Genomic DNA, 110959 nt, shown 5'->3' on the forward strand with positions numbered 1-110959 from the left:
CGCACCATCGAAACCACCTGGCGCGGCATCGGTCAGCTCATCGACGTCTTCACACCACAGGAATGCGCTAACTACTTCAGAAACTCAGGATACGCTTCAGAATGAAGGAATCACGCTCCTAACGACACCACACACCGAGCTGTCACCCCCGGACTCGGTCCGGAGTCCATGGATGAACTGCTCGTGCGCGGGATGGATCCCGGATCACGCCGCTGCGCGGCTGTCCGGGATGAAAGACGGGGCAAAGTCAGCTGGTGGAATGTTGTCGCTTGATAGCAAACGAAGGCGCGAGCACTTCGAGTATGCCGCCGAACATGCGAACTCGAAACAGAACGAGGCGTTTCGCCGCAGCCAGCTTGGCTGGAAAAGGATCAATGCCTGATTCGCAGCGCACGTGCCAGGACTGCTTGTGCCTGCGCATGAGCGCTTCGATTTTTGCCCGGTCGGCCGTTGCATCGAGTGAATGCGTATTGGGGGCCAATTGTCGGCTACGACGTCCGCGTCCAGCGACGCGGTGACGTTGGTATATTTGGCAAAACGGACGACACGCCGCTTGTTCTCCCAGCGACGAAAAAGGGTTACTTCGACCGTTGCCTGCTTGCGGCGGCCATCCGGAGGAAGAATGACGAATCTTTCGATGGTATCGTCATGGGCATCAAATCGCCGCAAACTTTGTGGCGATCTGGCTGGGAGTTGGCGTGGCCATTACCCCTTCGTGATCAGCGTGCCGACGCCTTGTGGGGTGAAGATTTCCAGCAGCATGGAGTGCGGGACGCGGCCGTCGAGGATGACGGCGGCTTCGACGCCGCGCTCGACGGCCATCAGGCAGGTTTCCAATTTCGGGATCATGCCGCCGGAGATCGTGCCATCGGCGGCGAGCGCGCGGACCTGGCTGGCTGTCAAATCGGGGATGAGCTGACCGTTCTTGTCGAGCACGCCCGGTACGTCCGTGAGCGCAAGCAGGCGCGCCGCACCGACCGCGCCGGCAATGGCGCCGGCCGCCGTGTCGGCGTTGATATTGTAGGTCTTGCCGTCGGGGCCGAAGCCGACCGGCGCGATCACCGGGACGATGCCGGCCTGCTCCAGATTGGTGATGATGCGCGGGTTGACCTTGTCCGGCTCGCCGACGAAGCCGAGGTCGACCTGCTTGCCGTCCTTCACCAACTGCGCGGGCTTCGCCAGCAGCAAATTGTCGTCCTTGCCGGAGAGGCCGACCGCGTGGCCGCCCTCGGCATTGATCGCGGCCACGATCTGCTTGTTGATCGAGCCGGTCAGGATCATCTCCACCACTTCCACCGTGGCGGCGTCGGTGACGCGCAAGCCATCGACGAACGTGCTCTCGATGTTGAGCCGCTTCAACATCTGGTTGATCTGCGGTCCGCCGCCATGGACCACGATCGGCAGGATGCCGACCTGGCGCAGCAGCGTGATGTCCTCCGCGAATACGCGCGACAGCTCCGCATCCACCATCGCGTGGCCGCCGAACTTGATGACGAACCGGCGACCGGCATATTTCTGCATGTACGGCAGCGCGTCGGTCAGAGTCCGCGCGGTGCGCAGCCAGTGCTTGGTGTCGGTGTAATTGATCTGAGACATCGCGGTCCCGAACCCCCTCGGAGGAAAAGCGCGGAGACCATGGGGATTCCGCGCCCGGAAATCAAGCGGCCAACTGGACTAGGCCGCGAAAGCCGCGAGCGCCTGGCGCAATTCCGCCACGCCCATTCCGTCCTCCGCGCTGGTGACCGGAATGTCCGGATGGCACGCCGGACGCTTGCCGAGCTTGGCCGCCAGGCGGCTGTGCATCTTCTCGAGCTCCGCCGGCTTCAGCCGGTCGGCCTTGGTCATGACGATCTGGTAGGAGAGGCCCGACTCGTCCATGAGGTCCATCAACGTGTCATCGGCCTCCTTGGTGCCGACTTTCGAATCGACCAGCAGCAGCACGCGCATCAGGTTCGGCCGGCCGCGGATATAGGCGTCGACCAGGCGTGTCCAGCCCTTCACCTTGGATCTGGACACCTGCGCATAGCCATGGCCCGGCAGATCGACCAGCATCAAGTGCCCGCCGAGATCGAAGAAGTTGATCTGCTGCGTGCGACCCGGCGTATTGGAGACGCGTGCCAGATGCTTGCGCCCGGTGAGCGCGTTGAGCAGGCTCGACTTGCCGACGTTGGAGCGGCCGGCGAAGGCGACCTCCGGCAGGCCGGGGGCCGGCAGGATCTCAAGCTTGTCCGCCCCGGCGACGAAGCCGCATTCCTGCGCGAACAGCCAAGCGCCGTCATTCGCCTTCTCGGCCGGCGTCACGATCAGACCTTCATCATCAGGGCTTCACGCCCATGCGCCACATGATGAGGCGCTGCTGCGCGATCGAGAGCGTGTTGTTCCAGGCCCAGTAGATCACCAGTCCCGCCGCAAAAGGCGCCAGCATGAAGGTGAAGACGATGGGCATGAGGCCGAAGATCCTGGCCTGCACCGGGTCCGGCGGCGTCGGGTTGAGGCGCATCTGCAGCCACATGGTGAAGCCCATGATCAACGGCCACACGCCGATCGACAGGATGTGGAACAGCGCGCCCACCAGCGGGATCGCGAACAGCACGTGATAGTCCCAGGGGATCAAGCCGAACAGGTTGAGGATGCTGGTCGGATCGGGCGCCGACAAATCCTTGACCCAGCCGAAGAACGGCGCATGCCGCATCTCGATCGTGACGAGGAGCACCTTGTAGAGCGCGTAGAAGACGGGAATCTGCACCAGGATGGGCAGGCAGCCGGCAGCCGGATTCACCTTCTCGCGCTTGTAGAGCTCCATCATCTCCTGATTGAGCTTGGTGCGGTCGTTGCCGTACTTCTCGCGCAGCTCGGTCATCTTCGGCGCCAGCACCTTCATCTTGCTCATGGAGCGATAGGACTTGTTGGCGAGCGGGTACATCGCCGCCTTTACCAGCACGGTGAGACACAGGATCGCTAGGCCGAAATTGCCGACGAAGCGAAAGATCCGATCCAAGATCAGGAACAGCGGCTTGGTGAGGAACCAGAAGTAACCGAAGTCCACGGCGAAATCGAATTTGGTCAGGTTCAATTGCTCGCCATATGCTTCGAGCATGTTGACGAGCTTTGCACCGGCAAACAGATGCTGGGTGCGCGTCGCGCTGCCGCCCGCAGGGACCTGTTGCTGGGCGGAGGCGAAATCGACCTGATAGAAGTCGCCTTTGGGATCGTAGAAGAGACTGCTGGTCAGGCTCTCATCCTGCGGTGGAATCTGGGTCACCAGCCAGTATTTGTCGCTGATTCCCATCCAGCCACCGGTGGAAGTATAGGTGAACTTTCCCCCGTCCTCGGCCTCGTCCCGTGTATCCCCGTAGCTCTGCTCCCGCAACGTTTCATCGAACACACCGATCGGACCCTCGTGCACCACCCACATTTGAGTGGCATCCTGCGGCGTGCCGTAGCGCACCACGCGTCCATACGGAGCGATTTCGACCGGCGAGCCGGAGGCGTTGGTCACCGCGTCGGTGATGGTGAACATGTAGTCGGCATCGACTTCGAACTTGCGGGTGAAAGTCAGGCCTTGGCCATTATCCCAGGTGAGGGTGATCGGCTTGCCGGGTGCAAGCGCGGTGCCGTCGGCCCGCCACTCCGTGTCCTTGTCCGGTGTGACGATGTCCTTGGACTGACTGAACCAGCCGAAGTCTGCGTAATAGGCGAACTCGGTATCGCGCGGCGACAGCAGGACGATGTTGGGGCTGGTCGGTGCGATCGTCACGCGATAATCCTTCAGCACTAGATCATCGAGCCGAGCGCCCTTGAGATTGATCGAGCCCTTGAGGCGCGGCGTGTCGATCGCGACGCGCGGGCCCTCCTTCAGTGCCTCCTCGCGGCTCACCACCTTTCGCCCTGCGTCCTGCGGCGCAGCCTGCCCCGGCTGCTGCGCGGGTTCCTGTGCTTGTTGCGCTTGCCGGGCCGCCTGCTGCGCTTCGAGCTGCGCCTGCTGCTTCGCCATCTGCGGACCTTGGACGAAGATCGTCCACAGGATGATGATCGCGGCGGACAGGACGATGGCGAGGAGGACGTTCTTGCTGTTTTCCATAGCGCTTCGGAATCTTCGTGTTGGGGGCGCGGCTCCGCGCCGGTCTTAATGGGAATGATGGGCAGCGTGATGACAGTCGCGGGGAGCGGGAACCGGGTCGTAGCCGGAGCCGCCCCAGGGATGACACCGCAGGATCCGTCGCAGCCCGAGCCATGAACCGCGCAGCGCGCCATGCGTCTCAATTGCCTCGATAGCATAAGCGGAGCAACTCGGCGCGTAGCGGCAATTGACTCCGAGCAGCGGCGCAATCGTCCACTGATAAAGCCGGATCGGCACGATCAGCGCGGCGCGGATAAGCCTCATCGCGGCGCCTCCCGATAGAGCTTCAGCCGCTTAAGGCCCGCGACCAGATCGCCGACGAGCGCCTGGTAGTTGCGATCCACCGTCGCCGGCCGCGCGATCAGCACGAAATCGGTACCCGGCTCGGCATGCACGTCCAGCACTTCGTTCGCCACCGCGCGCAGGCGCCGGCGGGCGCGGTTGCGCTGCACTGCGTTGCCGACCTTGCGGCTGGCGGTGAAGCCGACGCGCACGGGTGCGCGCACAACCTTCGGCCGCACGGCACGCGGTGCGTCATCGCTCTCGGTTTCTGGAGAAGGCTGGCGACGGACCTGAAGGATCAATCCGGGGGCGACCCATTTGCGATTTGCCGCCGCCACCTGCAGGAATTCGGCCCGCCGCTTGAGGCGGCCGATCATTGGATCAATGCTCAGGCGCTGAGACGCTTGCGGCCCTGGCGGCGCCGATTGGCGATCACCTTGCGCCCGCCGACCGTCGCCATGCGCGAACGGAAGCCGTGGCGGCGCTTGCGGACGAGCACGCTCGGCTGATAAGTGCGCTTCACGACAAAACTCCCTTGATTTCCAAGTGCTTCGAAAATTGCCGCGGGTGTATAGACATTGTGGTCGCCCAAGTCAATGCGGCTGACTCGCGTCGGGCTCACCGTACGGGCTTGGCTTGCAGCGGGTAAGCCCCTGTTTCCTTTATGCTTTCCAGGACAACGGAGGACCGAATGTTGGCCACTTCCGGCGCCTTCATCAGATGCTCCGACATGAAATCGGAAAAGCGCTTGAGATCGGCCACCACGATCTTGAGCACGTAGTCCGCTTCCCCCGTCAGGGACTGGCATTCGACCACCTCCGGTAGGGCCCGCACCCGCTCGTGGAAGGCCTGCATGGAATCGCCGGCGTGAATTTTGAGGGTCACTAGGCAATAGACGGTGAGGCCGAAACCCAGCTTCTGCCGGCTCAAGACCGCTTGAAAGCGCTTGATATAGCCCTCCTCGATCAGCCGTTGGACCCGGCGAGAGACCTGGGAGGCGGACAGATGCACACGTTCTCCCAGGTCGGAATTTGTGAGGCGCCCATCTTGTTGAAGCTCCGCCAGGAGCTTGAGATCGAAGCCGTCCAGGCCTAATGCATCAACCATGCGTCAACCCCACGAGTTGCGCGCGTTTTGTGTGAATCACGCCGCAAGATCACAGGAGAATACACAAAAACCGCATTGCAAATGCACTAGAATATTCCCAATTGAATCAATGCCATTCAGGAGCTTTCGCAATGGCGGATCATGACTTCAACCCGATGGGCACCCGCGGCTTCGAATTCGTGGAGTTCACGGGACCCGACGTCTCGGCCCTGACGCGGGTGTTCCAGTCCCTGGGCTTCGTGCCCATCGCCATGCACCGGTCCAAGAACGTGACCCTGTTCCGCCAGGGCGGGATCAATTTCATCCTGAACGGCGAGGGCAAGGGCTTCCCCAAGGAATTCCGCGACCAGCACGGCCCGAGCGTCTGCGCCATGGCGATCCGGGTCGACGATGCCGCGAAGGCGATGCGGCGCGCGCAGGAGCTGGGCGCCAAGGCGCTGGTCAACGAGCCGGGGCCAATGGAACTCGTGCTGCCCGGCATCGAGGCGATCGGCGGCAGCCGGATCTTCTTCGTGGACCGGTTCGACCAGCCGGCCTCGATCTACGACATCGACTTCAAGACCATCCCTGGTGCCAACCAGCATCCGGACGGTGTCGGCCTCACAGAAGTCGATCATCTCACCAACAACGTCTATCGCGGCCGGATGGATTACTGGGCGCAGTTCTATGAGCGGCTCTTCAATTTCCGCGAAATCCGCTACTTCGACATCGAAGGCAAGCTGACGGGGCTCAAGTCCCGCGCCATGACCTCGCCCGACGGCAAGATCCGCATCCCGATCAACGAGTCCGCCGACGACAAGTCGCAGATCGAGGAATATCTCCGCGAATACAAGGGCGAGGGTATCCAGCACATCGCGATGTCCACCAACAACATCTATGAGACCGTGCGCCGCCTGCGCGCCAACACCGTGGACCTGATGGCACCGCCGCCCGATACCTACTACGAGATGCTGGCGGAGCGCCTGCCGGGCCATGGTGAGGATGTGGCAATGTTGAAGGAACTCGGCATCCTGCTTGACGGTTCGCCCAGCGGCGGCCTGCTGCTGCAGATCTTCACGCAGACCATGGTAGGCCCGATCTTTTTCGAGATCATCCAGCGCAAGGGTGACGAAGGCTTCGGGGAAGGGAACTTCCGCGCTCTGTTCGAATCGATCGAGCGCGATCAGGTGAAGCGGGGGGTGCTGAAGGATACCGCAGCATGAGCCGCATCGCGAAGAAAAGCAGCGAGCCTTCCTTTACCGTCGCCACCACCAGCCACGAGCTGCGCGGCGATTATTCGAAGGCCGCCGCCGATTTCACCATCCAGCAAGACTGGAGCAAGTACACCGAGGCCGAGCATGCGCTATGGCGCAAGCTCTACCAGCGCCAGGCGGCCCTGATGCCGAGATACGCGGCCGAGCGGGTGCAGCAATCGCTGGATCATCTGGATTTCAGCGGCGCGATCCCGAATCTCGAGGCCGTATCGCGGAAGCTGCAGGCCGCTACCAGCTGGCGGCTGGTCGCCGTGCCGGGCTTCATCCCCGACGCGGCTTTCTTCGCGCATCTGGCGCAGCGGCAGTTCCCGGTCACCATCTGGCTGCGCACGCCGGAGGAGATCGACTATCTGGTCGAGCCCGACATCTTCCATGATTTCTTCGGCCACGTGCCGCTGCTGTTCGATCCGACCTTCGCCGATTTCCTGCAGCTCTATGGCGTGAAGGGCCAGGAGGCCGAGCGCCTCGGCATGACGCAGTATCTCGCGCGGATGTATTGGTACACGGTGGAGTTCGGCCTGATCCGCGAAGGCGGCAAGATCAAGGCTTATGGCGCCGGCATTCTGTCGTCCTTCGCCGAGACGTCGTTCTGCGTCGATGATCCGAGCCCGAACCGCATCGCCTTCGAACTCGAGCGCGTGATGAACACGCTCTACCGGATCGACGATTTCCAGGAGACGTATTTCGTGCTGGAGAGCTACAGCGAGCTCTTCGCCGCCCTCCAGCGCGACCTGCGTCCGATCTACGACCGCGTCAAGGCGCTGCCCGACCACGCGCCCGACGCCGTGCTGTGCGATGACTGTGTCTACTGGCGCGGCACCGGCGCGTGGAAGAAGCGCAAGCGGGCCGGCTGATCCCAACTCTCCGCCGGTCGGCGGCCGCTACGGCTTCGTCGTGGTGATGATCACCGCCGGCATGTCGAACGTGATCGCGCCGTCCGCGCCGACGAACGGCTTTAGCGCCTGCTCGGATTCCCGGAGCAACGTTGCGAACTGATCGTCGTTGAGCACGCCGCCGAGGGTCCACACGCAGGCGCGCTCGGTCGAGACCATGGCATTGATGGACGAAAACCGGACAAGCTCGTTGCGCTGCAGGATCTCGGCATGCCCCAGGCCGGCTTCGTCGCAGATCGCGCGCAGCTTCTTGGGATCGCCCAGCGTGAAGGGCGCGCGGAAAGCATCGGCGATCTCCTTGCCGAACAACTGCTGCAGCAGATCAGCAAAAGCAGCGTAGCCCGGCGAGTTCTCCACCGCATCGCAGACGGCCACTGCCAGCCGCCGGCCCGGACGCAAGACCCGCATCATCTCGCGCAGAGCGCCCGCGCGATCCACGAAGAACATGAGGCCGAACTGGCTGACCGCCGCGTCAAAGCTCGCATCGGGGTAAGGGATCGCTTCGGCCTTGCCCTCGCGCCATTCGATGTCGCTGCTTCTGCGGCGTGCCACCGACAGCATGTCCTGGTTGGGGTCGAGGCCGACGACCCTGCCTTTCGGCCCGGTCCGTTCCTGCGCGGCCCGGGTGAGTGCGCCGGTGCCGCAGGCAACGTCTAGCACGAGATCGCCTGGACCTATCTGCGCAATCTCACAGATGACCGGTCCCCAATGTGCGAACAAAGCGGGGACGAACATCTCATCATAGATTTCCGCGGGCGTGCGAGACTTGTGGGCGATATTCATGGCGGCCCTCCCGGCATCGGTGGATGTATTGCGCCTCGTATTGTAGGCTGGGCCATGGCTCGGACCCATGACCAGGCGTCCGGATCGCTTGCCGGTTCGTCCGCCGCGATGCGACGCTTATCGTCAGAGCGCCCGCCCGGCGTTTCCGCGCCGCTCGGCGCGATCGAGGCGGCGGAGAAGGATCCGCTGTCGGAAGTCCTTCGCACCGTTAAGCTCACCGGAGCCCTGTTCTTCCTGGTCGATGCGACCTCGCCGTGGGGCGTCGAAGTTCCCCATGCGCGCGCCTTCGCTCCCATCATTCTTCCCGGTGCACAGCACGTGGTCTCGTATCACATCGTCCTGCAGGGCTCCGGCTATGCCAGCTTGCCTGGCATGACGCCGGTTCAGTTCGCCGCCGGCGACATCGTCGTAGTCCCCCACGCAGATCCCTACGCGATGCTGAGCACACCGGGTCAGGCGCCGGAAATGACGCCGGAGACCTCGCTCGGGTTCTTTCGCGACATGGCGGCGGGCAAGCTGCCCTTCGTGATCCAGGAAGGCGGCGGCGGGCCGGAGCGGGCGCGCTTCGTGTGCGGCTTTCTGGGGTGCGATGTGCGGCCGTTCAATCCGTTGCTCGGGATGCTCCCGCGACTGCTGCACATGAAACGTCCCTCCGGCACCCCTGACGATCTGCTGGACGGTTTGATCGATCTGACGCTGACGGAGGCACGGGCCCGCAATCCCGGCAGCGAGAGCATCCGCCTGGGGTTGAGCGAGCTCATCTTCATCGAGGTCATTCGCCGTTACGTGGCGACCCGCGGCGCGGACGAGACGGGATGGCTTGCCGGTTTGCGCGATCCGGCGGTCGGCCGCGCGCTGACCCTGCTGCACGAGCATCCGGCCGATGACTGGACGCTGGATGAGCTTGTGAAGCGCGCCGGCGTGTCGCGATCGGTGCTGGCCGATCGGTTCACCCATCTGGTGGGCTACCCGCCCATGCAGTATCTCATGCGTTGGCGCGTGCAGCTCGCCGCGCGGCAGCTTGCTGACGGCACGAAGAAGATCGCTGCCATCGGTCGCGACGTGGGATACCAGTCGGAAGCCGCTTTCAGCCGGACCTTCAAGCGGATCGCGGGCGTTTCACCGGCCGCGTGGCGCAGCCGTCGTTCCGGCTCCTAACGTTTGCTCGACCCTAGTGCGAGATCATGTAGCCAGCGCCCCGGACCGTCCGGATCAGCGGCGTTTCGCCGTCATGATCGACCTTGCGCCGAAGGTAACGGACATAGACGTCGACGACGTTGGTGTAGGTTTCACTGTTGTGCTCCCAGACATTGCTCAGGATGCGACTGCGGCTGAGCACGCGTCCGGCGTTTTCCATCATGAACTGCAGCACGGCGAATTCCTTGGCCGTCAACTCGATCTGACGCGTTCCTCTTCGGGCAGACCGCGTCGCCGCGTCGAGCACCAGATCGCCGACCGACATGACACCGCCGGGATCGCTGTACGGCCGCCGCCTCAGCAGCGCGGCAATGCGCGCCAGGAGCTCGTCGAACGCGAACGGCTTGGTCAAGTAGTCATCCGCCCCGCCGTGCAGCCCTTCGATCTTGTCCTGGACGCTGTCCTTGGCCGTCAGCATGAGGACGAGGCTCTGTTTGTTCTCCCGTCTTAATGTCTTGCAGACCTCGATGCCGCTCACGGTCGGAAGCATCACGTCGAGAATGACGAGCGGGTAGTCGTGGTCATGACAGAGCTGCAGCGCGTCCTCGCCGTTCACGGCCACGTCCACGATGAAGCCTTCGGCCTTCAGGCCGCGCCTCAGGAAGTCGACAATCCGCTCATCATCTTCGACAAGGAGGATCTTGGTCATGAGTCGCTCCGGTGCAGCAGCGGGAGTTCGATCGTCAGTTCGGTGCGTTCGCCGGGGATGCTAGACATCGTGATCGAGCCGCCGTGCTTTTCCGCGATCCACTTGGCGATCGACAGGCCGAGACCGCTGCCGGCCGTCTGGCGATTTTGGCCGCTGCGGACGCGATAGAAACGCTCGAATACATAGGGCAGTTCGTCCGCGGACACGCCGATCCCATGGTCGAGCACGCCGATCACGGCGCGGCCGTTGGCGGCGTCAAGGGATACCTCGACAGCGAGGCTAGCGGGCGAATAGTTGATTGCATTGTCGATGCCGATCAGAGCCGCCTGGCGCAGCCGCTGCGCGTCCGCCTCGACCCAAACCGGATCATCCGGTAGCTTCTCGATGATCGAAATCCTCTTGCCCCTCGCCAGGGCGCTGCCGTCACGGACGGCATCTGCAACGATCCCGCGGAGATCGACGCGCTGCCGGTCGAACGCGACCGTGTCCGATTCCGATCGTACCAGGAACAGCAGGTCATCAATGAGCCGGCCCATCTGTCTTGCCTGCTCCGCGATCCGTGTCAGCGTCTCCCGGTACGCCTGTGGCGAATCGGGCTGCGTGCGCAAGGTGACCTCCGCCTCGCCGCGCAGGATCGTAACCGGCGTCCGCAGTTCGTGGCTCACATCAGCCAGGAACTGCAGCCGCTGGCGATCGAGATAGTTGAGCCGTCGATTGGCAGTCTCGAGCGCCAAGGTGCGTTCGCGCACCTGCTGCTCCAGCTGCGAATGGATGCCGAGCAGCCGCCGTTCCCGGTCCTCGAGGGCCTCGGCCATTTCGTTGAACTGGCGCGCCAGCTGTGCGAACTCGTCGCCATCTCCGCTCGGCACCCGGTATTTCAGGTCACCGCCCCTCAGCGCGCTGACGCCGAAAAGGAGCTGCTTCATCGGACGGGATATGCTGCGGTAGAGCGCAAATCCGGTGACCAGGCTCAAGGCCAGGGCGCAAGCACCGGTGCCGTACAGGAAGGCGACGCGGCCGGCGGCGATATCGGCGATCTCGGAATCGACCGCCTGCACCTCGCTGTCCTCGTCCGCCATCGCCTTGGCCAGGATTTCGGAGAGCTCGTCGACAAACCAGTGCTCCACCTGCTCGTGGAGTTGCTGCGCATCCTGCAGCCTTCCGTCGGCACGCAGCTGCACGATTCGCTGGATCATGTGGTCGATCTCCGCCAGTCCAGCCCGCAGCTCCCCGACCCGCTCGATCTCGTCTGCCTCCTCCGCGCGGTCTCCCAGGCTGACGAACGACAGCTCCTGTTCGGTCTGCCGGTGCAGCTGCGCCAGAGTCGCCTCGACGTCGCTGCGTGACTGCTCGATCTCGCGCATATTGCGCCCGTCCGCAGCCATGAACTTGTCGATCGTGGTCTTGTAGCGGAAGGTCTGGACAGCCAGCATCGTCATCGTCTGGCGCTGGTCGTATGCCAGTTCTGCACGGCCAAGCTGATAGTTGAACCTCTGCGCGACCACCACGGCAATGGCGGCGACGCCGATCACCAGGATCGCATTCAGGGTCTGCGAGACCAGCAGCTTCGTCCTGACGTTCATGGCGCGCTCCACCAGGCGGCGAACTCATTCAAGAACAATACCCCTCTCATGCGAGTTTAATGAATATCCGGCCGTGGCCTCATCTGGCGCGAGTACATCTTGCACGTCCGATGGGGCGCCTCGTCATCATACGTTTGCGTCGGGTCGAGGCGCGCCGTTCGACAGTCGCGAAGACACTTACAAGGAGAGTTCTCCCATGAGTAAGATGACATGGCTTACCACGGCCGCTGTTGGACTGCTTCTCGGCACGGCTGGTGCAGCCCAGGCGCGCCAGAGCGAGCCAGTCGATGGCACGAGCTCGTACCTGACAGGATCCATGCCGGGCGGCACGGCGACGAACCAGCAGGATGGATTCGTCCGCGTTGCGGACGACGATCGCTGGTGGAAGGGCGGAGGCAAGAAGGGTTCGTCCAATTCGAACTCCAACAGCTCATCGAATTCGAATTCCAACAGTTCATCGAATTCCAGCTCGAACAGTTCATCGAACTCGAACTCGAACAGTTCATCGAACTCGAACTCGAACAGTTCATCGAATTCCAACTCGAACAGTTCATCGAATTCCAACTCGAACAGTTCATCGAACTCCAGCTCGAACAGCTCGTCCAATTCCAGCTCGAACAGGAGCGATAAGGACGACTGATCGGACCGCTCGCACGAAGGCGCGGGGACGGCCACGGCCGCTCCCCGCGCTTCGTCTCAGCCGGAGGGGGCTTCCATGATGTTTGCGCGCAAGAGACCGACCATCGAGTTCCTTTGCCGTCCCGAGGACCACGGCGTGCTGCCCCCGCCGGTGCCGGCCAAGGAGGTGATGCCCGAGTGGTTCAAGCGGCTGCCCGCCATCGACAAGGCTCACCTGACGCCGACCAGCAGCGGCCTCACCGTCAAGCGCTGCATGCCCTTCATCGATGCCCTCACGACGGGATGGATATTGCCCCTGGCTGGGGCGGTCCGCCTGGAGATCGTCGATAACGGTGGAACCGTGAATTCCGGCTGGGATTTCGATCGCGTCATGGTCAGCAATCACGCGAGCCACCAAGTGTCGGGCCACCCAATGCAGCCTCGGCCACCCTGCAAGTTTCACAATTATTGGACAATCCGCACCCCGCCGGGCTGGAGCTGCCTGTTCGTGCCGCCGCTCAACCGGCCCAACCCGGTCTTCGAGGTCGTCGCCGGTATCGTCGATACCGATACCTACATGTCGCTCATTCACTTTCCGTTCTTTGCAACCGGCGCAGACGGCATCCACGCGCTGGAGAAGGGGACGCCGCTCGTGCAGGTCATCCCCTTCAAGCGCGCCGATACGCATCTGCCGGGCGAGATCAAGGCCGAGACCAAGGCCGAGGCAGCGATCCGGCAACGGATCTTCCGCAATACCCTGGCCGGGGACGGGTGGTATCGGAAGTTCGCTCGCGCGCCGCGGTGACGGTCCCGCGATGCAGAAGGGCCCGGCGAGCCTAGTCATCGTCGCCGCCTTCACCGCCTTCACCCCCGTCGTCACCGCCGCCCCTGTCACCCCTGTCATCATCTCCCCCGCCATCGTCGCCGCCATCGTCTCCCCCGCCGTCGTCGTCTCCGCCAGTGCCTCTGCCGCCCTGGCTTCCACCGCCAGCAGCTTTGCCGCCAGTGCCTTGACCGCCTGCGCCTTGACCGCCTGTGCCGGATTTGTTGTCGCCATCACGGCCCTTGGGTATGTGGTCATCCTCGATGCTGTCCGAGCCGCGGAACAGCCGCAGGATCCAATCCGCCACATCGCCGTCATCTTCCATCTCGTCATCGGCCTGCTTGTCTTCTTGGGCGAGGGCTTCGCCACTCACGATGAGCAGGCTTGGCGAGGCAGCAAGAAGCGCGCTTGCGACGACAGCTGCAATTCCCTGCAAGCGAACTTTGCCCGAATCCATCGCGGCTCCGACCGCAAACCCATCGCCGCGCGCGGCGCGGCCAAAACGCGATCATAGGAGGCGGATCATGAGCCTACGCAGGGCGCAAGATTAGAGTTTGATGAGAAACGGCAGCTGGCGGGCCCAAGATACGCAGGCAGAGCTGCCCGCCGCGCGGCACTTTCCTAGACCGCCTTCGCAAAGTGCACCAGGAAGCCGCCACCCTTGATCGGCTCCTCGCGTTCGAGCGCGTAGCCGAGCTTCTGATAGAAATCGAGATTGCTGGTGAAGGCCTTGTTGGTATAGAGCCGAACCAGCTTCTTGCCTTGCGCGCGGGCCAGCGCTTCGACGCGCGCGATCAATCGCCGTCCCAGTCCCCTGCGCTGATGGGCAGGCACCACCGCCAGGTTTTCCAGCAGCAGATGATCGGCAGCGGGAATGATCTCAATCAGGCCGACGAGTTCGCCATCCACATAAGCCAGATCGATGACATGCGCCCGCACCGTATGTTCGTAATCGGCGTTCATCGGCTTCGGCCGCCGGCCGATCACCGGCACCCATTTCGCATAGGCGGCGTGGGTCAGCGCGCGGATCGTCTCCGCGTCGCTCTCGTCGGCGCGGCGGAAGACGAGCTCGCTCACAAGATCTCCAGCACCGGCTTGCCCAGCACGTCGAAGCGCGGGGTGATGCCGAGACCGGGCTGATTGGACGCCTTGGCGCGGCCCTTCTCACGCTGCGGCGCGCCTTCCGCGATGGAGCGCGTGACATAGGAGTTGAAATCGGTGGCGGAGAACAGGAACTCCGGCGGCGTCGAGTGGGCCAGGTGCGCGACCGCCGCCGTCACGATGTCGCCGCCCCAGGTATCCTCGATGGTCATCGCGATGCCAAGCGCGACGCACAGGTCGCGGATCTGCCGCGCCCTGGTGAGGCCGCCGACCTTGGAGATCTTGAGGTTGATGACATCCATCGCGCGGTCCTCATACCCGCGCAGCACGGCGGACAAGGAATCGATCACCTCGTCGAGGATGAAGGGCCGCTGCGTGCGCTCGCGGATGGCGCGGCACTCTTCGTACGTCATGCAGGGCTGCTCGATATAGACGTCGATGTCCCTGACCGCGTCGACCACGCGCGTCGCCTGGTGCATCAGCCAGCCGGTATTGGCATCGGCGATCAGCACGTCGCCCGGCTTCAGCTCGCGTGACGTGGCGCGGACGCGCTCGATATCCACGGCCGGATCGCCGCCGACCTTGAGCTGGAACTTGGTGTAGCCCTCGGCGCGGTACTGGTGCACGCGCTTGGCCATGTCCGCCGGACTCTCTTGCGAGATCGCGCGATAGAGCAGGAAATCGTCGCCACAACGCCCGCCGAGCAGGGTCACCACCGGCTGGCCGGTCGCCTTGCCCAGGATGTCCCAGCAGGCGACGTCGACGCCCGATTTGACGTATGGGTGGCCGCGCAGGGCCTGGTCCATGCGCCGGTTGACGACGCCAAGGTCGCGCGGGTCGAGGCCCAGCAGCTTCGGCCCGATCTCCTTGAGGCCGGCGCGCACGCCGGCGGCATAGGCCGGCAGGTAGGCAGGGCCGAGGGGGCAGACCTCGCCATAGCCAGTGATGCCTTGATCGGTCTCGACCGCCACCACGGTCGAATCGAATACCGTGACGACATTGCCGCCGGACCACTTGTAGCTGCCCTCATGTAGCGGCAGGTCGACCTGATAGGCGCGGATGGCGGTGATTTTCATTTGTGCACAGCACCCGGTTCGGGAAGGATGGGCCGGAGAGTGCTGCCGTCGGCGGACCGCTGTCAATCGGCGCGGCCTACCCTTTGAGGATGACGAGATGCGTTGGTATTTGGTTCTGCCTCTGGTCGCGATGGCTGCGGCGCCGATGGCTCGCGCTGCCGTCGCTGCAGACGAGCGGGTGGAGAAACTGTTCTTCGACACGTGTCTGGTGAACGAGGCGAGTTGGATCGGCAAGGACCAGAAGTCGGTCGCCGCCAACTGCGCCTGCAAGGCAAAGACGGAAGTCCGGCTCGCCGACCCCGCCTTCAAGCAGGCCATCGCCAAAAAGCAGCCGTACGACAAGTTTCCCTTCGGCGACCCCACCAATTATCAGAGACAGGTACTGACCGACTGCCCCGCCTTGCGCCCGCTGATGATCGAGGCGATGTGCAACGATCCCGCGGCGCCGCCCGACGCCTGCACCGCGGTGAAGGACATGGTGGATAAGCTGAAGTAAGCAGGGAAGTCTGGGATAGCGCCGCCCCGTAAGGAGATTCCCTCAGAATTTATTCCGATAGACCGTGCTACAATCGATCCGGTTTTGCGAAACCGTGTGCAACGGCGACCAGGGCCGCTTGCGAATTCGTGCCGGTTTTCTGATACGCCTGCTTCAGGTGGAAGCGGACGGTGCCAAGGCCGACATCGAGAGCTGCGGCAATCGCATTCAACTGCACGCCGCTGGCCAGGAGGCATGCGACATCCGCCTCGCGCTGGGTCAGGTGAAAGATGTCGGCCAATGCTTCCTTATCGATCGGAGACGGCGCATCAGGCTCCGTTATCAGCATCGCGACGCCTGTGCTGGACGCGCTCGGACCATCCGGATCGACACGCGACAGCGGCGTGAGCGTGACGCAGAGGGAGGGCCGCTGAAGCTTGAGGCGGATGGCGGCGGGCCTGCTGGTTTTGGTGTTGGCGACGCGCGCAATCGCGGCGCGCCGGCAACGATGTCCTCACCGGCGGGGTCGGCAACGATGTTCTCGTAGGCGGCCAGGGCAACGACATGATGACCGGCGGCGCCGGAAGCGATGTCTTCCGCTACACCAGCGTGCTCGATGGCCACGACCTCATCATTGGGTTCGACGGCAATCCGGTCGGCGGGCAGGACGTGCTCGACCTTGATAAGCTGTTCGACAGCCTGGGCGTTGCCGCGGCAGACCGCGCGGCCCGCGTTTCGATCCTGGACAAGGGCTCTTTGGTCGACGTCTTCGTGGACACCGACGGCAACCTCTTCAACGGCTTCGAGCACACCGTCGCCACGCTCAAGACCTCGGACGTGATCACGGTCGGCCAGGATATCCTGGTCGGGACCTAAGTCGATGCAAATTTTGTTGTCAGATCAATGGGATCGATCCTTTTGGAGAGTCCCAACACTTCGTTAAGCTTTGGCCGCTAGACTGCCGGCCAAATTGATCAGGGACTGGGCATCATGGAAGTCGCCTCGCTCGGAAGCGCCGCACAATCGGCTCTGGAAGGCCTCAAGAGAGCAGAAGAAAAGACCCTGCAGGCGGCGCAGAACATCGCCGAGGGCTCGCTGAACCCGGAGGATGTCGTCTCCCTGTCGCTCGCGGCCCTTGATTTCAAGGCCAACGCCGCGGTCCTCAAGAGCACCAACGAGCAGACCAAGTCGCTGCTCGACATCGTCGCCTAGGCAGGCGGAACCCCGATCATGGACGTCGCAGCGCTCGGTGCAGCCGCAACCCAGGTTTCCACCGCTCAACGCCAGCAGCAGGCCGCGCTCAGCGGAGTGAAGTCGGCGCAGGTGCAAGCCCAGTCGCTGCTCTCCATCCTGACCGCCGCGACCAGCCAGGCGACGCAGACCCAGACGGCCGCGCAGCCGGTCAATTCCTCCGCCGCCACGACCGACGGTACCTCCGCCGACCGCCGCCTGCCGCGCGGCTCGATCGTCAATATTCTCGCCTGATCCCGCTCTCGCTTCGTTTTCCAGGTGTCATCGACGCGATCCCTCCACTAGGATCGCGCCCAGAAGCGCATTGACAATACGGCGCGCGGTACGGATCTGGGGAATTCGTGACGACCGAGGACATGTTGCAGGGGGCGCTGGCCGCCCTTTCCGAAGGCCATTTGGACGAAGCCCGCCAGGGGTTCGAGCGCGTCTTGGCGGGCGAGCCGGATCATGCTGTCGCCCTGCACTGGGTGGCCGTCATCGCCTATCAGCAGGGCGCGGCGCCCGATGCCGTCCTGGGCCAGATCGATCGCGCCATCGTCCTCGATGGCGAGCAGGCCCTGTTCCACAATTCCCGCGGCGCGCTGCTTTATGCCCTGGGCCGCGACCTCGAGGCGGCGGAAAGCTTCCATCGCTCGGTCCAGCTCAGCGACCAGGACGGCGCGGTGTGGAACAATCTCGGCAACGCACTGCTGCGCCTCAACAGGATCGACGAGGCGGAGAATTGCTATCGCCAGGCGCTGGCGGTGACGCCGGGCCTCATCAGCGCCATCAACAATCTGGGCGTCGCGCTGAAGCGTCGGGGAAGGCTGGACAAGGCGCTGATCTGCTTCCGCGAAGCCATCCTGCACATGCCGGACTTCCAGGACGCGCACTTCAATCTTGGCGAGCTCTATTACCACCTCGACATGATCCAGGAGGCGGAAGTGGAGTTCCGCCGTTGTATCGAGCTCAATCCCGATTTCCACCAGGCGCATGCCTCGCTGGCGCAATGCCTGCACGACCAGGGCAAGCGCGAGGAGGCGCTGGAGTTGTTGCGCACAGCCCATGCGCGCTTCCCGGACGATGAAGATATCGACTTCATGCTGCGCCTGCAGTTCTCGTCGATCGCGCCAGCCTGGCACATTCCGATGGTCAATGACGAGGAGCGCAACCAGGCCTATGACCTAGCGCTGCGCCGCGCGGTCAAGTCCGGCGACCTGGTGCTGGAGATCGGCACCGGCTCGGGCCTGGTCGCCATGATGGCGGCGCGCGCCGGGGCGGGACGCGTCGTTACCTGCGAAGTGCTGCCGCTGATGGCCGATATCGCGCGCGAGGTGATCGACAAGAACGGCCTTTCCGAGCGCATCACGGTCGTGACGAAGAAATCGACCCAACTCCAGGTGGGCACCGATCTGCCGGAGCGCGCCGATGTGTTCGTGTCGGAGCTGATCAATATCGGCATGCTCTCGCCCAACATGATCCCCGTGCTGCAGCATGCGCGCGAAACGCTGCTGAAACCCGACGCCAAGATCATTCCGGCGGCCGCTATCGTCTATGGCGCCCTGATCGAGGCGCCTCAGCTCGCCCGCATCAATCCGGTGCGGCATGTTTCCGGCTTCGATTTGAGCCCGCTCGACAAGCTGCGCTCCCCCGGTTATGCGCAGATCGACATGGCCGCCGATCTGGTGCGGCAGATCTCGCAACCATTCAAGGCGCTGGAGTTCGATTTCCGCACCAACATGCCGGAACATGATGCGCGCATGTTGCAGGTCACCGCCACCACCTCCGGCGTTGCCCACGGCATCGCCTTCTGGTTCGATCTCATCATGGATGAGGAAACCGTCTATTCTTCCGCCAGCACCACCCGCACCAACCACTGGAAGCAGGCAGCGGAATTCTTCCCGCAGCCGATCGCGGTTCAGCCGGGTGACCGCTTCATGGTGATCACGGGCTACGACAAGACGCGGATCTTCTTCAAGGGTGTCACGCTGTGACCGGGCGCGTTCTGGGGTTGCTGCATACGGCGGAAGCGCATCGCGCGCGGTTCGACCGGCTGCTGACGGAATTGGCGCCGCCCGATGTCGGCTGGGTGCATTGCGTGCGCGAGGTGCTGCTGCGCCAGGCATTGGACACCTTCCCCGTCAACACCATCGCGGCCGGCATCGAAAACGCGATGGCAACGCTTCAAGGCCAGGGCGCGAGCCAGGTGCTGTGCACCTGCTCCAGCGTGGGCGGCATGGCAGAGCATGTGGGGCGCCAGATGGGCGTGCCGACGCTCCGGCTCGATCGACCGATGGCGGAAGCCGCCGTTGCCGCCGGGCGCCACATCCTGGTGGCGGCGTGCCTGCCCTCCACGCTTGGCCCGACGACCCAGCTGCTGAACGAAGTGGCCCATGCGCAGAACCGGCAGGTCGAGATCGAGACGCTGCTGATGGAAAACGCCTGGCTCTTGTTCCAGGCCGGCGACGAAGCCGCCTTTTCGCGGCACATCGCCGGCATCATCCTGGCGACACGGCCGCGCCCCGATGCGATCGTGCTGGCACAGGCTTCCATGGCCGCCGCCGCGGACCTGCTGACGCAATCTCCGGTGCCGATCTTCGCTTCGCCGCGTCTTGGCGTCGCAGCGGCGCTCGGCCGATTGACCGCGTGGGGCGGCAGTAGCGACATGGTGCGCACCGAGCGGATGGAACGGGGACGGATCGGATGAAAGGCAAAGTGGGCTGGATCGAAGGCGGAAAGTTCCTGGCCGAAAGCGGCACGGGCCACGCCCTGCCGATGCAGGCCAAGATCCTGGGTGACGAGGTCAGCACCGCACCGTCGCCGATGGAATATGTGCTGCTGGGAACGGGCGGCTGCAGCTGCGTCGATGTCGTGCACATCCTGAAGAAGGGCCGGCACGATGTGCGGGATTGCCATGTCCTGCTGAATGCGGATCGCGCGGCCGAGGACCCGAAGGTCTTCACCCGCATCCACATGCATTTCGTCGTGACGGGCAAAGGCCTTAAGCAAGAAGCGGTCGGGCGTGCCGTCGAGCTGTCCGCGGAAAAATACTGTTCCGCCTCCATCATGCTCGCCAAGACGGCGACGATCACGCACGATTTCGAAGTGAAGGAAGCGGAGTAGGGACTCACCCGCTCCCTTAGCGTCATTGCCGGGCAGTTGCGAAGCGACAGGCCCGGCAATCCAAATTCGTTGCAGGGCCAAAACTTGGATCACCGTTTCGCTGCTGTGCAGCGCTCCGGTGATGACGTTTTGGGGCAATGATGGAGAGGTCGCCCTACTCCTGCATCCACTCCACGTCTTCTGGATCGGGCGGGACGACCTGCTTGGCCTTGAAGTTGTTGGCGCGTTTTTGCGCGGCTTCGATCTGCGCCGGTGTCATCTGCGCGGCGACGCCTTCACGCCGGTCCATCATGTCCGTGCGCTCCGCGCTGTCCGGTAACTGGGCGGCGGCGATGTTGTACCAGTAATAGGCCTTGCTCGGATCGGCCGGCACCCCCAGCCCCTGCACGTACATCTGCGCGGTCGGCGCGAAGGCGGCGAAATAGCCTTGGCTCGCCGCGGCCTCGAACATGGCCTGCGCCTTGGCATAGTCCTTGGGAATGCCCTGGCCGAAGAAGTAGATATTGCCCATCAGCCACTGCGCCACCGGGTGGCCGATCTCGGCCAGGCGTGCGAACACCGGCACGGCCTTCGGGAAATTGCCGTTGCGGTAGGCCTCCCATGCCACGTCGGTGTCCTTTTCCAAGGGCGCCCAGGAGCGCGCCTCCCCATCCACCACGACCACGAGCGATTGCATCGGCTGGGGCGCTTGCCGGGCCATGGCCGGGTTGGGAATCTCGATGGTCGTGTTGGAGGATTGCTCGACCGATGCCGTCTCCTCCGCCGCGGCAGGCAGGCCGAGGGCGCAGCAGATCACGGCGGCGAAGAGGGGGCGCAACATGGGGCAGAGGCTAGGAGAAGTTGGTTAATGAAACCTTCACCTTGGCGGCGGCGGGGTCTTGCATCGCAGGTCCGGCAGTCCATATGGAATCGCCATGGCCCAGGAACTGACGCCCGCCGAAGCGGACAAGCTGAAGAGGGATCGGACTCGCGTGGAACGCGATTTCTGGCAAAAGCTGAAGGTCGTCTGCCGCAAGATCCCGTTCATCGACGATCTGGTTTCGGTCTATTACTGCGCGATCGACCCCGCGACGCCGCTGCAGGTCAAGGCGATCCTGTTCGGCGCGCTCGCCTACTTCATCGTGCCGTTCGATATCCTGCCGGATATCATGCCGCTGCTCGGCTTCGGCGACGATGCGGCCGTGCTCTACGCCGCAATCCGCACCATCTCGCCGCATATCAAGCCGGAACACCGCGTGCGCGCCAAGGAAGCGCTGGACAAGCTGCTGCAGAGCTCCGTCAGCTAGTCGGCCGTGAAGCAATAGAAGAAGCCGGCGCCACCGGATTTCGGCAAGTCTTCCTGTCCACAGCCGCGCGACGGGTGCGATGCGTTCCAGGATTTGGACGGCGCGTCGTCGCGCAGCCCGATCCGGTCGTGATGACCGACGAACGCCTGGCTCGTGCTGGCATCGCTGGTCCAGTCCTCGCAGGTCATGCCCGCTGCCACCGTGCCGTCGGCGTTCGACCCGGTCAGGATGTCGTGCTGGTTCGGCGTTTCGCCGCGGCCCTTGACCATATCGCCGGTCTCGGTGAGGGCGGTCTCCTTGTTGATCCGGTTGGCGTCGCCGTGCAGCTCTTCCAGATTGCTGGCGATCAGTTCGCCCTTGGCGTTGTGCCAAGGCCCATCCCCGATGCGGTCGCGGGCATTCACGCTGCTGGTGCTGAGATAGGCGCGCCAGGTCTTGTCGCCCGCACCCGCCGCCTCCGCGATCGTCTGGCAATGCGCATCGGCGCCTTCGAGGCCTCCCAGATTGCCGCCGTCTCCCGGATTCGTGCTGGTGATGAAGAAGGTCATCTCGTTGTCCTGGGCCTGGCCCATGCTCGCGCCCAGGATGATGGCCAGACATGCAATGCTGCCGAACAGAGCTTTCATGGTCTCCTTCCGACAGAAGTGCGGAACGGAAATGATAGGCCCAGTGTGCCGCTCGATCGGGATCACAAGGCGGTGAGAGGCCGCTTGGAGCCGTCTGCCTTCGCCGCCATCAGCGGGCAGCCGATCGGCCCGAGGACTGCTCGAGGATCCAGCGCTTGAACTTGGCCGACTTGGACGGCAGTTCGCTGTCACTCGGATAATTGAGGTAGTAGTTCGCGCCCGTGTTCACCTGCACGGGGAACGGCTGGATCAGCCGGCCAGCGGCGAGATCCTCGTCCAGCATGTCGGCGAACAGCAGGGCGACGCCATGCCCATCGAGTGCCATGCGGCGCAGGGCATGCGTGTCGCTGAGCCGCAAACTGTCGACCTCCGGCATCGCGACATTGGAAGCTTCGAACCAGGCCTTCCAGTCGCCCAGGTCGAATTCGTACAGTAGCTGCAGGCGCAGCAGGTCTCGCGGATGCGCGAGCCGACCGGCGCGGGGCGCCAAGGCCGGGCTCATGACCGGTGTCAGATCGCCGGCGAGGACGAGGTCGATCTTGGCATTCGGCCAGAGGCCGCTGCCCCAGTTGACGCCGATATCAATGCCTTCCCGGCGGAAATCTGCCGGATGATAGGAGTGATGCAGGCGCAGATCGATCTCAGGATGCCGGCGGAGGAACGACGCCAGCCGCGGCGTCAGCCAGTACGCAGAGAAGAAAGGTGCAACGCTGACGTTCAGGATTTCGCGACCCCCGCTTCCGCTGATCCGCGCCACGGCCTGCTCGACGCAATCAAAGGCGCGATTGACACCGCTGTAGAGCGCCTCGCCCGCATCCGTCAGCGCATTCCGTGCCCGGCCGCGCACGACCAGCTTGACCGCGAGGGCTGCCTCGAGCGCGCTGACCTGCCGGCTGATGGCCGCCTGGGTGACGCCAAGCTCTGCTGCGGCCCTGGTGAAGCTGAGGGTGCGCGCAACCGCCTCGAAGCTGCGTAGCGCGGTCAGTGACGGCAGGCGTCTGGCTGGTCTAGTCATTACCTCAAGTTATGTTCGTGCTGTGGAAGGCATTGGCGTGCACTGATCTGGCTCTCTATCGTTTGAGCGGAAGTAATCTTACAGGCCGGAGCCTGCATGACAAGGTTGAACACGCAAGCCACCGCACGCGCCGCGGCGGAGATCCACAAGGGCGAGATCGGCGTGCTTTGCCTGAGCGAGGCTGAGGTCATGGCGCTGCTCGATCCCTCCGCGCTCCTCAATGCGCTCGCCGAGGGGTTCCGTCGCCTTGCCGCAGGCCGGGTGCAGGCTCCCGCCCGTCCCGAGATTCGCGTGCCGGGCGCAGGCTTCTCGCTTGCCATGCCAGCGTGGAGCGAGGGGATGAGCATTGCCGTGAAGGTCGTGAACGTCTTCGATGGCAATCTGGCGCTCGATCTGCCCAGCCACCTCGCGACGATCACGCTCTTCGATCCGCGGACCGGTTCGCCACGCTGCATGATGGACGGCACCTACATCACCGCCATTCGCACCGCCGCATCCGCGATCCTGTCGGTGAGGGAGCTGGCGCGCCGCGACTCGCGCACGGCGACTGTGATCGGCGCGGGGGTGCAGGCGCGAGAACACCTGCGGTTGCTGCCGCTTGTCGCGCAGTTCGAGTATGTCCGATTGGCTTCACTTCGTTTCGCGGATGCGCAGCGCCTGGCTGCGCATTTTGCCGGGGTTACAGCCATCCAGGACGTTGAATCGGCCGTGCGCACGTCGGACGTGGTGTGCCTCGCGACGCACGCGCCTGAGTCCGTCATCCGGACGGACTGGCTCCGGCCGGGAACGCATGTCACGTCCGTGGGCTATTACCCGCCACGCGGCGAGTTGCCGTTCGACCTGCCGCGCCGCCACCGGTTGTTCGTGGAGAGCAGCGAATCCTTCGAGCCGCCACCGGTCGGGTGCGCCGAGCTGCAGGGGGTGAGTGCGGATCATGGAACGCCTTTGGGCGATGTGCTCCTCGGCCGTCGGCCGGGCCGTGAATCCGCTGCCGAGATCACCGTCTACAAGGCGATGGGCGTCGCCATGGAGGATTTGGTGGCGGCCGAGCTTGTCTATGCCGAAGCAAGGCGGAAGGGCGTGGGGCGTGAGGTGCCGTTCTGACCGCCCGTGGCGCCCGTAAGGACTGTGACCCAGGAGATCAGAGGAGGCGGCCCATGATCAGGCTCACGCGCGTATCGGCTATTGCGTCCATCGTGCTGCTCTCGGCTTTGTCGGCGAACGCGGATATCGTCATCGCGGTCGCGGGACCGATGACCGGCGATCTGGCCAGCTATGGCGAGCAGATGCAGATCGGTGCGGAAACCGCGGCCAGGATCATCAACGCTGCCGGGGGCGTGCTCGGGCAGCCGATCGCGATTCAAGCCGAAGACGACGCCTGCGATCCAAAGCAGGCGGTCCAGGTGGCCAATCGCATTGTCTCGCGCGGCATCGATCTGGTCCACGGCCATTTCTGCTCGGGCTCGACACTGCCGGCCTCCGACGTCTACGACGAATCTGGTTCAGCGATCGTGACGCTCTCCACAAATCCGGCGATCACGGATCGCGGGATGGAGCGCGTCTTTCGGATCACCGGTCGCGACGACGCGCAGGGAGGGGTCGCGGCGAGCGACATGATCCGTCGCTTCGGCGGCAAGCGTTTCGCGGTCATGGACGACAAGAGCATCTATGGTCAGGGCATCGCCGAGGAGGTCGTGCGGGCGCTGCAGGCGGCTAACCAAACCATCGTCTTTCGAGGCACGATCAACGCCAGCGAGAGCGACTACTCGGCGATTGTATCGCGGTTGAAGGCGGCGGGCGCAGAGATCGTCTACTTCGGCGGCTATCATGCGGAAGCGGGCATGATCCTCCGGCAAGCCGCCCAGCAAGGTCTCCCGATCACGCTCTATGGCGGCGACGGCATCGCCTCGTCGGAGCTGGCCCAGATTGCAGGATCCGCGGCTGACGGGACATACTTCACCTTTTCGCCCGACGTCCGCGCCAATCCCGGTGCCGCGGCGGCGGTCACCGCGATCCGGGCTGCCGGTTTTGAGCCGGAGGGCTTCACGCTCTATTCCTATGCATCGATCGAGGTCCTTGCAGAGGGCGTCCGGCGTGCCGGTACCACGGAAGGCGAGGCGGTCGCCAAGGCACTCCGCTCAAAGCCGATCGCAACCGTGATTGGCCTGGTGTCGTTCGATGACAAGGGCGACAACGAGCAACCGGGCTTCGTGCTCTATCAGTGGCGCGACAACGAGTATGCCCTCGCGTCACAGCCCTAGGTGACGCGCTGGGGCGGTGCTGAAACCTTCGCCTCGCGCCGCGCGATGTAGATGGTGCTGGCGACGATGAGGGCGGCGCCGGCCCAGGTCCAGCCATCCGGCAGCTCGGCGAAAAAGAGGAAGCCGAAGAGGGCGGAGAACAGCAGCCGCGAATAATCGAACGGCGCGACCGCCGAGGCCTCGCCGGCGCGGAAGGCCAGGATCCACCAATATTGCGACAAGGCGCCGATGGCGCCGATCGCTGCCAGCATCGCCCAGCCTTCCGGCGTCGGCCAGGTCCAGTGCGGCACTGCAAGCGCCAGGGCGATCGGCGAGGACACCAGCCCGAAATAGAACAGCATGGCGAGCGGCCGCTCATAGGCTGGCAGCTTCTTCAAGACCGTGATCAGGATCGCGATGGAGAGCGCATCGCCCAGCGCGAACAGGGCGTTGGGATCGAACGCAGCGGTGCCCGGGCGCATCATCACCAGCACACCGATGAAGCCGACGAAGGTCGCCGCCCAGCGCCGCCAGCGCACCGTCTCGTGCAGCACGATGACCGCCAGCAGGACAGCGAACAGCGGCTTGGAGAAGCTGAGCGCGTTGTAGGCGGCGAGCTCCATGCGGCTGAGGCCGAAATAGGCGCAGCCCATGGCCGTCGCGCCCAATACCCCACGCCAGGCATGCATGCCGAGATGCCTGGTGCGGAGGGCGCCGATTCCCTGCCAGGCGATCGCCGGCGCCAGCACCAGCAACCCGAAGAAGCAGCGGAAGAAGGTGATCTCGAACGGGCTCACCTCCCGCGAGGCGAACTTCACGAACGTCGCCATCACCGAAAAGCCGAGGCAGGACAGCAGCAGCCACAAAGCGCCCTGCAGGTTGGGGCCGAGGCGGGAGAAGCGCTCGCGCGGAAGGGCGAGCGTCATCTGGCGTCGCGCTCCGCCGTGCGCGCCGGATCGCCGGAGGCGGCCACCGCCTCGCGTGCGGCGCGCTGATTCAGCATCGCCTCGCGCCGCGCGATATAGATGCCGGCCAGCACGATGATGGCGGAGCCGAGTAGAGTGTAGGCGTCCGGCCGCTCGGCGAAGACCAAGATCCCGATCACGATGGTGAAGATTAGCCGCACATAATCGAACGGTACCACCACCGAAGCATCGGCCATCGAGATGGCGCGGGTCCAGCACACGTGGCCGACCGTCCCGGCGAGGCCCATGCCGATCACGAACACCCAATCCTCCATGGCCGGCCAGCTCCAGAACGGCAGTGCTGTCACCAGCGACATGGGCGTCAGCAGTAGCACCATATAGGCGACGATGGCGTTGCTGGGCTCGGTGCGCGACATCTGCTTGACCACGATGATGACGAGCGCGGTCAGGAACGCACCGGCCAGGGCCAGGATCTCGCCGATGCCGAGGCCGCTGACGCCCGGCCGGAGCACGATGAGCACGCCGACGAAGCCGACGAGGGTGGCAGACCAGCGCCGCTGCCGCACCGTCTCCCCCAGCACGAGGGCCGCCATGATGGTCGCGAACAGGGGCGCGGTGAAGCTGAGCGCCGTGGCGTTGGCGAGGGTGAGATAGCTGAGCGAGGTGAAACCGCACAGCATGGAGGCGAGGCTCAAGGCCGAGCGCAGGGTGAACATGCGGATGCGCGGCCAGCTGAGCTCGCCCAGGCCCTGGCTGATGAGCCAGGGCAGCATGAAGAACAGGCCCCAGAAATTGCGCCAGAAGGTGATGACGAAGCCGTGCAGATCGCTTGACAGGAATTTGACCTGGGCGCTGAGCCCCGCGAAGCACAGAGCGGCGAGAACGGTCAACCCCGCGGCGATCAACACATGATTGGGCTGTCCCCGCTCTTTAATCTTGTCAAAGAACATGATGGGTCGGCACATTAGAGAGAAAGGTGTGCCGCCGCCATTGCCGAGCCGGAATTGGCCCCATGCGGCAGGCGCAATGGGTCGGCGCAAAGGGAGGTTAAGTCACGTTCATGAATGAACCGCTGTGGCGGCCTTCGCCTGCTGCGATCGCCGAGTCCAACATGACCCGCTTCCGCGCCCACGTGGCGCGCGACTGGTCGACGGAGTTGCCGGACACCGACGCGCTCTGGCGGTGGTCGGTGGAGGAGATCGAGCGCTTCTGGCTGTCGCTCTGGCGCTTCTGCGATGTGGTGGGCGAGCCGGGCAACGTGATCATGAGGGATCGCGACAGGATGCCGGGCGCCCAGTTCTTCCCCGAAGCCAGGCTCAATTTCGCCGAGAACATGCTGCGCTTCTCGAAAGACGGCGGCGAGGGCGATGCCATCGTGTTCTGGGGCGAGGACAAGGTGAAGCGCCGCGTCTCCCATGCCGAGCTGCATGACTGCGTCAGCCGCCTGGCGCAACATCTGCGCGCCCTCGGGCTGAAGCCGGGAGACCGGGTCGCCGGCTTCGTCCCGAACGCGCCGGAGGCGGTGATCGGCACGCTCGCCGCGGCTGCCATCGGTTGCATCTGGTCGTCCTGCTCGCCCGATTTCGGCGTGCAGGGCGTGCTCGACCGCTTCGGTCAGATCGAGCCCAAAGTGCTGATCACGGCCGACGGCTATTGGTACGGCGGCAAGCAGTTCGACTCGCTGGCGCGGGTCGCGGAATTCTCGGCCAAGCTACCCAGCCTGCGGGAAATCCTGGTCTTCCCTTATCTGAGCGACAAGCCGGATCTCTCCAATCTGCCGAAGGGCAAGCTGTTGCCGGACGTGCTGGCAGGCTATCCCGGCGGCGCGATCCAGTATGAGCGCGTGCCCTTCAATCACCCGCTCTACATCATGTATTCCAGCGGCACGACGGGCGTGCCGAAATGCATCGTGCACGGTCAAGGCGGCACGCTGCTGCAGCATCTGAAGGAGCATCGCCTGCATGGCGACGTGCGGCCGCACGATCGCGTCTTTTATTTCACCACCTGCGGCTGGATGATGTGGAACTGGCTAGTCTCCGGCCTCGCCTCGGACGCAACGCTTCTGCTCTATGACGGCTCGCCCTTCGCGGCGCGCGGCAACATCCTCTACGATTATGCGGAGGCGGAGCGCTGCACGCTGTTTGGCACCTCGGCCAAATACATCGACGCTTGCGCCAAGCAGGGGCTGGACCCGATCCGCACCAACGATCTCTCCACCGTGCGCATGATCACGTCGACCGGATCGCCGCTCGCGCCCGAGGGGTTCGATTGGGTCTATGAGCACGTGAAAAAGGACGTGTGCCTGTCGTCGATCTCCGGCGGCACGGATATCATTTCCTGCTTCATGCTTGGCAACCCGACCGGCCCGGTGTGGCGCGGCGAGATCCAGATGCGCGGCCTTGGCATGAAGGTTGAGGTGTGGAACGACGAGGGCAAGCCGGTCACCGGCGAGAAGGGCGAGCTGGTTTGTGCTGCGCCGTTCCCCTCCATGCCGGTCGGCTTCTGGAACGATCCCGACGGGCGAAAGTATCGTGCGGCCTATTTCGAGATCTATCCCAACATCTGGCGCCACGGCGATTACGTCGAGCTGACGGAGCACGGCGGCATCATTGTTTATGGACGCTCTGATGCCGTGCTCAATCCCGGCGGCGTGCGCATCGGCACGGCGGAGATCTATCGCCAGGTGGAGCAATTGCCGGAGGTGGTGGAAAGCATCGTCATCGGCCAGGACTGGGAGAACGACGTGCGCGTGGTCCTGTTCGTGCGCCTGCGTGAAGGTATCGCACTCGACGATGCGCTGAAGGACAAGATCAAGAAGCAGATCCGCCAGAACACCACCCCGCGCCACGTGCCGGCCAAGGTCATCCAGGTTGCCGACATCCCCCGCACCAAGTCCGGCAAGATCGTGGAACTCGCCGTGCGTGACGTGGTGCACGGCCGGCCGGTGAAGAACAAGGAAGCGTTGGCAAACCCCGAAGCGCTCGCGCTGTATGAGGGCATCGTGGAGCTGCAGTCGTGAGTTTGTCGCTCTCGCCGGCGAGTCACCACGCTTGCCACCGACTCTTATGTCATCCCGGCCTTGAGCCGGGATCCATTCATCCGCCGTACGTGCGACTGCGGAATGGACCCCGGCTCAGGGCCGGGATGACTGTCTGAGAAGACGGCGAGGACAAAACATTCATGACCGCTACTCCAAGCTACCGCGTCAACGCGCTCCTCGCCGGTGTCGCCGAGCCCGCCATCGCCGAAGCGCAGGCCTGGATCGCCGGGCGCACCTTTCCAAAGGACAAGCCGCTAATCGATGTATGCCAGGCGGTCCCGGGCTATCCGCCGCCGGCGGCGCTCACGGAGCATCTGGCGCGCATCGTCTCGGAGCCGGCGACCTCGCGCTACACCGACATCTGCGGCTTGCCGAAGCTGCGCGCGGCGCTCACCGAAGACATGACGCGCTTCTACGGCAGCCGTATTGAGCCGAACCAGGTGATGATCACCGCCGGCTGCAACCAGGCCTTCTGCCTCGCGATGATGAGCCTTGCCCAGGCGGGCGAGGAGATCATCATGCCGGCGCCCTTCTACTTCAATTACGAGATGTGGCTGCAGATGCTAGGCATCCGTCTGGTGCCGCTCTCGTTCCGGCCGCAGGCCGGTGGCGAGCCGGATCTCGACGAAGCCGCGCGCGCCATCGGACCCAAGACCAAGGCCATTGTTCTGGTCTCGCCTAACAATCCGACCGGCGCGGTCTACAAGCCCGCGACCATCCGCGCATTCCAGGACCTGGCGCGCGAGCGCGGAATCGCGCTGGTGCTTGATGAGACCTATCGCGATTTCCTGCCGGCTGATGGCGCGCCGCACGATCTCTTCGGCGATGCGGACTGGCCTCGTACGCTGATCCACCTCTACAGCTTCTCCAAAGTGTTTGCGCTGACCGGCTATCGCGTCGGTGCGATCGTGGCGGGCAGCGCCTTCATCGATCACGCCGCCAAGGCGATGGATTGCGTTTCGATCTGCGCCCCCCGCATCGGCCAGGAGGCGGCGCATTTCGGTCTGGGTCATTTGGCGGACTGGCGCCAATCCAACACCCGCATGATGCGCGACCGCCGCGCGGCGCTCCTGAACGCGTTCGCGCGCAATGATCTCGGCTACGAGCTCATCTCCGCCGGCGCCTATTTCGCGTATCTGAAGCACCCGCACCGCGGCCGCAAGGCGACGGACGTCGCGCGCCGCCTGGTCGATCGGCAGAACCTGCTGGCGCTGCCCGGCAGCGTGTTCGGCCCCAACCAGGACGACTATCTGCGCGTTGCGTTCGCCAACGTCGATGCGGCGCTGATGCCGGAGATCGCGGCACGCCTGGCTGCCGACGCGGTGGACAAAGGATTGTAGCGAGACATTCTCCCCGCAAACCACCAAAGCACGACCGTGACGAAAGGGGGGTGCATCGGAGCCCATGCATGCCCGCCATGCGCTTGATTCGGATTGTGCAGCCGCCATCCGCCCGATAGCTTCGCGCGCATGCCGACCTGGTCGCTTTACACCACCACCGTGATCGTCTGGGGCCTGTCCTGGCACGCGCTGATCTATCAAGTCGGCGTGGCGCCGGCGCTGTCGATCGCCTATCGCTTCATGCTTGCGGCGGCGATCATGATCGTGTTCTGCCTCGTCACCCGCCGGCGCCTGGCGTTCCAGGCGCGCGACTATGGCCTGATGACGGTGCTCGGCCTCTTCCTGTTCTGCACCAACTACATCCTGTTCTATTACGCGACCGCCTACCTCGCCACCGGGCTGCTCGCCGTCGTGTTCTCGATGATCACGGTCATGAACATGGCGAATGCCGCGATCTTCTTCGGCCAGAAGATCGAAGGCAGGGTCGCGATCGCCGCCGCCTTCGGTCTCGTCGGCCTGGCACTGACCTTCTGGTCGGATATCGCCGGACATGAACTCAATCGCGAGGTCGTCCTCGGCCTGCTCCTTTCGCTGCTCGGCACGCTCTGCGCTTCGCTCGGCAACATGGCGTCGATCGGTCTGGGCAAGCGCGGCGTGGGCGTGGTCGAATCAAACACCATCGGCATGAGCATCGGCGCGGTGGCGTCCTTCGCGTTCGCGATGCTGCACGGCGCACCACTCGTCTACAACATGGCGCCCAGCTACACCATCTCGCTCCTGTTCCTCTCCCTGTTCGCAACGGTCATCGGCTTCGGCTCGTTCCTGACCTTGGCACGCCGCATCGGCGCGGCGCGGGCCGCCTATGCCTCCGTCCTGTTCCCGATCCTGGCGCTGGCCTTGAGCGCCTGGTTCGAGGATTATCGGCCACAACCCGAGGCGATTCTCGGCGTCGGCCTGATCCTGATCGGCAATGTATTCGCGCTGCGTCGCGCGCCACGGTCCGCGCCGGTGACGGCAGAATGAGGTGAGAATGAACCTGAACATCAGGCCCGATATCGCGAGCCTGGAGGAATCGCAGATCGTCGAAGTCTGGCGCATGGGTTTCGACATTCCGGACGTCATCGGCATGTGGGTGGGGCAGGGCGACCTGCCGACCCCGCGCTTCATCTGCGATGCCGCATCCCGCGCGCTCGCGGCCGGCGACACCTTCTATACCCACAAGCGCGGCATCCCGGCGCTCCGCCAGGCCCTCATCGACTATCACCGCGACCTCTATGGCGTGGAGATCGCCGATTCGCGCATCGCGATCACCAGCAGCGGCATGAACGCGATGGTGCTGATCGTGCAGACGCTGGTCTCTGCGGGCGACAATGTCGTGTGCGTGACGCCGGTCTGGCCGAACATCTTCGCCGCGATTCAGATCCAAGGCGGCATCGCGCGTCACGTGCCGATGGCCGGCACCGACCACGGCTGGGAGCTGGACCTCGATCGCGTGTTCGCGGCCTGCGACGACCGCACGCGCGCGATCTATCTCGCTTCGCCCGGCAACCCGACGGGCTGGGTGATGCCGGAAGAGCAGCGCCGCGCCGTGCTCGATTTTGCGCGCCAGCGCGGCATCGCCCTCATTGCCGACGAAGTCTACAACCGCCTGATCTATGACCGCCGCGTGGCACCCTCGTTCCTGGAGATCGCGCAGCCGGACGATCCTCTCTTCGTCGTCAACAGCTTCTCCAAGACCTGGGCGATGACGGGCTGGAGAATCGGCTGGATGATCATGCCACAAGGCCTGACCGATCAGGTGGACCGCCTCATCGAGTTCAATACCTCCGGTGGGCAAAGCTTCCTGCAGGCGGGCTGTATCGCCGCCATTCGCGAGGGCGAGCCCTGGGTCGAATGGATGGTGGAACGCTGCAAGCGGGGCCGCGATCTGGTGGTGGCGCGCCTCAACGCCATGAACCGGGTGTCGGTCATTCCTGCCAACGCGTCCTACTACCTGATGCTGCGGGTCGAGGAGATGGGCGACCCCGTGGCGTTCTGCAAACGCCTGGTGCGCGAAGCGCGAATCGGCCTGGCGCCCGGGACGGCGTTCGGCGCCGGCGGCGAGCACTATCTCAGGCTGTGCTACGCGCAAGGCGAAGAGCGCCTGGGCGAGGCGATGGACCGGCTGCAGGCATTCCTGGGCAAGGCCTGATCGGTGACCGGCCGGACAATTGGGGAACATCACAGGAATTTGCGGCGCACAGGTCGTGAATCCCGCTACCCAGCGTCATTTTTCTTATGCTAGGGTTTCGGCCGAGCCGATCGGGCCGGGCCTTTCCGATCGGCCAACTAAGAACAGCGGCCCGGGAGGCAGCGGCCAGATCGGCCATTCACATCAAGGGACTTAGGACATGAAGAAGCTCATCGGTGGTCTCGTCGCCGGCGCGGTGCTCGCGTTCTCGGCGGTGACGGCCCAGGCGGAGACGGTGAAGGTCGGCGTCGCGGCGGAGCCTTATCCGCCGTACTCGTCCAAGGACGCGAGCGGCACATGGGTCGGTTGGGAGATCGACCTCTACCAGGCAGTCTGCAAGGTTGAGGGGCTGGACTGCAAGCTGGTCGAAGTGGCCTGGGACGGCATCATTCCCGCTCTGCAGGAAAAGAAGATCGACGTGATCTGGTCCTCGATGACCATCACCGACAAGCGCAAGGAAGTCATCGACTTCACGCAATTCTACTATGACTCGCCGACCATCATCATCGGCGCCAAGTCGGATGATGCCAACATCGACTTCAATAATGCCGACAGCGTGAAGGGCAAGATCTTCGGCGTGCAGACGGCGACCATCCATGCCGATTATGTGCAGAAGTATTTCGGCAACGCGGCCGAAGTGAAGCTCTATGACACGCTCGACAATGCACTGGCCGATCTGAAGGCCGGCCGTATCGATTACGTGCAGGAGGGCCGCACCTCGCTCACGCCGTTCCTGCAGGCCAATGCGGACTTCGCGGAAAAGGCTCTCTGCCCGCAGGATCCGCTGCTCGGCTATGGCGTCGGCGGCGGCGTGCGCCAGGGAGACACGGCCCTGCGCGACAAGCTGAGCGCCGGCATCAAGAAGGTCGTCGAGAGCGGTGAGTATGACAAGATCACCGCCAAGTACTCGGAGCTGGAAGGCCAGCTGGTGAAGCCCAGCTTCTAAGCCGGAACTCCGAACGACAAGACAGCGCCGCCCGGGTGAAAATCCGGGCGGCGCCTTGCGTTTGGTATGCTAGTGTTGACGAAAGCAAAAGGGCGGCAGGAGACTAAGGACCGCCCGGCTCGAGAACAGGGTAGCGTGGGGAAAGCATGAATCCGCAGCCATCTCTCTGGTCGCTGATGGCCTATGGCGCCGAGGGTTTCGGCGATGAGTTCCTGACGGGTTTGCTCTTCACGCTCCAGATCTCGGTCTGCGGTTATATCCTGGCCTTCGTGCTCGGCTTGCTGGGGGCCGGCGCCAAGTTGCATGGCAACAAGGCGCTGTACCGCGTTGGCGATCTCTACACTACGTTCATCCGCGCCATCCCCGAATTGCTGCTGATCCTCATGGTCTTTTACATGGGCGGCCGGGCGTTGACCCAGCTGTTCGTCGGCATCGGACTGGCCGATCGGGACTTTCAGGTGACTCCATTCGCGGCGGCGGTGGCCGCGCTCGGATTGATCTATGGGGCGTATCTGACGGATATTTTTCGCGGTGCGATCCAGGCAATTCCCAAAGGGCAGATCGAAGCGGCTCGTGCATATGGGATGCATGCCCCCATGCGGTTCCGCAGAATCATCTTTCCGCAGATGATACGCTACGCAGTGCCTGGCATGGGCAATCAGTGGCTGAACATCACGAAGGATAGCGCGCTGGTGAGCGTGATTGGCGCGTTCGAACTCCTGTTCGCCGCCAAGAGCGCGGCCTCGCAGACGAAGCATTACGTATTCTTCTATTCGGTCGGCGGCCTCTGCTTCCTTGGCATCACCATCGTGTCGATGATCGCGCTCCAGCATATCGAGCGACGCACCAGCCGCGGCGTGCGGCGGGCTTGAGGTAGGGCGGCAATGACCATCGAGCAATGCTACGCCTTCCTGAACACCGAGCCCGGCCCCGGCTTCAACCTGTGCTACACGCTGGTGACGGTGTTTCCCGCGCTGATCAAAGCGATTCCGATCTCGCTTCTGCTGCTGGTCACCTCGGGCATCATCGGCAACCTGCTCGCCGTCCCCGTGGCCCTGGCGCGGGTCTCCCGCAACCCACTGCTTTGGATGCCGTCCTACAGCTTCATCCTGCTGATGCGCGGGACGCCGCTGCTGGTCCAGATCTATCTGATCTATTATGGCCTGGGCGAGGTGTTCGGCCAGATGACCCTGTTCGGCCAGCCCCTTATGAAGGCTCTGCCGTTCCTGCGCGATGGCATCTACTACGCTATCTTCGCGCTCAGTCTGAACACGGCGGGCTACACCGGAGAGATCCTGCGCGGCGCCATCCTGGCCGTCCCGCACGGCGAGATCGAGGCCGGCCGCGCCTTCGGCATGTCGCGCTGGATGATCTTCCGCCGCATCACGCTGCCGCGCGCGATCCGGATCTGCCTGCCCGCCATGAGCACGGAAACCATCCTGCTGCTCAAGGCGACGGCGCTCGCCTCCACCATCACGGTCTACGAGGTGCTGGGCACGGCCCAGTTCCTGCGCTCCCAGAGCTATCGAATCTATGAGACGCTGCTCAGCGCTGGCATCGTCTACATCGTGCTTGTGTTCATCCTGACGCGCATCCTCAACTGGCTGGAGCGCTATCTCAACAAGGACCGCGAGCGGCCGCTGGCCATTCCGATGGCACAGACGGTGAAGCCGTAGCGGCGCCTAACGGACGTAACTTGCGCCGTTGATATCGAAGGTGGCGCCGGTCAGATGCCGGACTTGGTCCGAGCACAAGAACGCTGCCAGCGCTCCACATTCCTCGGCGCTGACCATGCTTCCGAGGGGAATTTCCGCAAGAATGCGCTCGATCCCTGCATCGTCAAGGCTGGTATATGCCATGTCCGTGTCGGTAAAACCCGGCGCGATGGTAAATGCCAAGATATTATCCTTCGCATAGCCGCGCGCGATCGTCTTGGTCATGGCCACGAGCGCGCCTTTCGAGGCCGCATAGGGCCACTGATCGGATGCGTCGCCGCGATGCGCGGCACGACTCGCGAGATTGATGATCTTCCCGCCGCCATGGGCGCGGAAGTGAGCGATGGCCAGCTTGCAGAGGTCCGCAGGCGCATGGAGGTTCACTTGCAGCACGCGTCCCCAGGTCCGATGCCATTCGTCCAGCGGCGCATCGACTGAGATCGGCTCGAATATGCCGGCGTTGTTGACGACCACATCGATCCGTGGCGCCGCAGCGGTCGCTGCGCGCCACAGCTCGCCAGCCGCCGCGGCCTCGGCGAGATCCGCCTCAATGAGGTGGCAGACTTCGGAGCCGAGTGATTTCTGGATCGCCTCGGCGGCGCCGCGGCTCTTGCCGAAATGCAGCAGAACCTGGGCGCCGGCCCCAGCCACGGCTCGGACGATCGCCTCGCCGATACCGCGCGAACCACCTGTCACAAGGATCGTCTTGCCCGTGAGATCGATCATGGTGAGGGTCCTCCCGTTAGGGGCGGCATGCCTGCCATGCTCACAACAAGCCGCGCGGGCGATCTATTCCGGCTTCTCGTCCTTGGAGCGGTTGGGCGCGGCCTGGTTTGCCTGGGCGAGGGTTTCGAGCTGCTTCTGAAGCGCCTGCATCTGCGCCTTCAGGTCGTCGAGATCGGCGGGCTTGGCCTCCGGCTTCGGCGTCGGGGCTGCCGTCTCGCTCTGCTGGTTGCCGCGGAACGGCGACCACATGCGCATGGCCTGTTCGAAGAATGCGATGTTCTGCTTCGACATCTCCTGGAAGCGGTCGAACGGGAAGATGCCGCCGAAGCTCTCGCGCATATATTGGCGCATCTGCTCCTGGTTCTTGGTGAAGGCTTCCATGCTCTGTTCCAGGTAGCGCGGGACCAGGAACTGCAGATTGTCGCCATAGAGGCTGATGAGCTGGCGCAGGAAGTTGATGGGCAGCATGTTCTGCCCCTTGGCTTCCTCTTCGACGATGATCTGGGTCAGGACCGATCGGGTGATGTCTTCGCCGGTCTTGGCGTCCTCGACGGTGAAATCCTGCCCTTCGCGGACCATCTGAGCGAGGTAGTCGAGGGTCACGTAGGAAGAGGTGGCGGTGTTGTAGAGCCGCCGGTTGGCGTATTTCTTAATACGCACCGTCGGCTTGCCATCCTTATCCTGCCCGTTGGTCATGCGTGGGTGCCTCTTAACACTGGATGCGTTGCAGCATAGCAGGGGTGACCCCCTGTTTGGCAATGCAATAGCTGCATTGCGAAAGGCCGGATCGGCCCTCTAATATCTGCGCAAAAGCCGAGGGAACAGGCCGGAGTCATGGCTGCCGACCCGCAACAATCCGCCCACGCGGCACGCACGGCCGCAATGCAGGACGAGATCCAAGAACAGCTGCAGGCGCTGGCGCGTAAGCTGCTGGACCTCTGGCAGGATCACTTGTCGGCGCTGGCCCAGGATCCGGCGCTGATGGCCCAGGCGTTGAAGCTGATGAGTGCTTATTCGCCGTTCCCCTGGCCACCGCCGGGGATGGCGCCAACCGGAGGGACCGGCTTTGCCCCATTCCCCAACCAATTCCCAGGGAGCCCCGCGGGGTTCCCATTCGGGGGCTTCCCCGCCGCCCCATTCTCGGCCGGCCAGGCGGCTGGGCCCGCGCCCGCTGCCGCAGCACCTGATGCTGGCAATGGCGCTGTGGGGGAACTCCGCCGCCGCCTGGCCGAGCTTGAAAGCCGCCTGGCAGAACTCGAACGAGCCGGGGCCGCCAAGCCCGCTCGCAAGCGCGCTCCGGGCGCTCGCACCCGAACTCCAAAAGGCGGATGAAACCATCCTCCTCAATGCGCTGACCCTCGAGGGGCAACGCAGGCTCGGGCGCTTCCTCGACGGCGTGCTGGCGTATCGGCGCTATCCCGGCGCACGCCGGTCATCGGACCGGCCTGTGCTGTGGCGCGAGGGGACGACCCTGCTGCGCGACTACCGGCGCAACAATGACGCCGTGGCGCCGCGCCTGCTGGTCGTGCCGTCCTTGATCAACCGCTATTACATCCTGGACCTGGAGCCGGAGAGCAGCTTCCTGGCCGATCTCGCGGCCCGCGGTTACGCGCCCTTCGTGGTCGATTGGGATGCGCCGGGGCCGGAGGAACAAACATTCGATTTGACCCGCTACATCGCGGGGCGGCTCGAAGGGGCGCTGGATGCGGTGAAGCGCCAGCCGGGCGGGCCCATCATCATCATCGGCTATTGCATGGGCGGGAATCTGGCGCTGGCCCTGGCGCTGCGCCGGCAGAGTGATATCGCCGCGCTGGCGTGCCTGGCGACGCCGTGGGATTTCCATGCCGACAGTCAGGCCCAGGCGCAACTCATCGGCGCGGTCGGCCGCAGCATGGATCCTCTGTTCCAGGTGCTGGGCGAGATGCCAGTCGACGTCCTGCAAAGCTTCTTCGCCGCCCTCGATCCCCTGTCCATCCTTGCCAAGTTCCGCCGCTTCGCCGAGATGGAGGGCGAGCAGGCGCGCAGGTTCGTCGCGCTCGAGGATTGGCTGAACGATGGTGTGGGCCTGGCGGCGCCGGTCGCGCGCGAATGCCTGACGCAATGGTATGGCGAGAATACGACCGCCAACGGCAAGTGGCTGATCGCGGGCGAGCCTGTGCGACCGGAGAGGCTGAACATACCCGCGCTGGCGATGGTGCCCAGTGCCGATCGGATCGTTCCACCGAAGAGCGCCATGACCCTCGCACAGCGGCTGCCGAAATGTGACACCCTAACTCCTGCGGCGGGTCACATCGGCATGATGGTTGGCAGCTCCGCACGAGCCAAGGTGTGGGACCCGCTCGATGCCTGGCTTCGGCGAATCGCCGCAAGTTAGCCGGTGTGCTTGCGCCTGACACGCAAGGGCCCTAACGTCGCTACAAGAGCATGATCAAGGCCACTGGCAGGCGGTCGTCCTGCCGGACTTCAATGGAGTTTTCACATGACCGATGTCGTCATCGTTTCCGCTGCCCGCACGCCGATCGGCGCCTTCAGCGGCGCCCTCTCGTCTCTTCCGGCGCACGAGCTTGGCAAGATCGCCATTATCGAGGCGCTGAAGCGCGCCAAGGTCGAGGCGGGTGAGGTGAGCGAGGTGGTCCTGGGCCACGTGCTGACGGCTGGCACCGGCCAGAACCCCGCGCGGCAGGCGGCGATCGCGGCCGGCATCCCGACCGAGAAGACGGCGTATGTCATCAACCAGGTCTGCGGCTCGGGCCTGCGCACGGTGGCGCTCGGCTACCAGGCGATCCGCAACGGCGATTCCGATATCGTCGTGGCGGGCGGGCAGGAGAGCATGAGTCTGGCACCGCACTGCATGCATCTGCGCAACGGCACCAAGATGGGCGACACGCAGATGATCGACACGATGATCAAGGACGGGCTGTGGGACGCCTTCAACGGCTATCACATGGGCATCACCGCGGAGAACGTGGCGGAGAAGTGGCAGATCACCCGAGAGGTCCAGGACAAGTTCGCCGCTGCCTCCCAGAACAAGGCCGAGGCCGCGCAGAAGGCCGGCCGGTTCAAGGACGAGATCGTGTCCGTCACCATCTCGACCCGCAAGGGCGACGTCACGGTCGCGGACGACGAATACATCAAGCCCGGCACCAACATTGAGACCCTGGCCAAGCTGCGCCCGGCCTTCAGGAAGGACGGGACCGTGACGGCCGGCAACGCCTCCGGCATCAACGACGGGGCGGCAGCGCTGATCCTCATGAGCGCGGCCAACGCCGCCAAGCGCGGATTGAAGCCGCTGGCGCGCATCGCCTCCTGGGCGACCGCCGGCGTCGATCCGGCGGTGATGGGCTCGGGTCCCATCCCGGCCAGCCGCAAGGCCCTGGAGAAGGCCGGCTGGAGGGCGGAAGATCTCGACTTGATCGAGGCCAACGAGGCGTTCGCGGCCCAGGCCTGCGCGGTCAACAAGGATCTCGGCTTCGATACGTCGAAGGTGAACGTGAATGGCGGCGCCATTGCGCTCGGCCATCCGATCGGCGCGTCGGGAGCGCGCATCCTGGTGACGCTGTTGCACGAGATGCAGAAGCGCGATGCGAAGAAAGGTTTGGCGACCTTGTGCATCGGCGGCGGCATGGGCATCGCGCTCACCGTCGAACGCTAGTTTCGGTCAACGAGAAAAAACAGGGAGGAAGAGATGGCGCGCGTTGCAGTGGTGACAGGCGGAACCCGCGGCATCGGGGAAGCGATCTCCGTCGCCTTGAAGAAGGCCGGTTACAAGGTGGCCGCCAACTATGCCGGCAATGATGCGGCTGCCCAGGCTTTCGCGCAGAAATACGGGATCCCCGTCTACAAGTTCGACGTCAGCGACTTCAAGCAGTGCCAGGACGCGATCCAGAAGATCGCGCAAGAGCTGGGCCCGGTCGACATCGTCGTCAACAATGCCGGCATCACGCGCGATGGCACCTTGCACAAGATGACGCCGGAGATGTGGGGCCAGGTGGTCGCCACCAACCTCGGCTCCTGCTTCAACATGTGCCGCTGCGTGATCGACGGCATGCGCGAGCGCAGTTTCGGCCGCATCGTCAACATCGGCTCGATCAACGGCCAGGCCGGGCAATACGGCCAGGTGAACTACGCCGCGGCGAAGTCCGGCATCCACGGCTTCACCAAGGCCCTGGCGCAGGAAGGCGCCGCCAAGAACGTCACCGTCAATGCCATCGCGCCGGGCTACATCGATACCGACATGGTGCGCGCGGTCCCGCCGCAGGTGCTGGAAAAGATCGTCGCCAAGATCCCGGTCGGCCGCCTCGGCCGGGCGGAGGAGATCGCGCGCGGCGTCCTCTTCCTGGTGGCGGACGATGCCGGCTTCATCACCGGCTCGACCCTTTCCATCAACGGCGGCCAACACATGTATTAGGGAGGCGCAATGGCGACCTATCCCTTCACCGAGGAAGCGGCCGCCAGCCCCGACGTGCGCGCGGTCTACGAGGACATTAAGCAGACCCGCAACGTCGACTGGATCAACAACTTCTGGAAAGTGCTCGCCAACGATCCGGCGATGCTCAAACGCACCTGGGAGAGCCTGAAGCAGGTGATGGCACCCGGCGCCCTCGATCAGCGCACCAAGGAGATGCTCTATCTCGCCGTCTCCATCACCAACGGCTGCGATTATTGCACCGTCTCGCACACGGCCGCGGCGCGCAAGGCCGGCGTGACCGACGCCATGCTGCACGAACTGATCGCCGTCGTCGGCATGGCCAACCAGACCAACCGCCTCGCCAATGCCTACCGCGTGGAACCCGACGAGAAGCTGGTCGAAGCGGCCAAGGGGCCGAAGGCGTAGCACCTTGCACCTTGGCGCTTGACTGCCGAGCTTAAGCCTTTCTACGCTGGAAGCGGCCGGACACAGCCAGCCGCTCGCGCCCTTCGGGCATGGTGAATGTGTTCCATCTCCTCCCTGATCCTTTCCGGTTCGGCGGATGAGTCAGCAATGCGGGCACTGACCTTCTCATTCGCCGAATGAAAGGACCGCTCATGCGCACGTTTCGTGATGCAAAAGCGATGGCTAGGTGCCTACGCGCGGAAATGGTCCGCAGGCAGATGGCTCTCTCTCATGCGGAATGTCTCGAGATCGTCGCCGCCCAGTTTGGCGCGGCGGATTGGAACGTCCTGGCTGCAAAAATCGGCGCCGAGACCTCGGACAAGCCCGATGTTGGACGGGCCGTAACGTTCGATCCCGCGATACCCATCCTGCGGATCTTTGACGTCAAGAAGGCGAAGGAATTCTACCTTGATTTCCTGGGTTTTGCGCTCGCGTGGGAGCATCGTTTCGAGGAGGACCTGCCGCTCTATGCTGAAGTCTCGCGCTCCGGCTTGACGCTCCATTTGAGCGAACACCATGGCGATGCCAGCCCGGGTGCCACGATATTCGTCCCCATGGGCGGCATCGACGCTTTTCGGCAGGAGTTGCTCGCCAAGAATTACAGCTATGCTCGGCCAGGCATCGAGAACGTGCCATGGGGCCGCGTGATGCAGATTGCGGACCCCTTCGGCAACCGGCTGAGATTCTGCGAAAGGAAGCCCTGAGGGTCTCTCGAAGCCGCCCAGCGACCGAAAAATCGCAGCGCTGTGTCGGCGCCGGGCATACTCGTTCGTCCTTTGATCGATGAGGGATGTTCCCATGCTCTACGCGGTTCTTTGTTACAATTCCGAGGAGACGGTCTTTTCCTGGTCCAAGGACGAGGAAGAGGCCGTCATGAGCAAGCTGATTGCCGCCCAGGAGAAGATGGCCAAGGCCGGCAGGCTGGGCCCGGTCGCCCGCCTGATGCCGACCACAACCGCGACCACCCTGCGCAAGGACCGCGAGCCCCCTTTGGTGATCGACGGGCCGTTCGCCGAAACCAAGGAGCAGTTGCTCGGCTTCTACGTGGTCGATTGCGAGTCCCTGGAAGAGGCGCTGGATTTCGCCAAGGAGCTCGGTAAGGCCAATCCCGGCGGGTCCTATGAGATCCGGCCGATGGCCCTGCTGCTGCCGGGAACGCTCAAGCAATGAACGATATCGCCTGGATCGACGCGGCGCTCACCTCCGCGCGTCCCCGGGCGGTCAGCGCCTTGCTGCGCTATTTCCGCGACCTCGACAGCGCCGAGGAAGCCTTCCAGAACGCCTGCCTGAAGGCGCTCGATACCTGGCCGCGCAACGGGCCGCCGCGCGATCCGGCCGCCTGGCTCATCATGGTCGGGCGCAACGTCGGCATCGATGCTGCGCGGCGCCAGGCCAAGAGCCACCCTCTGCCTGACGATGACAGTCTCTCCGATCTCAGCGACGCCGAAAGCGCGATCGCCGACCGGCTGGATGAATCGCACTACCGCGATGACATCCTCCGCCTGCTCTTCATCTGCTGCCATCCCGAGCTGCCGGAGACACAGCAGATCGCGCTCGCCTTGCGCATCGTCTCCGGCCTGACGGTGCCGCAGATCGCGCGCGCCTTCCTGGTCGGCGACAGCGCCATGGAACAGCGCATCACCCGGGCCAAGGCCCGCATCGCCAAGGCCGACGTGCCGTTCGAGACACCCGGCGCGCCGGATCGCGCGGAGCGGCTCGGCGTTGTCGCGCGCATGATCTACCTGGTCTTCAACGAAGGCTATTCGGCGACCGGCGGCGAGCTCCCCTTACGCGCGCCCTTGTGCGACGAAGCGATCCGCCTTGCGCGCCTGCTGCTGCGGCTGTTCCAGACCGAGCCGGAGATCATGGGGCTGCTCGCTCTGATGCTGTTGCAGCATGCGCGCTCTGCCGCCCGGTTCGATCAAAACGGCAGCATCATCCTGCTGGAGGACCAGGATCGCACCCTGTGGAACCAGCCGATGATCGCGGAAGGACTGGCGCTGATCGACAAGGCGATGCGCCACCGCCGTCCCGGGCCCTACCAGGTGCAGGCCGCCATCGCCGCGCTCCATGCCCGCGCAAAACGGCCGGAAGACACCGATTGGGCAGAGATCGACCTGCTCTACGCCACGCTCGAGCGCCTGATGCCATCGCCGGTGGTCACGCTCAATCGCGCAGTCGCCATCTCGAAGCTGAAAGGACCGCAAGCGGCCCTCACCATGATCGAGCCGTTGGCCAAGGACCTGTCGGGTTATTTCTATTTCTTCGGCGTCAAGGGCGCGATGCTGCAGCAGTTGGGCCGCAATGAGGAGGCGCGGGTCGCCTTCGACCGCGCCATCGCGCTCGCCAACAATGCGGCGGAAGCGGCCCATATCCGCGCCCACCTGGACCGGCTGCAGAAAGACAGCGCGTCGGCCGCCAAAAAAGTTTGAGGGGCTTGTCGGACAGCGCCCGGCTGGTTCGTCCTAGGGATGAGAGCCAGACAAGAGGAGTTGAAAATGTGTGGAGCCCCCCAGAGCCCTGACGCCGACCGCGAGCTGGTCCTGACCCGCCTGATCGACGCGCCACGGGAAAAGCTGTTCCGCTGCTGGACGGACCCGGAGCTGATGAAGCAGTGGTTCGCGCCGCTGCCTTGGACCGTCACCCATGCCGAGATGGACCTGCGGCCGGGCGGCGCCAGCCTGATCGTCATGAAGAGCCCCGAGGGCCAGGAATTCCCGAATCCGGGCATCATCCTGGAGGTGGTGAAGAACGAGAAGATCGTCTTCACAGACGCCTACACCAAGGCCTGGGAGCCGTCGGCCAAGCCGTTCATGACCGCGATCGTCACGTTCGAGGACGAAGGCGGGAAGACCCGCTACACCGCCCGCGCGCTGCATTGGAATGCGGCGGACCGCAAGACACACGAGGAGATGGGCTTCCACGAGGGCTGGGGCCAGTGTGCCGACCAGCTCGCGGCCCTCGCCGCCAAGATCTAGCTAGGCCCCTAAGCCTGCGAATGCCACGGCGGCCCGCCCCACCTCCGGGCCGGGCTGCCGATGGCCCCCACTCGCTTCGCGGAAGGAAAGAATCATGACCCGCACATCATCGCTCGAAGCCGAGATCAGCAAGGTGATCGAACGCCAGGCCCAGGGGATTCATGACAAGGACGCCAAGGCCGCCGTGTCTCATTACGCGGCGAATGCCGTGATCTTCGATCTGGCGCCGCCGCTCCGGAATGCCAGCACCGGCCCGGCACTCGAACAATCGCTCAATGACTGGTTCGCGACCTGGCAAGGGCCGATCGGCTACGAGACGCGAGACTTCAGCATCACAGCCAATGACGACGTGGCGTTCGGTCACGGCTTTGTCCGCATCACAGGCACCAAGGTCGATGGCGAGCACAATGATCTGTGGGTGCGCCAGAGCCTCGGCTTCAGGAAGATCAACGGCGCCTGGAAGATCGCGCACGACCACACGTCGGTCCCGTTCTACATGGATGGCAGCTACAAGGCCGCCGTCGATCTCAAGCCGTAGGCAGACATCAGGAGGGCCCAACCATGAATGCGATTGTTCAATCTGCCTCTGATGCAAAGGCCGCGCGCTGGACCGGATCCATCATGAGCGGTGTCGTTGTCCTGTTCCTGCTGTTCGATGCCGGCATCAAGTTGGTGCCGTTGGAGATCGTCACGGAAACCTCGGCTCAGCTTGGACTGCCTGCCACTGTCGAATTCGCGCGCCTGTTGGGGATCCTGACGCTCATCGGCGTCGTGCTCTATGTGGCGCCGCAGACCGCTGTCCTGGGTGCGATCCTGCTGACCGGCTACATGGGTGGTGCGATCGCGACTCACGTGCGCGTCGGCAGCCCGCTTTTCAGCCACGTGCTGTTCGGGTTCTACCTGGGCGTCCTGATCTGGGGCGGGCTCTATCTGCGCGATCCGCGCCTGCGCCAGCTCATCCCGTTCCGACGGTAGAAGGGGCGTGCCGCGCATTGGCCCCCACCCGCATGTGATTTCGGAGGCCTCGCCTTAAGTCAAATTTAACTCAATCCGTCAACCATGGCCGGCGGAGGAGATCAGGATGGCCAAGGCCCCGGAAGCCATGGAGAATGCGGGCGAAGCGCTGGCCGTTGTGCCCAGCGACCTCGACGACAAGACTCATGCGGAAATGCTGATGCTGTACACGGAGTGCGCGAATTCCGTGCGCTTCGCGAAGTCGCAGCAATGGACCACCACGGGCGGCGCGCTGGCGATCTTCGTCATCCTGGGGGTGCTCGGCGAGTTCGGCCCGCATTACGGCTTCCTGACCCAGACCATCATCGTGGTCAGCATGATCGTCAGCGGGGCCAGCATCTATTCGCTCGCGATCTATCAGTTCTGGCAGCAGGCGGAACGCGGCAAGCTCACCATGATCAGCGAGCGTTTCTCCAACGTGCTGCGCGATGTGCGCGCCTATCTGCCGCCGCGCGAAGCCAACGTGCATCGCTACATCCTGCTGGTCTTCATGCTGGCGCTCATCCTGATCGCCAACTGGCTCCTGATCCTCTATCTGAAGCCCTATATCCGCTTCAATCCGTAGCGGCGCCGCCTTGACAAAATGCCGGGCGGCGTGCGACCCACGCCCGCCCATGTCTGCTCTGCCCCACCCCGAACGATTGCGCGCGACCCTAATCGGCTTCATCGCCGTTCTGCTGTGGGCGACGCTCGCCTTGTTCACCACGGCGACCGGGCAGGTGCCGCCCTTTCAATTGCTCAGCCTGACCTTCGGCATCGCGTTCGCGGTGTGCCTTGTGCGCTGGCTGTGGCTGGCGCGGCGCGATCCGGCCCGCTTCCGCCGGATCTTCCGGCAGCCCTGGCCGGTCTGGCTGCTCGGTATCGTCGGGCTGTTCGGTTATCACGCGCTCTATTTCACCGCGCTGGACCACGCCCCGCCGGTGGAGGCCAGCCTCATCGCTTATCTCTGGCCGCTGCTGATCGTGCTGCTGTCGGCGCTGCTGCCAGGCGAGCGGCTGCATTGGACGCATCTGCTGGGCGGCGGGATCGGCCTCCTTGGCGCCATCCTGCTGGTGCTGCAGAAGGCCGATGGTGCTGTCGCGTTCGACGCGCAATACGTCATCGGCTATCTGGCGGCCCTGGGCTGCGCCTTCACCTGGTCGATCTATTCGGTCATGAGCCGCCGCTTCGGCCGGGCGCCCACGGATCTGGTTGGCGCCTTCTGCGGCGCGACCGCGCTGCTCGGCGTCATCGCCCATGGCGTGTTGGGAGAGCCGACGATCTGGCCCGCCGATGCCTGGGAATGGGCCGCCATCGTGGCGCTGGGATTGGGGCCAGTCGGTCTCGCCTTCTTCGTGTGGGACTACGGCGTGAAGCGCGGCGACATCAAGGCGCTCGGCGCCTGCTCCTACGCTTCACCGCTGCTCTCCACCATCCTGCTGATCCTCGCCGGCAAGGCGGAGGCGACGATGACCGTCATCCTCGCCTGCCTGCTGATCATCGGCGGCGCGGTCATCGCCTCGCGCGATCTGTGGATGCGCCGCGCGACACCTAGTCGTGGGGCAGCGTCTTTTTGAGTGAGGCGCGCTCTGAGAACGTCTTGTGCCAGGCCGCGAGCTTCGGGTGATCCTTGCGCCAATCCTCGTTCTTGAAGCGGAAATCGAGATAGTCGAGCGCGATCGCGACGGTCATCGTGCCGATGTCGAGCTGCGGCCCAAGATGGTCCGCTTCCAGAGCGGCCAAGCCCTGCGTCACTTTGAGTTTCTGCCGATTGTCCCAATCGGGGAAGCGGAAGTTCTCCGGCCGCTTGCTCTCCATCAGGCGTAGCACGGCTGCATCGCACATGCCATCGGCGAGGGCCTGCCGCCTGAGCGCGGTCCAGCGCGCCGGCCCTGACGGCGGAAAGAACGTTGCGCCCGCCTGTGTGTCGAGATACTCGCAGATGACGCGCGAATCATAGAGCGACGTTCCGTCATCGAGCTCGAGCGCCGGCACTTTCTGAAGCGGATTGTTGCGGCCCAGATCGGGATCCGCGGTGACGGTCTTCACCAGCTCGATCTTGTCGATCTGGTGGGTCTCGATCGCAACGACATGCACCTTGCGCACGAACGGCGAAGTGGTGGAATAGCGGAGTTTCATCATATGGCTCCTGGTCGCGAGGGGTGCAGCTAAAACCGATCCTTGGCGCCGCGGATGGCGCCGAAGGCGGTGGCGGGGTCGCGCGCCAGCCCGCCGAACTTCTCGAGCAGGCGCGGCTGATCGGCGCGCAGAAATGGATTGCAGAACTTCTCGATGCCAAGGTTGGAGGGGATGGTCTTCTCCCCTTGCCCGCGCGCATGCTTCACCGCTTCCGCGAACTCGACGAGATCGCGATTCTCCGGCTCTACCGTCAGCGCGAAACGGCAATTGCTCTCGGTATATTCGTGGCCGCAATAGATCCAGGTGTCGTCGGGCAGGTCGCGCAATTTGCAGAGTGAATTCCACATCTGTTGCGAGGTTCCTTCGAAGGTCCGACCGCAGCCGATCGAGAACAAGGTGTCGCCGCAGAACACCGCCTTGCTGTCCGCGAAATAGAAGGCGATGTGACCGCGCGTATGGCCGGGGATGAACAGGATATCCGCGTGGTGTCCGGCGAAGTCGAAGCCGCTCTCCTCGTCCACCGCCTGGTCGATGCCCGGAATGCGGTCGCGATCATACGCCGGGCCGACGACCCTGGCGCCGGTCGCCTGCTTGATGCCAAGATTGCCGTCGGTATGATCCCAATGATGGTGCGTGTTGATGATATGGCTGATGCGCCAGCCGCGCTCTTCAGCCGCGCGCAGCATGGGCTCAGCCACGGAGGGATCGACTGCCGCTGTCTGGCCGGTCGCGGCGTCGCGGACCAGATAGCCGTAATTGTCCCTCAGCAGCGGAATGACGGCGATGTCGAGCTCGGCCATGATTTCTCCCAGAAACTCAGGCGAAATTCCGGCATCCACGATAGCAGGCGATATGCCATAATCAACGCGCCTCGCGTTAGGGACATTGGCACCGAATGTGGCAGGACGTCGGCGACCTGAAGCACTTCTATGACCGTGAGATCGGCCATACGGCCCGCCACCTGCTGCGCCTCCGGATCCGCGCCCTGTGGCCGGATCTGACGAGCCAGCGCCTGCTCGGCATCGGTTATGCAACGCCGTATCTGCGCCAGTTCTTGGGGGAAGCGGAGCGCATTGGCGCCGTCATGCCGGCGGCCCAGGGGGTCATGCCGTGGCCGCGCGACGGCGCAGGCATGACGATCCTCGCGGACGAGACCGAGCTGCCGTTCCCGGACAACTCCATCGACCGCGTGCTGCTGGTTCATGCGCTGGAATCGAGCGAGCATCCCGGCGACATGCTGCAGGAGTGCTGGCGCGTGCTGGCCGGCGGCGGCCGGCTGATGGTGGCGGTGCCGAACCGGCGCAGCCCCTGGTCGCACCTGGAGCGCACGCCCTTCGGCCACGGCCAGCCCTTCACCCAGACGCAAGTGACGCGCCTGCTGCGCAGCAACGGTTTCACGCCCCTGCAGAGCGGGCGCGCCCTGCTGTTCATGCCCTTCTCCTGGCGCACCTGGCTCAAGGCCGCGCCGGGGTGGGAGCGCATCGGCCGCCGCTGGTTCAACACCTTCGCCGGCGTGATCGTCATCGAAGCGATGAAGCAGCTATACGGCTCCACGCCGATCAAGGCGGTGAAGCGGCGCGTGCGATTCAGCACCCCCCTCGGCATCCCCGCGCCGGCGACGCGCAATGTTCCCGATTCCGAGGTGCCAATCTGAGCGTGAGCGATCAGGTCCAGACCTTCCTCGAGTGCGTCGTTGGTCGCAATCTTATCGCGGTAGGCCGAGAAGGGTCTGATTGGGCATTCAAGTTCGAGGATGTGGCGAGCCTGATGACGGAGTGCCCGTGGCGCATTCTCGTTAAAGGTGGCATCAAGGTCTCGAACCTGGATGATGGGCTCAAGTTTGGGTGGCCTGATGCCATCGATGCCCACGAGGCAGTCGTGCATCTGGTCCACGAGAGAGCGTGCATCGCGTTTCCGTCCGCGAAGACACCGGCGATCTGACGCTTAGCTTCGGAGACGATCTTCTGCTGGAAGCGCTGAATATGTCATCCGGCTACGAAGCATGGCAACTCATTCGGGCCGAGGGCGGCACCTCGATCTGTATGGTCGGGGGCGGGCTGGCGATCTTCTGATCTGCCGCCGCAGCGGGATTCGTCGCGGACCTTTGTACTATCAGTATTTTCCTCGATTTCCACCCGCCTGCGCCGAAATCGCCCCTTTGCTTTCCCGCCCTGCCGGACTATCACTGGGCGCCCTTTCCCGGGGCTTCCCGGGTGGCTTTGCAACCAGGATACCCCGGACCTTGAACGATGACCGGCCCTGACCAGCAGCTTGCGGCCCTGCGCGCCGAGATCGACGCGATCGACAGCCAGCTGCACGATCTCTTGATGCGGCGCACCGACCTGGCGGTCCAGGTGGGTGAGGTGAAGGCGCGCGTGCAGCCCTTGGGCGGCACGCCGGCCGACGGGTCCAAGTTCATCCGCCCCGCGCGCGAGGCACTGATCCTGCGCGGGCTGGTGGCACGCCATCGCGGCAAGCTGCCCAAGGCGGTGATCGTGCGCATGTGGCGGGAGATGATCTCCGCCCTGCTGCAGGTCGAAGGGCCTTTTGTCGTGGCGGTCCAGGCGCCGAAGGGCGACACCGCCTTGTGGGACCTGGCGCGCGACCATTATGGCAGCCGGGTCAAGATCACACCGGTGCCCGCCAACACCGACGTGCTCAACGCAGTGGCGCGCGGCAAGGCGACGGTCGGTATCCTGCCCATGCCGCGCCTGGGCGAGCGCAGCCCGTGGTGGCCGCATCTGCTGGCCAGGGGCGAGGCCGTGCCGCACGTGATGGGGCGCCTGCCGTTCGGCGATATCGGCAATGTGCGCGATCCGAAGGCGCAGGCAATGGTCATCGGCCGCGCGCCCAACGAACCGACCGGCGATGACCGCAGCTGGATCGCGCTCAGCCTGAAGGCGTCGCGCTCGCGCCGTGCCGTGCTCGCCGCCGCCAAGGCGCTGCAGCCCGACGCGCACATCTGTCTCGACCACGCGGGCAAGGGGCAGGACTGGCTGCTGGATGTGGCTGGCTTCGCAAAGGAGATCGAAGCGGACATTGCCGCTGCAGCAGCAGCGCTCGGCGCGGAGGCGCGAGTGCTCGGCAGCTACGCGACGCCGCTCCAGGCGGCGGACCTGGCCGATGCCACGGATCACTGAGGAGTTTCGAGGTTGAATGACATGTCGCTGATCGTGCGTCCCGGCATTCTGGACATCGCGGCCTATGTGCCGGGCGATCATTCGCTGCCGGGCGAGGGGCCGATCCATCGCATGGCCTCGAACGAGGGCGCATTGGGCGCCAGCCCCGACGCGGTCGAGGCCTATCGCACACTGGCGGCGGAGCTGCATCGCTATCCCGACGGCGCTACGAAATCGCTGCGCGTCGCGCTCGGCCGCGAACACAATATCGATCCCGAACAGATCGTGTGCGGCGCCGGCTCCGACGATGTGCTGCAGTTGCTGGTGCGCGCGTATGCAGGCCCTGGCGATGACGTGCTCTATTCGCAGCACGGTTTCCTGGTCTACCCAATCGCGGCCAAGGCGGTGGGCGCGACACCGGTCGCCGCGCCGGAGACGGATCTGCGCACGGACGTCGATGCGCTGCTGAAGGCAGTCACGCCCCGCACCCGCATCTGCTTCGTCGCGAACCCGAACAACCCGACCGGCAGCTACGTGACGCACGACGAGCTGAAACGGCTGCGTGCCGGATTGCCCGAGAACGTGCTGCTGGTCATCGACGCGGCCTATGCCGAATATGTCGATGTTCCCGATTACGAGACCGGGCTCGACATGGTGCGGGGCGCCGACAATGTCGTGATGACGCGCACCTTCTCCAAGATCTTCGGCCTGGCAGCACTGCGCCTCGGCTGGGCCTATTGCCCACCAGCGATCGCCGATGTGCTGAACCGGATCCGCGGTCCGTTCAACGTGCCGGCACCGGCGCAGGCCGCCGGCGTGGCGGCGCTGGCCGATCGCGGACACTTGGCGAAGGCGAAGGCGCACAATGATTACTGGCTGCCCTGGTTCACGCAGCGTATGCGTGCGCTCGGCTTGCATCCTTATCCCAGCGTGGCCAATTTCGTGCTGGTGAAATTCCCCGCCGATCCGAAGCTGAATGCCGAGGCGGCGCTGAAATTCCTGAACGCGCAGCGCATCCTGCCGCGGCGCGTCGCGGCCTATGGCCTGCCGGATTGCCTGCGCATCACCATCGCGGAGGAAAGCGCGGTCAAGGCCTGCGCCGACGCGCTCGAGGCCTTCGTGAAAGGGGCGGCGACGCAATGAGTGACGTATTGTTCAATAGGCTCGCGATCATTGGCATCGGCCTTATCGGCTCCTCGATCGCGCAGGCTGCGCGCAAGCACAAGCTTGTGAAGCACATCGCCATCGCCGATTCATCCGAAGAGGCGCGCAAAGTCGCTGCCGAGCTGAAGCTCGGCCAGTCCTACCACGCCGAGCCCGGCGAGGCGGTGAAGGATGCCGACGTCACTCTGGTCTGCGTGCCGATCGGCGCCTATGCGGATGTCGGCCAGGCGATCGCGCCGCATCTCAAGCCCGGCAGCATCGTGAGCGACGTCGGCTCGGTGAAACAGGCGGTCCTGCGCGACCTCGGCCCCCTGGTGCCGGACCATGTGCATTTCATACCCGGCCATCCGATCGCCGGCACGGAGCATTCGGGGCCGGCCGCCGGGTTCGCCGAATTGTTCGAGGGCCGCTGGACCATCCTGACGCCGCTGCCCGGCTGGGACGAAGAAGCCGCCGACAAGCTCGGACACTTTTGGACCCGCATGGGCGCGATGGTCGAGACCATGGAGCCGATTCACCACGACCAGGTGCTCGCCATCACCTCCCACCTGCCGCATCTCATCGCCTATACCATCGTCGGCACCGCGACCGGTCTCGAGGAACATACCCAGCGCGAGGTGATCAAGTTCTCCGCCTCGGGCTTCCGCGACTTCACGCGCATCGCCGCTTCGAACCCGATCATGTGGCGCGACATCTTCCTCAACAACCGCGAGGCGGTGCTCGAAATGCTGGGCCGCTTCAATGAGGACCTGACCGCCCTGCAGCGCGCCATCCGCTGGGGCGAGGGCGAGAAGCTCGAAGACTGGTTCACCCGCACCCGCACCATCCGCCGCTCCATCATCGATGCAAAACAGGCATAACTTTGGGCAAGCGTAAGACCTGCGCCAGCATGGATGAGGTGCGCGCCGAGATCGACGCGCTCGACCGCAAGCTCGTCGCGCTGCTCGCCGACCGCCTGCACTACATCGACGAAGCCGCGCGCCTGAAGCAGAGCCGCGACCAGGTGCGCGACGAGGCGCGGATCGCAGATGTGCTGCAGAAGGTGAGGGCGGAGGCCGATCGCCTCGGGGCAGACTCGGAGGTTATCGCTAAAGCGTACGCCTCTCTGATCGAGGCCTCGATCGATCACGAATTCGTCGCGTTCGATCGGTTGCGAAGCCGTAGCTAGTCCGTCCGGTTCGCCGCGTTCGGGGTGCGCGGCAGCTCTTCCGATGTCTTCAGGCTGGCGCGGTATTCCGGCGGCGTCTCGAACTCCGCCGCGCCGCGCATCTCCTCGGCCGGGCGCATGAAGCCGGAGCGGTCGCTGTAGTCCGGATACCAGCGTTCCTCGTGCTGCGAATCCTGGCTGAGCGCCCGCGCGCAGGCAATGTCCAGCGCCGTCACCATCGCCACCGAGCCGATCGCCAGGGCGACGGCTTCCCGCCGCCGGCTGCTCCCCATCGCCGCGCCAAGCGTCGCGAGGTCCAGCACGTCGCCGGCGACCCGCGCCCACATCCAGGGCGCGCGCCGGTCGTTCATCAGGAGGCCGATGCCGGTCCCGATCTCGCGCAGGCCATAGGCCTGCAGCAACCGCTCCTGTCCTTCGATATCAAGGGCGCGGGCCAGCTTGCGCGGTGCCAACAGCTCCGCGGCGCCGAGGGCAATGCTGAACAGGCCCAGCCCCTGCGCCATGATCTCCGCCGTGCCGCGCGAACCGGCGTGGCGGACCGGTTCGATGGCCTTAGTCATCATGGCCGCACCTTCGCGTGCCCGTTGCCGGTGTGATGCGCATGTCCGTCGGGCTTCATCACGACCTTGATGCAGCCGTCCCTCTTGTGGCGGAAGGTCTCGTACATTTCCGGTCCGTCCGCCAGTGCGACCGTGTGAGTGATGACAAAGCTGGGGTCGATCTGCCCCTCCTCGATGCGGCGCAGGAGATCGTCCGCCCAGCGATTCACGTGGGTCTGGCCAGTGCGGATGGTGAGGCCCTTGTTCATCACCGCGCCGAAGGGGATCTTGTCGAGCAGCCCGCCATAGACGCCGGGAACCGAGACGACGCCCGCCGGCCGGCAAGCCATGAACATCTCGCGCAGCACATGCGGCCGGTCGGTCTCCAGCATTACCGCCTGCTTGGCGCGGTCCATCATGCTGTCGATGCTGCCTGTTACGTGCGCTTCCAGCCCGACCGCATCGATGCACTTGTCGGGCCCCTTGCCGTTGGTGAGGTCGTTCAGCCGCGCCAGCACCTTCTCGTCCTCGAAATTGATCGCGACATCGGCGCCGCCGGCCAGCGCCATCGTCAGGCGCTCCGGCAGCCGGTCGATGACGATGACCTTCCTGGCGCCCAGCAGCACGGCGCTGCGCACGCAAAACTGCCCGACCGGCCCCGCACCCCAGATCGCCACGACGTCGGTCGGCTGGATGTCGCATTGCACCACCGCCTGCCAGCCGGTCGGGAAGATGTCGCCCAGAAACAGTACCTGCTCGTCCGTCAGCGTGCCGGGCACCTGGACCGGCGCCACATCGGCATAGGGCACGCGCACATATTCCGCCTGGCCACCGGCATAGCCGCCGGTCAGGTGCGTATAGCCGAACAAGCCGGCAGTGCCGTGGCCGAACATCTTGTCCGCAAGCTCCTTGTTGCGGTTGGTCGTTTCGCAGACCGAGAAATAGCCACGGCGGCATTGCTCGCACTCGCCGCAGCAGATCGTGAAGGGCACCACGACCCGGTCGCCGACCTTGAGTTTCTTGTTGCCGCGCCCAACCTCGACCACCTCGCCCATGAATTCATGGCCGATCACGTCGCCCTTTTTCATGCCCGGCACGAACCCGTCATAGAGGTGAAGGTCGGAGCCGCAGATGGCGCAGGACGTCACCTTCACGATCGCGTCGCGCTCATGCTCGATCCTGGGGTCGGGCACTTCCTCATACTGAATGTCGCCCTTCCCCTCCCAGCACAGCGCTTTCATGTCCTGCTCCGTCAATGTAGATGGTCCTTCCAGTAAAGAGCGACCGGCCCTTCGCGTTCCGCGCAACGCACGCGCACCTCTCTTGTTCTCAGGCAACAGTTGAGGAGGTCGGCAACGCAAACCGGCAAGCGCGGCAGCGACAACGCGAAGTCGTCCAATCACGACGGCGGCGATGCCATCCGCAAGGCTCAAAGATGGAGCGGCGGTTCGAAGGGCTCGAAGGGCGGCGTCACCAAACGGGACAAGCGCAACCCGAATTCCAGCAGCAAGACCTGATCAGCAGCGAAGTCACGTGCCGAACATGTGCACTCCCAGCACCAGCCGGCGCCCCTTGGTGACCGGCAATACCTCGTGCAGCAAGCTTGCGGACCACACGATGGCGGTGCCGCGCTCGACCGCATAGAGTTGCTCGCCATATTCGCGAAAGCGCAGTTCGCCGCCTTCGTACTCCCCGGCATTGAGGTTGATGGTCATGGTGAAGCGGCGGTGGGCATTGGCCGGCGTTGAATTGTCGCGGTGCGGGTGGAGGAAGGCGCCGTCGCGCGCCTGGTAGCCGGCGATGCGGTAGCCTTCGCGTTTCAGGCCCTTGGCCTGGAATGCCTTGTTGATCTCGGGCAGCAGGCGCCGGCGCAAGCGTGCGTCGATGAAGCGCTGCAGATTTTGGTCCTGCACGATGTATTCGACCGCCCTGCCGTAGATGCCGTCGTGCACGACCTTGTAGTCGCCGCCCTCGACGCCCGTGCCGGCATTGGCGAAACCGTCGGTCGAGTACTCCGGCACGTCCCGGCTCCAGATCCGGGCCAGGAAGCTGCAGTCGATGGGACTCAGCATGCGCGGCAAGACCAGGACCGGTGGGTGCGATTGCAGGCGCGTGGCAGGGCGCTTCGCCGCAAGCCCGTCGAGGGTCGCGATGGCCTCGGGCACCAGCGCTCCGGGTTCCATTCGATCGAGCATGGACGCGACGCGATGGCCGGCATCGAGGATGAACAGGGTCGCGGCGGGGGCCGCCGGATAAGGATCGACGCCGTAGCCCTTGAAGATGCCGGCCCTCGTGTCGGCAAGGATCGCGAAGGGCAGCGATAGCTGGCGACAGGCTTCTGCGTTCGCTTCGGTCCCGTCCCGGCTGATGACAAACACCGTGGCCTGCAGCGCCGTCAGGCGATCGAAAGCGGCACGAAAGCCCTGCAACGATGCGGCCGCTTGCTCCAGTGACGGACAGAACAGCAGCAGGATCGGCTTGCCGGCGACCAGATCGGCATTGGTCGAGACCGGCTTGCCATCCTGATCGGGCGCGTGCACGAAGGGCGCTGCATCGCCCACGTCGAGCAGGCGCACAGCCGGCGGCACTGGCGGCACATCGGCCGCCGACTCAGGTGCAACAACGGTCACGAAAACTCCCCAATTCCGACCCCTCAATCGGAATTCCAGCTTTGACGATAGTCCGCCCCGTTGCGCTTTCCAAGCGTTCATTCGGCCGGGGCCAAACTGTTGCTGGCACCATCTGGCGCGCCGGCGTGTCATCCTGGCGATCGACCGAGCGGGGAGAAGCAGGTTGACCAACATTACCGAGCAGAAACCACGCCTTGCGATGGAGCTTGTGCTCCTGGCCGTGCTCGCCACGCTGTGGGGTGCCTCCTACACCTTTATCAAGGTCGGCGTGGAGGCGATCCCGCCTGTCACCTTCATCGCGGCGCGCACCGTCATCGCCGGTTCGCTGCTCTTCATCGTCATGCGCGGTCGCGGTATCAGGATGCCGACGGATCGCGCCCTATGGCTGCGCTTCCTGGTGCAGGCCTGCCTCAACAGCGTGATACCGTTCACCCTTATCGCCTGGGCGGAGCAGGTTGTCGATGCCGGCCTGGCGACCATTCTCAATTCGACCTCACCGATTTTCACATTCCTGCTGGCCGTGGTGATCGTCCGGCACGAGGCTGTGACGGCGCGCAAATTGTTCGGCGTGGTTGCCGGCCTGGCGGGGATCTGTCTCATCATCGGGATCGAAGCGCTGAGCGGGCTTGGCCAAGCGCTGCTTGCGCAGCTCGCAATCGTCGTGGCAACGATCTGCTATGCGGGTGCGGCAATATTCGGGCGCGGCTTCAAGGGACACGATCCGATGGTACCCGCGACCGGCTCGATGCTTTGCGGTGCGGCGATTCTCGTTCCGGCCAGCCTCGCGATCGATCAGCCGTGGGATGTGACGCCCTCTGTCGATTCGATCCTGGCACTCATCGGCCTGTCGGTGTTCTCCACGGCCTTGGCTTTCACCATTTATTTCCGCCTGCTGCACACGCTGGGTTCGGTTGGCACCACGTCGCAAGCCTATCTGCGCGTGCCGATCGGTGTCGCGATCGGCGTGATCTTCCTGGGCGAGACGCTGAACTCGACCGCCTGGATCGGTCTCTTGTGTGTGATCGCCGGCGTGGCTGCCATGGCCATTCCGAAGCGCCAGCAGGCCGCCCCGGCCTGAGCCTGTCACACAGAGGAAATCCCGCTGCGACACCTGACCCAATCTCCAGAGAACACGCTGATCCTGATCAATCCCGCTGGCTTGTACGATCCGTCACCCAATGGCTATTCGCACGTCGCCAGGGTCGCGAGGGGCACGAGGCTGGTGTTCATCGCCGGCCAAGGAGGAGAGACCGAGGCCGGAGAACTGGCGTCGGATTTCCGCCTCCAGGTGCGCCAGACCATGCGCAACCTGCGCACCGCGCTCGCTGCCGCCGGCGCCGGGCCGGCGACATCGCCAAGCTCACTGTGCTGATCGTCGACCATAGCGAAGAAAGGCTGCACATCTTTGGCGAAGAGCTGACGCTGGCCCTGGGCGAGGGACCGAAGCCGGCCTGCACGTTGATCCCGGTGCCGCGCCTGGCGCTCGATGGCATGCTGGTCGAGATCGACGCGGTGGCCGTTCTGCCAGCCTGACGCGAGCAACATGGCGCGCTTCCATCTGTTGATGGCACAGATGGAGGCGCGCCATGCTGCCAATTCTGCAGGTCATTACATTGGTGCGATCGTGGCCACCATGGTCCTGCTGGCCGCGATCCCGCCGGAAACGCCCGCCTATCTGCTGACTCTGGCTGCGCTGATTGCGCTGATCGTCATGCACGTGCTCTATTGGGTGCTGACCCATCCGGTCAACAAGTTCTGGCTTGGCGATCAGAAGCTGGGCAGCGCCGGCGCCGCCTTCTTCAACACACCCGGGGCGGCGACTGTGGGCGAGGACTGGGCGCGCCTGCGCGACCGCTGGGAATATTCCCACGTGGCGCGCGCCGGGTGCGCATTCATCGCGTTCGTGACTTTGGCCGCGGCAACGGCCTTCTAGGATCGCCACCCGCATTTCTTCAGTGCCGCGCGCATATGCTCCGGCGGCTCGGCGGTCACCACGATTGGCGGCTTGTTCTTGGAAAGCGGCAGCACAATGCCCCGTGCATGGAGATGCAGCGGCCGCTGGCGCTGCTCCGGTGAGAGCGTGCCATACATCGGCTCGCCCAGGATCGGGCAGCCCAACTCGGCGCAATGGACCCGCACTTGGTGCGTGCGGCCGGTCTCCGTTTCCAACTCCAGCCAGGCGAGGCCGCTTCCGCTGCCCAGCACCTTATAGTTGGTGGCGGCCGGCTGGCCCTCGGGATCGACGACCATGCGCCAGCCGCCGTCCTTGCGCGTGGTCTTGAGCAGCGGCGCCTCGATCCGCCCCTCACTCTGCTGCGGGCTTCCCGCCACCACGGCCCAATAGGCCTTCTCGACCTTCCCGTCCTGGAACAGCCGGCCCAGCTTGGCGAGCGCCTTGCGGTGCCGCCCCAGCACCAGGCACCCCGACGTGTCGCGGTCCAGCCGGTGCGCGAGCGCCGGCGGCGCCGGCAGGCCGAAGCGCAAGGCGTCGAAGCACTGCTCGAGGTTGGGTCCGCCGCCCGGCCCGGCATGGACCGGCAGACCGGCCGGCTTGTCCAGCACCAGGATCAAGCCATCGCGATAGAGCAGGCGCGCCTGGATCTCTTCAGGGGAAAGGGGTGGTCTGGGCATGGCGCGCCTTCATAGCCCGCCTTTGAGGCACTTTCAAAGAAATGGGAAAAGCCAGTACCTAGGCTGACAGGGGGATGGGGTTTTATGGTCAAATAGGGGTGCGATGCTGAGCTATCCGCGTGATCTGTCTGGATACGGACCGAACCCGCCACAGGCCGACTGGCCGGGTGGCGCGCGAGTCGCTGTGCAATTCGTCCTCAACTACGAGGAGGGCGGGGAGAGCTGCATCCTACACGGCGATCCCGCCTCCGAGACTTTCCTGTCAGAAATCATCGGCGCCCAGCCGTTCCTGAGCGCGCGGCATATGTCGATGGAATCGATCTACGAATACGGCTCGCGCGCCGGCGTGTGGCGGCTGCTCGACCTGTTCAAGTCGCGGGGCGTGCCGCTAACAGTGTTCGCCGTCGCCATGGCGGCGGAGCGCAACCCGGCGGTGATCGAGCGCGCGCTCGCCGATGGGCACGAGATCGCCAGCCACGGCTATCGCTGGATCAATTACCACGGCGTGCCCGAACCAATCGAACGCGAGCACATGGCCAAAGCCATGGAGATCCTGACCCACGTCTGCGGCGCGCGCCCGCTCGGCTGGTATACCGGCCGCACCTCCGAGAACACGCGCAAGCTGGTCGCCGAGTACGGCGGCTTCCTCTACGACGCCGACGACTATTCCGACGATCTGCCGTTCTGGTCCAGGCTGGTCGATGGCCCGCACCTGATCGTGCCCTATACGCTCGATGCCAACGACATGCGCTTCGCCGCGGCTCAGGGCTTCAATTCCGGCGACCAGTTCTTTGCCTATCTCAAGGACGCGTTCGACACGCTGTATGAGGAGGGCGCGCAGGCGCCAAAGATGATGTCCATCGGCCTGCATTGCCGGCTGGTCGGGCGGCCCGGTCGCTTCGCCAGCCTCAAGCGCTTCCTCGACTACGTCCTCAAGCATGACAAGGCGTGGGTGTGCCGGCGCATCGATATCGCGCGCCATTGGCACACGCGCTATCCGTATCAACCCACACGGTGACAGCATGATGGAACAGCCGCAGCATCCGTTCGGCAGCAATCTGGTGAATCTCGCCGATGCGCGGCTGGGCGCGGAGGCGATCTTCGCCACGGATGATTTCTTCGCGCCCAAGGAACGGATGCTCAATCCCGAGCCCGCCGTCTTCATCCCGGGCAAGTACGACGAGCACGGCAAGTGGATGGACGGCTGGGAGTCGCGCCGCAAGCGCACCGAGGGGCACGATTACTGCGTGGTGAAACTGGGCCTGCCGGGCTCCATCGCCGGGTTCGACATCGACACCAGCCACTTCACCGGCAACTTCCCGCCGGCGGCCTCCATCGAAGCCTGCTGGACCGACGGTGTGCCTGGCCGCGACACGGAATGGAGCGAGATCGCCCCGGCCACCAGCCTCAAAGGCAACGCGCATCACTTCGTGCCGGTGACGGATGAGCGCGCCTGGACTCATCTGCGCCTCAACATCTATCCCGATGGCGGCATTGCGCGGCTGCGCGCCTATGGTCGCGTCGTCGTCGACTGGGCGCAGTTCGACCGCAAGCAACTGGTCGATCTCGCCGCGATCGAGTATGGCGGGCGCGCCATCGCCTGCAGCGACCAGCATTACGGCTCGCCGATGAAGATCCTTTATCCCGGCCGCGGTGCCGACATGGGCGACGGCTGGGAGACGCGGCGGCGCAGGGAGCCGGGTAACGACTGGGCGATCTTCGCCTTGGGTCATCGCGGCCACATCCGCCGAATCGAGATCGACACCGCGCATTTCAAAGGGAACTATCCCGACCGCTGCTCCATTCAAGCAGCAGACGTGACCGGCGGCACCGACGAGTCGCTCATCACGCAATCCATGTTCTGGCGGACTTTGTTGCCGGAGCAGAAGCTGGAGATGGACCGCCCGCACGTCTTCCACAAGGAGGTGGTGGATCTCGGCATCATCACTCATATCAGGCTCAACATCATTCCCGACGGCGGGGTGAGTCGCATGCGCCTGTTGGGCGAGCTCGTCTAGGAGAAGCGGGATGGCGCGCATCCAGGTTCCGATCCATCCGCTGACGCGTGAGGCCTTCCGCCCTTATGGCGAGGTGGTCCAGGTGGCGGAGAGCCCCCACTACACCATCAACCAGGGCTGGGCCGAGCGCTACGCCGACATGGCGGAACTCGATCTGCTGGAAGCGGGTGGCAAGCCCAACGTCGGGATCGTGCGCGCCGAGCCGCGGCCCATGCCGCTGAAAGTCACGCTGATGGAGCGGCACCCGAAAAGCTCCCAGTTGTTCATTCCGCTGACGCCGCGGCCATTCCTGGTATTGGTCGCACCGCCCGGCGATCCGCTGCGGCCGGAAAACATCATCGGTTTCAAGACCATGGCGGGGCAGGGCGTCAACTACCGCCGCGGCGTCTGGCATCATCCGCTGATCGCCCTCGACCAAAGTACGGATTTCCTGGTCGTGGACCGGCATGCCAAGGATGAGAATTGCGACGAAGTAATCCTCGAACAGGCCGAAATATGGGTTGGAGAAATTTGACGTGACTTTGCCAGGCGTTACCGTTGCCCCGCTGCCCGATCGCGCGTTTCAACAGATCCTGACCCCCGAGGCGTTGTCTTTCATCGTAGAGCTCGAGCGCAAGTTCACGCCTGAGCGGTTGCGCCTGCTGGAGCTGCGCAAGGAGCGCCAGAAGCAGCTCGACAAGGGCGCCAAGCCCGACTTCCTGAAACAGACCGCGCATATCCGCGCCGGCGACTGGAAAGTGGCGCCGCTACCCAAGGACTTGGCTGATCGCCGCATCGAGATCACCGGCCCGATCGACCGCAAGATGGTGATCAACGCGCTCAATTCCGGCGCCTCGTGCTATATGGCGGATTTCGAGGATGCGACCACGCCGACCTGGGCTAATCAGCTCGACGGCCAGCGCAACCTGATCGACGCCGTGCGCCGACAGGTCACGTTCGATGATCGCGGCAGCGGCAAGTCCTATCGCCTCAACGAGAAGACCGCCGTGCTGCTGGTGCGCCCGCGCGGCTGGCATTTGCCGGAGAAGCACGTCGTGGTCGATGGGCGCCCAATGTCGGGCAGCCTGTTCGATTTCGGCCTCTTCTTCTTCCACAATGCGAAGGAGTTGATGGCGCGGGGCACCGGCCCTTATTTCTATCTGCCGAAGGTGGAATCGCATCTCGAGGCGCGGCTGTGGAACGATGTGTTCGTATTCGCGCAGGACAAGGTCGGCATCCCGAAGGGCACCATCAAGGCGACGGTGCTGATCGAAACGCTGCCCGCCGCCTTCGAGATGGACGAGATCCTGTACGAGCTGCGCGATCACTCCTCCGGACTCAATTGCGGGCGCTGGGACTACATCTTCAGCTTCATCAAGAAATTCGCTCATGACCCCAAGGCGGTGCTGCCGGACCGCGCCAGCGTCACCATGACCACGCATTTCCTGCGCTCCTACAGCCTGCTGCTCATCAAGACCTGCCATCAGCGCGGCGTGCATGCAATGGGCGGCATGGCCGCGCAGATCCCGATCAAGAGCGATCCCGCGGCCAACGAAGCGGCGATGGCCAAGGTGCGTGCCGACAAGGAGCGTGAGGCGACCGACGGCCACGACGGGACCTGGGTTGCGCATCCGGCTCTGGTGCCGCTTGCGAAGGAGATCTTCGATCGCCTGATGAAGGAGCCGAACCAGATCGCGCGCCAGCGCCAGGACGTGCATGTCAGCGCCGCCGACCTGCTGGCCGTGCCGACCGGCGACATTACTGCAGACGGTCTCGCCGTCAACATCTCCGTCGGCATCGCCTATCTCGAGGCATGGCTACGCGGCACCGGCTGCGTGCCGCTACACAACCTGATGGAGGACGCCGCGACCGCCGAAATCTCCCGCGCGCAGGTGTGGCAGTGGCTGCGGCACGGCGCGACCCTGACGGACGGCCGCGTTGTGGACCGCGCCTTGTGCGAAAAGCTGATCGCAGACGATCTCGCTGCGAACCGGCAGGCGCTCGGCGAAGCCTTCACCCGCAGCAAGTTCGAGGAGGCCGCCAAGCTGTTCGCGGAGCTCATCTTCGCCGAGGAGTTCCCGGAGTTCCTGACCCTGCCGGCCTACGAGCGCGTGACCGCATAACGCCTCCACGTTTCGCGGTGGCGTTGTCGAGGCGACGCCTTCATACTCCCTCCGTCACCCCCGGGCTTGACCCGGGGGTCCAAATTGGATTGCCGGGTCAAGCCTGGCAATGACGGTTGAAGAATGGGCGAGCGCTAGATGTCACTCACGACCGGATTCTTGAACGGCTCTATCGGTCCTGGCTTCGATGCCGATGCGATGCGTGCCGCGCTCGAGGAACTCGACCGGCAGGCGATCGACCCACTGACCAAGGGCTTCCCGCCGGCCCATGCGGCGCTGGCGCCCGGCGACATTGGCGAGCAAAGCTGGAACCTGCTGGCGGGCGATCTGCCGGCGCCGGTCGCCGTGCTGCGCAAGTCGGCGCTCGAGCACAATGCGCGCTGGATGCGGCATCTGTTGGACAAATTCGGCCTGCAGCTCGCGCCGCACGCTAAGACCACCATGACCCCGCACCTGTGGGCGCAGCAGGCGGCCAATGGCTGCTGGGGCCTCACCGTTGCGACGGTGCAGCAAGCCGAGGTCGCGGTGGCGTATGGCTGCCGCAATTTGCTGATCGCCAACCAGGTGACCGGCCGCGCGCAGGTGCGCGGCATCGTCGCGCTCAACCACGCGCACGAGGATCTTGCCATCCATGTGCTGGTGGATTCGCTGGCCGGGCTGAAGGCGCTTTCGGCGGACGTCGCGCATGCCAACACCGAGCAGCCGATCAATGTGCTGATCGAGATCGGATTCGAGGGCGGACGCACCGGCTGCCGCACCCTGGAGCAGGTGAGCCAATTGCTGGACGAATTGCCGACACACCAAGGGCGGGTGCGCCTCGCCGGGATCGCCGGCTATGAAGGCATGATCGCAACCGCGACCGGCGCAGAAGATGGGCCACGCGCCGAAGCCTACTTCGACCGTTTCGCCGAGGCCGCACAGCTGGCCGACCGGCGCAACGCATTCATCACCGACGAGGTAATCCTGACCGCGGGCGGCAGCGCTTATTACGACATCGTGGGGCGACGGCTAAGCCGGATCACGTTGGATAAGCCGACGGTCAAGATCCTGCGCAGCGGCTGCTATGTCACCCACGATTGCGGCACCTATGTCGAGCATCTGGAAGAAATGCAGCGCCGCGACCCGGCGGTCGCCAAGGACCTCGGGCTGCTGGAGCCGGCTTTGTTCGTCTGCTGCCTGGTGCAATCGGTGCCGGAGCCGGGCTTGGCGCTTTTGACCATGGGCAAGCGCGACGTCGGGTTCGACCTGCATCTGCCGCAGCCGGTCTGGCGCTACCGTACGCACGCCACACCGCAGCCGGAGCCGACACCCAAGGAATGGCGGATCACCAAGCTCAACGACCAGCACGCATACCTCTCGGTCCCGGCGAATGCAGATATCGCGGTCGGCGACCTCATCTGCTGCGGGATCTCGCATCCCTGCACGACATTCGATCGCTGGCGCGTGATTCACGTGGTGGATGACGGCTGGACATCCTTGGGCGCCGTGCCGACCTTCTTCTGATCGACGTTACGCTCCGCCCACCAATCCTGCAACTGCAGCTTCCAATAGGTAAGCTGCGCCGCCACCGGCCCCAGCGGCCCGCCGTTCCACGTGAGGCCGAACGGTGCGAACAGGCGGTAGCGATCATCGCCCTCCGCGATCGCAGCGGCGATCAGGCATCCGGTCGCCGCAGTGGTGTTGAGCCCGTGTCCGCCGAATGCTGTGCAGTACCACACGCCCTCGCCCAGCCGTCCGACCTGCGGCATGTAATGCCGCGCATAGGCCATGAGCCCCGACCATGCGCATTCGATCGTGAGCCCCACGAGCTGCGGATAGACCTCGATCATGTCCCGCCGCAGCAGCTCGGCGAGATCAGCCGGGTCGCGCGTGCGGGCGGTGATCCTTCCGCCCCAGATCACTCGCCCATCGCTGGTGCGTCGATAATAATCGCCGGCGCGCCGGTCATCGCTGATGCAGAGCGATGTCGCGATCGCCGCGTCCAGCAGCGCGGGATTGCACTCGCTTGCCATGGCGTAGGTCGCGATCGGCAGCATGGCGCGCCGCAAGGCGGGCATGAAGCGGCCGGTATAGCCGCCGGTGCAGATCACCAGGTGATGCGCACTGACCCGGCCGCGCGGCGTTGCGACCAGATGCGAGGTGCCGAAGCGCCCGGTCGACAAGGCCGGCGAATTCTCGAACACTTTGCCGCCCCGTCGCTCGATCTCGCGCGCCATTGCCAGCGCATAATCCAGCGGCTGCATGGCGAAGGTGGTAGGCTCGACGATGGACTCGAAGTAAAGCGGGCTCTTGAGCTGCGCGCGCGTCTCCTCGACGCTCTGCACCCGCATGTTGAAGCTCAGTGTCGCCATTTTGTCGCGATAGCGCTCCAGCGCACCGCGCGCCGGAATCCGCCGCGCGGATATATGACCGCGGCGCTTGGGATCCACCTTCATCCCGAACGCCGCCAGATTGTTCGCGACGTATTCGACGCCGTCCTGCGACAGGCCCATCAGCTCGCGCGCGGTCTCCTCGCCCGCCATCTGTGCGATCCGGTCATAGCCGACCGCGTAGCCCGGTGCGCAGAACCCGCCGTTGCGGCCCGACGCGCCCCAGCCGATGCGCCGCCCTTCCAGCAGCACGACCGAATGGCCGGCGCGCGCCAGCTCCAACGCGATGGTGAGGCCGGCCAGTCCGCCGCCGATCACGGCGGTGCCGGTCGCGATCGTACCGTCGAGAAACGGGCGCTGAGTCTGATCGGCGCGCGTGCGCGCGTAATGGCAATCGATATAGTCGCTCATTGCTGCGACTTCGCAGCCTTGAGGCGCAGCGCCATGGCGGCCTTCGAGCCCGGCGGGCGATCCAGCGCCTGCGAGATGAAGGCGCCGGTTTCCACCAGCTGATTGAGATCGATGCCGGTCTCGATGCCGAGCCCGTGCAGCATATAGACCACGTCTTCGGTCGCGACGTTGCCCGAGGCCCCCGGCGCATAGGGGCAGCCGCCGAGGCCGGACACCGATGCATCCATCACCGCTACGCCCATCTGCAGGACCGCGAGCAGGTTGGCGAGCGCCTGTCCGTAGGTATCATGGAAATGCGCGGCGAGGTGACTGATGTCCACGTCCTGCGCCACCACCTCGATCATGCGCTGCGCCTTGATCGGCGTGCCGATTCCGATTGTGTCGCCCAGGCTCACCTCGTAGCAGCCCATGCCGATCAGCGCCTTGGCGACGCGCGCGACCGCGTCCGGCGCGATCTCGCCTTCGTATGGGCAGCCGAGGACGCAGGAGACATAGCCGCGCACCTTCAATCCCGCCGATTGCGCGGCATCGCACACAGGACCGAACCGCTCCAGGCTCTCCTCGATCGAGCAGTTGATGTTGCGCTGCGAGAAGCTTTCCGAGGCCGCGCCGAACACCGCGATCTCCTGGACGCCGGCGGCAAGCGCCAGCTCCAGCCCCTTCACGTTGGGCACCAGCACCGGATAGGAGACCTGCGGCTTCTGCTTGATGCGCCGGAACACTTCCGCTGAATCTGCCATCTGCGGCACCCATTTGGGCGAGACGAACGCGCCGGCTTCGATGGCGGTGAGGCCGGTCTCCGACAAACGATCGATCAACGCGACCTTGGTCTCGAGCGGGACCGGCTTCGCCTCATTCTGCAGACCGTCGCGCGGCCCGACTTCCACTACTTTCACGCGGGATGGCAGGCTCATGATTCCGCCTCGAACGCGATCAGCTCGACGCCCTCGGCGACGGGATCGCCGGCGCGGAACTTCACTTGGCGAACGATGCCGTCGGCATGGGCCGCGATCGTATGTTCCATCTTCATGGCTTCGACCACCATCAGCGGCTGGCCGCGCGTCACGCTCGCGCCGTCCTCGACCATCACCCGCACCACGGTTCCCGGCATGGGCGAGGCCAGCTGGTCGTGGCTGAGCGTGGCGGCTTCCGCCTCCGCCAGCACGTCGACACGCGTCACGCGCGTGGCGCGGCCCCGCTCGATCACCGTCACCTGGCTGCCGTCCTGGACGATGGTGACGCGCAATCGCCCGTGATCGGTACCGGCAACCAAGGCGCCATTGTCGATCCTGGGGGCGGTCAGGCGCAAGGGCGCGCCCGCATCGATCGCGATGCTCCAAAGCGCGCCTGAGAAGGTGAGGTGCGCATCGCGCTGCTGCCCTGCATTGTCCCGCAACAGGATCGAAGACCCGCCCTCGCCATTGAGCCGCCAGCCGTTGGTCAGGCCCCAGGGGGAATGCGGATCGCCGCTGTGCCGCGCCGCTTCCGCTGCGCGTTGCCCATCGGCAAGGACCAGGAACGCCGCCGCCAATGCCAGCGCGCGGTCCGGCATAGCGCCCACCTCGGGCAGCAGCTCGGCGCGGTGCCGCTCGATGAAGCCGGTATCGATCTCTTCTTTCAGGAAGTTCGGGTGCCCGAGCACGTCGATCAGGAACCCGGCATTGGTGGCAAGGCCGGCAATCTCCGTCTCCGTCAGCGCACGGCGCAGCCGCTGGACCGCGCTGGTGCGATCCTCGCCCCAGGCGATCACCTTGGCGATCATCGGATCGTAATGGGTGGAGATGACGTCGCCCGCGCGCACGCCGGAATCGATGCGCAGGTTGTTGGCGGCGGTCGGCCAGACGAGATGCGCGAGGCGCCCGGTCGCCGGCAGGAAGCCCCTGGTAGGATCCTCCGCATAGAGCCGCACTTCCATCGCGTGGCCATAGCGCTGCAGCTCGCCTTGCGTCTCGGGCAGCTTCTCGCCACTCGCCACGCGCAGCTGCCATTCCACCAGATCGAGGCCGGCGATCATCTCCGTGACCGGATGCTCGACCTGCAGGCGCGTGTTCATCTCGATGAAGTAGAACTGGCCGTCGGCATAGAGGAACTCGACCGTCCCCGCGCCGACATAGCCCACCGCTTTCGCCGCCGCGACCGCCGCTTCGCCCATGCGCTTGCGCGTTTCCTCGCTCAGGCCGGGTGCCGGCGCTTCCTCAATCACCTTCTGGTGCCGGCGCTGGATCGAGCAATCGCGATCGTGGATATAGACCGCGTTGCCATAGCTATCAGCGAACACCTGCACCTCGACGTGGCGCGGCCGCTCCATATACTTCTCGATCAGCAGCCGCTCGTCGCCGAACGCGGCCTTGGCCTCGCGCCGCGCCCCGTCGATCGCCGGCTGCAGCTCGTGCTCCGCGCGCACAATGCGCATGCCCTTGCCACCGCCGCCGGCGGAGGCCTTGATCAGCACCGGAAAGCCGATGCGCATGGCTTCGTGGATCAGGTGCGAATCCGCCTGTTCCGCGCCATGATAGCCCGGCACCAGAGGCACCCGCGCGCGTTCCATCAACAGTTTCGATTCCGACTTGGAGCCCATGGCGTGGATCGCCGCCGCCGGCGGGCCAATGAAGGTGACGCCGACCTTGCCGCAGGCTTCGGCGAAACGCGCATTCTCCGACAGGAACCCATAGCCGGGATGGATCGCCTCCGCGCCGGTCGCGACCGCCGCCGCGATCACCTTGTCCATGGCGAGATAGCTCTGCGCGGCGGGAGCGGAGCCCAGCAGCACCGCCTCGTCCGCCATCTCGACATGCAGCGCATGGGCATCCGCCTCGGAATAGACCGCGACGGTCGAGACGCCGAGCCGCTTGGTCGTGCGCATGATGCGGCAGGCGATCTCGCCGCGATTGGCGATCAGGATCTTGCGGAACATCCCCTTAGACTTTCCCCCTCAGACTTGATTCCCCCTCCGCCAACTGGGGGAGGGGATTAGCGCGCATGCGTCGAACCATATGCAAATCGCCTTACCCTCAGCTCCAATTCGGTTTCCGCTTCTCGAGAAAAGCGACAATGCCTTCCTTGCCCTCGGCGGACGCGCGTGCATCCGCAATGCGCGATGCGGTGTCGCGGCGCAGGTCGTCATTCATTGGCGCGAAGGCGACGCGCTGGATCAGATCCTTGGCTGCGGCCAATGCATTCGGCCCGCTCTTCAGCAGATGCGCGACGATTTCATCATACGCGGTTCCGAGCGCCTCCGGCTCCATCACACGATGCACCAAGCCCAGCCGCTCTGCCGTCTCGGCATCGAATCGCTCCGCGGTCAGGAAGTACCGCCGGCAAGCGCGCGGCCCGATCGCGGCGGCGACATAGGGCGATATAACCGCGGGAATGAGCCCGAGCCGCACTTCCGAGAGGGAGAAGCTGGCCCTGGTGCTCGCGATCGCAATATCGCAGCAGGCGACAAGGCCGACACCGCCGCCGAACGCGGCTCCTTGCACGATGGCGACGACCGGCTTGGGGCAACGATCGATCGCCTCCATCAGGTCCGCCAGCGCCAACGCGTCGCGCTCATTCTCCGCGCGACCCATCGCCGACATGCGCTTCATCCAATCGAGATCGGCGCCGGCGGAAAAGCTCGGGCCATTGGCGGCGAGCACGACGACGCGCACCGAAGCATCGCTCGCAACGTCGCGGAACGCCTGCGTGAGTTCGGCGATCAGGTGTTCATCGAACGCATTGTGCTTGTCCGGCCGGTTGAGCCGCACCGTTGCAACCTTGTCCGCCTTCTCGATCTGAAGATACGACATGGCGTTACATCCGGAAAATGCCGAACTGGGTGCGCTCGATCGGCGCGTTGAGCGCGGCGGAAAGTCCCAGCGCCAAGGTCATGCGCGCATCGGCGGGATCGACCAGGCCATCATCCCACAATCGCGCGCCGGCGAAATAGGGGTGGCCCTGCGCATCGTATTGCGCACGGATCGGCGCCTTGAACTCGTCCTCCTCGTGATCGGGCCAGTCCTGGCCGCGCGCCGTCATGGCATCGCGCTTGACTTGCGCCAGCACGTTCGCCGCCTGCTCGCCGCCCATCACGGAGATGCGCGCGTTCGGCCACATCCACAGGAACCGGGGCGAGAAGGCGCGGCCGCACATGCCATAATTGCCCGCGCCGAACGACCCGCCGATCAGCATGGTGAGCTTCGGCACCTGCGCACACGAGACCGCCGTCACCATCTTGGCGCCGTCCTTGGCGATGCCACCGGCCTCGTATTTCCTGCCCACCATGAAGCCGGTGATGTTCTGCAGGAACAGCAGGGGGATACCGCGCTGCGCGCACAGCTCCAAGAAGTGCGCGCCCTTCAGCGCGGATTCGGAGAACAGAATGCCGTTGTTGCCGACGATCCCAACCGGATAGCCCCAGATGCGGGCGAAGCCGCAGACAAGCGTCGTGCCATAGAGCTTCTTGAACTCGTCGAACCGGCTGCCGTCCACCAGCCGCGCGATCACCTCGCGCACGTCATAGGGCTGGCGCGGATCGGCGGGGATGATGCCGTAGATCTCTTGTGGATCGTAGAGCGGCTCTTCGGGTGCCGCCACGTCCACCGACACGGACTTGGTGCGATTGAGATGTGCGACGACCGAGCGCGCGATCTCCAGCGCGTGCCGGTCGTTCTCGGCATAGTGATCGGTGACTCCCGATTGGCGTGAATGCACATCGGCGCCGCCCAGCTCCTCCGCGCTCACCACCTCGCCGGTCGCGGCCTTCACCAGAGGCGGACCGCCGAGAAAGATCGTGCCCTGGTTCTTGACGATGATGCTCTCGTCCGACATCGCCGGCACATAGGCACCGCCGGCGGTGCACGATCCCATCACCACCGCGATCTGCGGAATGCCCGCGGCCGACATGGTGGCCTGGTTGTAGAAGATGCGCCCGAAATGATCGCGGTCGGGAAACACCTCATCCTGGTTCGGCAGGTTGGCGCCGCCGCTATCGACCAGATAAATGCAGGGCAGGTTGTTCGCCTTGGCGATCTCCTGCGCCCGCAGGTGCTTCTTGACCGTGATCGGATAGTAGGTGCCGCCTTTCACCGTCGCATCGTTCGCAACGATGACGCATTCGCGCCCCGACACGCGCCCGATCCCGGTGATGATGCCCGCCGCCGGCACGTCGTCCTCATACACGTCATAAGCCGCGAGCTGCGACAGCTCGAGGAAGGGCGCGCCCGCATCGATCAGGCAGCGGATGCGGTCGCGCGGCAGCAGCTTGCCGCGGCTCAAATGCTTGGTGCGCGCCGCTTCGCCGCCGCCCAGCTTGATGCGCTCGACGAGGCGCTTCAGGTCGTCGACCTGGGCCTGCATGGCGGCGTGGTTGCGTTGGAAGTTGTCGGAGCGGGTGTCGATCTCGCTTTTGAGGATGGACATCAGGCCGTCTCTTCGAAGATTTCGCGGCCGATCAGCATGCGCCTGATCTCGCTGGTGCCGGCGCCGATCTCGTAGAGCTTGGCGTCGCGCAGCAGGCGTCCCGTCGGATAATCGTTGATATAGCCGTTGGCGCCCAGGCACTGGATCGCCTCCAGCGTCATCCAGGTCGCCTTCTCCGCGCAATAGAGGATAACGCCCGCGGCATCCTTGCGCGTGATCTGCCCCTTGTCGCATGCCTTCGCCACGGCGTAGCAATATGCGCGGCAGGCCGAGAGCGTGGAATACATGTCCGCGATCTTGCCCTGCATCAGCTGGAAAGTGCCGATCGGCTGGCCGAACTGCTTGCGGTCGTGGATGTAAGGCACGACCGCATCCATCGCCGCCTGCATGATGCCAAGCGGCCCGGCGGCCAAAATGGCGCGCTCGTAGTCGAGGCCGCTCATCAGCACATTGACGCCCTTGCCTTCGGCCTGCAGCACGTTCTCCGCCGGCACCTCGCATTCGTCGAAGACCAGCTCGCCGGTGTTGGAGCCGCGCATGCCGAGCTTGTCCAGCTTCTGCGCGACCTGAAATCCCTTGGTCTTGGTTTCGACGATGAAGGTGGTGATGCCCTTCGGCCCCGCGTCGGCATCGGTCTTGGCATAGAGCACGATGATGTCGGCGTTGGGCCCGTTTGTGATCCACATCTTGGTGCCGTTGAGCACGTAACGGTTGCCGCGCCGCTCGGCCTTGAGCCGCATGGAGACGACGTCCGAGCCGGCGCCCGGCTCGCTCATGGCAAGGGCCCCCACATGCTCGCCGGAGATCAGCTTGGGCAGATACTTGCGCTTCTGCGCATCGGTGCCGTTGCGGCGGATCTGGTTCACGCACAGGTTGGAATGCGCTCCATAGGAGAGGCCCACCGAGGCGGAGGCGCGGGAGATCTCCTCCAGCGCGATGACATGCTCCAGATAGCCCATCCCGGCGCCGCCATACTCCTCCTCGACCGTGATGCCGAGCAGGCCGAGATTGCCGAACTTGCGCCACAAATCGGCGGGGAAGTCGTCCTGGCGGTCGATTTCGGCGGCGCGCGGGGCGATCTCGGCCTCTGCGAAGGACCGGACACTCTCGCGCAACGCCTCGGCCGTCTCGCCCAGGTCGAAGTCGAGGGATCGCAATTCCATGAATACTCCTCCCGGCGGGTGCTTGGATGGCGTGCCCCTTAGCCGGCATTCTAGACGGGCAGGGGCCGGCGGCAAGGGCGGTGGATACCGCGCAAGCTTTGGCCTTTAGCCCGACCATGTGGCGCAACGAGGTTGCGTGGGAAGCGTGGTCAAGCGACGTTTTGCTTTTTCGCGCGACTTGGTGGTCGAATCCGGTTTGTAGGACCGGCGGGCCTTCGCCTAGAGTCGCCGCCTCATTCTGGGAGAATTGCGTCGCATGGCCGATCCGTTGTTGCAGCCGTTCCAGCTCAAGCACTTGACGCTCCGCAACCGCGTCATCAGCACCTCGCACGAGCCGGCTTATTCCGAGGAGGCGCTGCCCAAGACCCGCTACCGGCTCTATCACGAGGAGAAGGCCCAGGGCGGCATCGCCATGACCATGATCGGTGGCTCCTCCATCGTGGCACCCGATTCGCCCCAAGCCTTCGGCAATCTCTATGTTGGCAGCGACGCCATTATCCCCTGGTTCAAGGAGCTGACATCCGGCGTGCACAAATACGGTGCGGCAGCGATGGTCCAGATCACGCATCTTGGCCGCCGCACCTCCTGGGCCAAGGAAAATTGGCTGCCGGTCATCGCGCCGTCGCCGGTGCGCGAGCCGGCGCATCGGTCCTTCCCCAAGGAGATGGAGGACTGGGATTTCGAGCGGGTGGTTTCAGCTTACGGCGCCGCGGCGCGCCGCTGCCGCGAAGGCGGCATGGACGGGATCGAGATCGAATCCTACGGCCACCTGTTCGATGCCTTCTGGTCCCCGAACACCAACCAGCGCACGGACGAGTACGGCACCCAGACGCTGGAGAATCGCCTGCGCTTCTCCTTCAACGTGTTGCGCGAGATTCGGCGCCAAGTCGGCGACGACTACATCGTCGGCCTGCGCATGGTGGCGGACGAGACCATCGAGAACGGCCTCACCAGGAAGGATGGCCTCGAAATTGCGCAGCGCATGGCGGAAAGCGGCCTGATCGACTTCATCAACGTGATCCAGGGCTACATCGGCAGTGACGAATCGATCTCCCACGTCATCCCCGGTATGGGCACGCCCGCCGGCCCGCATCTCGACCTCGCGCGCGAAGTGCGGCAGCTGGTGAAGCTGCCGGTGATGCAGGCCGCGCGCGTCAACGATGTCGCGACCGCGCGGCACGCGATCAGTTCCGGCGCGGTCGACCTCATCGGCATGACGCGCGCGCACATGGCTGACCCCCACATCGTCGCCAAGATCCTGCGCGGCGAGGAGCAACGCATCCGGCCCTGCGTCGGCGCCGGCTACTGCATCGACCGCCTCTACCAGGGGATGGAGGCCCTGTGCCTGCACAACCCGGCCACCAGCCGCGAACAGACCGTGCCCCACGTCATCTCGCCTACCACGGGTGCCAAGAAGAAGGTGGTGGTGGTCGGCGCCGGTCCCGCAGGCCTGGAAGCGGCGCGCGTCAGCGCCGCGCGCGGGCACAAGGTCGTGTTGTTCGAGGCCGCCGACAAGCCGGGCGGTCAAATCCTCCTCGCTGCGAAATTGCAGCGCCGGCGCGAGATCATCGGCATCGTCGACTGGCTGGCGGCGGAGATAGAGCAACTCGGCGTCGATTGCCGTTACAACGCCTATGCCGAGGCGCCGGAGGTGCTGGCGGAGGCTCCGGACATCGTGGTGATCGCGACCGGCGGCCTACCCTTCGCCGGCCGCCTCAAGTTCGGCGCGGAGCTCGCAACCAGTCCATGGGATGTGCTGGCCGGCCAGGTGCCGGTCGCGCCGGAGGTCCTCGTGTTCGACGACCACGGCGCGCATGAAGGCCTGACCCTGGCAGAGTTCGTCGTCGATCACGGCGGCAAGCTGGAGTACGTCTCTCCGGAACGCGCCGCCGGTGTCGATGTCGGCGGGATCAACTACCCCGCCTATTTCAAGAAGCTCTACGCCGCCAAGACGGCCTTCACCCTTAACCACCGCCTCAAAGGCATAAGGCGCGACGGCAACAAGCTGGTGGCGGTCCTCACCAACGACTACGACAAGTCGGAGACCGAGCGTCGCACCGACCAGGTGATTGCCGAGCACGGCACCTTGCCTGCGGCCGAGATCTATTTCGCCCTCAAGGAGCAATCCTCCAACCGCGGCGAGATCGACATCGACGTCCTGATCGCCAACCGGCCGCAGACTCTAGTCCGGAACCGGGACGGTCGCTTCCAGCTCTTCCGGGTCGGCGACGCGGTCAGCAGCCGCAACATCCACGCCGCGATCTACGACTCGCTCCGGCTCTGCCTCCAGTTTTGACCCTTCTGGGCACGCGGTCTTTGAGGGCGGCTTGACGGCGCCTCCCGCGGCACCGCAGTGTCGGGCCCATGAACAAGCCATTCCCCGGAACCCCGATCACGGCCGACGATCAGACGCTGATCGGCACCGCCAAGACCCTCATCGAGCAGCGCTACCTCGAGAACCGCCACCACATCGCCAGCGCGGTCCGGGGCGCGTCCGGCCGGGTCTACACCGGCCTGCACCTCGACACCTATGTCGGCCGCGCCTCGGTCTGCGCCGAGGCGGTCGCACTTGGCGCGGCCATGGCCGGCGGGGAAAAGGGCATCGCGGCCATCGTCTCCGTCCGCCACCCCCGCCCGCGGGAGCAGCACCAGGACTGCAAGGTAGTCTCCCCCTGCGGGATCTGCCGGGAGATGCTGACGGACTTCGCGCCTGGGGCGGCCGTCATCCTGATGCGCGACGATGTCCACGTCCGAGTCCCGGTTGAGGAGTTGCTGCCCGCCAAGTATCGGCGGCATCCCTAGGCCACCTGCGACAATCCCCGCCATTTTTCGGCTGCCAATCGGGGCCGCCAAGAGCTATGGTCCGCGCCGGAATTTGAGAGGCGAGAGGCCCGCAACCCCCGTGTCCTACGTCCAGACCGCACCCATCGGCGCAACCGCCGCGCGGCCGGCCACGGCCGACCGCGCCGTTGGCCTCTGGCTGCTGGCCTTGGCCGGCATGGTGCTGGTGCAGGTGATGCTGGGCGCCATCACGCGCCTGACCGATTCCGGCCTCTCCATCATGGAATGGCAGCCGATCATGGGTGCGATTCCGCCCTTGAATGACGCCGAGTGGCACCGGGTCTTCGCCCTCTACCAGCAGATAGCCGAGTACCAGCAGGTCAATGCCAGCATGACCCTGGAGGGGTTCAAGTCCATTTTCTGGTGGGAATATGTCCACCGGCTGTGGGGGCGGCTGATCGGTGTCGCCTTCCTGCTGCCGTTCCTGTGGTTCTGGGTCCGGGGTCAGATGCGTGGTCGGACGAAGCGCCTGCTGGCGATCTTCGTCCTGGGCGGCCTGCAGGGCCTGGTGGGCTGGATCATGGTGGCGAGCGGCTTTGCCGACCGCACCGACGTCAGCCAGTATCGTCTGGTCGCGCATCTGCTGCTCGCCTTGGTGATCTATGCCGCGCTGCTGTGGAGCGCCCTCGACCTGCTCTCTCCAGCCCGCGTGTCCATGGATCATCGGCTCCTGCGCCGGCACGGCCGGATCATGATGGCGGTCATCACGCTGGAGATCGCGATCGGCGGCTTCGTCGCCGGCCTCGATGGCGGGTTCGTCTACAATAACTTCCCGATGATGGGTGATCACTGGATCGCGCCGGACCTGTTCTTCCAGTCCCCCTGGTGGGTGAACTTCTTCGAGAATCCGGTGACGGCGCAATTCCTGCATCGTCTCGTCGCCGGCTTTGTCGCCATCGCGCTGATCTCGCTGGTGGTGCGCGCGCGTCGCGCCGAGCTTGATGAAGGCCTGAAGCGGCGCTTCTACTATCTGCCCTTCGGCCTGCTGGGCCAGGCGGCACTCGGCATCGCTACCTTGATGCTGGTGGTGCCGCTGCCGCTGGCGGTGGCGCATCAGGCCGGCGGGTTCATCCTGTTCTCGCTTGGCCTCTACGCGCTGCATGGCCTGCGCCGCGCGAAGGCGTAGTCGCCCATGAGCGAAGCCGAGGCACCAGAGCTCGAACGGCTGCCGGTGTCGGTGATCACCGGCTTCCTGGGCTCGGGCAAGACGACGCTCCTCAAGAACCTGCTGCTGCAGCCGGACATGGCGGACACCGCCGTGGTGATCAACGAGTTCGGCGAGATCGGGCTCGACCACTTGCTGGTCGAGGAGGCGAAGGAAGACACCATCCTGATGTCGTCGGGCTGCCTGTGCTGCTCGATCCGCGGCGACCTGATCGATACGCTGCGCCGGCTCTACAAGCGGCGCGAGCGGGGCGAGGTGCCGCGCTTCAAGCGCTTGGTGATCGAGACGACCGGCCTCGCCGATCCCGCGCCGATCCTGCAGACCCTGATCGGCGATCCCTTGCTCAGCGCCTTCTATCGGCTGGACGGGGTCGTTACCACGGTCGATGCCGTCAACGGCATGAGCCAACTCGACCGCCAGTTCGAATCGGTGAAGCAGGCGGCGGTGGCAGACCGACTTGTCTTGACCAAGATCGATCTGGCCGATGCCGATCATCGCAAGGCGCTGGAGGCACGCCTGCGGGGCTTGAATCCCGCGGCGTCTTTGTTGCCAGTCGCACACGGGGCTGTAGCGGCGGAACAATTGTTCAATGCGGGCCTCTACAATCCCGCCGAAAAAAGCCCCGATGTGTCGCGCTGGCTGAAGGAAGAGGCCTACGCCGAGGCACAGGCTGATCATCACAACGGCCATGATCACCACGACCATGGTCATGCCAACGACGTGAACCGCCATGACGATCATATCCGCGCCTTCTGCCTGACCTATGATCGCCCGATCGACTGGGACAAGTTCGTCAACTGGATCGAGATGCTGATCACGATGCGCGGTGCGGATCTGCTGCGGATCAAAGGCATTCTCGACGTCGCCGGATCGGATGTGCCGGTTGCGATCCACGGCATTCAACATCTGTTCCATCCGCCCGCCGTGCTGCCGGGCTGGACCGGAGAGGATCGGCGCTCGCGCATCGTCTTCATCACGCGCGATCTGGAGCGTACGTGGCTCGAGCAATCCATGGCGGAGTTCCTGGCCTAAGGCTCGAACTGCGTTTCCAGAACACAATCCGTTTCAGGATTTTACATTTAACTTGCGGCAGGCTACCGTTCGGCGCTTGGTCAGGGTTCGGCGCGGCTCCATGCATCCATCGTTCATGTGCCTCGCTGCCGCCTTGTCCGGCCAAGGATCCCGTCCCACCACTGCGGATCCGTCGTCGAGTTTCCAACGGGGAAAAAACTCTAGGAGGCAACGCAACATGTCTCAACGTAGCAAGCTGACGGCAACCGTCACGGCCGTGGCCTTCGTCCTGGCTGGCCAGGCGGCCAGCGCCGACATGGTGACGAGCATCGGTCAGGGCGAGGGCGAAGTCTCGATCGTGGCCTGGCCGGGTTACATCGAGCGCGGCGAATCCGATCCCGCTTACGACTGGGTAACCGGCTTCGAGAAAGAGACCGGCTGCAAGGTGACAGTGAAGACCGCCGGCAGCTCCGACGAGATGGTCTCGCTGATGAATGCCGGCGGCTTTGATCTGGTGACCGCTTCGGGCGATGCCAGCCTGCGGTTAATTGCCGGCAAGACCGTGCAGGAGATCAACATCTCGCTCATCAAGGATTGGAGCAAGATCGACCCCAATCTGCAGAGCGCGGTCTGGCACACGGTCGGCGGCAAGCATTACGGCGTGCCGTGGCAGTGGGGCGCCAACGTCCTCATGTACAATGCCGACGTGTTCGAGAACGCGCCGCAAAGCTGGTCGGTGGTGTTCGAGGAGCAGATGCTGCCCGACGGAAAGTCCAACAAGGGCCGCGTGCAGGCCTATTACGGGCCGATCTATGTGGCCGACGCTGCGCTGTATCTCAAGACCAACAATCCGTCGCTCGGCATCACCGATCCTTACGCACTCACGAAGCCGCAGTTCGATGCCGCCATCGACCTGCTGCGCCAGCAGCGCAAGATCGTGAACAAATACTGGGGCGACGCGGCGGCGCAGGTTGACGATTTCACCTCCGAAGGCGTCGTCGCCTCGACCTCTTGGCCATACCAGGTCAACACCCTGCGTGACGCCGGCAAGATCAAAATCGGCTCCACGATTCCGAAAGAAGGCGCCACCGGCTGGGCCGATACCACGATGATGCACGCTCAGGCGCCGCACCCGAACTGCGCCTACATGTGGCTCAACCACTCGCTGTCGAACAATGCCCAGGCCGGCACCGCCGCCTGGTTCGGCAGCGTCCCCGCCGTGCCCGCGGCCTGCCAGGACCCCATCCTGACGGAGCAGGGCTGCAAGACCAACGGCATCCAGAATTTCAAGCGCATCTATTTCTGGAAGACACCGGTGCGCGACTGCGGAGGCGGCCGGGAGTGCGTGTCCTATCGCGACTGGGTGGCTGCCTATCAGGCGGTGCAAAGCGGAAGCTGATCGCTTTGCTCCAGCCGGACTTGATCTAACCGGGGCGGATCGGCGACGATCCGCCCCGACTCTATCCACCTGGTCCCAACTCACATCGAAGCGATGCCCCAGACCTCGATCGCCGTGTCCTTCCGCGCCGTGTCGCGCCACTACGGCGCGGTCAAGGCGGTCGATGACGTCAGCTTCGATATCCTCGACGGCGAGTTCTTCGCCATGCTGGGGCCATCCGGCTCGGGCAAGACCACCTGCCTGCGCCTGATTGCCGGCTTCGAGCAGCCGACCAGCGGCGTGGTGACGATCCATGGGCAGGACATGGCCGGCGTCCCGCCCTATGACCGCGACGTCAACACCGTATTCCAGGACTATGCGCTCTTCCCCCACATGAACGTGGCGGAGAATGTCGCCTACGGTCTCATGATCAAGAAAGTATCAGCGGCGGAGCGCGCCAAGCGCGCGGAGGAGATGCTGGCGATGGTGAAGCTCGCCGGCTTCGGCGTGCGCAAACCCTCGCAATTGTCCGGCGGCCAGCGGCAGCGCGTGGCACTGGCGCGCGCGCTCGTGAACCGGCCGAGCGTGCTGCTGCTGGACGAGCCGCTGGGCGCGCTCGATCTTAAGCTGCGCGAGCAGATGCAAGTGGAGCTGAAGGCGATCCAGCGCCAGGTCGGCATCACCTTTATCTACGTGACCCACGACCAGGGCGAGGCGCTGTCCATGAGCGATCGCGTTGCCGTGTTCAATCAGGGCAAGGTCGAGCAGATCGCCTCGCCCGCCGAGCTCTACGAAAATCCCAAGACCGAGTTCGTCGCCGGCTTTGTCGGCGTCAGCAATCTGCTGCAGGGCGAAGCAGCCGCCGCCGTGACCGGCGCTGCGCGCGCCTGCTCGATCCGCCCGGAGAAGATCCATCTGGCGCCCGCCGGCAGCGCCACGCCTGATAACGCCATGACGATCGAGGGCGAGGTGGAAAGCCTGCTCTATCTCGGCGCCAACACCCGCTTCGACATCCGCCTCCCCGGCGGCGGCCACCTCGCCGTCATGCAGCAGAACCGCGGCACCCACTACGCCCCCGAGTTGGGCACGAAGGTCACGCTCTGGTGGGACCGCCGGCATTTGATGACGTTCGCAGGGTGAGAGCGGCGATGTACGAAGCGCTTACCCCCCTCTTTCACCCCGGACAGTCGACGCGCGCGCCAGCGCGCGGCGATCTGATCCGGGGCCTATGCGATTTAGCCGGAACACTGATGGGCCACATGGGCCCCGGCTCCGCGCCCCTGCGGGGCTCGGCCGGGATGACAGAGTGGAGTGTGGCGCCATGACTGCTGCCACCCTCGCCCCCAGCTTCACCAGCCGCCTCTCCACCTACTTCTACCTGCGGCCCAATCTGTTGCTGGCTGTGTTCCTGCTGCCGCCATTGCTGTGGCTGGGCGTCGTCTATCTCGGCTCGTTGTTCGCGCTCCTGGCGCAGAGCTTTTTCCAGCTCGACGATTTCACCGGGCAGGTCGTGTACGAGCCGACGCTCGACAATTACGGGCGCCTGTTGAGTGCGGTCAATCTCTCGATCATCGGCCGCACGCTCGGCATGGCAACCGTCGTCACCATCATCAGCGGCATCATCGCCTTTCCGATCGCCTACTACATGGCGCGCTACGCGACAGGCAAGACCAAGGCGCTGTTCTATGTCGCGGTCATGCTGCCGCTCTGGTCGAACTACCTGGTGCGCGTCTATTCCTGGCGGCTGATCCTGGCCAAGGAGGGCGTGATCCATTGGGCCTTCAATGAGCTCGGGTTGGGCTGGCTGCTGGACTGGATCCTGTCGCAGGAGTACCTGCCGGCGTTGCAAGGCTCCTCGCTCTCGACCTCCTACATCGGCACCTGCATTACCTTCGTCTACATCTGGCTGCCCTACATGATCCTGCCGCTGCAGGCGGCGCTGGAGCGCGTGCCGCGCTCCTTCATCGAGGCGTCCAGCGATCTCGGCGCCAAGCCCAGCCAGACCTTCCGCAAGGTGATTTTCCCGCTCGCCATTCCCGGCGTTGCGGCGGGCTCGATCTTCACCTTCTCGCTCACCCTCGGCGACTACATCATCCCGCAGCTGATCGGCTCCTCTCGGCCCTTCATCGGCCAGGCGGTCTATCAGTTCCAGGGGACGGCCGGCGACATCCCGATGGCTGCCGCCTTCGCGATGGCGCCGATCATCATCATGGCGGTCTATCTCTCCATCGCCAAACGGTTCGGAGCCTTCGATGCGCTCTAAGGCTCTCGCAGCGGATCGCGCAACGCCGCGCGCCAATGCCGGCCTACGCGCCGCCGCCTGGTTCGCGGTGCTGTTCCTGAATCTGCCGATCCTCTTCATCGTGCTCTACGGCTTCACCACTGACGATCAGAGCTATTCCTTCCCGCCGCCCGGCCTCACCACGCGCTGGTTCGGCGTCGCCTTTGGGCGGGCGGATCTGTGGAGCGCCTTGTGGCTGTCGGTCTCGGTCGCCTTCATTGCCATGATCGCGGCCTTGATCCTTGGCACGCTTGCGGCGGCGGCAATGTACCGCTTCAGCTTCTTCGGCAAGGAATCGATCACCCTGCTGATCCTGCTGCCGATCGCGCTGCCAGGCATCGTGACCGGCATCTCGCTGCGCGCGGCCTTCGATCTGGCGGACATTCCCTTCAGCTATTGGACCATCGTGGCCGGCCACGCGACCTTCTGCATCGTGGTGGTCTACAACAACGCGATCGCGCGCCTGCGCCGCTCATCGCCGGCGCTGATCGAGGCCTCGATGGATCTCGGCGCCAATTCGCTGCAGACCTTTCGCCATGTGATCCTGCCGAACCTGGCGACGGCCTTGCTCGCCGGCGGCATGCTGGCCTTTGCTCTGTCGTTCGACGAGATCATCGTGACTACCTTCACCGCGGGCCAGCAGACGACCCTGCCGATCTGGATGTTCCGGGAACTGGTCCGCCCGCACCAGCGCCCGGTCACCAACGTCGCCGCCATCATCGTGATGGTGATCACCTTCGGGCCGATCCTCGTGGCCTACTATCTGACCCGGGACACGCAGGACGTGGCTGGCAGCGGGAAGTAGCGCTCAGCGAACGGCCACGCGCACCGTGTGAACCGCGTTGCGCGCGCCGTCGAGCGGCTGGCCGGTTCCGCCGGCTTCGGAGGCACGCGCGCTCAATACAGTTTCACCTGGCTCGTTCGGAGTCCACGCCAGCGAGAAGCGCTGCCATGCCCAGCCGCGGCGTGATTCGAGTGTCGCGGACGCAAAGCTCTCGCCGCCATCAACGCTCACCTCGACCCGCGTGATTCCGCGGAACGACCAGGCCCAACCCCAGATCTCGACAGGCGCATCGCGCGTGACCGCCGCATCAGCCGCCGGCGCCACGATGATCGACTCGGTGCCACCGCCCACACCGGCCGCCGCTCCGGCTGGCCGGCGGCAATTTCCCTTGCGTCGAGCGGGTCGTTGTAGAGTACCGAAGCGAACTGCCCCTCGGCGCGCCGGTCGGCGAGGTGCAGCCGCCACAGCCATTTGACGCTGTTGGTCCCGTAATAGCCGGGCACCACCAGCCGCACCGGAAAGCCGTGCTCGGCCGGCAGCGGCGCGCCGTTCAGTTCGTAGGCGATGAGGACATCGCCCGCTTTCAGGCGCGCGAGGGGCAGGTCCTTGAGATACCAGTCGCATGGCGTCCCGGCGAAGTCGCCGCCATCGAGGCCGTACGACCAGAGATACCGCGCCTGCGCATCGACGCCGAACTCATCCAGCAGCGCCGCGAGATCGGCGCCGCCCCAGCGCACATTGGAGACGCGCCGCGTCGGCACCGTCGGCTCCATCGGGCTGCCGCAGCATTGATGCACCCCCTCTACGATCGCCTTGGGACGCGCTTTGAGCTGATCCAGGCTGAGCGTCATCGGGCGGCCCAGCAGGCCGTCGATGAGCAGGGACCATTGCGCAGGATCGACCCGCGGAATGCCGAGATGCGCCAGGACGAACAGGTCCTCGGTCGGCGTCACGGGATCGCCGGTTTCGTGCGGCTGCAGCTTGATGCGCCGGACGCCGCTGGGTGGATCCATCGGCGGGCGTGGTGGGACAGAGTGACCGGCCGGTAGGGGAGGCTGGGACGTTGCCATCGCAATCCTCGCACAATGAATTGGTCATGGAACTCGCACTGATCCGCTCAGCTGCCGGCCTTCCTGCGCTCCGCCTCATAGGTCTGCAGGTGCACATTGGCGATGCGGAGCAGGGGTGTTGAAAGCCCGAAGCGCCGCGCCCGGCGCAGCATGTCGCCGAGGATGTGATCGCCCTCCGTCGCGCCGCCCTTCTGGATGTCGCGCAGCATGGAAGCGCTGGCGTTGGAGCCGGCCGCGGTCAGCATCCCGCGCGCCGCATTCAGATGCTGGTCGCTGGGCGGATAACCGGCGGCACGCGCGACCGACGTGGTCTCCGCCAGCAACTCTTCCATGACCGCCTTGCCCTCTTCGGTCGCGACGATCGAGCCGACGCTGCCGCGCATTAGGCAGGTGCCGGCCGCCATCACCGTCAGCAGCACCCATTTCTCCCACAATCCCTGCTCGATCGGCTCGATGCGCTTGCTGGTGAAATTGGCCTTTTCCATCATCTGCTCGATCGCGCTCGCCGGCGCGTCCAGCATCTTGCGGTCGATCTGGTCCTTGAACCGGCCGAAGGAGAGGCGCGGCGGCAAACCTTCCATCTGCACCACCGCGCCCTCGGGCGAGAGGGTCGCGAAGATACCGCATAGTCCGCCCAGCACGCGATCCTGCCCGAAGCGCTCGCGCAGCACGTCGATATGCGCCATGCCATTCAGCAGCGGCATTGCGAGTCCGGCGCCGGCTTTCATATGCGGTGCAGCGGCCCCGATCGAGGACGCGAGGTCGTACGACTTGCAGGTGACGAGGATGAGGTCGAACGGCTGGCCCGGGCCCGCGCTCGTGATCGTGCGGACAGGAAGCACCGCATCGCCCAGCGGGCTCTTGATAACAAGTCCGTGCTCGGCCAGCTGCCGGGCGCGCCGCTCGCGCACCAGGAAGGTCACATCCGCGCCTGACTGGATCAGCCGCCCGCCGAAATATCCGCCGACTCCGCCGGCGCCGATGACCAGGACTTTCACGCTTGTCTCCGCTCGAATATGTTGTCGGCCATGACCGACGATCTGCAGCGCCTGAAGAATATCGGCCCCGCCAGCATCCGCCAATTGCGCGAAGTGGGCATCGAGGATGCGGCCACCCTGCGCAAGCTGGGCGCGCTCGCCGTCTATCGCCGGCTGAAGCACGCGTTCCCCCGCGAAGTCTCCCTGGTCATGCTCTACGCGCTCGAAGGCGCGTTGCGCGATTGCCACTGGAATCGCCTGCCAGCGGGCGTGAAGGAGAGGCTCCAGGCAGCGGCAAAGACCGAACTACGCGCAATGCGATAGCCCGCTTCCAAGAATTGCAAGCTTTGCTTTATAAGATTCCAGGCGGTGGTTGGGAGGGAGCCTATGCATCGCGTTGCCGGACTATGTCTTGCCTTGGTCATCATGCTGGCGCCGGCCTTGTCGGTGGGCGATCAAGGTCCCTAGAGAAGGCCGCCTTCGACGCTCTGCAGTGGCGGGGAGAGGGCGCCTACAGTCTGACCAATTCGCGCGCGGTCATCCAACTCTCCGCCGGCCAGTTGGTATTGCTGGGCGCGGACGCCCAGCGCTACAGCTGACTGGTGAGCGGCACCGAGTTTCCCGCGACCGAGGCGGTGCTGAGCACCGAATTCAGTGACAGCGACGTCTATTACGAGTGGCGCGATGAAGGCTATGTCAGCGATTCCGACTGGTCGGATGTCGATGTCGACGCGTTGCTAGAGCAATACCGAGACGCTACGAAGGCCTCCAACGAGGAACGCAGTGCCAATGGCTTCAAGCCGATGCACGTGACCGGCTAGCTCGAGCCGCCCCATTACGACACGGCTACCAGGACCGTCACCTACGCGCTGGAACTGCATGATGAGGACGGCAGCTGGGCCAATGCCGTGGCGCTGCGCCTCAGGCGTGCCGGATATACCGAGTTCACCTGGGTTGGCCCGATCCAGCAGTTCAAGAACGCGAGCGGGCGGCCCGTGCTGCTCAACCAGGCGCTGGCCAGCCACGCCTTCGAGGAAGGTCATCGCTACGCCGACTTCAAGGAAGGCGACAAGGTCGCGGCCTATGGCGTTGCCGGCCTGCTCGCGACGGCCCTCGGCGTCAAGTTCGGCAAGGGCCTGATCGCGGGGCTGATCGCCTTCCTGATCGCGAGCAAGAAGATCATCATTCCCGTCGTGCTGGTCGCCGGCGCCGTGGTCCTCAAATTCGGCAAGCGCCTGTTCGGCCGCGGCCAGGCTTGAGCCTCATAGCCGGTCGCGCATCGCATACCACAGCATTGCCAGCGTCATCAGCGGATGGCGCAGCGCCGTGCCGCCGGGGAAGGGGCGGTGGGGCAGGTTGGCGAACACGTCGAACCGTTCGGCCGTCCCGCTCAGGGCCTCCGCGATCAGCTTGCCGGCAATGCCAGTGATGGCGACGCCCTGACCGGAATAGCCCTGGGCATAGAAGATGTTCCCGATGCGCCCGAGGTTGGGCAGGCGGCTCATGGTAATGCCGACCATGCCCGACCAGGCGTACTCGATCTTCTTGTCGGCGAGCTGCGGGAACACCCGCGCCATGTGCGGCCGCACGAACGCGGCGATGTCGGGCGGCGGGGTCGGCGTGTATTTTTCACCGCCACCCCAGATCATGCGCCGGTCACCGGAAAGCCGGAAGTAATTGACAACGAAGCGGCTGTCGCACACACAGGAATCGCCGGGGATGAGCGCGCGCGCCTCCTCTTCGCTTAGCGGCTCGGTCGCGATCAGAAAGTTCGCGATCGGCATGATCCGCGTGGCGATGCGCGGCTCCAGATCGCCGAGATAGGCATCGCACGCGATGACGGCATAGGCCGCCTTGATCTGCCCGTTGCCGGTGGAGACGACGACGCCGCCCTGTGCCTCGTTGAGCGCGACGGCGCGCGTGCGCTCGTAGAGCTGCGCGCCCGCATCGATCGCGGCCTGCGCCAGCCCGAGTGCGTAGTTCAGAGGATGCAGGTGCCCGCCGCCCCAATCCGCGATGCCGGCATGGAAGGCGTCACTACCGATATACTCATCCAGCTCCTCGCGCGGGACGAAGCGCGCCTTGGTGTAGCCGAACTCGCGCCGCAAGGTCTCGACCTCGGCGCGCATCCAACCTTCTTCCTTCGGTCGGTGGGCGACCAGCAAGGTGTTGGCCTTGAGATCGCAGCGGATGCGATGCCGCGCCACCCGCTCGCGGATGATGCTGCGACCCTCCTCGGCCAGGCTGAACATGGCCTTGGCGCGGTCGCGGCCGTAGCGCGCCATCAGCTCGATCGGCCCCTTGCGCAAGCCGGTGTTGATCTGCCCGCCATTGCGTCCCGATGCACCCCAGCCGATGCGTGCCTGCTCGATCAGCACGACGTTGTAGCCGCGTTCCGCCAGATTGAGCGCGGCGGAGAGGCCGGTATAGCCACCGCCGATCACGGCGACGTCTGCCATCGCCTCGCCCCGCAATTCGGGCAGATGCGGAAACGGCCGCGCCGTCGCGACATAGTACGATTGAGGATGCTCGAGCGTATCCATGATGCAGGGCAGGATAGGCGACCGGCGCGAACCTTGCCAAGCCTCTGCACGCCATGCAGTCTGCACTCGCCTTTCGTCATGGTCGTGCTTGGCACGTCCTTCCACGACTTTGCCTGCTACCGCGCGCTCTTGGATGACGAAACTCGTGGATGGTCGGACCAAGTCCGACCATGACGGCGGAGGATAGGCCGTGCCTTTACTCCCCTCGTTCCACCAGCTTCAGGATGCGGTGCAGGCTGGTGTCGCCGATGCCCATCTCTTCGAGATGCTGCACCGTGCTGAGCAGGTAGTCGCGGTTGCTGCCCATCACGCCGGTCGCGTGGCGGACGATCTCGGCGATCCTCCGCTCATCGAGCTTGCCGGCATATTGGTAGTGCGTGCGGTCGGCGACATAGGTGAGGCCCTCGACATGTTTGCCGCGCGCAAGGCGCAGCGCGACACGCTTCGGCACATAGCAACCGGTGATCAGTTCGCGCTGGTGCAGATATTCCGCGACATCCGCCGCGTCGGTCGGCCCAATGCGATAAAGCCGACCGATGCACATGCCGCCGCGATCGAGGCCGAGCACCAACCCGGGCTTTTCCGTGGTTCCGCGGTAGTGCGTGGAGGTGATGCAGAATGCGCGATGATAGCCGTAGAGCGTCGCCGGCATGATCTCCACGAACGGGAAATCCGGCCGCCACATCAGCGAGCCATAGGCGAAGACATAGAAATCCTTGCCCGGCTCCGGCGTGTGGCGCCGGCTTTCGATCAGGAGCTTCTCTGCATCGGTCACGCTCATACGGGCCTGGTCCGGTTGAGCAGATAGAGGCCGAACACGATCACCGCCATGCCCGCGAGCGCCAGCGCCGACAAGGTCTCGCCGAACCAGAAATAGCTGCCGATGGCCGCGATCGGCGGGGTCAGATAGAACAGGCTGGCGACCTTGGAGGCGGCCCCGCGCGAGATCATCCAGGTGAGCAGTGCGATCGAGACGCCGCTCAGCACGATCACCAGCCAGGCGAGGGCGAAGATGAAAGTCGGCGCCCAGTCGATGTCGCCGATGCCGAACAGTAGACTGACTGGCACGGTTACCAAGGATGCAGCGATGTATTGGATGGCACTGCCGCTGCGCAGGTCGAAGCTGGGGCAGAACCGCTTCTGATAGATCGTGGCCGACGTGATGCCGAGCAGCGACAGGACCGCGAACAGCAAGGCTGCCGGATGGCTCAGGTCGATCACCATCCGCTCCCACAGCACCATCATCAGCCCGACGAAGCCGACGACGATTCCGATCCATTGCAGGGACCTCGTGCGTTCGCCCAGCACCGGCCCGGCCAAAGTCGCGGTCAGGATCGGTTGGAAGCCGACGATCAGTGCCGCCATGCCGGCCGGCATGCCGCCATAAATCGCGAGATAGCAGCCGCCCAGATAGACCGCGTGCAGCAGGATCCCGATCACCGCGATGTGGCTGATCCGCTTCCAGGAGCGCGGCCACGGTGCGCGCATCAACATCGCCACGCTCGCCATCATGATCGCCGCCAGCACGAAGCGCATGGCGAGGATGGTCATCGGCTGGGCATACGGCACGCCCAACTTGGCGATCAGGAATCCGGTCGCCCAGAGCAGCACGAAGATGCCCGGCGCCACCCGTGCCAGCGCGCTGGTGAACGGCGTCTCCGGCGCTGTCGTGGCGGCCCCCGTCGTCTCGCTGGGCTGGCGTGCGGAATCGGCGCTCATGGCTTGGTTCGCGAGGGAAATTCTGCTGGACTTGGGCAGGCGTATGGCCGATGCAAAGCGCCGCACCATAACAACGGCAGCCCGCATGCACAATCACCAGGCCAGCGATCAGCTGGGGCCGCGGCCCCGATCCAAACGCGGGCTAGCGTTCCTGCTGATCGGCACGCTGGTTCTGCTCGTGGTCCTGGGCGGCGGCTACTATGCCTACTGGCGCATTGTCGCCCAACAATTGGAAGCGGGTGTGGAGGCCTGGGCGGAGCAGCAGCGCGCGCTCGGCAATGAGGTCACGTTCGAATGGGACGGCATCGGCGGCTTTCCCTTCCGCTTCGCGGCCACCTTCCGTCAGCCGGCGCTCCGCTGGCACTGGCCGCGCGGTGATGGCGCCTGGAAGGGCGCCAACCTCGACGCCTCGATGGCGCCCTGGAACCTGCGCCGGATCGACGTGAAGTCGGGCGGACAGCATGACGCGGCCCTCCACCTGGCCGATGATGCCGCGGACTGGCGCATCGCAAGCACCGCCCTGGCCGGCACCATCACACTGCATGGCAGCGGCGCGTTGCGCGGCTTCACCCTAGCGCTGCAGCAGCCCGACCTCACACGGCCAGATGGCGTGGTGCTGTCAAGCGCGGCTGCGACCATCATGCTGGATCAGCCGGAGACGCCGCCGACGGACTACAGGATGCCGCTGGGGCGTGTCACGCTGGACGCGCGCGGCATCGCATTGCCGCCCGGCACGCGCCTGCTGACGCAGGACGCAATCGAGACTCTGTCTCTGGACGCGACGGTCAAAGGCCCGATGCCCTTGGCACCGCTGAAGGAGGCGCTGGCCGCCTGGCGCGATGCCGGCGGCGTGATGGAGCTGAGCAGCTTCGCCTTCGAGCAAGGGCCGCTCGGCTTGAGCGGCAATGCGACGCTGGCGCTCGATCAGGACCTGCAGCCGCAGGGCGCCGGCACCGTCACCACCACAGGCCTCAGCGAAGCAGTCGAGATACTGATCCGCGACGGCATCATCCCCGCCGACCGTGCGCTCGTTGCGCGCACCACGGTGAAGGCACTCGAGAAGCCCGGGCAGGATGGCAAGCTGCACGCGACCATCGGACTATCACTGCAGAACCGCGTCATCAGCTTCGGCCCCGTCCCGCTGTTCGCCCTCGAACGCATCGAGTTGCCGTAGCCCTAAATAACTGCCATCCCGGGCAGCCGCGAAGCGGCGTGACCTGGGACCCATGCCGCGATTCAGCGACGCGGAACGATCGAAGGGGTCCCGGCTCTCACTTCGTTCGGCCGGGATGACAGTTTGAGAAGCGGTGTGGTCGTGCGCCTTACCTGCGCACCCGGAAGTTCTCGAACTGCCAGGGGTCGCTGGTGTCGATGTTCGGTTCCGGGAACAGCACGTTGCGGTCCTTGAGCGGTGTCCAGTCGGAGCGCACGCCGACCACCGGGCCCAGGTATGGCCGGCACACATCGAGCACGAAATCGTGGTCGAGGTCTTCCGGCTCCACCAGGCCGCGATCGGGATGCTCGATCAGCCAGATCGCGCCTGCCAGCACCGGCGCCGCGATCTGGATCGAGGTCGCGTTGTAGTCAGGCCCGAGCAGCTGCCGCGCTTCGTTGATGGAGAGCTGCGAGCCGTACCAGTAGGCGCCGAAATCGCCCATCAGCAGCGCGCCTAGTTCGTCGATGCCCTCGACGATCTCCTCGTTCAGCAGCCGCGCCTTGGCCTGCATCTCGAAGTTCTTCATCTGGTATTCGCGCACCGACAGCACCGCATCGTCGCACGGGTGGTAGGCGTAGTGCACGGTGGGGCGGAACACTGCCTTGCCGCTGCCGTCGAACACCGTGAAGTAATCCGCGGTCGTGACGGATTCGCCATGGGTGATGAGGAAGCCGATCATCGGCCCGCCGATCGGCGTCCAGGAGCGCACTTCGGTGACGCAGCCCGGCTGGCGCAGATAGATCGCCGCCTTGCAGCCGACCTTGTGCTGCGCGGCGTTCTCAGGCAGACGCTTTTCATGCGTGCCCCAGCCGAGCTCCGCCGGCTGCGAGCCTTCGCCGACAAAGCCGGGGATCGACCAGGTGTTGCAGAACTCGCCCGGCCGCTTCGGCACGTTCGTCACCTGCAGGTCATGCTCGGCGACATGGATGACCTTGGTGCCGGTCTTCTGCATCAGCTTCGCCCACCCGTCGCGGCTGGTGGGCTTGGTCGCGTCAAGGCCGCTTAACTTCGCGACGTCGAGCACCGCCTGCTTGATGAAGTGCGTGATGAGGCCCGGATTTGCGCCGTGCGTCAGCAGGGCGGACGGCCCGCCCTTTGCGAAACTCTTGGCGGCTTCCAGCGCGCGATGCCGCAGGTAGTAGTTGGTGCGCTCTTCTTCCGGGATCTCGGAGTTGTCGTAGTAGTTGGCCCACGGCTCCACGCAGGTGTCGAGATAGAGCACGCCATGCCGCTGGCACCACTTGATGACCTCAAGCGAATCCACCTCGACCGACAGGTTGAGGATGAGGTCGCCCTTCTTGCAGTATTTGCCGAGCGTCGAATCCATGTTCGACGGCACGATCGGCTGGACCAGGTAGTTCATCCCCTTGTCGATAAAGCGGCGGGCGTCGATGTGGTGGTCGTGGCCGTCGATCACGGTCACGCGCGACAGCGGCATGTCGAAATGCTTCTCGATCAGCGGCATCGTGCAGCGGCCGACGGAGCCGTAGCCGATCATCAGGATGTTGCCGCTATAGGGGAACTTGTCGATCATGCGTCACCTCCGGACCTGCACCTTGCTGCGATAATGGCGAGGGTCAAACCCGGCCGGCGATCGCACTGGGGGGCGACTAATGCGGCCAGCGCGGTCTGGCGGGTTGTCGCTCAAGAAAACTGGCGCGCCGTCAGGAACGTTCCGCGGGTCGTTATGCCGGCGCGCCAGCCGCCGCAGTTACGGGAATCGGACCCCTCAATCAAGCGAAATTTTGAGGACGCGGACCGACGCCACGCTCTATGTTGGCGCGGGGACATGGGTATGGCTCAGCACCTTCATCTCACCGCGCCGAAATTCGCCGCCTGGAACAAGGGCTGCATGCGCGTCATCCAGGCCACGGAACCGGCGGCGATCGCCGATGCCCTGACAGACGCGCTGAAAATCGTCCTGGATTTCGACGGCCTCTTCCTGGCCGCGCTCCATCGCGACGCGCCGCCTTCCGTGCCCTACTACAACGACCCGCGCGAGCCGGAGCTGAAGTACCATGACGGGCCCTATCTACTCGACCCGTTCTACAACAGCTTTCTCGCCGGCAAGGCCGATGGCTGCTATCGCCTGGCGGAGCTGGCGCCCGAGGGCTTCCTGCGCAGCGAATACTTCGCCAGCTATTATCATCTGCTGGACTTCAGCGATGAACTCGGCCTGCTGGCGAGCCTCGATACCGATGCCTCAGCGCACCTTTCCGTCATACGGCGGCGCGGCCGGCCGCGCTTCAACCGGCGCGACCACGACTGGCTGGAAGCGGCGGCACCCCTGGTGCGCGAGGCCGTGCGGCGCATGCATGAAACGCAGCACCCCGCACCCAACGATCGGTCCGGTCTGCATGAAAGCTTACGCCAGGCCTATCGGCATTTCGGCGCATCGACTTTGACGGATCGCGAACGCGAAGTCGTGCAGCTTCTGCTGCGCGGCAATTCGGCCAAGGCGATCGCGCGGGTGCTCACCATCTCGCCGGAGACTGCGCGTAACCATCTGAAGCGCATCTATCCAAAGCTCGGGGTCGCCTCCCAGGCGGAATTGTTCGCCCTGTTCTTCAAGGCTCTGGAGCAGGTCGAACCAGGCTTCGAAGGCGACCCGCTGACGCGGCTGCGCTGACCCATCTAGGCTATTTCGCTGAACGGCGCCGCCCGGCACACTCCATCTGACGTGATGGAATGGAGCATCGTTATGCGCGAAGAACCCTTATTCGGCGCAGGCGTGGCGCCTGCATCCAACTACGACACGGACCGCATCTGGCGCGATGACCAGCGCCATTTCGTCCATCCCTTCACGCATTTCGACAGCTTCAAGAAAGACGGCTCGCTGGTGATCACCGGCGCCAAGGGCGCCACCATCACCGACTCGCGCGGCAAGTGCTATCTCGACGGCATCGGCGGGCTGTGGTGCATGTCCATCGGCTTCGGCGAGGAAGAGATGGCTGAGGCGGTTGCCGATCAGATCCGGCGTCTCTGCTTCTATTCTGCCTTTGTCGACACCACAAACCCGCCTGCGGTGGAGCTGGCGACGAAGCTGGCTCAGCTGGCGCCCGGCGATCTCAACCGCGTGTTCTACACCTGCTCCGGCTCGGCGGCGAACGACACGGCGGTGCGCCTCATCCACTATTACAACGCGCGGCGCGGCAAGCCGGAGAAGCGGCACCTCATCTCGCGCATCGGCTCGTATCACGGCAGCACCTATCTCGCCATGTCGCTGACGGGGCGCGAGAGCGACCGCTCCCCGCACTTCCAGTACGCGACGGATTTCATCCATCACGTCTCCTGCCCCTATGTCTATCGCCGGCCGGAGGGGATGAGCGTCGCGGAATTCTGCGATCATCTGGTGGACGAACTGGAGCAGAAGATCCTTGAGCTCGGCCCCGACAAGGTCGCGGCCTTCTTCGCTGAGCCGATCCTGGGTGCGGGCGGGGTGATCGTGCCGCCGCCCGGCTATCACCAGCGCACCTGGGAGATCTGCCGGAAATACGACGTGCTCTACGTGTCGGACGAAGTGGTCACGGCGTTCGGCCGATTGGGTCATTGGTTCGCGTCGAAGGACGTGTTCGGCATCGAGCCCGACATCATCGTCTCGGCCAAGGGCATCTCATCCGGCTACGTGCCGCTGGGCGCGGTCATTTTCAGCGATCGCATCTATGACGTGATCTCATCGCCCGATCCCGATGCCTGGTTCACCCACGGCTTCACCTATTCGGGCCATCCGGTCGCCTGCGCCGCGGGCCTGAAGACCATCGAGATCATGGAGAAGCGCGATATCTGCGGTCATGTGCGCAAGGTCGGGCCCTACCTCGAGCAGCGCCTCAACGGCTTGCGCGACTTGCCGCTGGTCGGCGACGTGCGCGGGAGCCATTTCATGATGTGCACGGAATACGTCGCCAACAAGCAGACGCGCGCGCTTCTGCCCGACGGCGCCAACGTCGGCAAGCGCATCTCCAACCATTGCGAGGCGCGCGGTTTGATCATCCGGCCGCTCGCGCACCTCAACATCATGTCGCCGCCCTTGGTGCTGACCGAGGCCGAAGTCGACGAGCTGATCGCCGGCCTCTCTGCTGGCATCAAGGCCGCTGCCGATGACCTGGTGCGCGAAGGCGTAAAGATCGATTAGCCCGGAGCTTTTTCCGCCGGACTGGAAGCCGGTTCGGCGCAGAAAATGCGACGATTCTAGCGTGTTCCTGTGCGCAGGAAGCTGGCCCAGGCGGCGTTCACCGCATCCGGCGTCGCGGCGCGGTGGTCCCCGCAGTCCAGCCTGAGGTCGGCCTCGCCGAGCGGCGCATCGACGAACCTGCAATGGTGCCGCCCGGCCGGGTTGTGCGGATGCGCATCGGGCTGGAAGTGCACGCAGGTCACGCACAGGCGCTGCGGCACGATTTGGCCGTCGATCTGCAGCCGGCGGATCACTTTGATCAGGATGCGCAGGAACAGCGCGCGCTCGGCTTCGTCGAGCTCCTGCATGGCCGCGATCAGAAAGTCGGGCCATTGCGCCGCGACGCGCGCCGCGACCTCGCCCTGACGCGTCAGTTTCAGCGATGAGGCACGTCGGTCGCTGGAGTCGGGCACTTTGGCGACCAGACCCTTGGCGACCAGGGCCGCGATTGCTACGCTCGCGGTCTGCGGAGTGATGCCCAACGCGTCGGCCGCGTCGCCTGATCGGGGGTTCTGCGCCGACCGCGCCGCAATGAAGGCCAGGATCTGGCTTTGCGTGGGCGTCAGGCCGGATTCAGTGGCATCTCCCCATGCGGCGCTGCGCATCGCCAGGCCGATGCGGTTGAGCCCGCTCAGCAGTTTGTTCGAAACCTCGTCCGCCATCTGTGACTCGTCCCGTCCCCAAGCTCGGTGGTTCGTTCTACTGACAAAGTTCACCGCGACATGAATAAGCGTTCATGTTTGTATCCGAACCTTTAGTTTGCAAAAAGGGTGAACCATACGCGTTTGCACACCGGAAGGGGCATCTTAGGCAAGAAAAGCAATGAAAACTTCTAAAAGCCGCATGAAATGGCATGAGACTGACTGGTCTGCACTGCGCCAGGCGATCCTGGCCCACAAGGCGCGGGTCGGGGTCATAGGCCTGGGTTACGTCGGCCTGCCCCTGGGGTGCCTGTTGGCGGAGAAGGGCTTTCCGACCACCGGCTTCGACATCGACACGCCCAAGGTGACCGCGCTCAATTCCGGCCGCTCCTACATCAAGCACATTCCGAACAAGCGCATCGCCGCGATCCGCAAGGCCGGCACGTTCGAGGCCACGGATGACTTCAATGGGCTGAGGCAGATGGACGTTATCATCATCTGCGTGCCGACGCCGCTCACCAAGTATCGCGAGCCTGACCTTCAATTCATCGTCAAGACCGGGCAGGAGATCGCGCCCAAGCTGCGCAAGGGCCAGCTGGTGGTGCTGGAGTCGAGCAGCTATCCCGGCACGACGCGCGAAGAGCTGAAGCCCATCCTGGAAGCGACCGGCCTCAAATCCGGCACTGATTTCTGGCTCGCCTATTCGCCGGAGCGCGAGGATCCCGGCAACGCCAATTTCGGCACCAACGACATTCCGAAAGTGGTGGGCGGCGACGGCAAGGTGGCGCTCGATCTCGCCATCGCGCTCTATGACCAGGTGGTGGTGAAGACCGTGCCGGTGAGCTCGCCGGAAACGGCAGAGACGGTGAAGCTGACCGAGAACATCTTCCGTGCCGTCAATATTGCGCTGGTGAACGAGCTCAAGGTGATCTGCGCCGCGATGGGCGTCGACGTGTGGGAAGTGATCGACGCAGCCAAGACCAAGCCCTTCGGCTTCATGCCGTTCTATCCCGGCCCGGGTCTTGGTGGTCACTGCATCCCGATCGACCCCTTCTATCTTACCTGGAAAGCGCGCGAGTTCGGCATCAACACCCGCTTCATCGAGCTGGCGGGCGAGATCAACACCGCGATGCCGCGCTACGTCGTCGCGCGCCTTGCGGAGGAGCTGAGCCAGCAGCGCTCCAAGGCGCTGAAGGGTGCCAACATCCTGATGCTCGGCCTCGCCTACAAGAAGAACGTCGACGACATGCGCGAAAGCCCGGCCTTGATCCTGATCGAGCTGCTGGAAAAGGCCGGCGCCAAGGTCTCCTACCACGATCCCTTCATCCCGGCGGTGAAGCCGAGCCGCGAGCATGGGGCTCTGACGGGGCGCAAGTCGGTTCCGCTCACAGCAAAGTCACTGTCGACCGTCGATGCGGTGCTCATCGTCACCGATCACGACGATGTCGACTATTCGATGGTTGCGAAGCATGGACGGCTCGTGCTGGATACGCGGAATGCCATGAATCGCGCCGGCCTCGCCGGCACCCATATTCGCAAGGCCTGACCTTAGGGATGCCAGAGATCATCGTCACCGGCGCCGCCGGGTTCATCGGATCCTTCGTTGCGACTGCTCTGCTTGATCGCGGCCAACAGGTGCTGGGCATTGACAGCCTCAATGCCTATTACGATCCGGCACTAAAGAAGGCGCGGCTGCAGCGGCTGGAGGGCCGCAACGGCTTCCGCTTCCGCCAGGTCGACATCGCCGATGAGGCGGCGTTGAAATCGGGACTGGAGGATGTGCTGCCCGAAGCGCATCACATCATTCATCTCGCCGCGCAGGCCGGCGTGCGGTACTCCATCCAGCAGCCGGAAGATTATGTGCGCGCCAATCTCAACGGCCATTTCAACATGCTGCAGATGGCGCGCCAGGCGCCGAAGCTCGAGCACCTGGTCTATGCCAGCTCCAGCTCTGTCTATGGTGCCTCGAAGAAGGTGCCGTTCGCGCTGGACGACGCCGCCGATCATCCGGTCTCTCTCTATGCCGCGACCAAGCGCGCGGACGAACTGCTCAGTATTTCCTACTCGCGCATCTTTTGGCTACCCCAGACCGGATTGCGCTTCTTTACTGTTTATGGGCCGTGGGGCCGGCCCGATATGGCTTATTACAAATTCACCAAAGCCATTCTCGAGGGGCAACCGATCGAGACCTACGCCGGCGGCGCCCTGCAGCGTGACTTCACCTACATCGACGACATTGTGGCCGGTGTCCTCGCAGCACTCGATAGACCTCCACCCGTCGGTGGAGAAGAGCCGCATCGCCTGTTCAATCTCGGCAACGACAGCCCTGAATCCGTGAACGCGCTGGTGACTGCGATCGAAGCAGCCTGCGGCCGTAAGGCCCAGCGCATCGACCAGCCCATGCCCTTGGGCGACGTGCCCAAGACCTGGGCCGACATCTCGGCGTCGCGCCAGGAACTCGGCTATTCACCGACGGTCAAGCTCGAAGAAGGCATCCGCCACTTCGTGGCGTGGTACCGCGAGTACGCGAAGGTCTGAGCCAGCAGCGCTCAGGATCAGCGCTTTGCGATGATGTAGACCGCGTGGACGATCCCGGGGATGTATCCCAGGAGAGTCAACAGGATGTTCAGCCAGAACTGTCCCCCAAAGCCGACCTGCAGGAAAACGCCGAGCGGCGGAAGAAGAATTGCGATGATGATTCGAACGATGTCCACTGGGGCCTTCGATTTTCTCTGTTTGACCCCTGATCTAACCGGCCACACGTTCGAGAGTTCCACGGCCGTGGCGATCACGGCGATATGTTCCGCTGCTTCTGCAGCTCGGCCTGTTCGATCTCCAAGTCCCGTTCGTCAAGGCTTTGTATGGAAGAGTCTCACTTCTTATGCACCCCCGGCACCCAGCAATAGCCCTCGGGATCCAATATGTAGGCCTCGCGCAATCCGTGCGGCTTGTCGGCCGCTTCCGCCAGCACGTGGTGTCCGAGCTTCTGCGCGCGCGCGACCGCCACATCCGGGTCGCAGTGATAGAGCCTGAGCTCCGCGCCCACGCCGCGCACCTGCGCATCACCGATCAGGCCCAGGAGCGGATTGCTGTGATAGGTACCGTCGCTGTGCACCATCCATTCCGCGCGACTCGGGCCGCACGCGTACCGCAAGACCGCAAAGTCCTTGTCGGCATAGGCGACACTCGCCCCCAGTACGTCGCGTGCGAACGCGACCGCGCGGCCCACATCACGCACCAGCAGGTTGATGCCAAGCCCTTGCAGGGACCGGCCATATTCCTCGGCCGGCATGAACTCCTTGTCAGCAGCGCCCATCTCTTCCCCCAGCACTGATTTCCGCCATACTAGCGACTCGGATGTTAGCCGAAAAAGCTGCTAGACTTGTCACCATGACAATCCGCCTTCTGCCGCCCAATCTCGTGAACCAGATCGCCGCCGGCGAGGTGGTGGAGCGGCCCGCCTCCGTGGTGAAGGAACTTGTAGAGAATGCGCTGGATGCCGGCGCGCGCCGAATCGACATCCATCTGCGCGATGGCGGCCGCTCCCTCGTCGTGGTGGAGGATGATGGCGATGGCATGACGCGCGCGGAACTGGCGCTGAGCGTGGAGCGCCACGCCACCTCCAAGCTGCCGGACGACGACCTCGTCCACATCCATTCCTTCGGCTTCCGCGGCGAGGCCTTGCCCTCGATCGGCGCGGTCGGCCGCCTCTCGATCGCCAGCCGCGCCCGGGCCGCCGATACGGCGTGGTCGATCGCGGTCGATGGCGGAATACGATCGGAACCGCACCCGGCCGCGCGCGGCGAGGGCACGCGGGTGGAATTGCGCGACCTGTTCTATGCCGTGCCGGCGCGCCTCAAGTTCCTGAAGACGCCACGTTCGGAATTGAACGCCGCGCAGGAGATCGTGGAGCGCCTTGCCATGGCGCATCCCGATGTCAGCTTCACCTTGCGCGATGAGGAACGGCTGGCCTTGCGCCTGCCTGCGATCGGCGCCGATCTGCTGCAGGATCCGGCGGCGGCAACCCTGGAGCGGCTCGGCGCCATCATGGGGCGCGACTTCGCCGACAATGCCGCGCGCCTTGATGCGATGCGCGAGACCGTGCGGCTCACCGGTTTCGCCGGCTTGCCGACGCTGAACCGCGCGACCTCGACCCAGCAGTTCCTGTTCGTGAACGGCCGGCCGGTGAAGGACCGGCTCATCATCGGCGCGATCCGCGGCGCCTATCAGGATTTCCTGGCGCGCGACCGGCACCCGATGGTGGCTCTGTTTCTCGACCTGCCGTCGGAAGAAGTCGACGTGAATGTGCATCCTGCCAAGGCCGAAGTGCGCTTCCGCGACGCCGCCCTGGTGCGTGGCCTGATCGTGAGCGCCATCCGCGCCGCTCTGGCGCAGGCCGGGCACCGCGCCTCCACCACCGTCGCCACCAGCACGCTCGGTTCCTTCACCGCGCCGACGCAATTTCCGACCCAACTCTCAAGTCCGGCGCCGTGGCGCGGCTATACACCAGGGCCCGCGCGCTCCAGCACTGCGCTGGCGGCGCAGGCCATGGCCGCCTTCGCACCGCTATCGGCGGAAATCGACCGCCCCAGCGCACGTGTCGAGGAGGCGCCCACGGCGGAGAGCGCGCCAACTTCGCATCCGCTCGGTGTCGCCCGCGCGCAGCTGCACGAGACTTACATCGTTGCGCAGACGGCAGACGGCATCGTGATCATCGATCAGCATGCCGCCCATGAGCGCCTGGTCTATGAACGCATGAAGGCGGCGCTCGATGCGGGCACCGTGGCACGTCAGGCGCTGCTGATTCCCGAGGTGGTGGAGCTCGATGGCCCGAGCGCCGAGCGCTTGAGCGCGCGCGCCGGCGAGCTGGCCGAGCTCGGCCTCGTCATCGAAGGTTTCGGCAGCGGCGCCATCGTGGTGCGCGAAGTGCCGGCCCTGCTCGGCCAGTCCGATGTGCGCGGCCTGATCCAGGATCTCGCCGACGAATTGGCGGAGTTCGGCGACGCGCTCTCCTTGAAGGAGCGCCTGCAGGAGGTGTGCTCCACGATGGCGTGCCATGGCTCGGTGCGCGCGGGCCGCCGCCTGACCCAGCCGGAAATGGACGCGCTGCTGCGCCAGATGGAAGCAACGCCCCATTCCGGCCAGTGCAACCACGGCCGCCCGACCTACGTCGAACTGAAGCTCGCCGACATCGAGCGCCTGTTCGGACGAAGGTAGTCTTCCATGCCGGCAACGGAAATCCCGGACCGCGTCGTCTGGGCAGTGGAGACATTGGCTCTCGATCCGTCAGATCAGGTGCTGGAGATCGGCTGCGGCCACGGCCTCGCTGTCTCCCTGGTTTGCGACAAGCTGTCACGCGGTAGACTCACGGCGATCGATCGCTCACCGAAGATGATCACAGCAGCGCAGCAGCGGAACGCGGCATATGTCGCTGCCAACAAGGTCCGGTTTGAGACTGTGGCGCTGGCAGACGGCGATTTCGGACAACGACGCTTCTCGAAAATCTTCGCCATCAATGTCAATCTATTCTGGATCGATCCATCCAAGGAACTGCCAGTGGTCAGAATGCTGCTGCGGCTGGATGGTACGCTCTATCTCTTCTATCAACCGCCGAGCTCTGCACAGCTCAAGCCATTAGCGGCCAAGCTCGCGCGCAATCTGGAAGCCGGAGGCTTCAGGGTGGACCAGGTCATCTCTGGCCGCGGCTCTGTAGGTTCGCTGTGTATCATTGCCCGGCCTGCAAAGGAGGCAGCATGACTCAGCATCTCGCCGCCGTTGCCCTCGTCGTTCCCGACTACGACGAAGCGATCGCCTTCTATGTCGGCAAGCTCGGCTTCGAGCTGATCGAAGACACCAGGCTCAGCGAGACCAAGCGCTGGGTGCTGGTCGCGCCGCCAGGCTCCCACGAAACGCGCCTGCTGCTGGCCAAGGCCGACAGCCCCGAGCAGAAGACCCGCATCGGCAACCAGACCGGTGGCCGTGTTTTCCTCTTCCTCCACACCGACGATTTCCAGCGCGACTACGCAACGATGCGTGACCGCGGCATCCGCTTCCTCGAGGCGCCGCGCCACGAGCCCTATGGCACGGTCGCGGTATTCGTCGATCCCTACGGCAACAAATGGGACCTGATCCAGCCGGCGTGATCGAGCCCGTCTTCAGAACCCGATCTTCACTGTGCGCAGGTTCTTTGCCGCCACTTCCTGCTCCAACAGGCGCACGATGTCGGGCGCCTCGTCGCCGGGCTGGCCGAGCAGGCGCAGCTTCTTCGCGACCACCGCGAAGTCACCGGGCGTAAGATGCTCGATGGAGCGCAGCGCCGCCGGCGGCTCGCATCCGAAGAACTGGCGATAGGCCGCAGCGCTCTGTACCGGGGTCATGAAATCGAACTTCACCTTTAAGGTGAAGCGCCGCAACGCCGCTGGATCGATGCAGTCGAGATGGTTTGTGGTGCAGGCGAAAGGCAGAGGATGGGTCTCCATCTGCACCAGCAGCTCGTTCACAATCGACACTTCCCACGATCGGCTTGCGCCCGAGCGGCTCCACAGGAAGGTCTCCACTTCGTCAATGATGAGAAAGGCGTCGTCCTGCCGCGCCTCTTCGAAGGCCTCGGCCAGGCGCTGCTCGGTTTCGCCCACCCACATGGAGAGCAGGTCGGACCCGCGCGTCAGTAGCGGCTCGAGCCCCATGGCGGCAGCGAGCGCGCGTGCAAAGGCGCTCTTGCCGGTGCCGGGCGGGCCCGAGAGGCAGAGCGAGAAATCGCGCGCGCCGCCGGGTGCGGCCAGCGCCCGCTGCAAATGCCGGAGATCAGGATCGGTGTTGGCGAGGTCGGCCTGGAAGCGGCCGTGTGTCGCGATGCGGTTCGACCGCCGCCCGCTCAGAGGGTGCGCCAGCGACTTGACGACGAAGTCGAGCTCGTCGCTGCCGCCGCCGGCCATCGCTACGGCGTGGACAGCCCCGGTCATGAGGCCCGGCGAGACCTTGTGCAGGCGCGCCAGGACATCGGCGTCTTCTGCCTGCATGCGAAGGCCCTGGCGCCGTGCCGCCGCTTCCCACAGGCGCGCACGGCCCGCGGCGGGCAGAGCCTTCATCTCGAATGCGAAGGTCATGCGCCGCAGGAAGGCGGGATCGAACTCGTCGATCGCATTGGCGGTCCATAGGACCGGCACCTGGTTCTGCTCCAGCAGCCGGTTGAAGAACACTTTCGATCCGGCGCGCCGCACCGGCCCGCGCCCGGAGCTGGCGCGCTCGCCGCGTTGCAGAATGTCCTCCATCTCGTCGAACAGCAGCAGCGCCTTGCCGCGGCGCGCCGCCAGCTTGTCCGCAAGTCGCAGTGCGTCCAGGCGATCGCTGCGCGAGGGCTCTTCGCCGCTTTCATCGGTCTCGCCGACCGCAAACAGGTCGCGCCCGACTGCGCGCGCCACCATCTTGCAGAACTCCGACTTGCCGGTGCCCGGCCCGCCATAGAGCAGGATGTTGATTCCCATCCGCCCCTCGGCGCCGCGCAGCAGGCGCAGCACGAAGTCGCGCTCTTGCGCCACGTGGTCATAGGCTGCCAGATCCAGCTGCGGCGGCAGTGGTTCACCGATCAGCGCACGCTCCATGTCGGCGACCGACTCGTTGGGCGGCATCAGCGCCGCGACGATGCGGTAGGGCACATAGTAAGTGAAGCGGTCGGTGCCGCTGCTGGCGATATCCACCAGATGCAGGCCCTTGAGCGGCCCACGCAGCAGCTTGTCCCAGATCTCCGTCGGCTTGCGCCCGAGGCAGAGCGCGGTGAGGCTAAGCGTATCGATTGCGCGGGTCTCCACGATGCCGTTACACAGCCGCTCGAAAGTCGCGTCGCGATCGGTGTGGAACACGAACCGGAAGATCTCCGCTTCCAGCGGATCGAGACCCACCGCCCGCACGAACGCGTCCAGATTCGCCGAGACCGCATCCGCGGCGGTTGCGCCGGCCGATGCGCTCCTGGCGATCGCGGCCCGGAGGCGCGCCCAAAGGCGCTGCGGCAAGGGCTTGTCCCATGCCGGCGACTTGCGCTTGCGCCCCTTCGGCGTGCGCGCGGTCGTAGCGGCCTCGAAATCGAGGCCCACCATGCACTGGTTGCTGCGCAGCCAAAAGGTGAGTCGCCGGCCCGGCGGCGAAGCCGGGTCGAAGGCTTGCATCATGGCGTGCACATAGGCGGCGACTGCCGCCTGCGATGCGGTGATCATGATTGTCGCTTTCCAAATCCAGAACGCACGGAACTCTCGGCGGCAGCGCGAAAGCGCGCCGTCTCAGGCTCAACTCTGCTCGTGTCTAACGCCGGCCTGGTCCCAGATGCCGGCCAGCGCCGCTATCGCGGCTGGAAAGCAATCCAGGACAAAGCTGGCTGCATGTGAGAACGCATGGGTTTCTCCGTTGCCAACTTTGTTCGCCGCCTAGCTGCTGGCGAAGGGCGGTGTAGCTACCAGAAGTGCAACCGGAAATCAATCCCCCGAGTCGCGCCCGCCGCTTGCCTCTGCAGGTACCCCGTGACACCATCCCGCCGGTGGTTCCAACCCGATTCGGAGCGCCATGGCGTCGCGGTTTCCCTGGGCCTCGTTGCCGGACGAGGAACTCCTCGAATTGCGCCTCAAGGACCTCAAGGTCACCGTCGAAGGGACGTGGCTGGAGCTGTGCCTGCGCGCGCTCCACGGCGAGCTGGAGGCGAAAGGTCTGCGCATCCGCCCACACGCCTGGATCTCCAACGAGTGGTTCAGCCCGGATACCACCCCCGGCATCGCGATCCCGTTCTATCTCGCCCATCCGCGCCTGATGCGGCTGGAGCGCAAGATGATCATCGACGTCGAGGGTGGCACGGTGCCGGACTGCATGCGCATCCTGCGCCACGAGGCCGGCCACGTGATCCAGCATTCCTATCAGCTCAACCGCCGCCGCCGCTGGCAGCAATTGTTCGGCCGTTCCTCCACACGCTATCCCGATTTCTACCGGCCCAACCCCGCCAGCAAGAACTACGTCCAGCATCTGCGCCTGTGGTACGCGCAGAGCCATCCGGACGAGGATTTCGCCGAAACCTTCGCCGTCTGGCTGCGGCCGCGCTCCGACTGGCGCAAGCGCTATGAGGGCTGGCCGGCCTTCAAGAAGCTCGAATATGTCGACGAGCTGATGCAGGAGATCGCGACAGAGCGGCCGGTGCTCACCCATCGCCATCGCATCGATCCCTTGAGCAAGCTGACGCAGACGTTGGCCGAGCACTACGCGCAGAAGCAGGCGCTCTACGCGATGCCCACCACCACGATCTATGACCGCGATCTGCGCCGCATCTTTTCCGACGAGCCGCGCCATCGCCACTGGCCGGCGGCCTCCACCTTCATCAGGCATCATCGCGCGCGCATCCGGCGCATGGTCGCGAAATGGACCGGCGAATATCAGCTCACCCTGGATTCGGTGCTGGACGAGATGATCGCGCGCTGCCGCGAGCTCAAGCTGCGGGCCGTCGGCAATCAGCGGGAACTCATCATCAACTTCACCGTGCTATTGACGGCAAAGACGGTGCATTCGCTCTACAGTCCGTCGCGGCGGGAATGGTTCGCGCTATGAAGAAACTGCGCATCCTGGTTCTGCTCCACCCCGATCTGATGCCGCCCGATTCCTTGAAGGGCCACAGCGAGAAAGACATCAATGTCTGGAAGACCGAGTACGACGTGGTGAGCACGCTCCGCTCGGCCGGACATGAAGTCATGCCGCTCGGCGTCCAGTACGAGCTGAAGCCGATCCGCGATGCGATCGAGGAGTTCAAGGCCGACGTCGCCTTCAACCTGCTGGAGCAGTTCCATGGCGAGACGGCCTACGACACGAACGTTGCCTCCTATCTGGAGCTGCTGAAGATTCCCTACACTGGCTGCAATCCCCGCGGCCTCATGCTGGCGCGCGGCAAGGCGCTTTCGAAGAAGCTCGTCGCCTATCACCGCATCCCGGTGCCGGCCTTCGCGGTCTTTCCCAAGCGGCGCAAGGTGAAGCGGCCCGCCCGCCTCGGCTTCCCGCTGATCGTCAAGAGCGTGAGCGAGGACGCCTCGGTCGGCATCGCCCAGGCGTCGGTGGTGGAGAACGACGAGAAGCTGGAGGAGCGTGTCCACTTCATCCACGAGAAGGTCGGCACAGACGCGCTGGTCGAGCAATATATCGAGGGACGCGAGCTCTACGTCGGCGTGCTCGGCAACGAGCGCCTGCGCGTGTTCCCGGTGTGGGAGCTGGAATTCGGCGACATGGCCGAAGGCGGCCACTCCATCGCCACCGCCAAGGTGAAGCACGATCTCGAATATCAGGAGAAGCTCGGCATCAAGAGCGGCCCGGCCAAAGACCTGTCGCCGGAACTGCGCACCCGCATCAGCAACGTCGCCAAGCGCATCTGCCGCACGCTCGAGCTCGACGGCTACTCCCGCGTCGATTTCCGACTCTCGGCCGATGGCATCCCGTATTTCCTGGAAGCCAACCCCAATCCCGAGATCGCCAAGGTCGAGGATTTCGCCGAAGCCGCCGCCAAGGACGGCATCAAGTACCGCGACCTCCTGAACCGCATCGTTACCCTCGCCATCCAACGCGCCACCGTGGCGGGTAGTTGACGCGCGTTTTCGCCGCTTCTCACATGTCGTCCCGGGCGCGCGTGCTGCTTCTCGCGTGTCATCCCGGGCGCGCGCAGCGCGACCCGGGACCCATGCGTCCTATGAGCGCCGCGGCGAGACCGCATAGGCCCGGCTCGCACTGCGCTCGGCCGGGGTGACAGTAAGTGTTGCTGGCTATGTGTGCGGCAATTCCGCGGGCAGCGTCACTTCCAGTATCTCTGATCCCGCGCCAGCGCTCAGCGCATAGACGGCGCCTGCCGGAATGACGCAGCTGTCGTTGCCCCTCAGAGAATGATCGCCGTGCCGCTCAACGTGGAGACCGACTTCGCCCGTCAGCACGAACAAGAACAGGAACTCGCCCCCATGCGCACCGAACTTCGCGATAGCGGCGCCACCGCGTGGGCGAACGACGCGCGCGCCTGCCAATCCATCGGTTGCCGCCGCGATACCGGTATCGCGCATCTCGAATCCATCCGCGCGCCAGGGCAGCCACTTTGCGTCCGCCGCGATATGACGCACGAAGCGCTGGCCACCGAAATGGCGCTCCGGCAGCACATGCGGCGTCGGCAAGGTCATGGCGTGGTCGGCGAAGGTCTCGTGCACCGCGGGGCAGCCGAGCTCAATCACCTCCAGTCCGGCCGAGGCTTCCAGCACCCGGTGGCGGATCTCCGGCGGCTGCAGCACGCAATCGCCGGCCTTGAACAGGAACGGCGCGCCCTGGTCCTCGTAGACCAGCCGCGCCCAGCCCGCCTTGCAATAGATCATCTGGAAGCGGATGTGATGGAAGTGCACGTAGTCCGGCACCGGCCCGCCGTCGGGAATGCGGATATGCGAGGCGATGAAGCGCCCGCCAAGCCGGCTGGGAATGAGGTCGCGATATTGCATGCCGGCGCGCCCGACGCCCCAATGCTCCTCCATGCGGCCCAGCACGAACTCATGCGTGCCGGCTGGAATTTCAAGCGGCCGCTTTGCTTCTATCAGTTCGATGCGCGTTCCGCTCGGCGCGGTCATCCCCTGCGCCGTGCCCGCCGGCAGCGACGCCAAGTCGCAAAGTAGGCGGAGTGTGATCGGCGGCGCATCCGCATCCGCCGCCTCGAGCCGCAGAGTGAGTCCATATCCCGACATCACGACGACCTGCGGCGAATCCGCCGGGAAGATCAGGGTGACCTTGAAACCCAATTCATCCGTGAAGAACGCCAGGTTCGCCGCTAGGTCGCGGCAGGGCAGCACTACCTGTGCGAGCTGGATATGCTCCGTCAGCGCTGCCGCGCGATTGTGCCCGATGTCGTCCATGCCCGAACATTGCCTCGGCGGGCGGTGCGAAGGCAAGGACCCGCAACATCTCGGTGACAATAGAGGCGCGTCGGAAAAGAGACACAATTGCTGGCTTCTATGCACGATGATCTACGCGACCTGCGGCAATCGAGAGACACGGCATGACGGATCTTGCGGCTGAGATCACTTCGCAACGCCTGCGGCGCGCGCGCAGCAGCTGGTCGCTGCTGCTGCGGGTCCTCGCGGCAGGGCTTCTGCTGTGCCAAGTCATCATCTGGTACCAGCCCCAAACACCACTCCTCGCCGTGCTGGATCAGTTCGCGATCCAGCTCGCCGGTTTGGCCGTGCTCGCTGCCGTGTGCGCGCTTCTCTCGCGGCGTTGGCTGTGCTTGGTCTTGCTGGCCGCGCTGGCCGCGACCCTGTCCTGGCCGATCTTCGCAGAGCGCGGCGAGGCGGCGACCGTCACCGACCCGGCCCGGCTCAAGGTCCTGTCGGTCAATCTCTGGCATTCGGCCGCCGGCCACCAGCGGACGATCGACGCCTTGCTGGCGAGCGATGCCGACGTCATGGGCCTCATCGAGGTGACACCCGCCTGGCGCGCGGTCTTGGGTCCGCTGTTCGCCAAATATCCGTATCAGGTCGAATGCTTCGATCGCGATCCGGAATGCCTGACCATGCTGCTCTCGAAGGTGCCGATCGAGAAGTCATTCGCCGGCCGCATCTGGAAAGCGACGCCAATCGTCGCGAGCGGCGAGATCCTTTGGCAGGGTCGCCCCGTCACCGTGCTGGCGGCGCATTGGTTCCGCCCCGTGGTTACCAGCGCCGACAGTCGTTGGGGTGCCAAGGACCCGAAGCGCGCCGCCTATATGGCGGAAGGTCTGCCGCTGAGCCGCCAGGCAGGGCAAGCCGGCCTGCTCGCCAAATATCTCAACCGCCAGCCGCGCGATCTCATCCTGATGGGCGATCTCAACAGCGTGCCGTGGAGCCGCGTGCAGCGCGCCTTCCGCGCCAGGACTGGCCTCGACAACCAGGCCGGATGGTCATCCTCCTGGCCGTCCTTCCTGCCCTGGCCGTTGCGCCTGCCGATCGACCATATTCTCGCGCGCGGCCATCTCGTGGTGACCAAGTTCTCCACCGGACCGGAGACCGATTCCGATCACTTCCCCGTCGTGGCCGAAATCGGCTGGCGCGACTAGTCAGGTGCTGCCGGCGAACAGCAGCAGGTTGCCATCGGGGTCAGTGACGATGAAGGTCTGCACACCCCACGGCTCAGTGCGCAGCGCCTGGTTGAACGTCGCCCCCGTCGCCTGGAACTCGCGACAGAGTGCCATCACGTCATCCACGGCAAGGCTGGCCGCCAGCATGTCGACATCGGCCTTCATGGCTGCTGCCAGCCGGTCAAGCACCGCCCGATCCAGATGCCTCAGCGCCAGCGACGCGCCGTCGCGCGAGACCTGAGCATAGAACGGCGGCTCGCCGTAAATGAACTCCACGCCGAAGCCGAGTGTCTGGATGAAGAAGTCACACAATGCCACGATGTCTGACACGAACAATTGCGGCGTGGCATTGATCAGAACAGGCCTTGAGGCTGTTTCGCGATCCGTCATGGCTCGATCTCCGCCTGGTGCGGAAGATCGTAGCAAAGTCAGCCGATCGCGTCCGGCACCATCTTGCCTTTGGTGATCTCTTCCTTGCGTTTCGCCACATAGGCATCAAGTGCTTCCTTGCGGCCTTCTTCCATCGGCGGCGGCTCGTAGCTTTTGAGCAGTTCCTTCCAGATCGCGTTGGCGCGCTCCGTGCCATTGCGTGCGCCGGCATTCTCCCAGCTCTGATAGTTGCGCCAGTCGGACAGCATCGGCTCGTAGAAGGCGGTGGAGAACCGCTCCAGCGTGTGGCCGACGCCGAAGAAATGGCCGCCTGGTCCGACTTCGGCGATCGCGTCGACCCCCATCTCCGCTTCATCGACCGCGATCGGCTTCAGAAACTCGCGCATGTTCTGCAAGAGCTCCGCATCGAGGATCAGCTTTTCGAACGAGGCGGTGAGGCCGCCTTCCATCCAGCCCGCCGCATGCTCGATGAGATTGACTCCGCCCATGATCGCACCCCACAGCGACATCATCGATTCGTAGGAGGCCTGGATGTCGACGCAGTTCGATGCCGTCACGTTGCTGGAGCGGTACGGTACGCCGACCCTGCGCGCCAGCTGCCCGCCTGCCAGCGCAGCCTTCGTGTATTCCGGCGTGCCGAAGGCCGGTGAACCCGATCGCATATCGACATTGGAGGTGAACCCGCCATAGAGCACCGGCGCGTCCGGCGATGCGATCTGCGACAAGGCCAGCATCGCCAGCGCCTCGGCATGCTGCTGCACGAGCGCGCCGGCCAGCGTCACGGGACTCATCGCGCCCGACAGCGTGAAGGGCGTCATCGCCACCGGCTGGCCGCTGCGCCCCATCGCCAGCAGCGCCTCGCACATCGGGATATCGAGCCGGAGCGGCGAATTGGAATTGATGATGGTGAGGGTGACGGGGACAGCTTTCATCTCCGCGCGGCTCAGGCCATAGGCGATACCGGCCATGTTGATCGCATCCTCGACGCGATACTCGCCCAGCGCCCAGCATTGCCAGGTCTTGTCGGTCAGCGTCAGCGCCGCCTGATAGAAATCGAGATGACGCGTATCCGCCGGCAGGTCCGTCGGCTCGATCGGGCAGCCGCCTTCCTGGTGGATCACGTTCAGCTGATGCACCAGCTTCAGGTAATCGCACATGTCGGCGTAATTGCCCGGCCGCTTGCCGCGGTCGCAATCATGGGCGAAGGCCGGCCCGCCCGTGGCGGCGAAGATGATCTCGCCCGCGCCGCAGCCGATGTCGTAGGCGCGGTTGCGCGCCTGCATCCGGAAGCTGGCCGGTGCCTGGGCGATGCTCTGCTCCACCAACATGGGGTCGAAGCGCACGCGCTGCGTCGCTTCGTCCACCTCGGCGCCGGCCACTTTCAGGATTGCGCGCGCGTCGTCCTGCATGACCTCGATGCCGGTCTCGCGCAGCAATTTCAGGGCAGTGTGATGGATGGTCTCGACCTGATCCGCGCTCAGCACCTCGATCGGCCGATAACGGTTGACCGCCCGCGCAAAGGGTAGCTGGCGCACTGCGGCCTGGGGCGCGCGGCGCTCCCGGCGACGGGTCGCGGCGGTGGCGGTGCTGGTGGGGGCGACTTCGGTCATGCGGCGCCTCCTTGGGCCTCGCGGATCGGGCCGTTAAGCTGTATACAGCTTCCGCAACCGTGTCAATTCATTGAGATTTCCTGCCCAACCGGAAACAGCTGGCTGATTAGCTCCGCCCGGAGATATGGCGCAAAGGCCTTGGCCGACACCACGATTCCGATCGTGGTGCCGCTCTTCGGCGCATCGGCGAAGCCCACGATCAGGCCGATCAGCTTGGGCTGGCCGCCGGAGACCAGGACCACCGGCCCCCCGCTGTCGCCCAGGCGGATGATGCAGTTGGTGGCGAAGAACAACTCGCCCTCAGTGACGCCATTGGGATCCGGCGGCAACGGGCCGCAGCCATTGTGGGCACGCAGCGTATCCTTCGCGCCCTGGCCATAGCCGGCGGAATAGAAGTACGCGCCACGGGCGATCTCGGCACGGACCATGGCCGTCGACAGCGGCGCCAGGGGTAGCGGCCGGACATGCGTCATCGGCGGCGTGATGCGCACCAGTGCCCAATCGGTCTGGGCCTGATCCGCCTTGATGCTGCCGGGCGCGACGCTGCCGCCCTCGGCGACGATGGCCGCACCCTTGGCCCGCATGGCGGGCGACGCGCTGGAGGTGAAGACCAGCTGGCCGGGCGCGGCGAATCGGCCCTTCGGCCGCAAACAGTGGGACGTGGTCGCGATCATGTCTGGCCGCACCAGGACGGCCGTGCAAACTTCGGGCGATCCGGTCACATCGAGGCTCCCGATCGCTCCCTGCCAGGATACCGGTGCGGGCGGGGGAGCCTCCGGCGGGCGGACGGCGCAGGCGCCCAGCCAGGCACAGCCGATGGCGAGGACCAAAAGTCGCAGCGTTGCGCGACAGGATGGCCGAAGCCTCGCGATCGCGGCTAAGCTTGGCTCACTAGGTTCTTCGGAGTTCGACATCCATGTTCCCCGTCACGCGACGTTCAGCCCTGCTCGGCAGCCTCGCGCTCGCTGCCTGCCTTTGTCCCGCGGTCGCGTCGGCCCATGACGTCACTGCGGGCGCTCTCACCATCCAGCATCCCTGGTCGCGCGCGACGGCCGGCAGCGCCAAGACCGGCGCGCTCTATGTAACCGTCACCAACAATGGCACACAACCCGACCGTCTGCTCGGCGTTTCCACCGACGTCGCAGAGCATTGCGAGCTTCACACGTCGGAGGCCAGCGGCGACGTGATGATCATGCGCATGGTCGAGCATCTCGAAATACCCGCCGGCGGCAGCGTCAGCCTCGCGCCCAAGGGCACCCATGTCATGCTGATGGGCCTGAAAGCGCCGCTGCAGAAAGGCACGACGTTCGCCGCGACCCTGCGCTTCGAGAAGGCGGGGGAGGTCGCGATCGACGTGGCGGTGCAGGGCATTGCCGATTTGCAGCCGATGGATTGATATTTGCTCCGTGGCTGCGCCGGTCACCGATGCGGCTGTCACTGGAGCTTCTGGGCAAAGGCTCTGGCGCCGACCGCCAGGCTGACCGATCCCGGCGGTTCCGGGCGCCGCCAGAAGCCTGACACGACGGCGATCAGCCGGCGCTTCTCCGCTTTGTCGGTCAGCAGGATCGGCCCGCCGCTATCGCCCTTGATCACCGGGCAGGTGGTGATGACCAGCTCGTCGTTGGTCCCTTCCGTCAATTCGCGCCAGTCCGGGATAAGGGTGCAGCCCTCGCTGCGGTGCAGCCGCCGGCTGATGGTGATGCCATAGGTGCCGTAGCCGAGGTTGGACAGCACGTCGCCGTTCTGGATCCGCCGTTCGATCTCCGCCAGGCCGATCGCCTCGACCGGGATCGGCGGCACGTCGATGACGGGCCGGGTCAACCGCAGGATCGCCCAATCGACTTCGGTCGGCGAGGATTCCGGGTTTTCCGGGTCCATCTTTTCGACGCCGAGTCCGACGATCTCCAGCACCCGCACCGTTGGCAGGCGCTGCGCGCCTACGTTCGGCGTGAATGTGAGCTCAGCCGGC

At 64.8% G+C, this 110959-nt stretch carries 119 protein-coding genes and 2 pseudogenes (1 of these 121 cut by a window edge); 71 read left to right on the forward strand and 50 right to left on the reverse strand.

The features are described from left to right. Positions 1–247 precede the first annotated feature (247 nt). From DTX69_RS30270 to DTX69_RS20580, 8 genes are all read right to left on the reverse strand, one after another. Positions 248–481, reverse strand: coding sequence for a hypothetical protein (locus DTX69_RS30270; RefSeq protein ID WP_162917399.1), 234 nt, complete (start codon positions 479–481; stop codon positions 248–250). A 224-nt stretch (positions 482–705) separates the two neighbouring features. After that, a complete protein-coding gene (gene argB / locus DTX69_RS20550; RefSeq protein ID WP_119303439.1) occupies positions 706–1596 on the reverse strand; it encodes an acetylglutamate kinase in 891 nt (296 codons plus the stop codon). Positions 1597–1674: 78 nt separating this feature from the next. Then, positions 1675–2301, reverse strand: coding sequence for a ribosome biogenesis GTP-binding protein YihA/YsxC (gene yihA, locus DTX69_RS20555; protein ID WP_284735958.1), 627 nt, complete (start codon positions 2299–2301; stop codon positions 1675–1677). Positions 2302–2317: 16 nt separating this feature from the next. Next, complete coding sequence (yidC, locus tag DTX69_RS20560) at positions 2318–4081, reverse strand: membrane protein insertase YidC (protein WP_119303441.1); 1764 nt, start codon at positions 4079–4081, stop codon at positions 2318–2320. Positions 4082–4126: 45 nt separating this feature from the next. Then, positions 4127–4384 carry a membrane protein insertion efficiency factor YidD gene (gene yidD, locus DTX69_RS20565; RefSeq protein WP_119303442.1) on the reverse strand — a complete coding sequence of 86 codons (258 nt, stop codon included), beginning with the start codon at positions 4382–4384 and terminating at the stop codon, positions 4127–4129. After that, positions 4381–4779: a ribonuclease P protein component gene (rnpA, locus tag DTX69_RS20570; protein ID WP_119303443.1), complete on the reverse strand. Its 399-nt coding sequence runs from the start codon at positions 4777–4779 to the stop codon at positions 4381–4383. Before rnpA ends, yidD begins: the two co-directional genes overlap by 4 nt. An 11-nt stretch (positions 4780–4790) precedes the next feature. After that, positions 4791–4925 (reverse strand): 50S ribosomal protein L34, encoded by a 135-nt coding sequence (gene rpmH, locus DTX69_RS20575; RefSeq protein ID WP_119303444.1) that lies wholly within the window; start codon positions 4923–4925, stop codon positions 4791–4793. Positions 4926–5020: 95 nt separating this feature from the next. Then, positions 5021–5509 (reverse strand): Lrp/AsnC family transcriptional regulator, encoded by a 489-nt coding sequence (locus DTX69_RS20580; RefSeq protein WP_119303445.1) that lies wholly within the window; start codon positions 5507–5509, stop codon positions 5021–5023. A 131-nt stretch (positions 5510–5640) separates the two neighbouring features. On the opposite strand from DTX69_RS20580, the gene hppD reads away from it, so the two are divergent. Both hppD and phhA read left to right on the forward strand, forming a co-directional pair. Next, positions 5641–6711, forward strand: coding sequence for a 4-hydroxyphenylpyruvate dioxygenase (gene hppD / locus DTX69_RS20585; protein ID WP_119303446.1), 1071 nt, complete (start codon positions 5641–5643; stop codon positions 6709–6711). Further along, on the forward strand, positions 6708–7616 hold the full coding sequence (gene phhA, locus DTX69_RS20590; RefSeq protein WP_119303447.1) for a phenylalanine 4-monooxygenase: 909 nt from the start codon (positions 6708–6710) through the stop codon (positions 7614–7616). Before hppD ends, phhA begins: the two co-directional genes overlap by 4 nt. Positions 7617–7643: 27 nt before the next feature. Here phhA and DTX69_RS20595 read toward each other — a convergent pair whose 3' ends face one another. Then, complete coding sequence (locus tag DTX69_RS20595; protein WP_119303448.1) at positions 7644–8438, reverse strand: methyltransferase domain-containing protein; 795 nt, start codon at positions 8436–8438, stop codon at positions 7644–7646. Between the two features lie 54 nt (positions 8439–8492). Here DTX69_RS20595 and DTX69_RS20600 point away from each other — a divergent pair, with 54 nt between their 5' ends. After that, positions 8493–9596 carry an AraC family transcriptional regulator gene (locus tag DTX69_RS20600; protein ID WP_284735959.1) on the forward strand — a complete coding sequence of 368 codons (1104 nt, stop codon included), beginning with the start codon at positions 8493–8495 and terminating at the stop codon, positions 9594–9596. A 13-nt stretch (positions 9597–9609) separates the two neighbouring features. Here DTX69_RS20600 and DTX69_RS20605 read toward each other — a convergent pair whose 3' ends face one another. From DTX69_RS20605 to DTX69_RS30275, 3 genes are all read right to left on the reverse strand, one after another. Continuing rightward, positions 9610–10284 carry a response regulator transcription factor gene (locus DTX69_RS20605; RefSeq protein ID WP_119303450.1) on the reverse strand — a complete coding sequence of 225 codons (675 nt, stop codon included), beginning with the start codon at positions 10282–10284 and terminating at the stop codon, positions 9610–9612. Next, entirely contained in the window at positions 10281–11867 is a 1587-nt protein-coding gene (locus DTX69_RS20610) for a sensor histidine kinase (protein ID WP_119303451.1), read from the reverse strand. Before DTX69_RS20610 ends, DTX69_RS20605 begins: the two co-directional genes overlap by 4 nt. 177 nt (positions 11868–12044) lie before the next feature. Beyond that, positions 12045–12542, reverse strand: coding sequence for a hypothetical protein (locus tag DTX69_RS30275; protein ID WP_162917400.1), 498 nt, complete (start codon positions 12540–12542; stop codon positions 12045–12047). Between the two features lie 40 nt (positions 12543–12582). Here DTX69_RS30275 and DTX69_RS20620 point away from each other — a divergent pair, with 40 nt between their 5' ends. Together DTX69_RS20620 and DTX69_RS20625 are read left to right on the forward strand one after the other, a co-directional pair. Then, positions 12583–13290, forward strand: coding sequence for a DUF6065 family protein (locus tag DTX69_RS20620; RefSeq protein WP_162917401.1), 708 nt, complete (start codon positions 12583–12585; stop codon positions 13288–13290). A 10-nt stretch (positions 13291–13300) separates the two neighbouring features. Further along, the gene (locus tag DTX69_RS20625; protein WP_119303452.1) at positions 13301–13822 is read left to right on the forward strand and encodes a hypothetical protein; all 522 of its coding nucleotides are present in this window, start codon (positions 13301–13303) and stop codon (positions 13820–13822) included. 107 nt (positions 13823–13929) lie between these two features. Here the strand turns inward: DTX69_RS20625 and DTX69_RS20630 are convergent, their stop codons facing one another. Together DTX69_RS20630 and DTX69_RS20635 are read right to left on the reverse strand one after the other, a co-directional pair. After that, positions 13930–14385 carry a GNAT family N-acetyltransferase gene (locus DTX69_RS20630; protein WP_119303453.1) on the reverse strand — a complete coding sequence of 152 codons (456 nt, stop codon included), beginning with the start codon at positions 14383–14385 and terminating at the stop codon, positions 13930–13932. After that, positions 14382–15485, reverse strand: coding sequence for a cis-3-hydroxy-L-proline dehydratase (locus DTX69_RS20635; protein ID WP_119303454.1), 1104 nt, complete (start codon positions 15483–15485; stop codon positions 14382–14384). Before DTX69_RS20635 ends, DTX69_RS20630 begins: the two co-directional genes overlap by 4 nt. 97 nt (positions 15486–15582) lie before the next feature. Here DTX69_RS20635 and DTX69_RS20640 point away from each other — a divergent pair, with 97 nt between their 5' ends. Further along, positions 15583–15981 carry a hypothetical protein gene (locus DTX69_RS20640; RefSeq protein ID WP_119303455.1) on the forward strand — a complete coding sequence of 133 codons (399 nt, stop codon included), beginning with the start codon at positions 15583–15585 and terminating at the stop codon, positions 15979–15981. Between the two features lie 67 nt (positions 15982–16048). Here DTX69_RS20640 and DTX69_RS20645 read toward each other — a convergent pair whose 3' ends face one another. Further along, entirely contained in the window at positions 16049–16261 is a 213-nt protein-coding gene (locus DTX69_RS20645) for a helix-turn-helix domain-containing protein (RefSeq protein ID WP_162917402.1), read from the reverse strand. A gap of 209 nt (positions 16262–16470) precedes the next feature. On the opposite strand from DTX69_RS20645, the pseudogene DTX69_RS20650 reads away from it, so the two are divergent. From DTX69_RS20650 to DTX69_RS20675, 6 genes and pseudogenes are all read left to right on the forward strand, one after another. After that, positions 16471–16836 (forward strand): annotated as a pseudogene (locus DTX69_RS20650) (hypothetical protein); the annotation flags it as partial. Positions 16837–16950: 114 nt separating this feature from the next. Continuing rightward, positions 16951–17172: a hypothetical protein gene (locus tag DTX69_RS20655; RefSeq protein ID WP_119303457.1), complete on the forward strand. Its 222-nt coding sequence runs from the start codon at positions 16951–16953 to the stop codon at positions 17170–17172. Positions 17173–17190: 18 nt separating this feature from the next. Next, complete coding sequence (locus DTX69_RS20660) at positions 17191–17445, forward strand: hypothetical protein (RefSeq protein ID WP_119303458.1); 255 nt, start codon at positions 17191–17193, stop codon at positions 17443–17445. Between the two features lie 107 nt (positions 17446–17552). Beyond that, positions 17553–19184, forward strand: coding sequence for a tetratricopeptide repeat protein (locus tag DTX69_RS20665; RefSeq protein WP_162917403.1), 1632 nt, complete (start codon positions 17553–17555; stop codon positions 19182–19184). After that, entirely contained in the window at positions 19181–19897 is a 717-nt protein-coding gene (locus tag DTX69_RS20670; protein WP_162917404.1) for a hypothetical protein, read from the forward strand. Before DTX69_RS20665 ends, DTX69_RS20670 begins: the two co-directional genes overlap by 4 nt. Further along, positions 19894–20313, forward strand: a complete 420-nt coding sequence (locus DTX69_RS20675) for an OsmC family protein (RefSeq protein ID WP_119303461.1) — start codon at positions 19894–19896, stop codon at positions 20311–20313. The genes DTX69_RS20670 and DTX69_RS20675 overlap by 4 nt, the downstream gene beginning before the upstream one ends. Positions 20314–20467: 154 nt before the next feature. Here DTX69_RS20675 and DTX69_RS20680 read toward each other — a convergent pair whose 3' ends face one another. Beyond that, positions 20468–21133: a tetratricopeptide repeat protein gene (locus tag DTX69_RS20680; protein WP_119303462.1), complete on the reverse strand. Its 666-nt coding sequence runs from the start codon at positions 21131–21133 to the stop codon at positions 20468–20470. Positions 21134–21227: 94 nt separating this feature from the next. Between DTX69_RS20680 and DTX69_RS20685 the strand changes: the two genes are divergently transcribed. Further along, a complete protein-coding gene (locus DTX69_RS20685; protein WP_119303463.1) occupies positions 21228–21599 on the forward strand; it encodes a YkvA family protein in 372 nt (123 codons plus the stop codon). Here DTX69_RS20685 and DTX69_RS20690 read toward each other — a convergent pair. Next, positions 21596–22225, reverse strand: coding sequence for a hypothetical protein (locus DTX69_RS20690; protein WP_119303464.1), 630 nt, complete (start codon positions 22223–22225; stop codon positions 21596–21598). The two genes, DTX69_RS20685 and DTX69_RS20690, sit on opposite strands and share 4 nt — an antisense overlap. A gap of 109 nt (positions 22226–22334) precedes the next feature. Continuing rightward, positions 22335–23240, reverse strand: a complete 906-nt coding sequence (locus DTX69_RS20695) for a LysR substrate-binding domain-containing protein (protein WP_119303465.1) — start codon at positions 23238–23240, stop codon at positions 22335–22337. A gap of 96 nt (positions 23241–23336) precedes the next feature. On the opposite strand from DTX69_RS20695, the gene DTX69_RS20700 reads away from it, so the two are divergent. Both DTX69_RS20700 and DTX69_RS20705 read left to right on the forward strand, forming a co-directional pair. Beyond that, entirely contained in the window at positions 23337–24344 is a 1008-nt protein-coding gene (locus tag DTX69_RS20700) for an ornithine cyclodeaminase family protein (RefSeq protein WP_119303466.1), read from the forward strand. 53 nt (positions 24345–24397) lie between these two features. Then, complete coding sequence (locus tag DTX69_RS20705; protein ID WP_119303467.1) at positions 24398–25501, forward strand: branched-chain amino acid ABC transporter substrate-binding protein; 1104 nt, start codon at positions 24398–24400, stop codon at positions 25499–25501. Here DTX69_RS20705 and DTX69_RS20710 read toward each other — a convergent pair. Then, positions 25498–26406: a DMT family transporter gene (locus DTX69_RS20710; protein WP_119303468.1), complete on the reverse strand. Its 909-nt coding sequence runs from the start codon at positions 26404–26406 to the stop codon at positions 25498–25500. The genes DTX69_RS20705 and DTX69_RS20710 overlap by 4 nt on opposite strands. Further along, the gene (locus tag DTX69_RS20715; protein ID WP_162917405.1) at positions 26403–27356 is read right to left on the reverse strand and encodes a DMT family transporter; all 954 of its coding nucleotides are present in this window, start codon (positions 27354–27356) and stop codon (positions 26403–26405) included. Before DTX69_RS20715 ends, DTX69_RS20710 begins: the two co-directional genes overlap by 4 nt. A 110-nt stretch (positions 27357–27466) precedes the next feature. On the opposite strand from DTX69_RS20715, the gene DTX69_RS20720 reads away from it, so the two are divergent. The 7 genes from DTX69_RS20720 to DTX69_RS20750 all read left to right on the forward strand — a co-directional run bounded on the left by DTX69_RS20720 (position 27467) and on the right by DTX69_RS20750 (position 35638). Beyond that, the gene (locus DTX69_RS20720; RefSeq protein WP_119303470.1) at positions 27467–29425 is read left to right on the forward strand and encodes an acetoacetate--CoA ligase; all 1959 of its coding nucleotides are present in this window, start codon (positions 27467–27469) and stop codon (positions 29423–29425) included. A 161-nt stretch (positions 29426–29586) separates the two neighbouring features. Next, positions 29587–30786, forward strand: a complete 1200-nt coding sequence (locus DTX69_RS20725; RefSeq protein WP_119303471.1) for an aminotransferase — start codon at positions 29587–29589, stop codon at positions 30784–30786. Between the two features lie 129 nt (positions 30787–30915). Further along, entirely contained in the window at positions 30916–31809 is an 894-nt protein-coding gene (locus DTX69_RS20730) for a DMT family transporter (RefSeq protein WP_119303472.1), read from the forward strand. 7 nt (positions 31810–31816) lie between these two features. Next, positions 31817–32977, forward strand: a complete 1161-nt coding sequence (locus tag DTX69_RS20735) for a pyridoxal phosphate-dependent aminotransferase (RefSeq protein ID WP_119303473.1) — start codon at positions 31817–31819, stop codon at positions 32975–32977. 199 nt (positions 32978–33176) lie between these two features. Beyond that, positions 33177–33962 (forward strand): transporter substrate-binding domain-containing protein, encoded by a 786-nt coding sequence (locus DTX69_RS20740; RefSeq protein ID WP_119303474.1) that lies wholly within the window; start codon positions 33177–33179, stop codon positions 33960–33962. 146 nt (positions 33963–34108) lie between these two features. Next, complete coding sequence (locus DTX69_RS20745) at positions 34109–34834, forward strand: ABC transporter permease (RefSeq protein ID WP_119303475.1); 726 nt, start codon at positions 34109–34111, stop codon at positions 34832–34834. Between the two features lie 12 nt (positions 34835–34846). Then, a complete protein-coding gene (locus DTX69_RS20750) occupies positions 34847–35638 on the forward strand; it encodes an ABC transporter permease (protein ID WP_119303476.1) in 792 nt (263 codons plus the stop codon). Between the two features lie 6 nt (positions 35639–35644). Here the strand turns inward: DTX69_RS20750 and DTX69_RS20755 are convergent, their stop codons facing one another. Together DTX69_RS20755 and phaR are read right to left on the reverse strand one after the other, a co-directional pair. Beyond that, positions 35645–36403, reverse strand: coding sequence for an SDR family NAD(P)-dependent oxidoreductase (locus tag DTX69_RS20755; protein ID WP_119303477.1), 759 nt, complete (start codon positions 36401–36403; stop codon positions 35645–35647). A gap of 63 nt (positions 36404–36466) precedes the next feature. Further along, positions 36467–37099 (reverse strand): polyhydroxyalkanoate synthesis repressor PhaR, encoded by a 633-nt coding sequence (gene phaR, locus DTX69_RS20760; RefSeq protein ID WP_119303478.1) that lies wholly within the window; start codon positions 37097–37099, stop codon positions 36467–36469. 490 nt (positions 37100–37589) lie between these two features. Between phaR and DTX69_RS20765 the strand changes: the two genes are divergently transcribed. From DTX69_RS20765 to yddG, 12 genes are all read left to right on the forward strand, one after another. Beyond that, the gene (locus DTX69_RS20765) at positions 37590–38777 is read left to right on the forward strand and encodes an alpha/beta fold hydrolase (RefSeq protein ID WP_119303479.1); all 1188 of its coding nucleotides are present in this window, start codon (positions 37590–37592) and stop codon (positions 38775–38777) included. Positions 38778–38882: 105 nt separating this feature from the next. Beyond that, entirely contained in the window at positions 38883–40055 is a 1173-nt protein-coding gene (locus DTX69_RS20770) for an acetyl-CoA C-acetyltransferase (protein ID WP_119303480.1), read from the forward strand. 33 nt (positions 40056–40088) lie between these two features. Beyond that, entirely contained in the window at positions 40089–40811 is a 723-nt protein-coding gene (gene phbB, locus DTX69_RS20775) for an acetoacetyl-CoA reductase (RefSeq protein ID WP_119303481.1), read from the forward strand. 9 nt (positions 40812–40820) lie between these two features. Further along, positions 40821–41237: a carboxymuconolactone decarboxylase family protein gene (locus DTX69_RS20780; RefSeq protein WP_119303482.1), complete on the forward strand. Its 417-nt coding sequence runs from the start codon at positions 40821–40823 to the stop codon at positions 41235–41237. Between the two features lie 191 nt (positions 41238–41428). After that, positions 41429–41980, forward strand: coding sequence for a glyoxalase superfamily protein (locus DTX69_RS20785; protein WP_119303592.1), 552 nt, complete (start codon positions 41429–41431; stop codon positions 41978–41980). Between the two features lie 94 nt (positions 41981–42074). Next, entirely contained in the window at positions 42075–42446 is a 372-nt protein-coding gene (locus tag DTX69_RS20790; protein ID WP_119303483.1) for a YciI family protein, read from the forward strand. Then, a complete protein-coding gene (locus tag DTX69_RS20795; protein ID WP_119303484.1) occupies positions 42443–43708 on the forward strand; it encodes an RNA polymerase sigma factor in 1266 nt (421 codons plus the stop codon). The genes DTX69_RS20790 and DTX69_RS20795 overlap by 4 nt, the downstream gene beginning before the upstream one ends. Before the next feature lie 66 nt (positions 43709–43774). Further along, on the forward strand, positions 43775–44254 hold the full coding sequence (locus DTX69_RS20800) for an SRPBCC family protein (protein WP_119303485.1): 480 nt from the start codon (positions 43775–43777) through the stop codon (positions 44252–44254). A 94-nt stretch (positions 44255–44348) separates the two neighbouring features. Next, positions 44349–44792: a YybH family protein gene (locus DTX69_RS20805; RefSeq protein ID WP_119303486.1), complete on the forward strand. Its 444-nt coding sequence runs from the start codon at positions 44349–44351 to the stop codon at positions 44790–44792. A 23-nt stretch (positions 44793–44815) separates the two neighbouring features. Beyond that, complete coding sequence (locus DTX69_RS20810; protein ID WP_119303487.1) at positions 44816–45229, forward strand: DoxX family protein; 414 nt, start codon at positions 44816–44818, stop codon at positions 45227–45229. 106 nt (positions 45230–45335) lie between these two features. Next, positions 45336–45833: a hypothetical protein gene (locus tag DTX69_RS20815; RefSeq protein WP_119303488.1), complete on the forward strand. Its 498-nt coding sequence runs from the start codon at positions 45336–45338 to the stop codon at positions 45831–45833. 49 nt (positions 45834–45882) lie between these two features. Further along, positions 45883–46824 carry an aromatic amino acid exporter YddG gene (gene yddG, locus DTX69_RS20820; RefSeq protein ID WP_119303489.1) on the forward strand — a complete coding sequence of 314 codons (942 nt, stop codon included), beginning with the start codon at positions 45883–45885 and terminating at the stop codon, positions 46822–46824. On the opposite strand, the gene DTX69_RS20825 is transcribed toward yddG, so the two are convergent. Beyond that, positions 46799–47386, reverse strand: a complete 588-nt coding sequence (locus DTX69_RS20825) for a glutathione S-transferase (protein WP_119303593.1) — start codon at positions 47384–47386, stop codon at positions 46799–46801. The two genes, yddG and DTX69_RS20825, sit on opposite strands and share 26 nt — an antisense overlap. A gap of 29 nt (positions 47387–47415) precedes the next feature. After that, on the reverse strand, positions 47416–48186 hold the full coding sequence (gene gloB, locus DTX69_RS20830) for a hydroxyacylglutathione hydrolase (protein WP_119303490.1): 771 nt from the start codon (positions 48184–48186) through the stop codon (positions 47416–47418). A gap of 95 nt (positions 48187–48281) precedes the next feature. Between gloB and DTX69_RS20835 the strand changes: the two genes are divergently transcribed. From DTX69_RS20835 to DTX69_RS20860, 6 genes are all read left to right on the forward strand, one after another. Next, on the forward strand, positions 48282–49040 hold the full coding sequence (locus tag DTX69_RS20835) for a class I SAM-dependent methyltransferase (RefSeq protein ID WP_119303491.1): 759 nt from the start codon (positions 48282–48284) through the stop codon (positions 49038–49040). 247 nt (positions 49041–49287) lie between these two features. Beyond that, complete coding sequence (locus DTX69_RS30280) at positions 49288–49458, forward strand: DUF6188 family protein (RefSeq protein WP_162917406.1); 171 nt, start codon at positions 49288–49290, stop codon at positions 49456–49458. Between the two features lie 177 nt (positions 49459–49635). Beyond that, positions 49636–50526: a chorismate mutase gene (locus DTX69_RS20845; RefSeq protein ID WP_119303493.1), complete on the forward strand. Its 891-nt coding sequence runs from the start codon at positions 49636–49638 to the stop codon at positions 50524–50526. Positions 50527–50547: 21 nt separating this feature from the next. Next, positions 50548–51648, forward strand: a complete 1101-nt coding sequence (locus tag DTX69_RS20850) for a pyridoxal phosphate-dependent aminotransferase (RefSeq protein WP_119303494.1) — start codon at positions 50548–50550, stop codon at positions 51646–51648. After that, positions 51645–52529 (forward strand): prephenate/arogenate dehydrogenase family protein, encoded by an 885-nt coding sequence (locus tag DTX69_RS20855; protein ID WP_119303495.1) that lies wholly within the window; start codon positions 51645–51647, stop codon positions 52527–52529. Before DTX69_RS20850 ends, DTX69_RS20855 begins: the two co-directional genes overlap by 4 nt. A gap of 29 nt (positions 52530–52558) precedes the next feature. Further along, the gene (locus DTX69_RS20860; RefSeq protein ID WP_119303595.1) at positions 52559–52837 is read left to right on the forward strand and encodes a chorismate mutase; all 279 of its coding nucleotides are present in this window, start codon (positions 52559–52561) and stop codon (positions 52835–52837) included. Here DTX69_RS20860 and DTX69_RS20865 read toward each other — a convergent pair. From DTX69_RS20865 to DTX69_RS20875, 3 genes are all read right to left on the reverse strand, one after another. Continuing rightward, a complete protein-coding gene (locus DTX69_RS20865; protein ID WP_162917407.1) occupies positions 52834–53400 on the reverse strand; it encodes a cyclase dehydrase in 567 nt (188 codons plus the stop codon). The genes DTX69_RS20860 and DTX69_RS20865 overlap by 4 nt on opposite strands. Beyond that, complete coding sequence (locus DTX69_RS20870) at positions 53397–54617, reverse strand: zinc-dependent alcohol dehydrogenase (protein WP_119303497.1); 1221 nt, start codon at positions 54615–54617, stop codon at positions 53397–53399. The genes DTX69_RS20865 and DTX69_RS20870 overlap by 4 nt, the downstream gene beginning before the upstream one ends. Before the next feature lie 288 nt (positions 54618–54905). Then, on the reverse strand, positions 54906–56006 hold the full coding sequence (locus DTX69_RS20875; RefSeq protein ID WP_162917409.1) for a redoxin domain-containing protein: 1101 nt from the start codon (positions 56004–56006) through the stop codon (positions 54906–54908). Between the two features lie 163 nt (positions 56007–56169). On the opposite strand from DTX69_RS20875, the gene DTX69_RS20880 reads away from it, so the two are divergent. The 4 genes from DTX69_RS20880 (at position 56170) to DTX69_RS20890 (ending at position 57939) form a co-directional block, all read left to right on the forward strand. Then, positions 56170–57084, forward strand: coding sequence for a DMT family transporter (locus tag DTX69_RS20880; protein ID WP_284735960.1), 915 nt, complete (start codon positions 56170–56172; stop codon positions 57082–57084). 81 nt (positions 57085–57165) lie between these two features. Continuing rightward, on the forward strand, positions 57166–57378 hold the full coding sequence (locus tag DTX69_RS30790) for a RidA family protein (protein ID WP_284735961.1): 213 nt from the start codon (positions 57166–57168) through the stop codon (positions 57376–57378). Further along, positions 57372–57539, forward strand: coding sequence for a RidA family protein (locus DTX69_RS30795; RefSeq protein ID WP_284735962.1), 168 nt, complete (start codon positions 57372–57374; stop codon positions 57537–57539). The genes DTX69_RS30790 and DTX69_RS30795 overlap by 7 nt, the downstream gene beginning before the upstream one ends. A gap of 10 nt (positions 57540–57549) precedes the next feature. After that, the gene (locus tag DTX69_RS20890) at positions 57550–57939 is read left to right on the forward strand and encodes a DUF1772 domain-containing protein (RefSeq protein ID WP_162917410.1); all 390 of its coding nucleotides are present in this window, start codon (positions 57550–57552) and stop codon (positions 57937–57939) included. Here DTX69_RS20890 and DTX69_RS20895 read toward each other — a convergent pair. Continuing rightward, the gene (locus tag DTX69_RS20895; protein ID WP_119303500.1) at positions 57936–58637 is read right to left on the reverse strand and encodes an RluA family pseudouridine synthase; all 702 of its coding nucleotides are present in this window, start codon (positions 58635–58637) and stop codon (positions 57936–57938) included. The two genes, DTX69_RS20890 and DTX69_RS20895, sit on opposite strands and share 4 nt — an antisense overlap. A gap of 103 nt (positions 58638–58740) precedes the next feature. On the opposite strand from DTX69_RS20895, the gene puuE reads away from it, so the two are divergent. The 5 genes from puuE to DTX69_RS20920 all read left to right on the forward strand — a co-directional run bounded on the left by puuE (position 58741) and on the right by DTX69_RS20920 (position 64260). Next, positions 58741–59655 carry an allantoinase PuuE gene (gene puuE, locus DTX69_RS20900; RefSeq protein ID WP_119303501.1) on the forward strand — a complete coding sequence of 305 codons (915 nt, stop codon included), beginning with the start codon at positions 58741–58743 and terminating at the stop codon, positions 59653–59655. Between the two features lie 4 nt (positions 59656–59659). Next, positions 59660–60655, forward strand: a complete 996-nt coding sequence (alc, locus tag DTX69_RS20905) for an allantoicase (protein WP_119303502.1) — start codon at positions 59660–59662, stop codon at positions 60653–60655. Positions 60656–60665: 10 nt separating this feature from the next. Then, positions 60666–61169, forward strand: coding sequence for an ureidoglycolate lyase (locus tag DTX69_RS20910; RefSeq protein WP_119303503.1), 504 nt, complete (start codon positions 60666–60668; stop codon positions 61167–61169). A gap of 1 nt (position 61170) precedes the next feature. Beyond that, on the forward strand, positions 61171–62757 hold the full coding sequence (aceB, locus tag DTX69_RS20915; protein ID WP_119303504.1) for a malate synthase A: 1587 nt from the start codon (positions 61171–61173) through the stop codon (positions 62755–62757). Between the two features lie 138 nt (positions 62758–62895). Next, positions 62896–64260, forward strand: a complete 1365-nt coding sequence (locus DTX69_RS20920) for an alanine racemase (protein ID WP_119303505.1) — start codon at positions 62896–62898, stop codon at positions 64258–64260. On the opposite strand, the gene DTX69_RS20925 is transcribed toward DTX69_RS20920, so the two are convergent. From DTX69_RS20925 to DTX69_RS20950, 6 genes are all read right to left on the reverse strand, one after another. Then, positions 64206–65537 carry an NAD(P)/FAD-dependent oxidoreductase gene (locus tag DTX69_RS20925; protein WP_119303506.1) on the reverse strand — a complete coding sequence of 444 codons (1332 nt, stop codon included), beginning with the start codon at positions 65535–65537 and terminating at the stop codon, positions 64206–64208. The genes DTX69_RS20920 and DTX69_RS20925 overlap by 55 nt on opposite strands. Further along, positions 65534–66451 carry a hydroxymethylglutaryl-CoA lyase gene (locus DTX69_RS20930; protein ID WP_119303507.1) on the reverse strand — a complete coding sequence of 306 codons (918 nt, stop codon included), beginning with the start codon at positions 66449–66451 and terminating at the stop codon, positions 65534–65536. The genes DTX69_RS20925 and DTX69_RS20930 overlap by 4 nt, the downstream gene beginning before the upstream one ends. Then, positions 66448–68451 carry an acetyl/propionyl/methylcrotonyl-CoA carboxylase subunit alpha gene (locus DTX69_RS20935; protein WP_119303508.1) on the reverse strand — a complete coding sequence of 668 codons (2004 nt, stop codon included), beginning with the start codon at positions 68449–68451 and terminating at the stop codon, positions 66448–66450. Before DTX69_RS20935 ends, DTX69_RS20930 begins: the two co-directional genes overlap by 4 nt. A gap of 97 nt (positions 68452–68548) precedes the next feature. After that, a complete protein-coding gene (locus DTX69_RS20940; protein WP_119303509.1) occupies positions 68549–69325 on the reverse strand; it encodes an enoyl-CoA hydratase/isomerase family protein in 777 nt (258 codons plus the stop codon). A 4-nt stretch (positions 69326–69329) separates the two neighbouring features. Further along, positions 69330–70937 carry a carboxyl transferase domain-containing protein gene (locus tag DTX69_RS20945; protein WP_119303510.1) on the reverse strand — a complete coding sequence of 536 codons (1608 nt, stop codon included), beginning with the start codon at positions 70935–70937 and terminating at the stop codon, positions 69330–69332. Continuing rightward, entirely contained in the window at positions 70937–72100 is a 1164-nt protein-coding gene (locus tag DTX69_RS20950; RefSeq protein WP_119303511.1) for an isovaleryl-CoA dehydrogenase, read from the reverse strand. Before DTX69_RS20950 ends, DTX69_RS20945 begins: the two co-directional genes overlap by 1 nt. Positions 72101–72356: 256 nt before the next feature. Here DTX69_RS20950 and DTX69_RS20955 point away from each other — a divergent pair, with 256 nt between their 5' ends. From DTX69_RS20955 to DTX69_RS20990, 8 genes are all read left to right on the forward strand, one after another. After that, positions 72357–74396: an NADH:flavin oxidoreductase gene (locus tag DTX69_RS20955; protein ID WP_119303512.1), complete on the forward strand. Its 2040-nt coding sequence runs from the start codon at positions 72357–72359 to the stop codon at positions 74394–74396. A 68-nt stretch (positions 74397–74464) separates the two neighbouring features. Further along, the gene (locus DTX69_RS20960) at positions 74465–74902 is read left to right on the forward strand and encodes a cytidine deaminase (RefSeq protein ID WP_119303598.1); all 438 of its coding nucleotides are present in this window, start codon (positions 74465–74467) and stop codon (positions 74900–74902) included. A gap of 100 nt (positions 74903–75002) precedes the next feature. Next, a complete protein-coding gene (locus tag DTX69_RS20965) occupies positions 75003–76067 on the forward strand; it encodes a COX15/CtaA family protein (RefSeq protein WP_284735963.1) in 1065 nt (354 codons plus the stop codon). Positions 76068–76073: 6 nt separating this feature from the next. Continuing rightward, entirely contained in the window at positions 76074–77138 is a 1065-nt protein-coding gene (locus DTX69_RS20970; protein ID WP_119303514.1) for a CobW family GTP-binding protein, read from the forward strand. Positions 77139–77355: 217 nt separating this feature from the next. Beyond that, positions 77356–78516 (forward strand): ABC transporter substrate-binding protein, encoded by a 1161-nt coding sequence (locus tag DTX69_RS20975; protein WP_119303515.1) that lies wholly within the window; start codon positions 77356–77358, stop codon positions 78514–78516. Between the two features lie 93 nt (positions 78517–78609). Next, positions 78610–79635, forward strand: a complete 1026-nt coding sequence (locus DTX69_RS20980; protein WP_119303516.1) for an ABC transporter ATP-binding protein — start codon at positions 78610–78612, stop codon at positions 79633–79635. A gap of 181 nt (positions 79636–79816) precedes the next feature. Further along, the gene (locus DTX69_RS20985; RefSeq protein WP_119303517.1) at positions 79817–80758 is read left to right on the forward strand and encodes an ABC transporter permease; all 942 of its coding nucleotides are present in this window, start codon (positions 79817–79819) and stop codon (positions 80756–80758) included. Beyond that, the gene (locus DTX69_RS20990; protein WP_119303518.1) at positions 80748–81581 is read left to right on the forward strand and encodes an ABC transporter permease; all 834 of its coding nucleotides are present in this window, start codon (positions 80748–80750) and stop codon (positions 81579–81581) included. The genes DTX69_RS20985 and DTX69_RS20990 overlap by 11 nt, the downstream gene beginning before the upstream one ends. A gap of 3 nt (positions 81582–81584) precedes the next feature. Here the strand turns inward: DTX69_RS20990 and DTX69_RS20995 are convergent, their stop codons facing one another. The 3 genes from DTX69_RS20995 to DTX69_RS21005 form a co-directional block, all read right to left on the reverse strand. Then, a complete protein-coding gene (locus DTX69_RS20995; RefSeq protein WP_162917411.1) occupies positions 81585–81884 on the reverse strand; it encodes a molybdopterin-binding protein in 300 nt (99 codons plus the stop codon). Next, a complete protein-coding gene (locus tag DTX69_RS21000; RefSeq protein WP_162917412.1) occupies positions 81788–82573 on the reverse strand; it encodes a molybdopterin-dependent oxidoreductase in 786 nt (261 codons plus the stop codon). The genes DTX69_RS20995 and DTX69_RS21000 overlap by 97 nt, the downstream gene beginning before the upstream one ends. A gap of 104 nt (positions 82574–82677) precedes the next feature. After that, positions 82678–83628: a ketopantoate reductase family protein gene (locus DTX69_RS21005; protein ID WP_119303521.1), complete on the reverse strand. Its 951-nt coding sequence runs from the start codon at positions 83626–83628 to the stop codon at positions 82678–82680. A gap of 30 nt (positions 83629–83658) precedes the next feature. Between DTX69_RS21005 and DTX69_RS21010 the strand changes: the two genes are divergently transcribed. Continuing rightward, positions 83659–83931: a TfoX/Sxy family protein gene (locus tag DTX69_RS21010; RefSeq protein ID WP_119303599.1), complete on the forward strand. Its 273-nt coding sequence runs from the start codon at positions 83659–83661 to the stop codon at positions 83929–83931. Positions 83932–84242: 311 nt separating this feature from the next. Continuing rightward, positions 84243–84866, forward strand: a pseudogene (locus DTX69_RS30800) (DUF2167 domain-containing protein). 3 nt (positions 84867–84869) lie between these two features. Here DTX69_RS30800 and DTX69_RS21030 read toward each other — a convergent pair. The 3 genes from DTX69_RS21030 to DTX69_RS21040 form a co-directional block, all read right to left on the reverse strand. Then, a complete protein-coding gene (locus DTX69_RS21030; RefSeq protein WP_119303525.1) occupies positions 84870–86150 on the reverse strand; it encodes an NAD(P)/FAD-dependent oxidoreductase in 1281 nt (426 codons plus the stop codon). 196 nt (positions 86151–86346) lie between these two features. Beyond that, positions 86347–86931 (reverse strand): gamma-glutamylcyclotransferase, encoded by a 585-nt coding sequence (locus DTX69_RS21035; protein ID WP_119303526.1) that lies wholly within the window; start codon positions 86929–86931, stop codon positions 86347–86349. Then, entirely contained in the window at positions 86928–87869 is a 942-nt protein-coding gene (locus DTX69_RS21040; RefSeq protein WP_119303527.1) for a DMT family transporter, read from the reverse strand. The genes DTX69_RS21035 and DTX69_RS21040 overlap by 4 nt, the downstream gene beginning before the upstream one ends. On the opposite strand from DTX69_RS21040, the gene DTX69_RS21045 reads away from it, so the two are divergent. Beyond that, on the forward strand, positions 87868–89043 hold the full coding sequence (locus DTX69_RS21045; protein WP_162917414.1) for a DUF2125 domain-containing protein: 1176 nt from the start codon (positions 87868–87870) through the stop codon (positions 89041–89043). The two genes, DTX69_RS21040 and DTX69_RS21045, sit on opposite strands and share 2 nt — an antisense overlap. 148 nt (positions 89044–89191) lie before the next feature. Here the strand turns inward: DTX69_RS21045 and DTX69_RS21050 are convergent, their stop codons facing one another. Continuing rightward, on the reverse strand, positions 89192–90619 hold the full coding sequence (locus DTX69_RS21050) for a homospermidine synthase (protein ID WP_119303529.1): 1428 nt from the start codon (positions 90617–90619) through the stop codon (positions 89192–89194). A 261-nt stretch (positions 90620–90880) separates the two neighbouring features. Here DTX69_RS21050 and DTX69_RS21055 point away from each other — a divergent pair, with 261 nt between their 5' ends. Both DTX69_RS21055 and DTX69_RS21060 read left to right on the forward strand, forming a co-directional pair. Beyond that, the gene (locus DTX69_RS21055; RefSeq protein ID WP_162917415.1) at positions 90881–91714 is read left to right on the forward strand and encodes a helix-turn-helix transcriptional regulator; all 834 of its coding nucleotides are present in this window, start codon (positions 90881–90883) and stop codon (positions 91712–91714) included. Positions 91715–91786: 72 nt separating this feature from the next. Continuing rightward, positions 91787–93217, forward strand: a complete 1431-nt coding sequence (locus tag DTX69_RS21060; RefSeq protein ID WP_119303601.1) for an aminotransferase — start codon at positions 91787–91789, stop codon at positions 93215–93217. Between the two features lie 56 nt (positions 93218–93273). Here DTX69_RS21060 and DTX69_RS21065 read toward each other — a convergent pair whose 3' ends face one another. Continuing rightward, complete coding sequence (locus DTX69_RS21065; RefSeq protein WP_119303530.1) at positions 93274–93918, reverse strand: MarR family winged helix-turn-helix transcriptional regulator; 645 nt, start codon at positions 93916–93918, stop codon at positions 93274–93276. Positions 93919–94078: 160 nt separating this feature from the next. On the opposite strand from DTX69_RS21065, the gene DTX69_RS21070 reads away from it, so the two are divergent. Together DTX69_RS21070 and DTX69_RS21075 are read left to right on the forward strand one after the other, a co-directional pair. Next, positions 94079–95443 carry a nucleotide sugar dehydrogenase gene (locus DTX69_RS21070; protein ID WP_119303531.1) on the forward strand — a complete coding sequence of 455 codons (1365 nt, stop codon included), beginning with the start codon at positions 94079–94081 and terminating at the stop codon, positions 95441–95443. An 8-nt stretch (positions 95444–95451) separates the two neighbouring features. After that, positions 95452–96435 carry an SDR family NAD(P)-dependent oxidoreductase gene (locus DTX69_RS21075; protein ID WP_119303532.1) on the forward strand — a complete coding sequence of 328 codons (984 nt, stop codon included), beginning with the start codon at positions 95452–95454 and terminating at the stop codon, positions 96433–96435. A gap of 17 nt (positions 96436–96452) precedes the next feature. Here the strand turns inward: DTX69_RS21075 and DTX69_RS21080 are convergent, their stop codons facing one another. Then, entirely contained in the window at positions 96453–96611 is a 159-nt protein-coding gene (locus DTX69_RS21080) for a YqaE/Pmp3 family membrane protein (RefSeq protein WP_119285984.1), read from the reverse strand. 158 nt (positions 96612–96769) lie between these two features. Then, entirely contained in the window at positions 96770–97213 is a 444-nt protein-coding gene (locus tag DTX69_RS21085; protein ID WP_119303533.1) for a VOC family protein, read from the reverse strand. A gap of 74 nt (positions 97214–97287) precedes the next feature. On the opposite strand from DTX69_RS21085, the gene mutL reads away from it, so the two are divergent. The 3 genes from mutL to DTX69_RS21100 are packed head-to-tail and all read left to right on the forward strand — an operon-like array spanning position 97288 to position 100040. Next, positions 97288–99114 carry a DNA mismatch repair endonuclease MutL gene (mutL, locus tag DTX69_RS21090; RefSeq protein ID WP_119303534.1) on the forward strand — a complete coding sequence of 609 codons (1827 nt, stop codon included), beginning with the start codon at positions 97288–97290 and terminating at the stop codon, positions 99112–99114. 6 nt (positions 99115–99120) lie between these two features. Next, positions 99121–99654 carry a class I SAM-dependent methyltransferase gene (locus tag DTX69_RS21095; RefSeq protein ID WP_119303535.1) on the forward strand — a complete coding sequence of 178 codons (534 nt, stop codon included), beginning with the start codon at positions 99121–99123 and terminating at the stop codon, positions 99652–99654. Beyond that, on the forward strand, positions 99651–100040 hold the full coding sequence (locus DTX69_RS21100) for a VOC family protein (RefSeq protein WP_119303536.1): 390 nt from the start codon (positions 99651–99653) through the stop codon (positions 100038–100040). The genes DTX69_RS21095 and DTX69_RS21100 overlap by 4 nt, the downstream gene beginning before the upstream one ends. 12 nt (positions 100041–100052) lie before the next feature. On the opposite strand, the gene DTX69_RS21105 is transcribed toward DTX69_RS21100, so the two are convergent. Beyond that, complete coding sequence (locus tag DTX69_RS21105) at positions 100053–102107, reverse strand: AAA family ATPase (protein WP_119303537.1); 2055 nt, start codon at positions 102105–102107, stop codon at positions 100053–100055. A 343-nt stretch (positions 102108–102450) separates the two neighbouring features. On the opposite strand from DTX69_RS21105, the gene DTX69_RS21110 reads away from it, so the two are divergent. Together DTX69_RS21110 and DTX69_RS21115 are read left to right on the forward strand one after the other, a co-directional pair. After that, positions 102451–103476, forward strand: a complete 1026-nt coding sequence (locus DTX69_RS21110) for a putative zinc-binding metallopeptidase (RefSeq protein ID WP_119303538.1) — start codon at positions 102451–102453, stop codon at positions 103474–103476. Continuing rightward, positions 103473–104498 carry a D-alanine--D-alanine ligase family protein gene (locus DTX69_RS21115; protein WP_119303539.1) on the forward strand — a complete coding sequence of 342 codons (1026 nt, stop codon included), beginning with the start codon at positions 103473–103475 and terminating at the stop codon, positions 104496–104498. Before DTX69_RS21110 ends, DTX69_RS21115 begins: the two co-directional genes overlap by 4 nt. 174 nt (positions 104499–104672) lie before the next feature. Here DTX69_RS21115 and DTX69_RS21120 read toward each other — a convergent pair whose 3' ends face one another. Then, on the reverse strand, positions 104673–105791 hold the full coding sequence (locus tag DTX69_RS21120) for a VOC family protein (protein WP_119303540.1): 1119 nt from the start codon (positions 105789–105791) through the stop codon (positions 104673–104675). A 143-nt stretch (positions 105792–105934) separates the two neighbouring features. Between DTX69_RS21120 and DTX69_RS21125 the strand changes: the two genes are divergently transcribed. Further along, complete coding sequence (locus DTX69_RS21125) at positions 105935–106969, forward strand: endonuclease/exonuclease/phosphatase family protein (protein WP_119303541.1); 1035 nt, start codon at positions 105935–105937, stop codon at positions 106967–106969. Here the strand turns inward: DTX69_RS21125 and DTX69_RS21130 are convergent, their stop codons facing one another. The 3 genes from DTX69_RS21130 to DTX69_RS21140 form a co-directional block, all read right to left on the reverse strand. Beyond that, a complete protein-coding gene (locus DTX69_RS21130; protein WP_119303542.1) occupies positions 106970–107380 on the reverse strand; it encodes a VOC family protein in 411 nt (136 codons plus the stop codon). Positions 107381–107418: 38 nt separating this feature from the next. Continuing rightward, on the reverse strand, positions 107419–108990 hold the full coding sequence (locus DTX69_RS21135) for a trimethylamine methyltransferase family protein (RefSeq protein ID WP_119303543.1): 1572 nt from the start codon (positions 108988–108990) through the stop codon (positions 107419–107421). A gap of 62 nt (positions 108991–109052) precedes the next feature. Beyond that, the gene (locus DTX69_RS21140) at positions 109053–109904 is read right to left on the reverse strand and encodes a trypsin-like serine peptidase (protein WP_119303544.1); all 852 of its coding nucleotides are present in this window, start codon (positions 109902–109904) and stop codon (positions 109053–109055) included. Positions 109905–109906: 2 nt separating this feature from the next. Here DTX69_RS21140 and DTX69_RS21145 point away from each other — a divergent pair, with 2 nt between their 5' ends. Further along, complete coding sequence (locus DTX69_RS21145; protein ID WP_119303545.1) at positions 109907–110386, forward strand: copper chaperone PCu(A)C; 480 nt, start codon at positions 109907–109909, stop codon at positions 110384–110386. A gap of 38 nt (positions 110387–110424) precedes the next feature. Here the strand turns inward: DTX69_RS21145 and DTX69_RS21150 are convergent, their stop codons facing one another. Further along, a protein-coding gene (locus DTX69_RS21150; protein ID WP_119303546.1) for a trypsin-like serine peptidase crosses the window boundary here: on the reverse strand, positions 110425–110959 show its 3' portion. It continues 257 nt past the right edge of the window; the window shows 535 of its 792 coding nt (coding positions 258–792); the start codon falls outside the window, past its right edge; it ends in the stop codon at positions 110425–110427.

The organism is Dongia deserti (genome assembly GCF_003574735.1).
Classification (GTDB): Bacteria; Pseudomonadota; Alphaproteobacteria; order Dongiales; family Dongiaceae; genus Dongia_A; species Dongia_A deserti.

Bases quoted from the DNA above. Each gene is read 5' to 3' on its own strand.
- DTX69_RS20870 (WP_119303497.1), bottom strand. From the start codon at position 54,617: ATGAAAGCGCTGTGCTGGGAGGGGAAGGGCGACATTCAGTATGAGGAA.
- DTX69_RS21110 (WP_119303538.1), top strand. From the start codon at position 102,451: ATGGCGTCGCGGTTTCCCTGGGCCTCGTTGCCGGACGAGGAACTCCTC.
- DTX69_RS20705 (WP_119303467.1), top strand. From the start codon at position 24,398: ATGATCAGGCTCACGCGCGTATCGGCTATTGCGTCCATCGTGCTGCTC.
- DTX69_RS20770 (WP_119303480.1), top strand. From the start codon at position 38,883: ATGACCGATGTCGTCATCGTTTCCGCTGCCCGCACGCCGATCGGCGCC.
- DTX69_RS21125 (WP_119303541.1), top strand. From the start codon at position 105,935: ATGACGGATCTTGCGGCTGAGATCACTTCGCAACGCCTGCGGCGCGCG.
- DTX69_RS20740 (WP_119303474.1), top strand. From the start codon at position 33,177: ATGAAGAAGCTCATCGGTGGTCTCGTCGCCGGCGCGGTGCTCGCGTTC.
- DTX69_RS20675 (WP_119303461.1), top strand. From the start codon at position 19,894: ATGAAAGGCAAAGTGGGCTGGATCGAAGGCGGAAAGTTCCTGGCCGAA.
- DTX69_RS20755 (WP_119303477.1), bottom strand. From the start codon at position 36,403: ATGATCGATCTCACGGGCAAGACGATCCTTGTGACAGGTGGTTCGCGC.
- DTX69_RS20685 (WP_119303463.1), top strand. From the start codon at position 21,228: ATGGCCCAGGAACTGACGCCCGCCGAAGCGGACAAGCTGAAGAGGGAT.
- DTX69_RS20750 (WP_119303476.1), top strand. From the start codon at position 34,847: ATGACCATCGAGCAATGCTACGCCTTCCTGAACACCGAGCCCGGCCCC.
- DTX69_RS20720 (WP_119303470.1), top strand. From the start codon at position 27,467: ATGAATGAACCGCTGTGGCGGCCTTCGCCTGCTGCGATCGCCGAGTCC.
- DTX69_RS21105 (WP_119303537.1), bottom strand. From the start codon at position 102,107: ATGATCACCGCATCGCAGGCGGCAGTCGCCGCCTATGTGCACGCCATG.
- DTX69_RS20790 (WP_119303483.1), top strand. From the start codon at position 42,075: ATGCTCTACGCGGTTCTTTGTTACAATTCCGAGGAGACGGTCTTTTCC.
- yddG (WP_119303489.1), top strand. From the start codon at position 45,883: ATGTCTGCTCTGCCCCACCCCGAACGATTGCGCGCGACCCTAATCGGC.
- DTX69_RS20835 (WP_119303491.1), top strand. From the start codon at position 48,282: ATGTGGCAGGACGTCGGCGACCTGAAGCACTTCTATGACCGTGAGATC.
- DTX69_RS20640 (WP_119303455.1), top strand. From the start codon at position 15,583: ATGCGTTGGTATTTGGTTCTGCCTCTGGTCGCGATGGCTGCGGCGCCG.
- DTX69_RS20970 (WP_119303514.1), top strand. From the start codon at position 76,074: ATGAGCGAAGCCGAGGCACCAGAGCTCGAACGGCTGCCGGTGTCGGTG.
- DTX69_RS20580 (WP_119303445.1), bottom strand. From the start codon at position 5,509: ATGGTTGATGCATTAGGCCTGGACGGCTTCGATCTCAAGCTCCTGGCG.
- DTX69_RS20595 (WP_119303448.1), bottom strand. From the start codon at position 8,438: ATGAATATCGCCCACAAGTCTCGCACGCCCGCGGAAATCTATGATGAG.
- DTX69_RS20780 (WP_119303482.1), top strand. From the start codon at position 40,821: ATGGCGACCTATCCCTTCACCGAGGAAGCGGCCGCCAGCCCCGACGTG.
- DTX69_RS21130 (WP_119303542.1), bottom strand. From the start codon at position 107,380: ATGACGGATCGCGAAACAGCCTCAAGGCCTGTTCTGATCAATGCCACG.
- DTX69_RS20925 (WP_119303506.1), bottom strand. From the start codon at position 65,537: ATGAGCGACTATATCGATTGCCATTACGCGCGCACGCGCGCCGATCAG.
- DTX69_RS20810 (WP_119303487.1), top strand. From the start codon at position 44,816: ATGAATGCGATTGTTCAATCTGCCTCTGATGCAAAGGCCGCGCGCTGG.
- DTX69_RS20695 (WP_119303465.1), bottom strand. From the start codon at position 23,240: ATGACTAGACCAGCCAGACGCCTGCCGTCACTGACCGCGCTACGCAGC.
- DTX69_RS21085 (WP_119303533.1), bottom strand. From the start codon at position 97,213: ATGGGCGCTGCTGACAAGGAGTTCATGCCGGCCGAGGAATATGGCCGG.
- DTX69_RS20805 (WP_119303486.1), top strand. From the start codon at position 44,349: ATGACCCGCACATCATCGCTCGAAGCCGAGATCAGCAAGGTGATCGAA.
- phbB (WP_119303481.1), top strand. From the start codon at position 40,089: ATGGCGCGCGTTGCAGTGGTGACAGGCGGAACCCGCGGCATCGGGGAA.
- DTX69_RS20940 (WP_119303509.1), bottom strand. From the start codon at position 69,325: ATGTCGTATCTTCAGATCGAGAAGGCGGACAAGGTTGCAACGGTGCGG.
- DTX69_RS20635 (WP_119303454.1), bottom strand. From the start codon at position 15,485: ATGAAAATCACCGCCATCCGCGCCTATCAGGTCGACCTGCCGCTACAT.
- DTX69_RS20815 (WP_119303488.1), top strand. From the start codon at position 45,336: ATGGCCAAGGCCCCGGAAGCCATGGAGAATGCGGGCGAAGCGCTGGCC.
- gloB (WP_119303490.1), bottom strand. From the start codon at position 48,186: ATGGCCGAGCTCGACATCGCCGTCATTCCGCTGCTGAGGGACAATTAC.
- DTX69_RS21035 (WP_119303526.1), bottom strand. From the start codon at position 86,931: ATGAGCGTGACCGATGCAGAGAAGCTCCTGATCGAAAGCCGGCGCCAC.
- DTX69_RS21065 (WP_119303530.1), bottom strand. From the start codon at position 93,918: ATGGCGGACGAGGTTTCGAACAAACTGCTGAGCGGGCTCAACCGCATC.
- DTX69_RS20955 (WP_119303512.1), top strand. From the start codon at position 72,357: ATGGCCGATCCGTTGTTGCAGCCGTTCCAGCTCAAGCACTTGACGCTC.
- DTX69_RS21050 (WP_119303529.1), bottom strand. From the start codon at position 90,619: ATGATCGACAAGTTCCCCTATAGCGGCAACATCCTGATGATCGGCTAC.
- argB (WP_119303439.1), bottom strand. From the start codon at position 1,596: ATGTCTCAGATCAATTACACCGACACCAAGCACTGGCTGCGCACCGCG.
- DTX69_RS20735 (WP_119303473.1), top strand. From the start codon at position 31,817: ATGAACCTGAACATCAGGCCCGATATCGCGAGCCTGGAGGAATCGCAG.
- DTX69_RS20700 (WP_119303466.1), top strand. From the start codon at position 23,337: ATGACAAGGTTGAACACGCAAGCCACCGCACGCGCCGCGGCGGAGATC.
- DTX69_RS21040 (WP_119303527.1), bottom strand. From the start codon at position 87,869: ATGAGCGCCGATTCCGCACGCCAGCCCAGCGAGACGACGGGGGCCGCC.
- DTX69_RS20975 (WP_119303515.1), top strand. From the start codon at position 77,356: ATGTCTCAACGTAGCAAGCTGACGGCAACCGTCACGGCCGTGGCCTTC.
- DTX69_RS20985 (WP_119303517.1), top strand. From the start codon at position 79,817: ATGACTGCTGCCACCCTCGCCCCCAGCTTCACCAGCCGCCTCTCCACC.
- DTX69_RS20920 (WP_119303505.1), top strand. From the start codon at position 62,896: ATGTCACTCACGACCGGATTCTTGAACGGCTCTATCGGTCCTGGCTTC.
- DTX69_RS20655 (WP_119303457.1), top strand. From the start codon at position 16,951: ATGGAAGTCGCCTCGCTCGGAAGCGCCGCACAATCGGCTCTGGAAGGC.
- DTX69_RS21145 (WP_119303545.1), top strand. From the start codon at position 109,907: ATGTTCCCCGTCACGCGACGTTCAGCCCTGCTCGGCAGCCTCGCGCTC.
- DTX69_RS20980 (WP_119303516.1), top strand. From the start codon at position 78,610: ATGCCCCAGACCTCGATCGCCGTGTCCTTCCGCGCCGTGTCGCGCCAC.
- rnpA (WP_119303443.1), bottom strand. From the start codon at position 4,779: ATGATCGGCCGCCTCAAGCGGCGGGCCGAATTCCTGCAGGTGGCGGCG.
- DTX69_RS20865 (WP_162917407.1), bottom strand. From the start codon at position 53,400: ATGATGACTAAGGCCATCGAACCGGTCCGCCACGCCGGTTCGCGCGGC.
- DTX69_RS20745 (WP_119303475.1), top strand. From the start codon at position 34,109: ATGAATCCGCAGCCATCTCTCTGGTCGCTGATGGCCTATGGCGCCGAG.
- DTX69_RS21095 (WP_119303535.1), top strand. From the start codon at position 99,121: ATGCCGGCAACGGAAATCCCGGACCGCGTCGTCTGGGCAGTGGAGACA.
- DTX69_RS20690 (WP_119303464.1), bottom strand. From the start codon at position 22,225: ATGAAAGCTCTGTTCGGCAGCATTGCATGTCTGGCCATCATCCTGGGC.
- DTX69_RS20785 (WP_119303592.1), top strand. From the start codon at position 41,429: ATGCGCACGTTTCGTGATGCAAAAGCGATGGCTAGGTGCCTACGCGCG.
- DTX69_RS20710 (WP_119303468.1), bottom strand. From the start codon at position 26,406: ATGACGCTCGCCCTTCCGCGCGAGCGCTTCTCCCGCCTCGGCCCCAAC.
- DTX69_RS21045 (WP_162917414.1), top strand. From the start codon at position 87,868: ATGGCTTGGTTCGCGAGGGAAATTCTGCTGGACTTGGGCAGGCGTATG.
- DTX69_RS20910 (WP_119303503.1), top strand. From the start codon at position 60,666: ATGGCGCGCATCCAGGTTCCGATCCATCCGCTGACGCGTGAGGCCTTC.
- DTX69_RS20725 (WP_119303471.1), top strand. From the start codon at position 29,587: ATGACCGCTACTCCAAGCTACCGCGTCAACGCGCTCCTCGCCGGTGTC.
- DTX69_RS21135 (WP_119303543.1), bottom strand. From the start codon at position 108,990: ATGACCGAAGTCGCCCCCACCAGCACCGCCACCGCCGCGACCCGTCGC.
- DTX69_RS21000 (WP_162917412.1), bottom strand. From the start codon at position 82,573: ATGGATCCACCCAGCGGCGTCCGGCGCATCAAGCTGCAGCCGCACGAA.
- DTX69_RS20990 (WP_119303518.1), top strand. From the start codon at position 80,748: ATGCGCTCTAAGGCTCTCGCAGCGGATCGCGCAACGCCGCGCGCCAAT.
- DTX69_RS21010 (WP_119303599.1), top strand. From the start codon at position 83,659: ATGACCGACGATCTGCAGCGCCTGAAGAATATCGGCCCCGCCAGCATC.
- yidD (WP_119303442.1), bottom strand. From the start codon at position 4,384: ATGAGGCTTATCCGCGCCGCGCTGATCGTGCCGATCCGGCTTTATCAG.
- DTX69_RS20960 (WP_119303598.1), top strand. From the start codon at position 74,465: ATGAACAAGCCATTCCCCGGAACCCCGATCACGGCCGACGATCAGACG.
- DTX69_RS21055 (WP_162917415.1), top strand. From the start codon at position 90,881: ATGGCTCAGCACCTTCATCTCACCGCGCCGAAATTCGCCGCCTGGAAC.
- DTX69_RS20605 (WP_119303450.1), bottom strand. From the start codon at position 10,284: ATGACCAAGATCCTCCTTGTCGAAGATGATGAGCGGATTGTCGACTTC.
- DTX69_RS20845 (WP_119303493.1), top strand. From the start codon at position 49,636: ATGACCGGCCCTGACCAGCAGCTTGCGGCCCTGCGCGCCGAGATCGAC.
- DTX69_RS21030 (WP_119303525.1), bottom strand. From the start codon at position 86,150: ATGGATACGCTCGAGCATCCTCAATCGTACTATGTCGCGACGGCGCGG.
- DTX69_RS20610 (WP_119303451.1), bottom strand. From the start codon at position 11,867: ATGAACGTCAGGACGAAGCTGCTGGTCTCGCAGACCCTGAATGCGATC.
- DTX69_RS20850 (WP_119303494.1), top strand. From the start codon at position 50,548: ATGTCGCTGATCGTGCGTCCCGGCATTCTGGACATCGCGGCCTATGTG.
- DTX69_RS20945 (WP_119303510.1), bottom strand. From the start codon at position 70,937: ATGTCCATCCTCAAAAGCGAGATCGACACCCGCTCCGACAACTTCCAA.
- hppD (WP_119303446.1), top strand. From the start codon at position 5,641: ATGGCGGATCATGACTTCAACCCGATGGGCACCCGCGGCTTCGAATTC.
- mutL (WP_119303534.1), top strand. From the start codon at position 97,288: ATGACAATCCGCCTTCTGCCGCCCAATCTCGTGAACCAGATCGCCGCC.
- phhA (WP_119303447.1), top strand. From the start codon at position 6,708: ATGAGCCGCATCGCGAAGAAAAGCAGCGAGCCTTCCTTTACCGTCGCC.
- DTX69_RS20855 (WP_119303495.1), top strand. From the start codon at position 51,645: ATGAGTGACGTATTGTTCAATAGGCTCGCGATCATTGGCATCGGCCTT.
- DTX69_RS20860 (WP_119303595.1), top strand. From the start codon at position 52,559: ATGGATGAGGTGCGCGCCGAGATCGACGCGCTCGACCGCAAGCTCGTC.
- alc (WP_119303502.1), top strand. From the start codon at position 59,660: ATGATGGAACAGCCGCAGCATCCGTTCGGCAGCAATCTGGTGAATCTC.
- DTX69_RS20625 (WP_119303452.1), top strand. From the start codon at position 13,301: ATGCAGAAGGGCCCGGCGAGCCTAGTCATCGTCGCCGCCTTCACCGCC.
- DTX69_RS20895 (WP_119303500.1), bottom strand. From the start codon at position 58,637: ATGCCCAGACCACCCCTTTCCCCTGAAGAGATCCAGGCGCGCCTGCTC.
- DTX69_RS20680 (WP_119303462.1), bottom strand. From the start codon at position 21,133: ATGTTGCGCCCCCTCTTCGCCGCCGTGATCTGCTGCGCCCTCGGCCTG.
- DTX69_RS21100 (WP_119303536.1), top strand. From the start codon at position 99,651: ATGACTCAGCATCTCGCCGCCGTTGCCCTCGTCGTTCCCGACTACGAC.
- DTX69_RS20930 (WP_119303507.1), bottom strand. From the start codon at position 66,451: ATGAGCCTGCCATCCCGCGTGAAAGTAGTGGAAGTCGGGCCGCGCGAC.
- puuE (WP_119303501.1), top strand. From the start codon at position 58,741: ATGCTGAGCTATCCGCGTGATCTGTCTGGATACGGACCGAACCCGCCA.
- DTX69_RS21140 (WP_119303544.1), bottom strand. From the start codon at position 109,904: ATGTCGAACTCCGAAGAACCTAGTGAGCCAAGCTTAGCCGCGATCGCG.
- DTX69_RS21120 (WP_119303540.1), bottom strand. From the start codon at position 105,791: ATGGACGACATCGGGCACAATCGCGCGGCAGCGCTGACGGAGCATATC.
- DTX69_RS20715 (WP_162917405.1), bottom strand. From the start codon at position 27,356: ATGTTCTTTGACAAGATTAAAGAGCGGGGACAGCCCAATCATGTGTTG.
- DTX69_RS20765 (WP_119303479.1), top strand. From the start codon at position 37,590: ATGCTGGCAATGGCGCTGTGGGGGAACTCCGCCGCCGCCTGGCCGAGC.
- DTX69_RS20795 (WP_119303484.1), top strand. From the start codon at position 42,443: ATGAACGATATCGCCTGGATCGACGCGGCGCTCACCTCCGCGCGTCCC.
- DTX69_RS20825 (WP_119303593.1), bottom strand. From the start codon at position 47,386: ATGAAACTCCGCTATTCCACCACTTCGCCGTTCGTGCGCAAGGTGCAT.
- DTX69_RS20935 (WP_119303508.1), bottom strand. From the start codon at position 68,451: ATGTTCCGCAAGATCCTGATCGCCAATCGCGGCGAGATCGCCTGCCGC.
- DTX69_RS21115 (WP_119303539.1), top strand. From the start codon at position 103,473: ATGAAGAAACTGCGCATCCTGGTTCTGCTCCACCCCGATCTGATGCCG.
- DTX69_RS20660 (WP_119303458.1), top strand. From the start codon at position 17,191: ATGGACGTCGCAGCGCTCGGTGCAGCCGCAACCCAGGTTTCCACCGCT.
- DTX69_RS20600 (WP_284735959.1), top strand. From the start codon at position 8,493: ATGGCTCGGACCCATGACCAGGCGTCCGGATCGCTTGCCGGTTCGTCC.
- DTX69_RS20730 (WP_119303472.1), top strand. From the start codon at position 30,916: ATGCCGACCTGGTCGCTTTACACCACCACCGTGATCGTCTGGGGCCTG.
- DTX69_RS20890 (WP_162917410.1), top strand. From the start codon at position 57,550: ATGGCGCGCTTCCATCTGTTGATGGCACAGATGGAGGCGCGCCATGCT.
- yidC (WP_119303441.1), bottom strand. From the start codon at position 4,081: ATGGAAAACAGCAAGAACGTCCTCCTCGCCATCGTCCTGTCCGCCGCG.
- DTX69_RS20800 (WP_119303485.1), top strand. From the start codon at position 43,775: ATGTGTGGAGCCCCCCAGAGCCCTGACGCCGACCGCGAGCTGGTCCTG.
- DTX69_RS20950 (WP_119303511.1), bottom strand. From the start codon at position 72,100: ATGGAATTGCGATCCCTCGACTTCGACCTGGGCGAGACGGCCGAGGCG.
- phaR (WP_119303478.1), bottom strand. From the start codon at position 37,099: ATGACCAACGGGCAGGATAAGGATGGCAAGCCGACGGTGCGTATTAAG.
- DTX69_RS21060 (WP_119303601.1), top strand. From the start codon at position 91,787: ATGCGCGAAGAACCCTTATTCGGCGCAGGCGTGGCGCCTGCATCCAAC.
- DTX69_RS20620 (WP_162917401.1), top strand. From the start codon at position 12,583: ATGATGTTTGCGCGCAAGAGACCGACCATCGAGTTCCTTTGCCGTCCC.
- DTX69_RS21075 (WP_119303532.1), top strand. From the start codon at position 95,452: ATGCCAGAGATCATCGTCACCGGCGCCGCCGGGTTCATCGGATCCTTC.
- DTX69_RS21070 (WP_119303531.1), top strand. From the start codon at position 94,079: ATGAAAACTTCTAAAAGCCGCATGAAATGGCATGAGACTGACTGGTCT.